We start from the raw sequence: 114458 nt of genomic DNA, 5'->3' as shown, positions 1-114458 counted from the left end.
GAGACCCCCGAAGGGGTCACCCTTCCCGGGGACGCCGAAACCCTCGAAGACACCTTCCCCAATGTGCGTCGGATCCGGTTCGAACAAGCCGCCCAAGCCCCACCCACCCCACGGGTGATCACCTCCGACAACCCGGAGCGCACGCACAGCCGACTGGACGCCAAACTCGCCCGCCGGCGACAAGAACGCGCACGCAACAAACGAGCCCGCGAAGAACTCGACCGCCTCGACCCACCACCCTTCTGACGATCTCATCCCTCGCGCGACGGGACCGGACCAGTGCAATCCTGGTGTGCGGCATGTGGTGTCGCTGTGCTCCTCGCTGCTCAACCAGCGGGTGGGTCGGACGGAGAGGTGAACAGGCTCCCGAGGCCGGGCACCTCGACCGAGAGACCGGCGAGCCGGAGCCCCTCCCACGCGGTGACCTGGTTGGCCGTGAGCACGGGTTTGCCGACGTAGGTCTCGAGGTCGGTGATCCACATCGCGGTGTGTAATGCGGTGTCGGGAACCACGATCGCCTGTGCCGAATCGCAGTCGGCGGCCGCGAGCATCTCGAACAACCCGTCACCGTCGAATGTGCCTGCCTCGGTGGCGGTCCCGATGTCGTTGGCGCGCAGGGCAACAACCTCGACACCGGCGTCGGCGAGGAACCCGATGAACCGGGCGGCCAGCGGCTCCGGGTAGGTCGCGGCGATCGCGACCCGCGACAGGCCGAGATGCCTGCACGCCCCGGCGAACGCCAGCGATGTCGACGAGGCCGGACGGCCCGCCCGGTCGGCGACGTCGGCGGCCTGGCGTCGGGCGCCGTCGAAGCCGTAGACGAAACTGCCGGAGGTGCACGCCCACATGACCGCCGACGGATGGTGGTCCAGCGCTCGCCGAACGCCGTCGGCGAGGCGGCCCCGTTCGCCGACCGCCGCCATGGCCTCGACGGTGTGATTGTCGGAGTCCACCTCGGTGATGAGGACCGGCAATCGGACCCCGAGGGAGGGTGCCGCGGCACCGATGGCCGCCTCGATGAGTTCGTAGTCGTCCTCGGCGGCGTGGCCGGGATACAGCATGGCGACGGCAGTTGTCACGCCCACACCTCCAAGGTAGATTGTCAACAATCTACCAACTCTCCGAGGGGGCGCATGTCGGACGCCACGCGGTGGCTCAGCGCCACGGAACTGGCCGAGGCCTACCGTACCGGTGCGCTCACACCGGAGGCGGTGGCGACGGAGCTGCTCGACGCCATCGAGGACGTCGATCCGCCGATCAATGCGTTCTGCCTGGTCGACCGGGACCGGACGATGGCTGCGGCCGTGGAATCCACGGCGAGATTCGCGGCCGGGACGCCCATCGGTCCACTCGACGGAGTGCCCGTCTCGATCAAGGACCTCCTCCTCACCGCCGGATGGCCGACACTGCGCGGTTCGCTGACGATCGAACCCGATCAGATGGTGTGGGACACCGACGCGCCGGCCGTTGCCCGTCTGCGTGAGGCCGGCGCGGTGTTACTCGGCAAGGTCACCACGCCGGAGTTCGGCTGGAAGGGCGTGACCGACAGTCCGCGGACCGGTGTCACCCGCAACCCGTGGGATACGACGCGGACACCGGGCGGGTCGAGCGGGGGCAGTGCCGCGGCCCTCGCGGCCGGTCTGGGGCCGATGTCGGTCGGCACCGACGGTGGCGGTTCCATCCGTATACCGGCCGCCTACTGCGGCGTCGTCGGGTTCAAACCCACGATGGGACGGGTGCCGATGTATCCGCCGAGTCCGTTCGCGCCGGTGGCACACGTCGGCCCGATGACACGGACCGTGTCGGATTGCGCTGCGCTGCTGGATGTCCTGAGCGGATTCGACGCGCGCGACTGGTCGGCCCTGCCTCCGTCGTCGACGAGTATGGCCACGGCGGTCCACGAGGTTCGCGACCTCGCGGATCTCCGTGTCGGGTACAGCGCCGATCTCGGATTCGGCTCGAATGACCCAGGTGTTCAGGCGAATACCGACCGGGTCGCATCAGTCCTCGAGCAGCTCGGGGCGACGGTGGAGAAGGTCGATCTGGGCTGGGATGACCCCGCCTGGGCCTATCACGTCATCTGGTTCGCCGGTGCCGGCGTCGTCGTGCGGGGGCTCGGCCCGCATGCCGCCGAGCGGGTGGACCCGCTGCTGATCGAGGCGCTCGAGCGCCACCGCGACCTCAGCGCGGCCGATGTCGTCGGTGCCACTGCCCTGCGGATGGAGATGGGCACCCAGATGAGCCTTCTCCACCAGGAATTCGACGTCCTGCTGACCCCGTCGATGCCGACCGTCGCATTCGGGGCCGGTCGCACGGTTCCCGACGGGTCGGCATCTCCCGACTGGACCTCGTGGACCCCCTACACCTACCCGTTCAATCTCACCGGCCAACCGGCGATCTCCGTGCCGAGCGGATTCGCCGATGGTCTGCCGACCGGGGCGCAGTTCGTCGGCGCACGCCATCATGACGCAACCGTTCTGCGCGTCGCGGCGGCGTACGAGGCGGCCGCCGGCTTCACCATGTTGGGGGATCGGCCGTGACCGAGGAACAGCGGACGGGCGCACGGTCCCGAGATGACCGATTCATCACCGTGACACTGGAGAAGCGAGGCGTGCGCGCGGTGGCGCGGATGCTGGACGCCGAGGCGCCGCGCACCGCCGCCGCGGTCTGGGACGCACTGCCGCTGGGAGGGCAGGTTTTTCACGGCAAGTTCGCGCGCAACGAGATCTACACGCTGCTGCCGGCCTTCGCTCCGGCGGAACCGGGGATGGAGAACACCACCATCACCCCGATCCCGGGTGATCTGTGCTATTTCACTTTCGACGGAGTGCTCGAGAACCCGGCCTACGGCTACGACAGCGGATCGGCCCCCGCCGAGCATCGGCTGCTCATCGACCTCGCGGTGTTCTACGGCCGCAACAATCTGCTGGTCAACGGCGATGTGGGCTGGGTCCCGGGCAATGTGTTCGCGACCATCGTCGAGGGTCTCGACGAGTTCGCAGCTGCCTGCAACGACGTCTGGATGGGCGGCGCGCGCGGGGAAACACTGACTTATGCGCGCCATTCACGGTAAGAAAGAGGGGATGACGGTGACGATGAAGGTGGGGGCCGAGACTCCGGGTCCGGAGGATCCGGGAGTTGATCGAACCGTCGTTCACCAGCCAAAACGGAGCAAATCGCCACGTCGCCGGGTGTTGTCGCCGCTGGTTCAGGAATCGACACCGGCGATCATCGCGCGTAAGTTGCACGATGCGATCGCAAACGGGGACTTCGCACCCGGCTCGCAACTGACGGAGTCGGGGCTGGCGGCCGACCTGGGCGTCAGTCGTGGTCCCCTCCGCGAGGCCATGCAGCGTCTCACCGCCGAGGGGTTGCTGGTCAGCCACCGCAACCGCGGGCTGTTCGTGGTGTCGATGGAGGACGATGACATCCGGGACATGTACGTAGCGCGGACCGCCGTGGAACGTGCTGCCGCGCAGCAGGTGATTGCGCATCGCGAGCAGGAGGCGGTGCAGGCGCTGGGTGAGGCCGTCGACGCGATGCGTGACCACATCGGCGAGCCCAACGGCGCCGGGATGGCGGAGGCGGACATGGCTTTCCATCAGACCCTGGTGGAATACGCCGGAAGTCAGAGGCTTTCGCGCCTGCACGAGACGATTCTCGTGGAGACGCGAATGTGCCTGCGAGCCATGCGGGGAACGTATTCCTCGGGAAAGGATCGGATCGACGAACACCAGGCGTTGGTGGACGCCATCGCCGCGGGAGATGCCGCGGCGGCGGATGCTCTGATGATCGAGCACATGGCCGACGGGTTGCGTCGCCTGATCGGTGACGGCGAGGACGCCGCAAACCTTCAGGTGGCCAGGGGCTGATCGCCCGCGGCCGGAGAGCACACAGTCGAGAACGTCGCTGAGTGCATCTCGTGGGTCCACCGAGCGCTGCACGACGAGCTCGACCCTCAGCGGCCCCACGAATCAGGAAGCGCAGATGAGCGACACGACGACAGCAGACACATACGAGCAGCTCGCACCGGACCCGAACTCTCCCGAGGGCAAGAAACTCCTCCGAAAGGCCATCGGCGCCTCGGCGATCGGCAACGCCACCGAGTGGTATGACTACGGCGTCTACGCCGCGGCCTCGGTCTATCTGACCCAGGCATTCTTCCCGGGCGATTTCGGAACCGTCGGCACCATGCTCGGTTTCGCGATCTCCTTCGTGCTGAGGCCCCTGGGCGGCATGGTCTGGGGACCCATCGGCGATCGAATCGGCCGCAAATCCGTTCTCGCGATGACCATCCTGCTCATCTCCGGCGCGACCGCGCTGATCGGTCTGCTGCCCACACACGCGTCCATCGGCTTCTGGGCGCCGGTCCTGCTGATCCTGCTCAGGGTGATCCAGGGCTTCTCCACCGGCGGTGAATACGGCGGTGCCGCAACGTTCATGGCCGAGTACGCGCCCGACAACAAGCGCGGCAAGTACGGATCGTTCCTCGAATTCGGAACGCTGGCCGGCTTCTGCGGCGGCACACTGTTCGTCCTGCTGTTGCAGCTGGCGCTGACCGACAGCCAGATGGACCAGTGGGGCTGGCGTATCCCGTTCCTGCTCGCGCTGCCGATGGGCCTGATCGGTCTCTACCTGCGGTCGCAGATGGAAGACACCCCCGTGTTCCAGGAACTGGAGCAGGACAACGAGATCAAGGGGTCGGCCTGGACCCGGTTCAAGGACCTGCTGGTCAACTACCGGCGTCCGATCATCACGATGTTCGGTCTGGTGATCGCGCTGAACGTCGCCAACTACACCTTGCTGGCCTACCAGCCGACCTATCTGCAGAACACGATCGATCTGTCCGAGACCTCCGCCAGCGTCGTCAACCTCATCGGTCAGCTGGTCATGATGTTGCTGATCCCGTTCTTCGGATGGTGGTCGGATTCGACGGGCCGCAAACCGATGTGGTGGGGTTCGCTGATCGGCCTGTTCGTCCTCGCCTTGCCGCTCTATTGGCTGATGGGGCAGGGGTTCGCCTGGGCGATCGTGGCATTCGTCATCCTGGGCGTGCTCTACATACCGCAGCTCGCGACCATCTCGGCGACATTCCCGGCGATGTTCCCGACGCAGGTCCGGTACGCCGGTTTCGCGATCTCCTACAACGTCGCGACCGCCGCCTTCGGCGGCACAGCCCCGCTGGTCAACGATGCCGTCGTCGAGAGCACCGACTGGAACCTGTTCCCGGCGGTCTACATGATGGGCGCGTGTGCCATCGGCATGGTCGCCTTGTGCTTCCTGAAGGAGACCGCGGGCGCCTCGCTCCGCGGCACCGAGATCCCGAGCCTCGAGAACGATTTCGCGGCGCTGCAGGGTCAGAAGGTCGGAAAGTAGGGGGGGCTTCGACAGGCTCAACCGGCGGAGCTGGGCTCAACCGGCGGAGCCGGCTTGACCGGCGGATGAGCCGAGTAATCGCATCGCGGCGAGGGCGTACGCTCTCGCCGCGATGACCAGATCGGCGATGGCCACGGACTCGTCGGGCTGATGGGCGTCGGTGTTGATGTTGCCCGGACCGAGGACGATCGACGGGACGCCGAGGTCGCGGCTGACGAACCCGCCGTCACAGGCGGCGGTCCAGCCGCCGACCGACGTGTCGGCACCGGCATCGATGACCGCGCCGACGGCCGTGGTGACGAGCGGATGTGCGGCGTCGGTGGCGAAACCGGGCATCTCCATGGTCACCCGGACGTCTACGGTGATGCCGTCGGTGTCTATCCCCTTTTCGCGGATCGTGGTTCGGAGCATCTCGGCGATCCGATGCGGGTCCTCGTCGGGCATCAGTCGCCGGTCGATGCCCAGCGAACAACCCGGTGCGACCACCGAGATGCCCTGCCCGCCCGCGATCGTCCCGACATTCCAGGTGCCGTGGCCGAGCAGGTCGTCGGAGGTCCTGGCCAGTCGCGCGGCGTCGGCGCGGATGATCTCGACGATGGCCGCCGCGGCGTCGATGGCGCTGCGTCCGTCCGCGGGGCGTCCGGAATGCGCGGCACGTCCGGTCACCTCGATCTCGATGTACGACGCGCCGCGGCAGCCGCGGACGACCTGCATGTCGGTGGGTTCGGCGACCACGCAACCGAGGAACTCATGATCGGCGGGACGGCTCACGAAGTCCCGCACCCCGATTCCGTGCTCCTCCTCGTCGACCGTGCACACCAGTCGGACCGGTCCGGCGAGGTCGGTGCCGACCTCAGGAGTCCGAGTCAGCGCGCTCATCGCCGCGACGACGGCGGCGAGTCCACCCTTCATGTCGGTGGCACCGCGACCGTAGATGCGGCCGTCGCGGATGCGGACCGTGTACGGGTCGGCCGACCAGTTGGGTCCGGCCGGGACCACGTCCGAATGACCGAGGAACATCAATCCCGGTGCTGTCCCGGCACCCACGGTGGCGACGAGATTGGGTCTCCCGGGGGCCACCTCATGCGTCGTGACCTCGAAACCGAGCGCGCGGCAGGCGTTGCCGAGCACCGCGACCGCGGCCGATTCGGTGCCTCCGGGATTTTCGCTGGGCGCCTCGACCAGGGCCGAGGTGAGCGAGGTGATGGCGGCCTCGTCGATGAAACCGAGTACTGCGGACTCGGCTGCGGTCAGGTCCTGTTCACCACTCACCCGGCCATCTTCTCAAGACTGGCCGTGAGACGTCGAACACCCTCGTCGATTCGCTCGGGCGTGCTCGACGCGAAACACAGACGCATCGAATTGCGGAAGCGGCCGCCCGGTGACAGCGCGGGTCCGGGGATGAACGCGACCCCGTCGGCGAGGGCGACCTCGAAGAGTTCCCGCGTGTCGATCTCGGCGAACTCGTCGCGCAGCGTGACCCACAGGAAGAAGCCGCCCTCGGGATTCGTGGTCACCACCCGATCGCCCAGATGACGCCCGATGGCGTCGAGCATGGCGTTCTTGCGCTCCCGGTACAGCACCCGGATCCCGGCGAGGTGGTCCTCGAGACCGCCGCGTGCGATGTACTCCGCGACGATGTGCTGGTTGGGCACGTTGGTGCAGGTGTCCATCGCCTGCTTGCCGTTGATGAGCAGTTGACGCAGTGACGGATCGGCGTCGACCCAGCCGACCCGCCAGCCCGGGGCGAGGATCTTGGAGAAGGTGCGCACCGAGAAGATCAGCGGATCACCGGGACTCAGGGTCTGGAAGGTCGGGATGTCGGTGCCGGCGAACCGCAGCAACCCGTACGGGTCGTCGTCGATGATCACCGACCCCCAGGTGTGCGCCAGCCGCAGCAGCTCGCGGCGTCGTTCCTCGGACATGGTGACGCCGGACGGATTCTGGAACGTCGGGATGGTGTAGATCGCCTTGGGCGTCTGACGGGTACGAGCAACCAGCGCCTCCAACTGATCGACCTGCATGCCGTCGTCGTCGACGGGCACCTCGAGCAGTTGCGCGCCATACGACAGCGCGGTGGCGCTGCCGTTGGTGTACGTCGGGGACTCGACGACGACCAGGTCGCCGGGGTCGACGAACAGCTTGCAGGCGAGGTCGAGTCCTTGCATCCCCCCGGTGGTGATGACCAGCCGGTCCAGGGACGACGGATCGGGAGTCGTGGCCAGATAGTCGACGAGGAGCTGCAGCAGTCGGGGCTCGCCCTCCGTCGCCCCGTAGGTGAACGACGTGTTGTCCAGGATCTCCCCGGCGATCTGCCGGAACTCGTCGGCCGGCACGGCCTCGTCCGCCGGCGAACCCATCGCGAAACGCACGATGTCGTGGGACTGCGCGGCCAGCAGCGAGGTCGACGAGTCGATCATCGAACCGACGAGGTCCTTGGCGCGGCCCGCCAGCGGCAGTGTCGGCGCCGAATGTCGGTTCTGGTAGGCGGTTTCGGTTGTGGTCACTTTCTTCACCTCGTCTCGGCAGCCCTTCGTGGCTCGTCGCTTGCGCTCCTCGCACCTCAGGGATCGGGTGGTGTCATTTCTTGTTGACGTTGCTCATTTGTGGATCAGTTCGCGGGGGAAGTCGGTGAAGGTCTCCACACCGGTCGGGCTGACCCGGACCGACTCGGACAGTTCGAAACCGTAGTTGTCCATCCACATTCCGCAGACGATGTGGAAGGTCATGTTGGTCTCGAGCACCGACTCGTCCTCGCTGCGGATGCTGATGGTGCGCTCACCCCAGTCGGGCGGATAGCCGATCCCGATCGAATAACCCAGACGTGAGGGTTTCTCGAGGCCGTACTTCGCGAGCGTCCAGTTCCAGGTGGAGGCGAGTTCGCGGGTGGCCACGCCCGGTTTGATGGCCTCCAGCACGTTGTTCAACCCCTCGGCGGTTGCTTTGGCGACGTAGTCGAGGTCCTTGCTCGGGGTGCCCAGCGAAACCGTGCGGGCGAGCGGGCAGTGGTATCGGCTGTGGGCACCGGTCAATTCGATGACCACCGCCTCGTCTTCGGCGAAAGTTCCCTGATGCCAGGTGAGGTGGGGGGTGTCGGCCGCCGCGCCGGTGGGCATCATCGGGACGATCGCCGGGTAGTCGCCGCCGTACTCCGGGGTCCCGGTGATCTGCGCCTGCGAGATGGCCGCCGCCGCATCGCATTGCCGGACACCGATGTCGATGGTGTCGATGGCGGCGCGCATCGCCTTCGAGCAGACCATGCCCGCCTGGCGCATGAGCTGCACCTCGGCTTCGGACTTGACCGATCGTACCCAGTTGACGAGTTCGAAGTTGTCGACGAGCTTCCACTCCGGGATCGCGTTGAAGAGCGCGCGGTAGGCCTTGGGGGAGAAGAAGTGCGAGTCCATCTCCAGGCCCACCGACCCGGTGTTGGACGCCGGGGCGATGAGGTGACGCTGACGCAACGACCAGGCGACCCAGTCGAACGGGTGCAGGTGCGGCCGGTGGACGTAGCTCTCCGGATAGCCGACGATCTGGTCGGCGGACAACCACGTCGTGCGGTGGGCGCCATGCGCATCCATCTCGCGGGCGTAGAAGACCATCTCGCCGTCGATCGGCACGAACAGCATCTGCGGGGTGTAGAACGACCAGGCGTTGTACCCGATCAGATAGAAGATGTTGGCCGGATCGGTGACGATGATCGCCGACAGACCCTGTCGGTCCATGAGCTCACGGACTCGGGTCAGGCGCTGTTCGTACTCGCTGTCGGTGAAGAGCTGAGCCCCCAGGTACATGGTCTTCGCGCTCCTGTCTGAACGGGACTGGTTCCGGGAAGTGTTGTCAGCGACGGGGAATCGGCGTGGCCGTGTATTTCACGTCGAGGAACTCCTCGATGCCCACGCGTCCGCCTTCGCGGCCGAGTCCGGACTCCTTGACACCCCCGAACGGGGCTGCCGGATTGGACACGGCGCCGGTGTTGACCCCGACCATACCGGTTTCCAGCGCAGCCGACAGTCTGGCGCAGCGGTCGACGTCCTGGCTGAACAGATAACCGACCAGCCCCCATGGGGTGTCGTTGGCCAGGGCGAGGACCTCGTCGTCGGCCGCGGGATCGCCCGGGTCGTCGGCGTCGCCGAACGGGATGATCGCGGCGACGGGTCCGAAGATCTCGGTGCGCGTGAGATCCGCGTCGAGCCCGACATCCGTCAGGACGGTCGGCGGATAGAAGAAGCCCGGGCCGGCCGGGTTCTCGCCCCCGCAGACGACCGAGGCGCCCTTCGCCACGGCGTCGGACACCAGTGCCGAGACCTTCTCGACGGCTCTCGATTCGACGAGAGGCCCGACCTGGACGCCCTCGGCCGCACCATCACCCACCCGCAGCGCGGACATCTTCGCGGCGAAGGCATCGGTGAACTCGTCGATCACGCTGCGGTGCACGAAGACCCGATTGGCGGCCGTGCACGCCTGGCCGATGTTGCGCATCTTGGCGAACATGAGTCCGTCGACGGCTCGGGAGATGTCCGCGTCGGCGCACACGATGAACGGCGCGTTGCCGCCCAGTTCCATCGACGTTCGCATGACTGTCCCCGCAGCCTGGCGCAGGAGGAGTTTCCCCACCTCGGTCGACCCGGTGAAGCTGATCTTGCGGGCGAGTCCGCTCTCCATCCACTCGGTGACGACGGTCGACGGGTCGCTGGTGGTGACGACGTTCAGCACCCCCGACGGCAGACCCGCCTCGACGAGGATGTCGGCCAGCAACAGCGTGGTGAGTGGGGTCAACTCGGCCGGTTTGAGAACCATGGTGCAGCCGGCCGCGACCGCAGGCCCTATCTTGCGGGTTCCCATGGCCAGCGGGAAGTTCCACGGCGTGATGAGGATGCACGGCCCCACCGGCTGCCTGGTCACCACGATCCGGTGCGATCCGTCGCCGGTGGTGGTGGAGTCGCCGCCGATGCGGACCGCCTCCTCGGCGAACCAGCGGAAGAACTCGGCGCCGTAGGCGACCTCGCCCTTGGCCTCGGCGAGGGGTTTGCCCATCTCGGCGGTCATCACCGCGGCGATCTCGTCCACCCGCGCCATGATCAACTGATGTGCGCGGTAGAGGATCTCGCTGCGGTGGCGGGGCGAGGTCGCGGCCCAGTCGGCCTGATGTGCCGCCGCGGTCTCGAGTGCGCGCCGGGCGTCGGTGGCGTCGGCGTCGGCCACTCGGGCGAGTACGTCGCCGGTGGCCGGGTTGACCACGTCGAATCGCTGACCCGAGGCGGCCGGGGTCCATGTTCCGTCGATGAAGAGATCGGTGCTGACGCGCGACACGACATCGGGTGCGGAGTGGGGGGTTGCGGTCACTGAGGCGGTCACGGTCGTACTCCTCGGAGGTCGGTGGCTGTGTCGGGTGCTGAGGTGAGCAGTTCGGCGAGATGGACTCCGCGGACACGGCCGGGGGAGAGGCCGTCGTCCACGGTCGCGAGGTGTTCGACGGCCATCGCGCAGCTGAAACCGTCGGTGATCACCGGCCGGTCGGGGGCGCTCCGCAGGGCCGGAGCCAGACTGTTCTCGGCGACGGCCATGCTGACCTCGTAGTGCCCTCTCTCGAAGCCGAAGTTGCCGGCGACACCGCAGCATCCGTCTGCGGTGTGCACGGTGATTCCGAGCGCCTCGAGAGCGGCGACGCCCACCCGGGCGCCGAACACCGAGTACTCGTGACAGTGGGTCTGCACCGTCACCTCATCGGGTAGGGGCGGTGGTCGCCACCCCGCGTCGAGCAGTGCGGGAAGGTGGGCGGCGAAACTCCGGACGCGTGCTGCGACGCGACGTGCGGCCTCCGTCGGGACGAGTTCGGGCAGATCCTTCGCCAGGGCCGCGGCGCAACTGGGTTCGACCACCACGATCGGCCGGTCCGTCCCGTCGTCGAGATCGGCGACGGTGCGACGCAGCACCTTTCGGGCCCGATCCAGCTGTCCCGTCGAGATCCATGTGAGACCGCAACAGTTGTCGGCCGTACAGCCGACGGGATCCGACGCACGGTCGACGGGGTGGGCGGCTCGGAGGATCTCGGCCACGGCGGTGGCCACGTGCGGCCGGAAGGCGCGGGTGAAGGAGTCGACGAACAACACGACCGTGGAACCCGCGTCGACCGGGGAGAGCGCCCCGAGGTGGGTGCGCCGCGCCCGTCGGGTGGCGAACGCGGGCATCGTGCGCCGGGGGTCGAGTCCGCCTGCGCGCGCGGCGAGACCGCTGAGCCGGGATCGCAGTGCGCGGTTGAGGACCGGTGCCGTGAGCCCGGCCGCCGACAACCACGCGGGCATCCAGCCGAGGGAGTAGTGCGACAGCGGCCGGAGCCGGCGCCGATAGTGGTGATGGAGGAACTCGGACTTGTAGGTGGCCATGTCGACGCCGGTCGGGCAGTCGGTGGAACAGGCCTTGCAGGACAGGCACAGGTCCAGGGCCTCGGCGACATCGGTCGACCGCCAGCCCTCGTCGACGCTCGGCGCGGTGCGGACCATGTCCTGCAACACGCGCGCCCGGCCGCGGGTCGAGTCCCTCTCGTCGCGAGTGGCCTTGTAGCTCGGGCACATCACCCCGCCGGAATCCGCACGGCACCTCCCCACGCCGATGCATCCCTGTACGGCGTGCACGAACGGGTCGAGCAGGGGGAGTTCGGGGCCGAGATCGAAAGCCGTGGGCCAGCTCCGGCGCGGCACCTCGGCGAGAGCGAGGTCGGTGGTGATCGGGGGCGGGTCGACGATGCTGCCCGGGTTGAGGATTCCGTGCGGGTCCCAGATCGACTTGAACCGGGCGAAGGCCGACATCATCGCCGGGGTGTACATGACGGGCAGCAGCGCCGATCGGGCCCGCCCGTCACCGTGCTCGCCGGACAGCGAACCGCCGTGGCGCACCACGAGTTCGGCGGCTTCGGCGCAGAAGCGTGCCATCACCGCACGACCCTCGGGGGAGCGCAGGTCGAATGTGATCCGCACGTGCATGCAACCGGCGCCGAAGTGCCCGTACATGACGCCGGTGAGGCCGTGCCGGTCGAGCAGTTCGGCGAAGTCGTCGAGGTAGTCGGCGAGTCGTTCGGGTGCGACGGCGGCGTCCTCCCAGCCCGGCCAGGATTCGTAACCGTCGCCGATGCTCTCGTCATCGGGATCGGCGAGGCGCGACGACAGCCCCGCGCCGTCCTCGCGAACCCGCCAGAGTGCCTTGCGGCGGGCCGGGTCGTCGACAACCGTTGCGTCGATCATCCGACCCTGCGCGCGCAGGTGATCCAGAAGGCGTTTGGCGGTCGCGGGCACGTCGGCCTCCGACTGCACGGTGGCACTGTGGTCGTCGAGATCGATGAAGAGCCATGCGGATCCGTCGGGCAGACCGGCGACAGACTCGCGGCCACGTCGCGCCGCCATCGTCGCGACGATCTTGCGGTCGATGCCCTCGATGGCCGACGGCGCGAACGGGAGGATCGCCGGGACGTCCCGGGCGGCGTCGGCGGGGGAGCGGTAGCCCACGCACAGCAGGAGTTGTGAGGTCGGGACCGGCACGAGCGTCACGGTCGCCGACACGACGATCGCGCAGGTTCCCTCGCTGCCGACGAGGGTGCGCGCCACGTCGAACCCGTTCTCCGGCAGCAGCTTCGCGAGATGATAACCGGAGACCTGTCGCGGAATGGTCTCGAGCTGGGTGCGCAGGATCGCCAGGTTCGCGGCGGCCAGGTCACGCAGCGACCCGGTGATCTCGGCCGCTCGCGCCCCCGCCGCGGCGTCGGCGGGATCGGTGGCCCGCAGGCCGTCGCGGGTTGCGGTGAGCAGCAACCCCTCTGCTGTGACGAGATGGAGTTCGACGATGTGATCGCTGGTGCGGCCGTGTCGGACCGAGTGATTGCCGCAGGCGTCGTTGCCGATCGCGCCGCCCAGCGTCGCGCGCGACGCCGACGACGGGTCCGGCGCGAACGTGAGCGTACCGCCGGTGGCGGCCCGTGCCTCGGCGGCGAGGGTGGTCAGCACGATCCCCGCGCCGGCGACCGCGGTCGCGGAGTCGGCGTCGACCGACAGGACCCGGTCGAGATGCCGGGACAGGTCGATCACGACTCCGGGTCCGATCGCGTTGCCGCCCATCGAGGTCCCGCCGCCGCGGGGGACCACCGGGATCCGGCGGTCATGACACCATTCGACCACCGTCGCGACCTCTGTGGCGGTGCGGGGGAAGGTGACGGCGAGCGGTGGGACCCGGTAATTGGAAGCGTCGTAGGAGTATTCGGCGAGGCGACGCGTCGAGGAGTCCGCGTCGACACCGAGTTCGGCGAGTTCGGCTGCGATGTCCACCCGTGGCATGTGTGACCGAGCTGTCGGTCTAACCGAGTGCCGCGGCGAGGGCGGCACCGAAACGGGCCACACCGAGGTCGATCTCCTCGGCGGTGACCACGAGGGCGGGAATGAGTCGCACGACGTTGGCCGCCGGACCGCACGTGAGCGAGAGCAACCCCTGGGCGGTGGTGGCCTGCTGCACGGCGAGCGCGGCCGCCGCGTCGGGCGCGGTGTTCCCGGTGGCGTCGGTGGCGATGAACTCGATGCCGGCCATCAGTCCCAGGCCGCGGACGTCCCCGACGCCGGGGAAGGGGGCGCACACCTGCCGCAGGCCGGCGAGTAGCTGTTCACCGCGCACGCGGGCGTTCTCGACGAGGCCCTCGGACTCGATCACGTCGAGCGTGGCGATCGCGGCGGCCGCCGCCACGGCGTTGCCCCCGTACGTACCACCCTGCGAGCCGGGCCAGGCCTTGCTCATCAACTCCGTCGGTGCCGCGATCGCCGAGATCGGGAATCCCGATGCCAGGCCCTTGGCGGTGATCAGGATGTCGGGGGTCAGGCCCGCCGCGTGCTGGTGACCCCAGAACTTGCCGGTGCGGCCGAATCCCGCCTGCACCTCGTCGAGGACGAGGAGGATGTCATGGCGGTCGGCGCGCTCCCGCAGACCCTGGAGGAAGCGCGGCGGGGTGGGCAGGTATCCACCGTCGCCGAGAACCGGTTCGATGAGGAAGGCGGCCGTGTCATTGGGCGCGACCCGCGACTGCAGCAGATAGTCGAGCTCGCGCAGCGCGAAATCGACGGCGGTGTCGGTGTCCCAGCCGTAGCGGTAGGCGTACGGGAACGGCGCCATGTGCACGCCGCTCATCAGCGGGGAGAAGCCTGCGGAGAAACGCGTCCCGGCGGTCGTCAGGCTGGCCGCCGCGACGGTACGGCCGTGGAAACCACCCTGGAACACGATGATGTTGGGTTTCGCGGTGGCCATCCGCGCCAGGCGGACGGCGGCTTCGACGGCCTCGGAACCGGAGTTCGCATAGAAGACCGAGTCGAGTCCGGCGGGCAGCACCGACCCGAGGCGCGCGGTGAGCTCGAGGAGCGGGGTGTGCATCACGGTGGTGTACTGCGCGTGGATGACCTTGGCGCACTGTGCCTGCGCGGCCGCGACGACGTGCGGGTGGCAGTGTCCGGTGCTGGTCACGCCGATACCGGTGGTGAAGTCGAGATAGTCGCGACCGTCGGTGCCCCTTATCCACGAGCCAGCCGCGGTGTCGACGACCACGGGGGTCGCCTGCTTCAGCGCCGGGCTCAGCGACGCGGTCTGGCCGGAGCGGATCGGGGAGTCAACACTGGCGGTCATGGGTACACGGTGACGCTCGATCGTACGATTGTCAACAATTGGGTATCAGTGCTGGTCATCAAGTGTGTCGAGGGCGGCGCTGAGGTCATGTAGCGCGTGCAGGGCCTGTTCCCACCGCGCGGGGTCGAGGACGGTCGCCAAGCGATCGGCCGCCTCGCGGTGCCCGGGGTTGATCGCCCGCACGGCGGCGAGTCCCGCTGCCGTGGGCGCGACGAGCTTGGCCCGGCGGTGGGCCGGATTGTCCCGGTATTCGGCCAGTCCGTCGGCGACGAGGAGGTCGGCGGTGCGCTGGACGCTCTGCCGCGTGATCCCCATCGCCCGTGCGATGCCCGCGACCGGTAGCGGCTCGTCGAGGACCGCGCCGAGCACCTGCCATCGCGTGGCGGTCAGCTCGGCGGGGGCGGCGAGGCGCTCGGCGAGGGCGAGGAATTGGCCGTTGAGGCGAAACGCGGTCAGTGCCGAGGCCGACAGCAGGTCCTGATGGTCTCTCAATGCTCGCCGGCCAGGGCGTAGAAGCCACTGGGGTCCTGATGGCCGTAGAGCTGATACCAGGCGTCGAGAACCGGCGGTGTGTAGAGACCGAGCAGCGCGAAGACCTCGCGGGCGAAGTCGACGGGCGCTATCGCCGCGGCGGTGATCACCCCGCGATCGGTGACGGCGGGAGCGTCGACGTAGTGTGCGGCGCCCGCATATCCCGTGGGTGTGAGCTGCTCGGGCGCATTGCTGGTGTGGCGGCGGTCGTCGAGCAGGCCGGCGCGCGCGAGTCCCAGTGTCGCGCCGCAGATCCCGGCGACCGGTGTCCCGGCGTCCGCCCACCGCCGGGCGGCGTCGACGAAGGCGTCGTTGGACTCCCAGATCTGGGCGCCGGGCAGCAGCAGCATCGCGCTGTCCTCGGGTCCGATGGCGTCGAGTGTGGTGTCGGGCACCATCGTGACCCCGCCGATCGTGCGGATCGGCTCGGCGGACGCGCCGACGGTCACGATCCGGAACGATCCGGGTTCGGCCTGGTAGTCGGGGTTGTTGATGCCCGCAGCGACATAGCCGAACTCCCAGTCCGCGAGCGTCGGATACAGGGCGAGATGGACGGTTCTCATGATGCCGCCTCGTGAACGATAATGACAGCATCCTGTCATATATGACAGGATGCTGTCAATCGTCCGAGGTGTGCGTCAGTTGCGCAGGCGCTGCCCGCGCGAGGGTCGGCCGACGAGGGCAGGGGCCGTCTCCCGGATGACCATCAGGCAGCAGAGGCTGATCGCCATCAGGACCGCCGCATAGATCCCGACGGGAATCACGCTGCCGGTGGCACTGACGATCCGGTTCGCGATCATCGGGGCCAGCCCGCCGCCCAGCACCGCGCCGACCTGGAAGCCGATCCCGATGCCGCTGTAGCGCTGCGTGATCGGGAACAGCTCCGCGAAGGTCGTGAGCATCGGACCGTAGACGAAGCCGGTCAGGGCGAAGCCGATCGAGATGACCGTGATGCAGGCGGTCAGCGACCCGGATGCGGTGACCCAGAACAGGATCGGCGCGAACAGCAGTGAGGTGATCATGCCGAATCCGATCACCGTCTTGCGGCCCAGCCGGTCGGACAGGTAACTGCCGAGCACGACGGTCGCGGCATGACAGGCGAGCGCCAGCGTGCTGCCGAGGACCACCGGCGACCGCTCGAAGCCGCGTCCCGGATCGGTCTCGGTCAGGAAGGAGAGCATGAACGTGAACAACAGGAAGGCGTAACAGTTCTGCCCGACGTTGATCCCGGCGGCCAGGGCGACACGACGCCAGTTCTGCCGGAGCACGGCGAAGGCCGGCGGTGAGCTCTCCTCGGCCTGCTTGGACGCGACGAAGTCCGGTGTCTCGCTCACCCTCGATCGCGTCCACACCCCGATCGCCAGCACGACTCCGCCGATGAGGAAGGGGATGCGCCAGCCCCAGGCCAGGACCTGCTCCATCGGCATCAGCAGCACGAGTGCGAACGACAGGTTGGCCAGGATGCCGCCGACCGGCGAGCCCAGGGTGACGAAGCAGCCGTACAGGCCACGCCGGTGCGCCGGCGCGTGTTCGGCGGCGAGCAGGGCGGCGCCGCCGATCTCACCGCCTCGCGAGATGCCGTGCACCATGCGGAGGAAGACCAGGATGATCGGTGCCACGATCCCGATGGCCTGGTAGTCGGGGAGGATGCCCATCGCCAGCGTCGACCCGCCCATGAGCAGGAAGGCTGCGGTCAGCGCCTTGCGTCGGCCGAATTTGTCCCCGAAGTGTCCGAAGATCAGGGCGCCGATCGGCGCCATCACGAAACCGACCGCGAAGGTCGCGAATCCGAGGAAGGTGCCGAACCAGGGATCGTCGACGTTGAAGAAGATCTTGTTGAAGACCAGCGCCGTCGCGGTGCCGTAGATCGCGAAGTCGTAGAACTCCATGATCGTGCCCACGCCGGATGCGACGGCGACGCGGGTGGTCCGTTCCCGCCGGGGCTGCTCGGTGCTCGGTGCCGTCGGGTCGGGCGGTGCAGAATTGTCGAGAGTTACCACGGATCACTCCTCATCGGTGGGCGAACGGACCGTCGAGGCCGGCGTTCGTTGGCTGTACTCGTGGATGGATCGATTGTGTCGAACCCGCGCGACGCGGGGAATCGGGAAAAGCTTTACAACGCCGAGCTATTGGACGCGTTCGAGCGCGTTTCACCGCGCCACCGGGTCCGGCCCGGTGGCGGGGTGCGGGGATCGCCCGAGACGTCAGTCGGCCGTGCTGAACTCCTCATGGCGGGCGAGGCGTCCGACCGCGTCGAGGACACGGGCGAAATCGGCGATGCGCTGTGCCCGATAGTCGTCGACGGTCGACGGGTCGAACTCGTAAAAGCCTGCGCCGTCGGAGATCCCGCGGCGCCCGGACGTCATGTTCGTCTCGACCAGAGGCGCGGGTGCGAACCTCTCGCCGAGTTCGCGGCTCAGGTAGTTCGACGCGTGGAAGAGCGTGTCGCAGCCGCCCCAGTCGATGAACTCGAGCAGGCCGAGAACCGCGAAGCGGGAGCCGAATCCGATGCGGACCGCGGTGTCGATGTCCTCGGCGCTGGCCACGCCCTCGGCCACCATGCGTGCGGCCTCGTTCATCACCAGCGCCTGGAGCCGGGGCACGATGTATCCGGGCGACGGCGCGCACACCACGGGCACCTTGCCGACCCCGAGCAGCAGCTCGCGGGTGGCGTCGACGGCCCCGGGACCCGTCGCCGTGCCGGGCGCCACCTCGACGAGCGGCATGAGATCGGCCGGATTCAGCCAGTGCGCGTTCAGGAAACGCGCCGGCGCCGACAATGCGCCGGCGAGTTCGTCGACGAGGAAGCTCGACGTGGTCGACGCGATGGGGACGGTGTCGCCGACCATCGCCTCGATCCACGCGAGCGCATCGCGTTTGATCCCGGCGACCTCCGGCACGGCTTCGAAGACGAGATCCGCCGCGGCCATCGGGGTGAGGGCGTCGACCTCGCCGACGACCGTCACCAGCGCGGCGACATCCTCGAGGTCCTCGACCGCGAGCAGGCCGAGCGTGACCTTGTGCGCCAGTGCCTGTCGGATCGACGCACGGACTCCCTCGAGGTAGGCCGCGGCGTCGGCGCCGCGGTCACGGAGGTCGACGACCGACACCGCGACGTTCCCGAAGGCCAGTGCCGCGGCGATGCCCTGGCCCATCCGGCCGGCGCCGACCACGGCGACGTGACGGCCCGTCACCGCGCCGGTCCGTCGTGGAGCAGTGCCCGCATGCCGGACGGGTCGAGTTCGGCCAACCCCAGGCTCTCCAGGGTCCGCCCGCCGGTCGCGGCGGGACGGCCGGTGACCGCGCCGGCCAGGGCGAGCAGACCGTCGGCCACCGGAGACGGCACCGACGCCCACCGCGCCACGGAACTCAGCAGCGCCAGCCCGATCTCGACGTCCTCGACCATGTAGCGGTGGGTGTGCAGGTCGATGTTCTCGCGCCAGTCGCCGCTGTCGGTGAGCTTCTCGTGGGCGGCGTTGCCGTACATCCACTCGTCGCCGTCGGCGGTGTAGTGGTCGGCGAGCGGGAAATGCGGTGCGGCATAGCCGAGCGCCTCGCGGACCGCGATGCGCTCGGCATCGAGCGCCGAGGTGACCCGCCGGATGGAGTCCTGGGTGCCCTCGTTGTGGATGTCCCACGACGGGAAGTGTTCCAGCGGACCGGCATTCATCAGGATGAGCGGCGGGTGGATGATCGGTCCGGCGTTCATCAGCGCGCCGCTGAGGGCGTCCTCGACGCGCTCGACGGCGGGGTAGACCTCGCCGAGGACCGCCAGCGCCCGGTCGGTGTGCCGCGCCGGGAAGACGCCGGTGGGCAGACGCGTGGCGTATCCGCTGACCACGACGCGGGTGTCGCCGTGCTTGCGTGCGAGGTAGGGCAGGGTCCCGGTTTCGGCGAACGCGACGTCGGCGGGGTTGCCCGCGGCGCGTACCGCCTGCGCGAAGACGATGGATCCGAAGCTGCCCGGCGGCAGATAGACGACCTGACCGTCGCGCAGATGCGGGGCGAGTTGCCGGGCGAGCGACTCGTGGGCGAACGCGGGAACCGGCGCGACGATGACCTCGGCGGTGGACACCGCCTCGGCGAGGTCGGTGACGATCGAGATGCCCCTGCCGTCACCGTTGTCGACGGTGATCTGCCTGCTGCCGCGATGGTCGTCGAGGTCGAGGGTTTTGCGCTCGACCAGCGACGAGAACGCCGCGCCGTCCCGCCGCCACCAGGTGACATGGTGGTCCTTCTCGCTGAGCTCGGCCGCGGCCGCATAAGAGCCGTGACCTCCGCCGATGATGCAGACCTTCACGAATCGTCCTCCTCGATCTCGGGCCGCCCGTGCGGCCACTTGGGTGTTGGGAGGAAACGTAGGAGCGCTGCCGCGGACTGTCCCGGCGTCTGCCGAAGACGAAAAAAGTTCACCTCGTGATGCAGGATTGTTGCGTGCCGGACGACCTCGATTATCAGATCGTTCACGCCCTGCAGGTCGCGCCGAGGGCGCCGTGGGGCGTCGTCGGCGACGTCGTGGGCGTGAGCGCGGCGACCGCGGCCCGCCGCTGGGAGCGGCTCGTCGACAGCGGTCTCGCCTGGATCGTCACCTATCCCGGGGCCGCGTACCTGAACACCCGCTGCAGCGCGTTCGTCGAGGTCCAGGCGTCGTCGCGGCGGGAGGCGCTCGTCGAGCGACTCGCGGGGGACCGACACGTGGCCACGATCCAGCGCACCGCAGGCGACGGCGACCTGCTGCTGACCGTGATGGTGCCCGACCTCGGCTTCCTCGGCGACTGGGTACAGCGCCTCGCCGAGACCGAGGGCGTCGCCCGGACCCGGACGAGGCTGGTGATGCGGGTCTTCGGCGAGAGCGAACGCTGGCGGGTGCACACGCTGTCCGACGCGGACGAATCGGTGCTCGTCGAGCACCGTCCCGAGCACCGCCCGCTGGCGCACGAACCCGACGAGATGGATCTGCGGCTCATCGCCGCACTGGCCGAGGACGGCCGACGCTCGGCGGTCGATCTGGCGGCTGCGAGCGGCCTGAGCGCACCGACCGTCCGACGCCGACTGACCGCACTCGTCGCCGAACGCGTCCTGTCGATCAGATGCGAGGTGGCCCATGTCATCAGCGGATGGCCCGTCACGGCGAACGTGTGGGCACGCGCGTCGTCGAGGTCGATCTCGGCGCTCGTCGACGCGCTCGACGAACTGCCCCAGGTGCGTGTCTGCTGCGAGGTCACGGGCACCGCGAACATCCTGATGGGCGTCTGGTTGCACACCGTCGGCGAACTGTCCGAGTTCGAGCAGCAGCTCGAGAGCCGGGTGCCGGGGCTCGTCGTCGCCGACCGTTCGGTCACCCTGGAGACCCCGAAGCGGCTGGGAACACTGCTGGACCGGTCGGGCTGCCGCACGGGCTCGGTTCCGGTGGTGCTGTGAGATGACCACGTCGACCTCGCTGCGCTTCGCCCTGTTGATCACCGCGGCCTGTGGCTTCCTCGACAGCTACACGTACCTGTCCCGGGGCGGGGTGTTCGCCAATGCCCAGACCGGAAACGTCATCCTCCTCGCGCTGAATCTGTCGGAGCGGCAATGGCATCAGGCGTCCGGTCATCTGTGGCCGATCCTCGCCTTTCTCGTCGGCGTCGTGCTCGCGGTGCACGTGAAGGCCGGCCGGCTCGACCGCCTGCTCGTCTATCCGATCCGGGTGACGATGGCGCTGCAGGTGGCGATCCTCGTGGTGATCGGCTTCGTCCCCACCTCGGTGCCGCATTCGTTCGTCACCATCCCCATCTCGTTCATCACGGCGATGCAGATCGAGTTGTTCCGCAACATCGGCGATCTCAACTACATCGCGGTGGCCACGACCGGGAATCTCATGCGGCTCGTGGAGGCCGGCTACGGGGTGGCCGTCGACCGGTCGCCGGATGCGCGCAAGGCCCTCGCGATCTACGGCCGCCTGGTGGGGGCGTTCGCGGGTGGCGCACTCGTCGGGGCGGTCTGCACCCAACTGTTGGGCGGTCGCGCCGCCTGGGTGCCCGCCGGTTTCCTCGCGGTGACGCTGCTGCTCTTCGTGATCGACGACCACACCGACCCGTCACCTACGGTGGGGTCATGACCCCGCATGCGCCCGTGGTTGCCCTGTTGATCTCTCCCGACGCCCCTCTGCCGGGGAACCTCGCCGAGATCGAGGAGCTCGCGACGGTACGGCTCTGCACGGCTGACGATCTGGGCTCCGCCCTGCCGGGTGCGGACGTCTTCGTGTTGTGGGACTTCTTCTCCCGCGGGCTCGCTGACCACTGGGGCGAGGCGACGGCATCGTTGCGCTGGGTGCACGTGTGTGCGGCCGGCGTCGACTCATTGCTCTTCGACGAGTTGCGGGCCTCGGACGTCGTGGTGACCAACGCGCACGGCGTCTTCGACCGGCCGATCGCGGAATTCGTCCTCGCCGCTGTCCTCGCGCGGCACAAGGGTTTACACGAGTCGATGGCGTTGCAGCGCGACCATGAATGGCGGCACCGCGAGACCGTGGCGACCCACCGCACCTCCGCGCTCGTGATCGGCACCGGCGGGATCGGCCGCGCGACCGCGAAACTGCTACGCGCCGTGGGTGTACGGGTGACCGGGGCAGGCCGGACCGAACGCGCGTCGGACCCGGACTTCGGACACGTCGTCGCCACCGACGACCTCGCCGCGCACGTGGGCGACTTCGACACCGTCGTCGCGATCGCGCCGCTGACCGAGCAGACCTCCGGAATGATCGACGCGACCGTGCTGGCGGCGATGAAGCCCGGCGCACACCTGGTCAACGTCGGACGCGGCGAGCTCGTCGACGAGCCGGCCCTGGTGCGGTCGCTCCGATCGGGACACCTGGGCGCGGCCACGCTCGACGTCTTCGCCACCGAGCCGCTGCCCGCCGACAGTGAACTGTGGGACCTGCCCGGGGTCGCGATCTCGGCACACATGAGCGGGGACGCCGTCGGGTGGCGCGATGCGCTGGCCGAGCAGGTCCTCGACAACCTCCGGCGCTACGTCGCCGCGGGCACCGAGGAGCCGGCCGACGTGCTGGTCAACGTCGTCGACAAGGAACGCGGGTACATCCGGGTAGGCGGATGACCTCACCGCGGGCCCGCCGATAGTAGGCTGTAGCGCGATGACCACCGTCTATTTCCTGATCGCCGCCGTGGCCCTACTGGGTGCGGGTGTCCTGTTGTGGCTCGACCGCCAGCGGTCGAGCGATGCACGGCACCAGCGTGCGGTCTGGGGCGATGAACACGAGTTCAAGTTCCGTGAGTCGGACACCAAGCTGCGCAAGGTGTTTCGGCGCGCCACCATGAACGTGGGCCACCACATCCCGGTCCAGGACGTCGCATACGGACACTACGCCGGGGTGGAGGCCGTGGTCTTCGACCTCGCCGAGACCGCGACCGTGATCGCCGTCCGACGCTCTTCGCCGTCGCATGTCGTCGTCGACCTCCGGCACGAGGACGTCCTCGCCCCCGCCGAGGAGGACGTGGAACTGCTGGGTGCGATGGGCCCGCGTGTCATGTTCTCCAACAATCTCGACGTCGCCCGTCGGGTCTGCGACCGCCGGATGGTCGCGCTCGCCAACAAGGCGCCCGCGTTCGTCGAGGTCCTCTGGAACGAGGGCAACTGGGCGCTGGGCTCGATGCCGGTGACGAACGACCCGGCCAAGCTGAACACGGGTCTGGAGGTCGTTCGCCGATTCGCCGACCTGCTGCGAGTGCTGCCGCCGGTCCGGGAACCCGAGGACTCGCCCGATCCGCGCGACCCGCACGGACCCACGCGGGCCGAACTCGCCGACGAGAAGACCGAATCGTTGCGGGACAAGCGCAGGCGGCAGGCCCAGGGCGAGTCGCGGGCCGGCGGCTCCACGGCCGGCGCGTCGCAGCCGGCGGAGTCCGACAATCCGGCACCGACGCGCACACCCCCGTCACCGACCACCGGTGGCCGCCGGATGTCGCCGATGCCCGTCCGCGGGTCCGGCGCGACTTCCGACGAGGCACCTCGCCGGGACACGGGCGAGCGGCCCAACCGGCACCGCAACTGATCGCGCCCAGCACGCCACGCACCGGAGATCGTCGATCCCGGCACGTTCGACCGAGAGGGAAGTCGCATGTCCTCGTCCGCCCCGGTTCCCGCCGAGACCCCGCGGGTCGACCCGGCCGCGAAGGCACGGCTCGCCGAGCTCGTCCGTGAGCTCGCCGTCGTCCACGGCAAGGTGACGCTGTCGTCGGGTAAAGAGGCCGACTACTACGTCGACCTGCGCCGGGCGACGCTGCACCACGAGGCCTCGCGACTGATCGGCACGCTGATGCGGGAGCTGACCGCGGACTGGGAGTACGCCGCGGTCGGTGGCCTGACCCTCGGCGCGGACCCCGTGGCGACGTCGATCATGCACGCGGACGGCCGGTCGGTCGACGCGTTCGTCGTCCGCAAGGCAGCCAAGGCGCACGGCATGCAACGTCAGATCGAGGGGCCCGACATCGTCGGCCGCGACGTGCTCGTCGTCGAGGACACCAGCACGACCGGGGCCTCCCCGTCCACGGCTGTCGAAGCCGTCCGCGGTATCGGTGGCAACGTCGTCGGGGTGGCCACCGTCGTCGACCGCGCGACCGGCGCGGACGCGGTCATCACGGCCCTCGGCGTGCCGTACCGCTCCCTCCTCGACCTCGGCGATCTCGGGCTTGCCTGACGAGTCGGCCGGTCACGGCGGAGACGACGCCGCGGGACCCACCGAGTGGCAGACCGGGCCGGCCGTCGGGGTCGGGCCCTGGACCGTCGAGCATCCGGGCGAGCCCGTGCCCGATGATCCGCGCCTCGACGCCGAGCTCCTCGCCCACGGGGACACCCGCAACGTCGTCGACGCGTATCGGTACTGGTCGCGAGAGGCGATCGTCGCCGACATCGACGCCCGGCGGCATCCACTCCACGTCGCCATCGAGAACTTCGCGCACGACGCCAACATCGGCACCGTGGTGCGCACCGCCAATGCCTTCGCGGTGGCCGCCGTCCACATCGTCGGACGGCGCCGCTGGAATCGCCGCGGAGCGATGGTGACCGACCGATACCAGCACCTGATGCACCACGAGACGGTGTCCGACCTGATCGCCTGGGCTCGGGACGCGCGACTCACCGTGGTGGCTGTGGACAACACGCCCGGTGCGCGGCCCCTCGAGACGGCGGATCTACCGCGCGACTGCGTGCTGCTGTTCGGTCAGGAGGGCCCGGGGGTCAGCGACGACGCGCAGCGCGAGGCCGATCTCACGGTGTCCATCGCCCAGTTCGGCTCGACGCGCAGCATCAACGCGGGCGTCGCCGCCGGAATCGCCATGCACGCGTGGGTCCGGCAGCACGCCGACCTCGACGCCGCGTGGTGACGGGCGGCTCAGAATCCTGCGGTGGGGTTGATCTCGGACCTCGGCAGCGCCGACGTGGGGACATTCCACTTGTCGAACAACCGCTGGTACTCGCCGCGGGCGATGAGGGTGTTGACCGCTTGACTGATCGCCCGGGCGACCGGGGAGTTCTTGGCCGTCACGAATCCGACGACGGTGGTGGAGTATTCGCCGAGGAACGTCGTCCCGGGCACCTTGTCGACGAGGTACCGCAGCGACAGGGTGGGGCCGAAGTAGGCGTCGACCTTGTTGTTCTGCAGGCTGAGAATGATCGCGCCCTGGTCGTCGAGGTACTGAACCGAGTAGGCGGGCTTGCCGTGTGTCGTGCACTCCTGCACGCCCTTCTCCAAGATCTGTTGGAAGGTGGTGCCGGATCCGGTCACGATCTTCTTGCCGCACAGGTCTTCCAGCGTCGTGACGGAGGTCAGACCGGACCCGGACGAGCCGACAAAGGCCTGTCCGTCATTGAGGTACGTGGCGAAGTCGACCACCTCGAGCCGAGACCTCGTCACACCGAAGTTGCCCTGCCCCACCTGATATCGGCCGTTCTGCACGCCGGGGATGATGGTCGAGAAGGTGCCGACCTCCTCGTTCCACGTCACGCCGAGGGCTTTGGCGACCGCGTTGCGCAGGTCGACGTCGAGGCCAACCGGGTTGCCCTCCGGGACCTCGCCCGCGTGCGGGAGGTTGTTGACCCCGGGCGCGCGGGTGAGGCCGAGGGTGAGCTCGCCGGTCCCCGGCGGCAGGAGGGCCTGCGCGGCGGGATCGACCGCCACCGACGACACCACGTCCTGGGTGGGGATCGCATAGCTCTCGCCGGCCGGGTCGGTCGAGCCACCGCATGCGCCGATCATCAGCGTCGCGGCTGCGATCAGAGGTAGGGCGAGCAGAGCGCGGCTGCGCATGGGTTCTCCTTGGCGTCGTCAGTGGTGTGGGAAGGTCAGCGCACGGCCGCGAGGAATTCGCGGGTGCGGGGGTGCTCGGCGGCGGCGAAAATGCGCTCGGGCGAACCGGTCTCGACGATCAGGCCGTCGTCCATGAAGATCACGGTGTCGGCGACATCGCGGGCGAAACCGATCTCGTGGGTGACGACGACAAGGGTCATTCCGGATTCGGCGAGGTCGCGGATGACGGCGAGGACCTCGCCCACCAGCTCGGGGTCGAGCGCGGAGGTCGGCTCGTCGAACAGGACGACGTCGGGTTGCATGGCGAGGGTGCGAGCGATGGCCACCCGCTGTTGCTGACCGCCGGACAGGTGCGACGGGTACGACTTCTCACGTCCCGCGAGGCCCACCCGGGCGAGCAACGCCCGCCCCCGCTCGTCCGCCTCGTCCGGTGAGGTGCCGGCCGCGAGCTGACCCTCGGTGAGGTTCTCCAGGACGGTGAAGTGCGGGAACAGGTTGAACTGCTGGAAGACCATGCCGATCCGGCGGCGTTGTCGAGCGACCTCACGGGGAGGCAGTTCGCGCAATACCGTCTCGCCGTTGCGTCGGCGCGTTTCGCGGTAACCGATGACATCGCCGTGCACCCGCACATGACCGCGGTCGGGGCGCTCCAGATGGTTGACACACCGCAGCAGAGTGGACTTTCCGGACCCCGACGGTCCGAGCACGATGGCCACCTCCCCGGTGGCGACATCGAGGTCGATGCCGCGCAGAACCTCCCGGCCGCCGAAGGACTTCTCGAGGCCGCGGATCTCCACGGCGCTCATCGCGGCGTCCCGGGCAGGCGCGGGCGCAGACGCGCGGCGTCGCGGAGGATGTCGGCGAACGGACGTGCGTCGCGTCGGCCCCGGGCGAAACGCCGCTCCACGAAGTACTGACCGATCGCCAGCAGCGAGGTGATCACGATGTACCAGATGGTGGCCACCAGCAGCAGCGGCATCACCTTGAAGTTCTGGTTGTAGACCAGCTGCACCGAATACAGCAGATCGGTCACGGCGATCACGCTGACCAGCGACGTCGACTTCAGCAAACCGATGAGCAGGTTGCCGGAGGCGGGGACGATCGCGGGCATCGCCTGGGGGAGGACGATGCGCCGGAAGATCCGGCTGGGAGCGAGCCCCAGCGAGCGGGCGGCCTCGGTCTGTCCGTCGTCGACCGAGACGAGTCCGCCGCGCACGATCTCGGCCGCGAACGCTGCCACGTCGATGGTCAGCGCGATGAAGGCTGCTGTCAGCGGACCGATGAGGTGAGTGGTGTCCACCGAGGTGAACTCGGGCCCGAACGGGATGCCCAGCGACAGGCGTGGATAGAGCGAAGCGAGCTGAAACCAGAACAGCAGCAGCACCAGTGGCGGCACCGACCGCACGATCCACACGAATCCGAACGAGATCGACTGGAGCAGCGGGCCGCCCCACAAGCGCATCGCCGCCAGTCCGATGCCGAGCACGAATCCGGCGGCGAACGTCACCGCGGTGAGCCACAGTGTGAGCCACAAGCCGCGCAGCACCGACTCCTGGGTGAAGTACTGCGCCACCGTGGGCCATTCGAAGCGCTCGTTGGTCACCAGTGTGTTGACGAACATCGCGCCCAGGACGACGGCCACCGTCGCTGCGACCCACCGCCCAGGGCGGCGACGGCCCACCAGACGCATCTGTGACGGGGCGGCGTCGAGCACGGGACCCGTCGCCGTGACGGTCGGAGTTGCCATGATCGGCGACGCTAAGCGCGCAGGCGCCCCGGCGGAAGGTTAAGAATCGAGCTGACGGGATGACTCGGCGCGCCGGCCGAGGGGCCGATCAGTTCTCGGCGGTCTGATTCTTCGCATCGTCGGACGCGGGCAGCGGAGCTTCCTCGACGACCTTCTTGCGCGAGCGCAGGATGCGCTTGCCGATCTCGGTGATGATCGGCAGAACCGAGATGAAGACGATGAACAGGAAGATGTAGTCGATGTTGTCGCGGATGAACTCGATCTGCCCCAGGAAGTATCCGAGCAGCGTGACACCCGCGCCCCAGGCGATCGCGCCGATGATGTTGTACGTGAGGAAGATCGGGTACCGCATCTTCGCGGCACCGGCGACCAGCGGTGCGTAGGTCCGCACGATGGGGACGAAGCGCGCGAGGATGATCGTCACCGGGCCGTGCTTCTCGAAGAACTCGTGCGCTTCCTCGATGTAGACCTGCTTCAAGATCTTCGCGTCCGGCCGGAACAGCGAATACCCCGCCTTCTTGCCGATCCAGTAGCCGACCTGGTCGCCGAGGAACGCCGCGATGGGGATCAGCACGAGGAGCACCCAGAGCGGTGCGAACGGTTCGATCTCCGCGGACTTCGCCGCCACGATGAGACCCGCGGTGAAGAGCAGCGAGTCGCCGGGGAGCAGCGGGAACAGCAGACCCGACTCGATGAACACGACCAGCAGGAGACCGGCCAGCATCCATGTGCCGAACGAGTTGAGCAGGTTCACCGGATCCAGGAATCCCGGCAGGAGCGCCAGGTTGGTGGTCGTGGTGGCAAGAGCGGAGTCGATCACGGGGACCCAGAGTACCTGCGGGTGCGTCGAGGACAGAATCTCACGGCTCCGCCATCGTCGTTTTCCAGCAGGTCCGGGCACGAATGGTGCCCGCGCCGGGCGATGTGGCACCTGCCATACTGGGGGGAGTCCGGCCGCGGGAAGTCCGGCTGCTCGCCACCGAAGCACCACTCGAGGCGAGAGAACCCGAACACCAGAGCACATCAACACCCTGGAGGATTCGTCGATGCCCATTGCAACCCCGGAGCAGTACGCCGAGATGTTCGACAAGGCGAAGAAGGGCGGTTACGCATTCCCCGCGATCAACTGCACCTCGTCGTCGACGATCAACGCCGCGATCAAGGGTTTCGCCGACGCAGGCAGTGACGGGATCATCCAGTTCTCGACCGGTGGCGCCGAGTTCGGGTCCGGCCAGGGTGTCAAGGACATGGTGACCGGCGCGGTCGCACTCGCCGAGTTCGCGCACGTCGTCGCGGCCAAGTACGACGTCCTCATCGGTCTGCACACCGACCACTGCCCCAAGGACAAGCTCGACACCTACGTCCGGCCGCTGCTGCAGATCTCGCAGGAGCGCGTCGACGCCGGCCGCAATCCGCTCTTCCAGTCGCACATGTGGGACGGCAGCGCCGTGCCGCTCGACGAGAACCTGGAGATCGCCAAGGAACTGCTGGCCAAGGCCGGTGCCGCCAACATCATCCTCGAGATCGAGATCGGCGTGGTCGGTGGCGAAGAGGACGGCGTCGAGAACGAGATCAACGACAAGCTGTTCACCACCCCCGAGGACTTCGAGAAGACCATCGAGGCGCTCGGTGCCAGCGACAGCGGCAACCGTTACCTGCTGGCCGCGACCTTCGGCAACGTGCACGGCGTCTACAAGCCGGGCAACGTCAAGCTGCGTCCCGATGTGCTCAACACCGGCCAGGAAGTGGCGACCAAGAAGCTGGGTCTGGCCGAGGGCGCCAAGCCGTTCGACTTCGTCTTCCATGGCGGTTCGGGCTCGCTGAAGAGCGAGATCGACGAGGCGCTGAGCTACGGCGTCATCAAGATGAACGTCGACACCGACACGCAGTACGCCTACACCCGCCCGGTCGCCGGCCACATGTTCGGCAACTACGACGGTGTGCTGAAGGTCGACGGCGACGTCGGCAACAAGAAGGTCTACGACCCGCGCAGCTGGTCGAAGAAGGCCGAGAGCAACATGAGCGAGCGCGTTGTCGAGGCGTGCAACGACCTCAAGTCCAACGGCAAGTCCCTGACCGCCTGACCGAGGTGACCAACCGCTGCCCGCACTCCGACGAGGGGTGCGGGCAGTGTTGTCCGTGCACTCAGGTGAGGGCGAGACCCACGACAACCGCGGCGGCGAGCGCGATCATGACCAGCGCCGCGATCACGACGGCCGGGTCGACGCGTGACCGGGTCCGTTGCGGTGGACCGACCTCGTAGGGACGGATCCGACTGGTGCGGACCCGGTTGTCCGGCCCGGGAGTCCGGCTGGGCGCCGTGCCCGCGGCCGGCGCCGGTCGGGCCGGCGGCGTGAAGTATCCAGGTGCAGAACGGTCACCCGGCCCGGCCGGCGGCGGGCCGTACCGGTGTCCGTTCGTCACGTGGGGTTGCACACCTTCCAGTCGTCGCCGTCGCGCTGCAGGTTGAGGGTGACGGTCTCGGGCTGGTCGGGTGTGTTGGTGTGCACGGCGACGACCTCGACGACGGCCTGATTGCCGCCCTCGACGACCCGGACCGCGTTGATCGCCTGCGTCTGCACGAGCTCGTTGCGGGCGCGCTGCGCCTCGTAGGTCCGCTCGTACGCGGCATCGTCGAAGTCGCTGTAGAACGCGTTGAGCTCACCGCAGGTGACCGACCGCAGGGTCGAGAGGTCGCCCTCGTACAGCGCGGTCGTGTAGTCCATCGCGACGGTCGCGGCCTCGTCGGCCGGTGCTGGGCCGCGCAGGCTGTTGTAGGCGAAGATGCCGCCGACGACGGCCACGATCACCACCACGACCGCCGCCGCCGCGATCAGCAGGCGCTTGCCGCGCTTCTTCTTCTGCGACGCGGGGCCGCTTCCCGGGATGACCTGGGGTTCGCGGTCGGTCGTCGTCCACCCCGCGGTCGAGGCGGGAACGGCCGGCTCGGGGGTGGTCCGGACCTCGTCATCTGCCGTGGCGGGCTCGTCTCGGGCGGACGCGGCGGCCGCCGCAGCCGCAGCCGCGGGGATGACGGTCGTGGCGGCGTCCGGTCCGTCGGCCTTGCCGGCTTCGTCGGCCTTGTCGTCGGCTTCGGCGTCGTCTGCAGCGTCGGCCGTGTCGGTCTCGGGTGTGCCGGTGGTCCCGCCGGCGGGCACGACGATCGCCTCGGTGGGGGACTCTGCCTCTGTCTCGTCCGTCGCCGTCTCGTCTGTCGCCGTCTCGTCCGTCGCCGCCGCGTCTTCGGTCGGCTCGGTCTCGGTCGGCTCGGTCTCGATCGCCTCGGTCTCGGCGTTCGGGTCCTCGACTTCGTCGGTGGCGTCCCCGGCCTCGTCTGTCGCGGACTCGTCTGTGGTCGACTCCGCGTCTGCAACGTCGTCGTCGGTCTCGGTCGTGCCGGCCGCCACGGCAGCCGCGCCGGCCGCTGCGACACCCGCGCTGACCGCGGTACCCGTCGACGGGTCGGTGTCGTCCTCGGGGACCACCGGCTCAGCCGCCGCGTCGGTGTCGGAGTCCGCCTCGTCGTCCGACTCCGACTCCTCCGTCGATTCCGCTGCGGAGGACTCGGACTCGGACTCGGACGGCTCTGCCTCGGCGGCCTCGTCTGTCGGACCCTCCCCGTCGGTCTCGGATTCGGGCGAGGCTGCCTCGGGCTCCGGGGCCGTCGGGTCGATGTCGTCGAGGTCTTCGAGCCCCTCGGCGTCGGGGAGGTCCGACCGTCGGATGACCGTGGTCTTCGAATCGCTGGGCCCGAGGCGCTTCGGGGCGGGGGCGTCCTCGCTCGTGGCGTCGTCGGTCGCCGTCTCCTCGGTCGAGGCGGACTCGGGTTCGTCGCTCAGCGGGTCGATGTCGTCGAGATCCTCGAGATCCTCGGCAGACGGGAGGCTGTCGCGATTGATCACCTGGGTGGCGCCGTCGATACCGCGTCCACCCTTCGGCTTCGGTGCCGGGGACTTCTTCGCGGCGCCGGCCGCGGTGGACGCGTCTGTCGTGGACTCCGCTGCGGTCGCCTCGGTCCCGGTGGCCGTGTCCTCGGTGGCCTTGCCCTCGGCGGTCTCGTTCTGGGTGGAATCGTCCACAGCTGGCTCGCGGCCCTCTCTGCTGGTGCTGGGTGGCGTGGCGTCGGTGCCGGTCGGAACAGTATCGGGGGTCGGTCGGGCACCCGCCAGGCGAGCACGACGATCCTCCCGGACCTGTTTCAGGGTCGACAGAGCCCTGGTGACAGCAGCTCTCGGCCTCTCAGATCGCGCCATCGACTGATTCACCCCGCATTCCGCCATTGCACGACTTCGGTCCGGCCGCCCGACGACACCGGATCAGCGGGAGGGCAGCAGGACCGATTGCGCCATTCACCCTAGCGAATGGCCCGACAATCCAGCACTAGGGCGTTTGATCGAACGAAGGGTCCCCGGCGACACGATGCTTGAATAGAGGGCATGACGTCTTTCGGAGATCTTCTCGGCCCACAACCGGTTCTGCTCACCGGGGACGACGACGCCGAATCGGACCTGCTCAACGGCGCCGCCGCGGCGGAGGTCGCGGCCGCGCACCCGACCGCGTCGATCGCCTGGGCGTATCTGGCCGAGGCGGCTCTCGAGTCGTCGAAGGGCGCCGCGGCCGGCGGCGACATCGACACGCCCGCGGTGATCGCGGCCTATGCCTACGCGCGGACCGGTTACCACCGCGGCCTCGATCAGCTGCGCCGCCACGGCTGGAAGGGTTTCGGCCCGGTGCCGTGGAGCCATGAACCGAACCGCGGCTTCCTGCGGTGTGTCGGGGCGCTGGCCCGGGCCGCCGAACTGGTGGGCGAGGAGGATGAGCACCTGCGTTGCCTCGACCTGCTCAACGACAGCGATCCACGCGCGGCCGCCGAACTCGGCCTTGTGTGACGACACCGAGACGACCGGTCATCCCGGGATGACGTCCGCCTGATGGGATCGAGCGCCGCGAACCCGTCGTACCCGCGCCGGGTGTTCAACGCGATGCCCGCGCCGCTGAAGAACCGGCTGCGCAGGCTGCGTGTCTCGCTCGTCCCCATCGTGCAGTGCGCGCTCGCGGCGGGCGTCTCCTGGTGGATCGCGGTGGAGATCTTCGTCCATCCCGACCCGTTCTTCGCCCCGATCGCCGCGGTGATCTCGCTCGGCCTCTCGCTGGGGCAGCGGTGGCGGCGCGCAGCCGAACTCGTCGGCGGCGTCGCGATCGGGATCCTCGTCGGCGACCTCTTCATCAGCCTGGTCGGTGAGGGGGCGTGGCAGATCATGATCGTCGTCGCCCTGGCGATGACGGTGGCGGTCTTCCTCGACGACGGTCCGCTCGTCCCCATGCAGGCGGCCTCGTCGGCCGCGTTGGTCGCGACGCTTCTCCCGCCCGGCGGGGTGGCGGGTTTCCATCGCGCGCTCGACGCGCTGATCGGCGGGCTGGTCGGCATCCTCGTGGGGGCGCTGCTACCGGTGAACCCGGCGAGCCGGGCGCGCCGGGACGCGGCCGGGGTCCTCGCCACGGTTCGCGACGCCGCCCGTCAGCTGGCCACCGGACTCCGTGAGCGCGACGAGGAACTCATCGCGGCCGCACTCGAAGCCGGCCGCGGGACGCAGGCGGAGATCAACAAGATGCGGTCGGACATGACGGGCGGACGCGAGGTCACCCGGATCTCACCGCTCTACTGGGGTTCGCGGATGCGGTTGGACCGGATCTCGGCCACCGCCGACCCGATCGACAACGCCGTGCGCAATTTCCGGATCATCGCGCGGCGCTCGCTCGGCATGACCCAGCGGGGGGTGCCGGTGCTCCCCGAATTGATCGAGATCATCGACGATCTCGCCGGCGCCTTCGAGGTGCTGCGCGCGATGATGATGGCCGACCCCGGCGAGGAACCCGACCAGGCCGACGCGGCCAGGGTGATCCGCAGCATCGTGCGCAAGGCCCGGATCGACCTGGTCACCAACAGCGAGTTGTCGGAGGCTGCGCTGCTCGCGGAGATCCGCTCGCTGCTCGTCGACCTGCTGATGACGGCGGGTCTGCGCAGGTCCTCGGCGCTGGCGACCCTGCGGAGCTGACCGGCCTGTTGCCACATATGCGAAGTTCTGCATATATTGACCGGCATCATGGGGCATTCACATTCGCACTCGCACGCTCCCGCGGGCGGTGGGCAGCGGCGGCTCTGGCCGATGGTGCTGGCGGTGGGACTGATCGGCAGCTACTTCGTCGTCGAACTCGTCACCGGCATCCTGGTGAACTCGCTCGCGCTGATCGCCGACGCGGGACACATGCTGACCGACGTCGTCGCGCTCGTCATGGGGCTGATCGCGCTGTTGCTCGGCCGGCACGGGCGGATCACCGACACCCGTAGTTTCGGCTGGCACCGCGCCGAGGTGTTCACCGCGGTCGCCAATGCCGTGCTGTTGATGGGCGTCGCCGCGTTCGTGCTCTACGAGGCGGTGGAACGCATCGGCAGCGATCCGCAGGTCCCGGGACTCACGCTGATCGTCGTGGCCCTGATCGGTCTGCTGGTGAATCTCGGGGTCATGTTGCTGTTGCGCGCGGACGCCAAGGAGTCGATCGCGGTCCGCGGCGCCTACCTCGAAGTCCTGGCCGACGCCGTCGGCAGCGTCGGTGTCCTGGTGGCCGGCATCGTCGCGATGACGACCGGATGGGGTTACGCCGACATCGTCGTCGCGGTGCTGATCGCGCTGTGGGTGGTCCCGCGCGCGGTGCGACTCGCGCTCGATGCGCTTCGCATCCTCAACCAGCAGGCGCCGGCCCACGTCGACGTCGAGGCGTTGCGGGCCGATCTGGCCGACATCCCCGTGGTCGACGACGTGCACGATCTCCATGTCTGGACGCTCACGACGGGGATGGACGTGGCCACCGTCCATCTCGGCAGCAGTCGCCCCAACGGTGAGGTGCTGCCCGCCGCGCAGGCCGTCCTGGCCCGGCACGGACTCGAGCACGCGACGGTGCAGATCGATCCCGACGACCACCAGCGACGATGTCGGGACGAGATGACCTGGTGACCGTGCGTCACACCCCACCGTCGACGCGGTGGCCGCCGACCTCGGCTACACGGTGCCGACCCTCTGGTACGGCTCGCTGTCGGACTCCGGCCTGATCACCGAGAAGTATCTGATCCGCTGCGCGCGCAAGTACTTCCGCCCGCAGAGCATCGTCATCGGTCACGCCAATCACGATCCGGTGACCAAGGTGTACCCCGAACTCGTCGAGATCATCCGGAATCGCCGGCTGCGCATGGTGACTCTGGACGACTTCTTCGTCGCGGCCCGATGACTGCTCGGCCGCGCATTCTCCTGCCCTGACCGGCGACGGTTGCACACGGCCGCAACTTTTCGCTCACCATGATTCGTAGTCGCCGGATCGGGACGTCGCGTCGTTACCGTGTGTCGGTCATGGCTACCACCACACTCACAGCACCTGCCCCGGCCGGCGAGACCGAGGCCGAGCGGCGCAAGCGGCTCCGGACCGTCGTCGCGGCGAGTCTTCTCGGCACGACCGTCGAGTGGTACGACTTCTTCCTCTATGCGACCGCGGCCAGCCTGGTGTTCAACCAGCTCTTCTTCCCCGACCAGAGTTCGTTCGTCGGAACCCTGCTGTCCTTCGCGACCTTCGCGGTGGGCTTCGTGGTGCGCCCGATCGGCGGAATCGTGTTCGGGCACATCGGCGATCGCATCGGCCGCAAGCGCACGCTCGCGATCACGATGGTGATGATGGGCGTCGCGACCGCGCTCATGGGTGTACTCCCGACCGCGGCGTCGGTCGGGGTGCTCGCCCCGATCCTGTTGCTGCTCTTGCGCATCGTTCAGGGGTTCGCGCTGGGCGGGGAGTGGGCGGGCGCCGTCCTGCTGTCGGTCGAGCACAGCCCCGACGGCAAACGCGGTCTGTTCGGGAGCATCCCGCAAATCGGCCTGGCACTCGGACTCGCCTTGGGCACAGGTGTGTTCGCCCTGCTGCAGGTGGCGCTCGACGATCAGGCCTTCCTGACCTACGGCTGGCGTATCGCGTTCCTGGTGAGCATCGTGCTGGTGGTCATCGGGTTCGTCGTACGCCTCAAGGTCGACGAGACGCCGGCCTTCGCCGAGGTCGCCGAACTCGCGAAGAAGTCCACGGCACCGCTGCGCGACGTCGTGGTCCCGCCGAACACGCGCAACACCGTCCTCGGCCTCCTCGCCCGGTGGGGTGAGGGATCGGCCTTCAACACCTGGGGCGTCTTCGCGATCGCCTACGCGACCACCGAACTCGACATGGAAAAGGTCCCGGTCCTGGTGGCCGTGACGATCGCATCGCTGGTCATGGCGGCTCTGTTGCCGTTCTCCGGACTGCTCACCGACCGCTACGGCGCCAAGACGATCTATCTGGTCGGGATCACCGCCTACGGCGTCGCGGTCTACCCGGTGTTCGTGCTGTTCGGGACGTCGAATCTGCTGTGGTTCACCGTCGGGCTGGTGATCGTCTTCGGCGTGATCCATGCACTGTTCTACGGCGCGCAGGGCACATTGTTCGCGAGTCTGTACCCGACCCCGGTGCGCTACACCGGTCTGTCGGTCGTCTACCAGTTCTCCGGGATCTACGCATCGGGTCTGACGCCGCTCATCCTCACCGCGCTGATCGGCGCGGCGAGTGGGTCGCCGTGGCTCGCAGCCGGATACCTGGTGCTCACCGCGATCATCAGCGTCGTGGCGACCGCCCTCATCCGACGCGACGACCTCCACCTCACGACGGGGCCGGAGGCGCTGCCCGTCAGGGACGTACGAGCAGCAGATCGGTGACGTGTCGGTAGAACGTCGACCGCTTCAGGACGCGTGGGTTCACCACCCCTTCGCGTTCGACGACGACGTTGGTGCCCCCGGTCTGGCAGGCCCGTCCGGCGAACCACTTGCCCGGCAACAACATCCGCTCCACCTGTGCGCGCAGCCCGGGCGCGGTGAGGGTCGGCTCGATGAGCACGGAACGCACCTCGCCGTCGAACAGGCGCTCGTTGTCGACGTAGGTCTCGCCGTGCAGCTTCGCGCCCTCGGCACCCAGGTGGCGGGCGCTGCCGACCACGACCGTCGCGGCGTCGTCGCGGATGAGCGGTACCGCGACCGCGGTGCCGTGCTCGGCCAGGTCGCGTGCCGCCGGCCCGTGCGGCAACCCGTAGCGGCGCGTCGCCGGGGTGGCCTCGGCGGAGACGTACGCGACCTCGACGTCGAGTCGTTCGGTGACCATCAGTGCGGCGAGCACCTGGGACAGGAAGATGTCGTTCTCGTGGGCCACGGTGGGCGCGAACCGCTCGGCGACGCGCGGCTCGACGACGAGGCGGGAGACGTCGGGATCGGCCAGGGCATCGGCGACCGCGGCGCGGACGGCCTTCTTGTCGTCGGCGCGGCTGGTCTGGGTCAGAAGGGCAAACGGCACGCGGATAGCGTATCGAGCGCGCCGACCCAGTAGTGTTGGTCAGGTTTGGTCCCAAGCGCGCCACACAAAGGAGTACCGGACATGGCCGCGATCGTGCTTATCGGAGCCCAGTGGGGTGACGAGGGCAAAGGCAAAGCGACCGACCTCCTCGGAGGCCGGATCAACTGGGTTGTCCGCTATCAGGGCGGCAACAACGCCGGGCACACCGTCGTACTCCCCAACGGGGAAACCTTCGCGCTGCACCTCATCCCGTCCGGCATCCTGACGCCCGGTGTGCAGAACGTGATCGGCAACGGCGTCGTCGTCGACCCCGGCGTGCTGCTCACCGAACTCGGTGGCCTCGAGGACCGCGACGTCGACACCTCCGGCCTCCTGATCTCCGCCGACGCGCACCTGCTCATGCCGTACCACGTCGCGATCGACAAGGTCACCGAGCGGTTCCTGGGCAACAAGAAGATCGGGACCACCGGTCGCGGCATCGGCCCTTGCTACCAGGACAAGATCGCCCGCGTCGGTGTGCGCGTCGCCGACGTCCTCGACGAGAAGATCCTCACCCAGAAGGTCGAGGCCGCGCTCGAGCTGAAGAACCAGATCCTGGTCAAGATCTACAACCGCAAGGCTCTCGACCCGGCGCAGGTCGTCGACGAGGTCCTCGGGCAGGCCGAGGGTTTCAAGCACCGCATCTCCGACACCCGCCTGCTGCTGAACCAGGCCCTGGAGAACGGCGAGACGGTGCTGCTGGAGGGTTCGCAGGGCACCCTGCTCGACGTCGACCACGGCACCTATCCGTATGTGACGTCGTCGAACCCGACGGCCGGCGGTGCCGCGGTGGGCGCCGGAATCGGTCCCAACAAGATCACCACCGTCCTCGGCATCCTGAAGGCCTACACCACGCGCGTGGGATCGGGACCGTTCCCCACCGAGCTCTTCGACGAGTGGGGCGCGTACCTGGCCAAGACCGGCGGCGAGGTGGGCGTGACCACCGGACGTGCCCGCCGCTGCGGCTGGTTCGACGCCGTGATCGCCCGTTACGCGACCCGCGTCAACGGCATCACCGACTACTTCCTCACCAAGCTCGACGTCCTCTCCAGCCTCGACACCGTGCCGATCTGTGTGGCCTACGAAGTCGACGGCGAACGTGTCGAGGAGATGCCGATGACGCAGACCGGCTTCCACCACGCGAAGCCGATCTACGAGGAGATGCCCGGCTGGTGGGAGGACATCTCCCAGTGCAAGACCTTCGAGGAGCTGCCCCAGAACGCGCAGAACTACATCCTGCGGCTCGAAGAGCTCTCGGGTGCGCACATCTCGTGCGTGGGCGTCGGTCCGGGCCGGGATCAGACGATCGTGCGGCGCGAGATCGTCTGACCCTTCGAGACGCTTCGCTCCTCAGGGGGCAGGGTGGTGCGCTTCGCTCCTCAGGGGGCAGGGTGGTGCGCTTCGCTCCTCAGGGGGCAGGGTGGTGCGCTTCGCTCCTCAGGGGGCGGCAGGGGGTGTTCCTGCTCAGGGGCAGGGGGCTCCCGCTCAGGGGCGGGGTGACGCTCCGGAAGTGGCTCCGCGAAGCTCATCGCGGATCCGGGCACGGCTCGTGATTAGCTAGTGCCCATGCGTGCGAAGCGGGGGAGCCGCGACTACGGGTCCATCCTGCTCGGTTCCGTCGGCGAGAGCTCGGTCAAACAGCGGGTCCGCATCCAGACGCTGCTGACCGCGTCGATCGTGGTGGCCAATCTGTTCGGGGCGATCGTCGCGGTCTCGCTCACCGCGGTCGGCATCCCGCAGCCGACCATCTTCACCGCCGAACTGTGGTGGGTCAATTTCATCGTGGTGCCCGTCTACATCACCGCGGCCTTCGTGGTGGGGATCGGGTGGGGCACCTACGTCGGCGTCCGCGACCTGCGCTGGGCGATCCGCGACGTCGCGCCGACCAAACGCGATGCCCGTCGGACGATGCGGTTGCCGTGGCGGTTGTCCCTGGTGCAGGGATTCCTGTGGGGCATCGCCACCGTCATGCTCACCATCATGTACGGGATCGTCGACCCGCAGCTGATCCCGAAGACGCTCTTCGTGGTGAGCCTCAGTGGCGTCGTGGTGGTGGCGATCTCGTACCTGTTCATCGACTTCACGCTGCGTCCCGTTGCGGCGGAACTGATCTCGGCCGGGCACCGCCGACGCAAACGTACCGGTGTGAAGGCGCGCTCGGTCGTCTCGTGGATGGTGGGTTCGGCCATCCCGATCATTGGCATCCTGCTGGTGCTGGCCTTCGGGCTCGCGCGGGACGAGACCTCCAAACTCGATCTGTTCGTCGGGGCGACGGTCCTCGGGATCACCGCGCTGTTCACCGGCCTGCTGCTCACACTGCTGTCGAGTATGAGCGTGACCGGACCCATCCGGAGCGTGCGCGCCGGGATGAACCGCGTGAGCGACGGCGACCTCGACAACGCCGACCTAGTCGTCTACGACGGCACCGAACTCGGTGACCTCCAGGTCGGTTTCAACTCGATGGTCGCCGGACTCCGTGAGCGGGAACGGATCCGCGATCTCTTCGGACGTCACGTGGGACACGACGTCGCCGAGGCGGCGATGTCGTCGAGCCCGGAACTCGGCGGCACCGAACGCCTGGCCGCCACGCTGTTCGTCGATGTCATCGGTTCGACGACGCTTGCCGCGCAACGACGCCCGACCGAGGTCGTCGAGATCCTGAACAAGTTCTTCGCCGTGATCGTGCGGGCGGTCGAGGAACACGACGGCCTGGTCAACAAGTTCGAGGGCGACGCGGTGCTCGCCATCTTCGGTGCGCCCATCGACCTCGACGACGCGGCCGGCAGCGCACTCGCCGCCGCCCGCGACATCGCGTACGGGTTGGCCGAGGAGGTCCCGGAGCTGTCGGCGGGTATCGGGGTCAGTCACGGGGCCGTGGTCGCCGGAAACGTCGGTGCCATCGAGAGATTCGAGTACACCGTCATCGGCGATCCGGTGAACGAGAGTGCCCGGTTGTCGGAGCTGGCCAAGCGGGATCCGCGGCGGCCGTTGGCCTCTGGGCGTGCGGTCGAGGCCGCGCAGCGGACAGAGGCCGACCGCTGGGAGGAGCAGGAGACCACGTCACTGCGGGGTCGTACGGAGGAGACCACCGTGTTCGCCGCGTTCGTCGGCGAGGGATGACGGTCCCACTCAGCCGATCGCGTCCTCGGAGCTGATCAGCAACCCGTCGGGGCCGACGATGCTCAGGCCCAGCCCGTCGAAGACGAGGTACTTGTACCCGTTGTTGTAGGCGACGTAATAGGGGCGGCCGCTACCGTTCTCCTGCTGGTGCACCTCGGACACCGGGATGTGGAGGGTGTTGCCGCTCGAGCGGGCGACGCCGCGATATTCGAGCGTGCCGTCGGAGCGCCACTGACAGATCGACGCCGCCGAGTGTGCGGTGACGACCGAGGTGACGGTCCGTTGTCCGGCATCGCAGGACGGTGCGGACGGCGCAGCAGCCGCGGCGGCGGTGCCGACGGCGAGCGCGCCTGCGGTGAGGACGAGGGAGGCGCCGGCAGTGGCCAGGCGGGTGAGGGTCGTGGTCATGGGAACCGACGGTAGGGGCGGACCGCCGAAGGCGGAATGGGCAGAACTCCCCGGAGTCGTTCGGGTGGGCGACGGGACGCCCTCCGCAGGCTCCGGCTCCTCAGGGGTTAAACATCGCGGTCGCCCTGCCCCTCGGCGAAGTCGAGGCGGCGCAACGCGATCCGCAGTACTTCGTCGTCGATGCGGCCCGCGTCGCGTTCGGCGATGAACGCCGCGCGCTGGATCTGCAGGATCTCCGTCCGCAGGCGCGCGCCGGCGGACGAGGGACTCTCCCCGAGATCTTCGGGGCCCCGGCCCAGTTCCTCCCACGCCACGTTGCGCTGCGTCGTGACCCACTTGCGCAGCATCACCACCTGAAGGCGGCGCGGGTCGTCGTCGGTCAGCTCGGCCGCGTACTCGTCGAGACGGCGTTCGGCCTCGCGGGACGCCCGGTCCTGGGCGGCCGCGTACGCCAGCCGGTCCTGCGCATGCTCGTCGCCGCTGACCCCGAGGAATCGGATGACCCAGGGCAGGGTCGTGCCCTGGATCAGCAGCGTTCCCACCACGACGACGAAGGTGAGGAACAGGATCTCCGCGCGGGCGGGGAAGGGCTCGTTCATCTCGGTGTAGACCGGTATCGCAAAGGCGGCGGCCAGCGACACCACACCGCGCATACCCGCCCAGGACACGACGAACACCGACGCCGGGGTGGGTGGCGGTTCGCGGTCGCGGATCCGTCGTGAGAGCAGACGGGGCAGATAGGTCGCCGGGAAGACCCAGACGATCCGTACGAGGATCGTCGCCGCCAGGACGGCCGCGGCGTCGATGGCGATCTGCGTCCACGACTCGTTCTCGACACCCTCGATGAGCATCGGCAACTGGAGGCCGATCAGCAGGAAGACGAACGACTCGAGGATGGTGTCGATCGACTTGCGCACCGCCTCGTCCTGCAGGCGTGTCGCATAGCCCAGCCGCACCGACCGGTGGCCGAGGTAGAGACCGGCCGTGACCACCGCGATGACACCAGAACCGTGCAGCTCCTCCGCCGCGTAATACGTGGCGAACGGGACGATGATGCCGATGGCCGTCTCCATCGGTGGGTCGGTGAGCCAGACGCGCACCCACGACACGACCATCCCGACGAGCAGCCCCATGATCAGGCCGCCGAGGGCGGCCACCGCGAACGTCAGGACCCCTTCGCCGACCGTCGCGGTGGCCCCCACCGCCGCGGCGAGCGCGATCCGGAAGGCGGTCAAAGCCGTCGCGTCATTGAGCAGGCTCTCGCCGCCGAGCAGCGTCATCATCCGACGCGGGAGACCCAACCGACGGCCGATGGCCTGCGCGGACACCGCATCCGGCGGCGCGACGACGGCGCCGAGCACCAGCGCCGCGGCGAGCGGGAGATTGGGGACGACGAGGTAGGCGACGTACCCGACGACCAGCGTCGTCACCAGCGGGAGGCCGACGGCCAGGAACCCGATCGCGCGCCAGTTCGCGCGGAACGCCTGATACGAACTCTCCTGCGAGGCCGAGTACAACAACGGCGGCAGGATGAGGAACAGCACCAGCTCCGGTTCCAGGGCCACCGACGGCAGCTCGGGAATCCAGCCGATGCCCAGCCCGACGGTGACCAGCACGAGCGGCGAGGACAACCCGTAGCGACGGCACAGAGCCGCGACCGCCACGGCGATGACCGCGACCAGCAGTAGCGATGCGCCCATTCGAGCGACTCTAATGGCGCCCGGCGCGGTGGATAATGTCGAGCATGCAGATCTTTCGCCGGAAGTCCTCGTCCGGTCCGCCGGAGTCGGCGTCGGCCGGCTCGACCGCCACCGCACGCTGCGCCGAACTGGAGGCGTTCGACGCCGCACCGGCCGACGACCCGGCCCCGGCCGCCGGCGACGACCGCAGCTGCCAGGATTGCGTCGCGATCGGGGAGACCCACTGGGCCCACCTACGAAAGTGCCTGACGTGCGGACACATCGGATGTTGCGACTCCAGCCCGCGCCGGCACGCGACGGGACACTTCCACGACACCGGGCACCCGGTCATGCGTTCGGCCGAACCGGGCGAGGTGTGGCGGTGGTGCTTCGTGCACGAGGTGACCGGATGAGCGCTCCGCTCCCGGCGCCGCGTGACATCCGGCCCGCGCGCTTCGCTCCCGGCGCCGAGCGACATCCGGCCCGCTCGCTTCGCTCCCGGCGCCGCGTGACATCCGGCCCGCTCGCTTCGCTCCCGGCGCCGACCGCGTCGGGATGTGTGCTGACGGCAAGTAGGATTTGAGGATGACGTCGAACAGCGAGAGCGCGATCAGCGCAGCCCAGCCGGCGCCGACGACCGGGCCACCGGACGTCATCGGCACGCCGCTGAGTCCGACCGCGACCAAGGTGATGGTCCTCGGAGCCGGTGAACTCGGCAAAGAGGTCGTGATCGCGTTCCAGCGCCTCGGTGTCGAGGTCGTCGCCGTGGATCGCTACGCCGACGCACCCGGCCACCAGGTAGCCCATCACGCCGAGGTCATCGACATGACCGATGCCGATGCGCTCCGCGCCGTCGTCGACAGACATCGTCCCGCGTATGTGGTACCCGAGATCGAGGCGATCGCCACCGAGGCCCTGGTCGACATCGCCGAACGCGGTATCGCCGAGGTCATCCCGACCGCGAGCGCGGTCGTCGCGACGATGAACCGTGAGGGCATCCGGCGCCTCGCCGACGAGGAGCTCGGCCTGCCGACCTCGCCGTACCTCTTCGCGGACACGCTCGAGGAAGTCACCATCGCCGCGCGCCAGATCGGGTTCCCGTGCGTCATCAAGCCGGTCATGTCCTCGTCGGGCAAGGGGCAGTCGGTGGTGCGCGGTCCCGAGGACCTGGCGTCGGCGTGGGAGACCGCGAACACCGGTGGTCGTGTACGGGGTACTCGGGTGATCGTCGAAGGCTTCGTCGAATTCGACTACGAGATCACCCTTCTCACGGTCCGGGCGATCGATCCGGCCACCGGCCGGCTCACCTCCCACTTCTGCGCGCCGATCGGGCATCGGCAGATCAACGGCGACTACGTGGAGAGCTGGCAGCCCCATGAGATGAGCACCGATGCGCACGCATCGGCGACATCCATCGCGGCGCGCATCGCCACCGCTCTCGGCGACGGAAAACTCGCCGGGCGTGGTGTTTTCGGGGTCGAGCTGTTCGTGAAGGGCGACGACGTCTACTTCTCCGAGGTGAGCCCCCGGCCCCATGACACCGGTCTCGTCACCATGTCGACCCAACGTCTGTCGGAGTTCGAGATGCACGCCCGGGCGATCCTCGGCCTCCCGGTCGACGTCACACTCGCGTCCCCGGGCGCGTCGGCCGTCATCTACGGGCAGCTCGACGAGCCGGCGATCGGGTTCGAGAACGTCGCCGCGGCGCTGGCGGTCCCCGAGACCGACATCCGGCTGTTCGGCAAGCCCGAGAGTTTCCACCGCCGGCGGATGGGCGTGATCACCGCGACCGCCGACGACGTCCCGGCCGCCCGTGAGCGCGCCGTCCGCGCCGCCTCGCTCGTCACCCCGGTGCCGGGTCGCGCCGCCGTCCGCACCGTCACCGCACTTCCGCCGACCCCGCCCCCGACGGCGCCGCCCCGACGGCCCGGGCCGCCGCCCGGACCGGTCGGTCCATCGCGTGGACCCGGGGGCCCGCCACCCGGCGTGCCGAAGCCTGCGGGTGGACCGCCGGGTCCGCCGCCCCGCCGACCGGGCCCGCCGCCGCAGCCTCGACCGGTCCCTCGGCCGGCCGGTGGTCCACGCCCGGTGCCCCCGCCCTCGACACCCCCGCCGGGAACGCCCCCGCGTCCCGCGGGCCCGCCGCCGCGGACGGCCCCCAAGGACCAGTCCCCGAACGAACCGGCTCCGGCGATGACCTCGATCGTCAAGACCGGTGGCCGGACCACCGACGTACGCCCCGACGCGTCGTCGACACCCGGCGAGTGACCGGACGACACGCGGGTGCCGTTCTGGGGTGAGCTGCTGGTCGCAGCGGTGATCATGGTCGGGCTGGTGGGCATCGTCGTGCCGATCGTGCCCGGCACGTTGCTCATCGTCGGCGCGCTGTTCGTGTGGGCGCTGATCGTCGGCGGCTGGGCCTGGTCGGTGTTCGCGCTGGCCCTCGTCGTGATCGCGATCGGTGAGGTGCTCAAGTACCTGGTCGCCGGGCGGTCCCTGCGCGCGGACGCGATCCCGAACCGCACGATCGTGGTGGGCGGACTGGTCGGCATCGTCGGCTTCTTCGTCGTGCCGGTCATCGGTCTGCTGCTCGGGTTCATCGTCGGCGCACTGGCGTCGGAACTGGTCCGCACGCGGAGCTTCGACGGAGCCTGGCGCGGCGCGTTCTCGGCACTCAGAGCCGCCGTCAAGACGATCGGCATCGAGTTGCTCTTCGCGCTGATCGCGACCGGCATCTGGACCGGCGGCGCCTTCGTCTGGTGACCTGCGGGGTCGCCGATCCGCGTCTGAACTGGCAATATCGAAGCTTGTGACCGCGGTCACCGATTGCATGTGTACAGTCGTGCACCGAAGGGTAAATACCCGCCAGTAACTCCAGCCGAGGGGATTCCAGGGGAGGAGTTTGTGTGAACCTATTGAAGTGGAGCAAGCGGCCGGCAGCGGGGGTCGAGGCCCGCAAGCCCGAGGTCAACATCATCCGCGGTCTGGTGGCGCGAGCGACCACTCCGCTCCTGCCGGACGACTATCTGCACCTGATCAATCCGCTGTGGAGCGCACGTGAACTCCGCGGCAAGGTGCTCGACGTCACCAAGGAGACCGACGACACCGCGACCGTCACCATCCGGACGGGTTGGGGCTTCCCCGACTCGTACAAACCGGGCCAGTACGTCGGCATCGGTCTGCAGATCGAGGGCAAGTGGCACTGGCGGTCGTACTCACTGACATCGATCGGGGCCAACGAGAACAAGACCATCGCGATCACCGTGAAGGCCAACCCGGACGGGTTCCTCTCGTCGCACCTGGTCGACGGCGTCAGCCCCGGGACGATCATCCGGCTGCAATCCCCGAAGGGCGATTTCCATCTGCCCGAACCGGTGCCGGGCAAGATCCTGTTCGTGACCGCCGGCAGCGGCATCACCCCCGTGATGGCCATGCTGCGACAGCTGAGTTCGCACGGTGAGACGCCCGACATCGTGCACATCCACTCCGCGCCCACGCGCGACGACGTGATCTTCCTCGACGAGATGGAGAAACTGGCCGAGGAGGCCGACGACTACGACCTCAACCTCCAGCTGACCAAGGAGATGGGGAAGTTCGACGTCTCCCGGATGGACGAGTGGGCGCCGGACTGGCGCGAGCGCGAATGCTGGGCCTGTGGGCCGGTGGCGCTGCTCGACGCGATGGAGAGCCACTACGAGGACGGTGGTCTCCGCGAGCGGCTGCACGTGGAGCGGTTCGCCATCGCGCGCACCGACCACGGCGGCGAGGGTGGCACCGTGAAGTTCGCGATCTCGGACAAAGAGGCCGAGATCGACGGCGCCACAACGCTGCTCGAGGCGGGCGAGAACCTGGGCATCCAGATGGCGTTCGGATGCCGGATGGGCATCTGCCAGACCTGCGTCGTGCCACTCGCCGGGGGTTACGTTCGTGACCTGCGCACCGGCGAGGAGCGTCGCGAAGGAGAACGAATCCAGACATGCATCAGCGCCGTGTCTGGTGAATGCACCCTCGATCTGTAGGAGGCTTCATGGCCATCACCGACATCGATCAGTACGCACATCTCACCGACAGCGACGTCGAGACCCTCGGCGCCGAACTCGACGCCATTCGCCGTGACATCGAGGAGTCGCGTGGCGAGGCCGACGCCAAGTACATCCGGCGGGCCATCACCATCCAGCGGAGTCTCGCGGCCGGCGGCCGGCTCGCCCTGATGTTCAGCAACAAGAAGGTCGCCTGGGCGGCCGGTACCGCGATGCTCTCGCTGGCCAAGATCATCGAGAACATGGAACTGGGCCACAACGTGATGCACGGTCAGTGGGACTGGATGAACGATCCGGAGGTCCACTCGGCGTCGTGGGAGTGGGACACCACCTGCCCGAGCGTGCAGTGGAAGCACTCGCACAACTTCGTCCATCACAAGTACACGAACGTCGTCGGGATGGACGACGACGTGGGCTACGGTATCCTCCGCGTCACCCGGGACCAGCCCTGGGAGTGGTGGAACGTCGGCAACCCGATCTACAACCTGACGCTGGGTACGTTCTTCGAATACGGTGTCGCGCTGCACCATCTGGAGACGGAGAAGCTGCGCAACAAGGAGAAGACCTACCGCCAGGCGGCCAAGGATCTCCGGGTGATCGGCACCAAGGTCGGCAAGCAGGCCGCCAAGGACTACCTGATCTACCCCGCCTTGGCCGGACCGAACTGGAAGACGACGCTCACGGCGAACTTCACGTCGAACATCGTCCGCAACTACTGGGCGTACATGGTGATCTTCTGCGGTCACTTCCCCGACGGCGCCGAGAAGTTCACGGTCGAGGAGTTCGAGAACGAGGATCAGCCGCGCTGGTACCTGCGGCAGATGTTGGGATCGGCCAACTTCAAGGCGGGCCCGCTGATGCGGTTCATGAGCGGCAACCTCAGTCACCAGATCGAGCACCACCTGTTCCCCGACCTGCCGAGCAGCCGGTACGAGGAGATCGGTGTGCGTGTGCGTGAACTCTGCGACAAGTACGACCTTCCGTACACGACCGGGACCCTCCTGGGCCAGTACGCGCAGTCGTTCCGGACCATCGCGAAGCTGGCACTGCCGAACTCGCTGTTGAAGGCCACGTCCGACGACGCGCCCGAGACGGCGTCGGAGCTGCGTTTCGCGATCCGCGAGGGGATGAGCGATCACTTCGGCGTCGACCCGGAGACCGGCAAGCGCCGCGGTCTGCGGACCGCGCTGCGCGAACTGAAGAATTCGCCGGTGCGGGCAGCGCATGTCGGCCGGGCCGCGTCCGGTGCTCCGGGGCGGAACCAGCACTGACAGAACCGATGTCGCGCATCGTTGCGTTTGCCGCAACGATGCGCGGCATCTGCGAAACCACGTCCGGTCGTGGGTCGTCCGTGCCAGAATGGCGCTCGTGCGCATCGGGATGACGATGCCCGTGATGGAGCCCGATCTCGATGCCGAGATGCTCCACTCCTGGGCCACCACCATCGACGACGGTCCGTTCAGCTCCTTGTGCTGGGGTGAACGCATCGCGTTCGACAACCCGGAATGCCTGACCTTTCTCGGGGCGCTGGCGGCCTGGACGGCTCGGGTACCGCTGGTGATGACGGTCGTCGTGCCGCAGCTGCACGACCCGGTGATGCTCGCCAAGTCACTGGCGACCGGCGACATGCTGTCGGCCGGCCGCCTCACCGTGGCCCTCGGCGTCGGCGGGCGACACGAGGACTATCGGGCGGTCGGCGCGGACCCGTCGACGCAGACGATGCGTCAACTCGCCGACCGGGCGGCGACGATGAAACGAGTGTGGGCCGGTGAGAAACTGACCGAATCGGTCCTGCCGGTCGGTCCGTCGCCGCACCGAAAAGGCGGTCCGGAACTGCATGTCGGCACCACCGGACCCAAGACCATCCGCAGCGCGGTCGACTGGGCGGACGGGATCGCCGGGGTCACCTTGGATCTCGACACCGCCAAGCAGAACGAACTCTTCGACGTCGCCCGGTCGGCGTGGGCCGAGGCCGGGCGGGCGGCACCGCATCTTGCGACGTCGTTCTGGTTCGCGATCGGCGACGGGGACGGTCCGCGCGCGCAGGTCACCCGGCACCTGCACCACTACATGAACTGGATCCCCTCGGAGTTCGTCGACGCGATCGCACCCACCACCGGGTGGGCGGGCACCGAGGCCGAGTTGGCCGAGGTCTTGCGGCGCTTCGCCGACATCGGCACCGACGAGGTCCAACTCATCCCGACGAGTTCCGATCCCGATCAACTGCGGCGAGCCGCGGACGTGGCCGCGGCATTCTCCTGACGGAGCGTCGCCGCGGGATCTAGGGTGCTGCCATGGCCTCCCTGCGCCGGATGCTCGGCATCGGCAAGCTCCCCGATGACCTTCGCGCCGAAGCCGCTTCCGAGCAGGCCCACCACATCGTCGAATTCGTGCCCGTGACACTGCGATTCAGCGGCCGCGTACCCGGCCGATCGGCGCAGGGCTCCGTCCGGCCCTTCACCGGTGCCCTCGTCTTGACGCCTCGTCGAGTCCTGGCGACGATGTCGACCGTTCCCGGGCGCGCCGGCCGGGCCGTCGACCACGAGTGGGCGGCCCCGCCGGGGTCGATGGTCCGCGCGGTCATCGACCCCGGCGGTCTCGTCATCGAGATCCCGGCGCTCGATCGCGTCCATCCCGACTTCACCGGGACGCTGAGTCTGACCTACTCCACCGAGCTGCCCGAATCGGCACTGCAGCGGACGCCGGCGCGCGAGGTGTGGTTCGATGTCCCTGCGCGCTATGTGACGTCACTCGTCGGCGGTCGCCGGAGTTGACGCGACCGGCCCGCGTCGTGCTGCGAATTGTTCTCGCAGAGAGCGTTTGAGGATCTTCCCGGTCGCGCCGAGCGGAAGCGCCGAGACGATGTGCACGGTCTTGGGGACCTTGTAGCCGGCCAGCCGGGACCGGGCGAAGGCGCGGAGATCGGCTTCGGTGGGTTCGTGCCCCGGCGCGGGCACGACGAACGCCGTCACCTCTTCGCCCCAGGTGTCGTGCGGCAGCCCGACCACCGCGACCTGCGCGACGTCCGGGTGGTCGCCGAGAACCGCCTCGACCTCGGTGGGATAGACGTTCTCACCGCCGGTGATGACCATGTCCTTGAGCCGGTCGGTGACGTACACGTAACCGTCGGCGTCGACGCGGCCGATGTCGCCGGTGTGCAGCCAGCCGTCGGCGTCGATGGCCGCCGCGGTCTCGGCGTCGCGCCGGTGGTAGCCGCGGGTCGCCTGCGGTGTCCGGACGCAGATCTCGCCCTGCTCGCCGGACGTCGCCTCGGTGCCCGATGCGGTTCTGATGGTCAGTTCCACCCAGGGGTACGGGCGGCCGACGGAGCGGAGCAGATGTGCGCGCTCGGGGTCGGTGCTGTGGTCCGCGGCGTCGAGTTGGGTGACCGCGCCGTGGGTTTCGGTGAGTCCGTACACCTGGAACAGCGGGGTGCCGAAGGTGCGCAGCGTCCGTCGCAGGAGTGCGGGGGTGATCGGCGCGGACCCGTACGCGATCGACCGCAATGCCCCGACATCGGCCTGGTCGGCGCCCGGTACGTCCACGAGCATGCCGATGACGGTCGGTACCAGGAAGACGTTCGTGATGCGTTCGCGGACAAGGGTGTCCAGGAGGGATTCCGGGGTGAAGTCGGCGATTACCACGTTGTGTGCGCCGTTGGCCAGCCCCACCAGCGCCCAGCCCAGTCCGCCGATGTGGAAGAGTGGCATGGCGCAGAGGCTGACCGACGAGTCGTCGAACCCCCACGGCCCGCCGGCCTGCGTGCAGGCGCCCAGGTTGGTGTTGGAGGTGAGCACGCCCTTGGGCCGGCCGGTGGTACCCGAGGTGTAGAGCTGGAGGACCACGTCGTCGGCGTCGCCGACGTGGCCCGGATCATTCGGGGACGACGTCGCCAGCAACTGTTCGTACGAGAGCGGTTGTCGTGGATCGCCGAATGCGATCGGTTGCATGACAGTGTCTGCACCGGAGAGGATCTCCGTCACCGCATCGAGAAAGTCGCGGTGGCAGACGATCAGACGTGCCCGTGCGTCGTCGACGACCTCGCCGAGCTCGCGGACCGAGAGCCGCCAGTTCAGCGGCACGGTGACCGCGCCGATCTTCGCGGCGGCGAGTACCGTCTCGATGATCTCCGGAGAGCTCTTCCCCAACACGGCGATCCGATCGCCGGCTCGGATACCGCGGTCGCGCAACACGTTCGCCAGACGGTTGGCGCGGTCGTCGAGCTGCCGGTAGGTGAGCTGCACCCCGGCCCCCGACAGCGCCGGGGCGTCTCCGTCGAGGCGTGCGCGGAGCCGGGTCTGCTCGGCCAGACGATAGTCGGTCGGCGTCGTCATTCGGCAGCCGCCAGGTCGGCGAGGTGGCGCATCACGTCGGGATACCGGCGCAGGTGCGCACCGCCGTTGATGTTGATCGTCTCCCCGGTGACCCACCGCGAGTCGTCGGAGGCGAGATAGAGGACCGCGTCGGCGATCTCGTCCGGCCGGCCGTTCCGCCCGAGCGGGGTGTTCTCGGTGAAGTCGTCCTGGATGACCGGGATCGAGGTGAGGGTCTGCACCAGCGGGGTGTCCACGAGCCCCGGGGAGATCGAGTTGACCCGGATGCCGCGCGGGGCCAGCTCGAGTGCGGCGACCTCGGCGAGCATCACCATGCCCGCCTTGGCCGCGCAGTAGCCCGCGAAGCCGGCCGCAGGCTGGCGGGCGTTGAGAGAGGCGATGCCGATGAGCGATCCGCCGTCGTTCAACGTTCGTCCCGCGTGCTTGGTCACCAGGAACGAACCGGTGAGACACAACTCGATGGTCGTCTGCCACTGCTGCGCGTCGAGGTCGACGATGAACCCCGGGATGTTCAACCCGGCGCAGTTCACCGCGATGTCCACACCGCCGAGGTCGTCCGTCACCCCGGTGAAGAGCGCGGCCACCGACTCCTCGTCGGTCACGTCGACCCACCGCGCCTGTGCGTCTCCGCCGAGGTCTGCGGCAACAGCCTCGGCCGCTTCGAGATTCACGTCGGCCACGGTCACCGCTGCACCGTGGACGGCCAGGGTCCGGGCCGCGGCTTCGCCGATGCCCGAGCCGCCGCCGATGACGACGGCGATCTTGCCGTCGACACGCTTGTCCGTCATGGTCTCTCCCTCTCGCCGGGTGTGATCGGTGGTCACCGGGGCAGGTTCTCGTAATAGGGGACGACGATCTCGTCGGTGCTCGTGACGTCGCCGAGCATCATGGTCGTGATCGGGTGGACGACGCCCGGCTCGATCTCGGCGTTGATGCACGCGGGGACATCGGCGCCGAGAGCCTTCTCGACGGCGGGCGCGAGATCATCGAGATGCTTGACGCGCATTCCGATTCCGCCGAAGGCCTCCGCGATCTTCTCGTAGTCGCTGTCGGCCAGCTCGGACACGACCACGCCCTCGGGCCCGAAGACGGCCTCCTGCCCGTGGATCGACATACCCCAGACGGCGTTGTTGAAGACGACGGTGGTCACCGGCAGGTGATGACGGCCCATGGTGTCGAATTCCTGCGGGTGGAAACCGGCTGCGCCGTCTCCGGTGATCAGCACGACGGGTGCGGCGGGCCGGGCCCGGGCCGCTCCGATCGCGAATCCCGGTCCGACGCCCAAGCATCCGAGATAACCCAGCCGCAGGACGCTTCCCGGACGTCCGACGGCGACGAAGAACTCTGCCCAGGACGGGGCCTCGGCGCCGTCGAGCACGAAGATGGTGTCCGGCGGGCAGGCCTCGACGATGGCCTTGGCCGCGAAGTAGGGGTGCATCTTGCCGGTGTCGGTGGTCGCGTCGGGGAATCCGGCGGCGTGCGCGCCCTTGGCGGCCTTCACGGTGCTTGCCCACTCGGTCCAGTCCGGCCAGGTCCGTCCGGCGGCCGCAGCGGTGAGTTGCTCCAGAGCGGCGCGGCAGTCGGCGACGATCGGGACCTCGACGTCGTAGATCCGGCCGATCTCGGCGGGGTCGATGTCGATCTGGATGATCTTGGCGCCCGGGAACATGCTGGCCCGCCCGCCGGTGAACATCCCGGCTCGCGTGCCCGCCATGACGACGACGTCGGGTGTGGGCGCCCCGAGGGCCGGGATGGTGCCCATCGACAGGAGTCCGCCACCGGCGAGCGGGTGGTCGGCCGGGATCGCACCATCGGCCTTGCCCGGATAGAACACGGGCACGCCGACGGTCTCGGCGAAGGCCACGAGCGCTTCTTCGGCACGGGAGAAGGTGATCCCGCCGCCGATCACGATCGCGGGGTTCGATGCGGTCTGCAGCAGGTCGAGGGCCAGGGTCACGGCGTCGGGATCCGCTCCGGACCGCGTCGAGACCCGGTAGTTGGTGGGGAAGCGCACCTGATCGTCGTCGGCCTCGCCGAACATGACGTCGATGGGCAGTTCGAGCAGCACCGGGCCCGGCACGCCGCTGGTGGCCTTGCGGATGGCCAGCGCGACGATCTCCGGGACGCGGGCGGCGTCGGTGATCCGGTAGGCCCACTTGGTGACCGGGTCGGCGGCGGCGATCTGATCGAAGCCGCCCTGCAGCGGATTGGTCTCGGTCTCGCGCAGCGGAGGCGCCCCGACGACGAACAGTGTCGGCGAGCGGTCCAGGTAGGCATTGGCCAGCGCGGTGTAGACGTTGGTGAACCCGGGGCCCGAGGTGACCACGCACACGCCGAAGCCGCCCGTGACGCGTGCGTACGCATCGGCGGCGTGGCCGGCGCTCGCCTCGTGGCGGGTGTCGGTGAGCCGGATTCCCTCTCCCGCGCAGGCGATCAGGAAGGCGTCGAGGTGTCCGCCGTGGAGGGTGAAGACCTCCGTCGTGCCGGCCTGGGCGAGTGCGCGGGCAAGAAGTTGACCGCCGTTGACAGTTGCCATTGTGGGGACCTTTCGAGAGCCGTCCAACGTGTGCGGCTGAGAGTAACTGCGATCACAGTGCGACGCCAGAGTCGCATTATGCGAACACATCCGTCGGTGGCACGATGGGCGCATGGCGCGCTCCTCCCCGCAGACCGAACGCATCGTCATGCTGATGCAGCTGCTGACCGACCAGCCGACGACGGCCCGGAGCCTGGCCGACATCGCGCGGCACCTCGGGGTCTCGAAGCCCACGTGCTATCCGATGGTCATCGCGCTGACCGAAGCGGGCTGGCTCCTGCGGGACCCGGTCACCAAGGGCTACCGCCTGGGGCCCGCGGTGGTCCCGATCGGTGAGGCGGCGTCGCGGGCGATGGCCCCGGTGGAGGTCGCTCGTCCGCTGATGCGCGATCTGGCCGACGAAAGCGGCATGGCGGCAATCGCGTTCGTACCCTCGGGGGCCGACCTGGCGATCGGTGAGATCGTGCAACCCGTGGCCGGCCGCCGCGGCACGCTCGGCCTGCGGCTGGGCGACACCCTGGAGATCGCGCCCCCGCTGGGCGCGGGACTGGCCGCGTGGTACCCGCCCGATCGGCTCGACGAGTGGCTGCTCCTCGGTGCGGACCATGTCGGGATCGACCATGCCGAACTGCGCGAAATGTACCGGCCGATGCTCGAGGTGATCCGCGCCCGTGGGTACGCGGTGGAGTGTGCTGATCAACGAGAGCAGTCGCTGTCGGCCACCGTGGCCGGGCTGCGCGGTACGGGCATTGCCGGGCAGCGTGCGGTCTCCGCGCTACGCGAGGCGCAGCGTCGTCTGTCCACCGACGTCGTGGTCGGTGAGATCGATCCGGCCGCCGACTACCGGCCCATCTCTGTCAACGCCGTCGCCTTCGCACCCGGCGGAGTGCCCGCAGTCATCGTCGCGGTCGTCGACGCGCGCACGTCGATGCTCGGGCAGGATGTCATCGAGCTCGGCCGCCGGGTGCGGACCGCCGCCGCCGCGGTCACCGACGGGCTCGGCGGGGCGCCGCCTGTCGGGTCCTAGATCATCGACCCGCGGCTCAGCCGACCGGCTGCTCCTCGACCGCCCGACCGGGACGCAACATCACGAGTGCGAGGATCGCGGCGGCCGCGGTGAGGACGCCCGAGAACGTCAGACACAGGTGCATGCCGTCCAGGAAGGCGTCGCCGACGGCGCCCATCACGGCGGGGGTGTCGGCGCCGAGGTTCAGGCCGCTCGCGGCGGCCAGGCCCTCGGTGTCGACCGCGCCGACCACCCGGTCGCGTACCGGTTCCTCGACACCGGCGTCGATGAGCCTCTGCGGCAACGAGTTCACCGCGCCGGCGGTCAGGAGGGCACCGAGGACAGCCGGACCGAGCGCGCCGCCGACCTGACGGAAGGCGTTGTTGCCGGCCGCGGCCATCCCCGACAGGTGATAGGGCACCGCCGACACCGCGGTCGCGGTCATCGGTGCCATCACCAGGCCCATCCCGAGCCCGAGCACGACCAGACGCCAGGAGATGGATGCGAACGAGGTCTCGGCGTCGATGGTCAGCAGTGCGAACTGGGCAACGGCGACCATGATCAGACCGCCGCCGATCAGGAACCGCGCGTGGATACGGTGCATCATCTTGCCGGCGAGCGCCCCGACCAGCATCGACGCGCCGTTCATGAGGGCCAACCGCCAGCCCGCCTCGATGGTGCCGAGCTGCTGCACCAGACCGAAATACATGCTGAGCACGAAGATGAAGCCGATGAGCGCCAGGAACGTGATCATCGCGACCAGGGTCGTGGCCGTGAAGGCGCGGCTCCGGAAGAGATCGAGGTCGAGCATCGGACTCGCCGAACGCTTCTCGGTGATGACGAACCCGACCGCGGCGATGACGGCGACCACCAGCGCGACGATGACCCGGGCGTCGCCGAAGCCGTAGACGCCGGCCTCGATGACGCCGAAGACCAGCGCGGTGACCGCGACCGCGGCGGAGATCTGACCGGGCCAGTCCAGGCGACGGGCATGGGGCGCACGGGATTCCGGCAGGGTCACCACCGCGACCGCGAGTGCGATCAGCGCCACCGGGATCGGCAGCAGGTAGATCCAGCGCCAGCCCGCCGACTCGGCGACCGGGCCCGCGACCAACGGCCCGACCGTCAGTGAGAGCATCAGCGCCGATGCCCAGATGCCGATGAACTTGCCGCGCTCGCGGACGTCGGGGACGGCATGGCTGATCAGAGCCAGGGTCGTGGGGAGCAGCGCGGCCGCGCCTGTGCCGGCGAGCGCCTGTCCGATCCACACCATGCTGATCGACTGCGCGGACAACGCCACGAGTGCGCCCAGTGCGGTGAGGGACAGTCCGACCAGGTACACCTTGCGTCGGCCGTGTACGTCGCCGAAGACCCCCGCGGTGAGGATGAACGCCGCCATCGGCAGGACGAAAGCGTCCTGGACCCAGGACAATTGAGCGGTCGACGCGCCGAACGCGGTGCCGATCGCCGGCAGGGTCACGGCAACGCTCGTGATGGGCAGGTAGGCGACGAAGACGCCGAGGCAGGCCATGACGATGGTTGCCGTGCGGCGTTCGGGAACTGTCGATACACCGGTGGTGACGGGGGAGGTGGTCGCGGTCACGCGCTCGCTTTCGGTCTGGAGGAAGGGGGCGCCGGCACGGCGCAGAGATCCATTGTCGGAGTCCATGCCCCGAAATCGCGTACCGATTCCCTGAGGCGGTACGATTCCGACTACCGAGACTCGTCATCGGTACACTTCCTCCACCATGGACGACATCGACGGCACGATCCTCCGCGCACTACAGGTGTCGCCGCGGGCGACGTTCCGGCAGCTGGGCGATGTGGCCGGGATCTCGGAGCAGACCGCGGCACGTCGCTACCAGGCGCTGCGGCGGGCCGGGGTGATGAAGGTCGTCGGCATCATCAAACCCTCGGTGCGCGGCCAGTCGGAGTGGGTGGCACGAGTGCGGTGCCGCCCGGATCGGATGGAACCGCTCGCATCCTCACTCGCCCGCCGCCGGGAAGTCGCCTTCGCCTACGTCGCATCGGGGGGTGCGGAGATCATCTGCCTCATCCGGGCGCCACTCGGCGTGGCGGGCGAGGAAGCGATCGCGAGGACGTTCCCGGCGCGCGCCGCGGTGACCGACGTCAGCATCGATCTCATCCTGCACGCCTTCGACCCCGGCCACCCGGCGTCGAGATGGACGGGATTCGGCGGCCATCTCGCCGACCGCGACCGGGACCTCCTCGCCTCCGCAGCGACCGGTGCGGGCGATGACACGCCGGAGGAGCCGGAACAGGACGACACGGCGGGCGGCGGGCGCCTGACCGCCGACGATGCGATGCTGATCGAGGCCCTGGTCCAGGACGGCCGCCGGGCGCACCGCGAGCTCGCCCGTATCTGCGGCTGGACGGTCGGACGAGTCCGCCGTCGGCTCCGCGCACTCGAACGCGCCGGGGCATTGTTCTACGACGTCGAGATCCTGCCCGACCGTCTCGGTTTCGACCTGAGTGCCACCCTCTGGCTCACGGTCACCCCGGCGGCTCTCGACCGGGCGGGAACCGAACTCGCAGCTCACGACGAAGTCGCGTTCGCCGCGGCGATCAGTGGCGAGCGGAACCTCATGGTGTCGCTGATCTGCCGGGACACCGCTCATTTCTACGACTATCTACGGACCCGGGTTGCCGCCATCGAGGGCGTCACCGGGTACTCGGTCAGCATCCGGATGCGCCGGCTCAAGCAGAACGCCTCGCTTGTGGTGCAGGGACGGCTGATCCAGCCGGTGTGATGCGCGATGCAGGGTAGCGTCCACGTGTGACCTCGCCACCACCTGCCGACCGGGGCCTGGTGCGATTGTGTGTGCTGGCCGTCGTGGCGGGGCTCGTGACCGGTGTGCTGGGCGGCGCGTTCCGCTGGTGTCTCGGGCACCTGGACCGCTGGCGCGTCGAGATGCTCGACTGGTCGGCGGGATTCGGTGTTCCCGGGTGGCTGGTACCCATCGCGGTCACCGCGGCCGGCGCGGCGCTCGGCGCGCTCGCCGTTCGGGTCGTCCCGACCGCCGCGGGCAGCGGAATCCAGCATGTGGAGGCGGTCGAGCGCGGTGAGGTGTCCTCGGCGCCGCTGCGCCTGATCCCGGCCAAGTTCGTCGGCGCGCTCGCCGCGATCGGATCGGGGCTCGTGCTCGGGCGAGAAGGGCCGACGGTGCACATGGGCGCCGTCGTCGGTGCCGAGACCGGCAGGCGCGGAGGGCTGGACGACGCCGACGTCCGGGTGATGCAGACGTCACTGAGCGGCGCGGGCCTGGCGGTGGCGTTCACCGCGCCGATCGGTGGTGCCCTGTTCGCGCTCGAGGAGGTCGGCCGTTCGGTCCGGCTGCGACTCGTGGTGCCGACGGTGTTCGCCGTGGTGGCGGCGGTCGCCGCCGGCCGGGTGATCCTCGGCGACCGTCCGGAATTCGACGTACCCGATCTCGACGTGCCGTCGGTGACGGTGCTGCCCGTCTTCGTGGTGTTCGGCCTCGTCTCCGGCCTCATCGGGATCGCCTACAGCCGAATGGTTCTCGGGACCCTCGGCTGGGTCGGCCGGTTCTCGCGGGTGCCCCCGATCGGTCGCGCCGCTCTCATCGGTGCGGTGATCGGTGCACTGCTCGCCCTCGATGCGCGCGCAGCCGGCGGCGGGGACGGACTCACCCAGGCGGTGGTCGACGGCGGTGTCGTGCTCCCCGCACTCGCCGCGCTCTTCCTCGTCCGGTTCGTCGCGGGTCCGCTCTCATACGCCGCGGGCACGCCCGGTGGCCTGTTCGCGCCGCTGCTCGCGCTGGGCGCGCTGTGGGGTGCCACCTTTGCCGAGGTCGCCGACGTCGTTGTCCAGCAGCCGGACTCGGCTGGGTCGGGATTCCGGGGTGCGATGATCCTGGCCGGGATGGCAGCGCTGTTCGGCGCGGTCGTCCGGGCGCCGCTCACCGGAATGGTCGTGGTGATGGAGATGACCGCGACCACCACGGTCGCCCTTCCCATGCTGGCCGCGACGGCTGCCGCGGTGCTCGTCGCGCACATGTCCGGGTCACCGCCGGTGTACGACTCGCTCCGCGAGCGGATGCTCGCGAATTCGGCTCGGCGGGATGACCCCTGATCTCAGGGGCACCAGGGGTCGCGCTTTCGGATCAGGGGGCAGCGGGGGTCGCGTTCGTCCGTGAGTCCAGCGGCACGATGAGCGGGCCGCCCGTGACCGGATCGGTCATCACGTGCGCCCGCAGGCCGAACGCCGCATCGAGGGTCTCGGCGTCGATGACCTCGGTGGGGGAGCCGGTGGTGACGATGGCGCCGTTGCGCATGACGAAGAGCGAATCGCTGTAACGGGCAGCCAGATTCAGATCATGCAGCACCATGACGACGGTCTTGCCGTGCTCGTCGCGGAGCCTGCGGACCAGGTCGAGGACGTCGATGGAGTGGGCGAGGTCGAGATAGGTGGTCGGCTCGTCGAGCAGGATGAGGTCGGTGTCCTGGGCGAGGGTCAGCGCGATCCAGACCCGTTGTCGCTGTCCGCCGGAGAGCGCGTCGAGGGTGCGGTCGGCGAGGTCGAGGGTGTCGGTCATCTCCATCGCCTGCGCGACCGCCGCCTCGTCGGCGGCGCTGGCCTGCGCGAACCAGCGCTGGTGCGGGTGCCGTCCGCGCCCGACCAGGTCGGCGACGGTGAGACCTTCGGGCGCAATGGGATTCTGCGGCAGGATCGCCAGGGTGCGCGCGACCTGTTTGGGCCGGGCCGACGAGATGTCGTCGCCGTCGAGGTACACCGTGCCGGCCCGCGGTGGCAGCAGCCGGGCGAGACACCGCAGCAGCGTCGACTTGCCGCATCCGTTCGAGCCGATGATCGTGGTGACCTGCCCGTCGGGGATGTCGATGTCCAGGCCGTCGATGACGATCCGGTCGTCGTAGCCGACGGTGAGCCCGACGCCGCGCAATCGCGCGGTGGCGGTCGGGTTTTCGAGGGAGGACGCGGTCATACGCTCGCCTTTCGGGACATGACGACCATCAGGTAGATCAGGAACGGCCCGCCGATCGCGGCGGTGACGATGCCGACCGGCAGACCACCGGGCAGTACCGTGCGGCACAGTAGGTCGCCGCCCAGGACCAGCGCCGAACCGATGACCCCGGACACCAGAGGTGTGGGCACGGCGGTACCGGCCAGCCGCAGGGCGATCTGCGGGGCGAGCAGGGCGACGAAGGCGATCGGGCCGGCCGCGGACACACTCAGCGCGGCGACCAGGACCGCGGTGAGGAGCAGCGTCGTCGACACCGCACCGGTGCGGACGCCGAGTCCGCGGGCGAGATCGGGTCCGAGGCTGAGCATCCCGATCTGGCGGGCCAGGACGACCACGACGACGATGCTCGCGCACACACCCGCGACGACCGGCCACACATTCGACCAGCCCACGTTCGCCACCGATCCGACGATCCAGACCTGCGCGCGACCGACATCCCGGATGTCGGCACGGGACAGCAGGAACTGGGTCAGCGCCTGCAGCAGCCACGTCATCCCGACACCGATCAGCACGAGCCGGAACGGGTTGATGCCGCTGTTGGCCTTGCGTCCCGGCCATGCCAAGACGTACATGACGACGGCGGTGAGCAACCCGCCGAGCATGGCGGACGCGGGGACGCCGAGACCGCCGAGCCATGCGCCCCAACTGGTGGTCGAGAACGCGATCGCGGTCACCGCCGCCACGCTGGCACCGGCGGTGATGCCCAGCATGTCCGGCGTGGCCAGCGGGTTCTGGGCGATCAGCTGGGTGAGCGAACCGGCAAGGCCCAGACCGAATCCCACCAGTAGCGCGACCAGCGCGCGGGGCAGGGCGACGTCGAAGACGACGACGTTCTCGACCCGGGTGCCGCCGCCGAGGAGGATGCGCGCGACGTCGATCGGGGTCAGCGGGAAGTCGCTGACCCCGACGCTCGTGAGGAACAGGAGGACGGTGACGGTGGTGGACACCAGTGCCACGGCGAGCATGCGCGGGCGGACGACCATCGACATCGGTTCGATGGCGATCCGGTAGCCGCCGGGATGAGGTGCGATCCGGGTCTTGGCCCGGAGCCCGGTCTTCTCGGCGATACCGGTCGCGGTCTTCATGGAGGTCGGCGGGTTCACACGGTCCCCAATCTCTGTCGGCGGACCATGACGATGAGGAACGGCGCCCCGACCAGTGCCAGCATCACACCGACCTGGACTTCGCCGGGGCGGGCGACGACGCGGCCGAGGATGTCGCAACCGACGAGGAGGATGCCGCCGAGCAGAGCGGAGTACGGGATGATCCACCGGTAGTCGGCGCCCACGATCGCGCGCGCGATGTGCGGGACGACCAGACCGAGGAACACGATCGGGCCGCAGGCCGCGGTGGCGGCTCCGATGAGCAGGGTGATCGTCAGCACGCCGAGGGCGCGGATCAGCACGACCCGGGAACCGAGTGCCTTGGTCATGTCGTCGCCCAGGCTCAGGACGTTGAGGAAGAATCCGCTCGCCAGCGCGAGGACGAGTCCGACGCCGATGAACGGCAGGCTGGCCCAGAACACGTCGATGCCCCGGCCCGCCGTGGACCCGACACTCCAGAAGCGCCACTGGTCCAGCGAATTGGTGTCCACGAGCACGATCGCGGACGTGATGGCGGTCAGCATCGCGGTCAGGCCGGTACCCGCGAGCACCAGGGTCAGCGGACTCGAGCCACTCAACGACGACAACCCGAACACCACGGTCGACGCGATGATCGCGCCGACGAGGCCGAAGAACATGAACGCGATCGGGCTGGTGATCCCCAGCAGATAGATGCCGCCCACGACAGCGCATGCGGCTCCGGCGTTGACGCCCAGCATTCCGGGGTCGGCGATCGGGTTGCGGGTGTGGCCCTGCGTGATGGCGCCGGCCGCACCGATCGCGAGTCCGGCGGACAGGCCGAGCAGTGTGCGCGGCACACGGAGGTCCCACACGATCCCGTCGACGTCGGTGTCCTTCGGCACCTGCGGCATCCGCAGATTGATCAACGCGTTCCAGATCTCCTGGGCGCCGGCGGTGAAGCTCGGCCAGATCTCGTCGAGAGGGACCGGTCGGGTCCCGAAGAGCACGGACGCGACGACCAGCGCTGCAAGGGTCGCGAGCAGCAGCGGGATTCCGAGAACTCGGACAGATCGGCGCACGAAGGTAAACCTTACCAACCTTGCGCGGGGACGCCTCCGCACCGTGTGCGGAGCAGACAAGCCGGGTGTCGTTCGGATAACGAAATGCCGACGAATGCTGAGGGAAGGCTGTGCGCGCGGTAACACTTCGCTCAGGCTGGGTCGATAGTCCCGGTGTCGGTGGGCATCTCGGACCGACAGCAGCAGACCGGTCGCCGGTGGGATGGGATGAACCGCCCCACGACGGCGACGTCGGGAAACACAACAGTGTCGCCTACGAACGAGGAGGATCGATGAAATCGCTGAAACGGGCTCTCACAGGGGTTCTGGTCGCCGCAGGAATCGCCGGTGGAACGTTGGTGGGTGCTGCACCCGCCCACGCCGCCGTTCCCAACCTCCAGATGACGGGCGGGGTCTACTGTCAGTTCGCTGCTCCGGGCACTCCGTGGAACCAGGCGTGGAGCATGACCCGGTTCATGCGGGTCACCGCGCGTGACGGCGAGTTCCGCAACGTCACCCTGCAGGAGATCAACGGCGCGACGAAGTTCAAGTCGCAGCTGAAGAAGAACGAATCGCTCACGATCAAGACCACCTGGTTCGGCTGCTTCCCGTCATCGATCGCCGGATACGCGATCTCCGACTACGCCGAGAACCTGACCGACAATGCCGGTTTCTGGTGGAACGTCCGGCGCGTCGACAACCCGTTGGACCGGCTCGGCACGGGCTCCTCGGCGTCGGCGTCGACGGTCCTGACCGGCGGCGGCACCGACGTCGCGGGCGTTCCCGCGATCCCGGGTCGATGAACAACTGAAGCATTTCGCGCCGGGCGGCGTGCGGGGAGGACGCCCCCGCACCCGCCGGGCGCATGCGAAAGAGCGGCGACCGAGAGATCTCGGCCGCCGCTCTTGTGCGTTCGTCACGCGGAGGGGCGGGACACCTTGTCGGGCTCCGACGCGGCGAGCATGTCCTCGCGTTCAACGACTTTGACGCGTTCGCGGCCTTCGGCGGCGCCGAGTGCGCGTTCGTGTTCGTCGAGTCGGTACCAGCCGTCCCAGGTGGTGAACGGGATGCTCTTGGACTCGAGGAGTTCGATGATGGCGTCCTCGCCGGGTTTGCCGGGTTGGTTGAGGGCCCCGGCTTCCATGTCTTTGAGGATGCAGTCGACGGTCTCGTTGGCGTCGCCCTTGGTGTGGCCGATGAGGCCGACGGGGCCGCGTTTGACCCAGCCGGTGGTGTAGATGCCGGTGAGCTGGTGGCCTTCGTCGAAGACGCGTCCGGCTTCGTTGGGGATGACGCCGGCTTGGGAGTCGAACGGGATCTCGGGCAGGTTGTCGGAGAGGTAGCCGACCGCACGGTAGACCGCGCCGACTTCCCAGTCGGTGGTCTTGCCGGTGGGTTTGACGTTGCCGGTGCCGTCGAGCTGGGTGCGTTCGGTGCGCAGACCGACGACCTTGCCGTCTTCGCCGAGGATTTCGGTGGGGCTTTCGAAGAAGTGCAGGAACAGCTTGTGGATCGCGCCCTGTTTGGGTTCGCGGATCGCGTAGTTCTCGATGATCGTGGCGACCTGGTCGGTGATCTTCGATCCGCGGCGCGCGACGGCCGAACCCTCGTCGTAGTCGATGTCCTCGGGGTTGACGATGACTTCGATGTTGGGGGAGTGGTCGAGTTCTTTGAGTTCGAGGGGGGTGAACTTGGCCTGGGCGGGGCCGCGGCGGCCGAAGACGTGGACCTCGATGGCCTTGTTGGCTTTGAGTCCTTCGTAGACGTTGGCGGGGATCTCGGTGGGCAGCAGTTCGTCGCCGGTCTTGGCGAGTACGCGTGCGACGTCGAGGGCGACGTTGCCGACGCCGATGACTGCGACCTTCTCGGCCTCGAGGGGCCAGGTGCGGGGGAAGTCGGGGTGGCCGTCGTACCAGGCGACGAACTGGGCGGCGCCGTAGCTGCCGTCGAGGTCGATGCCGGGGATGTCGAGGACGCGGTCGTCGGTGGCGCCGGTGGAGAAGATGACCGCGTCGTAGTGGGCGCGCAGTTCGTCGATGGTGATGTCGGTGCCGTAGTCGACGTTGCCGAGCAGGCGTACCTGTGGTTTGTCGAGGACCTTGTGCAGGGCGGTGATGATGCCCTTGATGCGCGGGTGGTCGGGTGCGACGCCGTAGCGGATCAGACCGAACGGAGCGGGCATCCGCTCATACAGATCGATGCTGACGCCGCGGTCCTTGGCGGTGTCGGACTTCATCAACGCGTCGGCGGCGTAGATCCCGGCGGGACCGGCACCGACGATCGCAACCCGCAGCGGGCGGCTGTTGTCGCTCATGGAGTAGGTGTCTTCCGTTGCTCAGCACGCGCCGGCCAGTAATCTCGGTGACCCCCGGGTCCGCGCGTATGGATAAGGCCTATCCCTTCTACGGTAGGCGCTTGCTGTCCCCGACCAAAATCCGTCTGTGAGGTAACCCTCACCTCGACGGGTGATCGGCGGCCGGGGCCGCGGCAGGCTCAGGCCTTGCCCGCGGCGGCCGCGATCGGTTCGACGGCCTGATCGGCGACCCACGGGATGGTCAGAACCGTCGGCACCGACATGGCACTGCCGACCTCTTGGGGCAGGTAGACGACGCGGCCCGACTGCGCAACGGCCAGGCGGTTGAATGCCGCGTTCGACTTCAGCCGGTCGTTGGATCCCTCCCAGTCGACGGCGACGACGACGTCGGCCGAGTCGAGCAGGTTCAGGCTCTCGGCCGGGAGGTCGCCGTAGAATCCGCTGGTCAGCGATGGCTGCAGCGCCGGCGGGAAGGTCAGTCCGTATCCGGCGACGGTCTGCCCGCGGCCGTCGCCGGGGCCGTAGATCGACACGCCGCCGGTCGGGCTGGCGGTCACGACCACAGCGGTCTTGCCCGCGAGTTGCGGATTCTGCTCGCGGACTCGTGCGAGGAACTGCTCGGTCTCGGCCACCTTCCGGTCGGCCAGCTCGGGCAGCCCGACGGCGGTGCCGATCTGTCGGGTCTGCGCGTCCCACGGCACCTGCCAGGGCTGGAACTGCGCGGGCCGCAGGATCGTCGGTGCGGTCTTGCTCAGCAGGTCGAACTGATCGCGGGTGGGGTCGGCGCCGACCGCGGTGATGAGGTCGGGTTCGGTGGCCAGGGTCTTGGGGATCTCGTCGCCGAACGCACCCGAGGAATTGGGGAGGACGACCGGGTTCGAGTCCGCGAGCAGCTCGGCATTCCACGGTGCCGACGCCTGGTCGGGGTCGGCGAAGGGCGCGATCGTGGTGGGGGTGATCCCCAGCGCGAGCAGGGTGTCACCGTCGCCGACGCCCATCGCCGCGACGCGTTTCGGCGCCTGTGCGACCGTCGCGGGGGCATAGACCTGCTGCACGGTCACCGGGATCGCGCCGGCCTCGGGGGCGGGCGCCTGCGCCATCCCGGAGTCGACGGTCTCATCCGGCGGCGAACACGAGGTCGCCACGAGAGCTGCCGCGAGCAGCCCGACGAGAAGGGTGAGTGTGCGGCGGGTGGTAGAGCGCATCCGGGGTCCTCGCTGGTCGTTGCGTTCGGCGTCGTCGTTCTCCGCTGTACTTCGGTACTCAGGTACTCAGGTACTCAAGTACTTAGGGCCACCTTACTCACGGTGTTCCGATTGCCGACGACGCGCGGGTGCGCTCGTCGGGCACCGCACGGCCGGCGACGCCGGTCTCAACCGGTCCCGGGACGCTCGATAGACTGCCCGCCATGGCCGAAGCTGCAGGTGAGGGTGACCAGAGGCCCCCGTCGTGGAAGAACGCATGGCCGTTCTTCGTCGCGGCGGGCGTCGTGGGCCTCGTTGTGCTCGGCGTCGTGCTGTCGAATGTGACCCGTCCCGCCGAGGACCGGGCCGGCGACTCGGCCCAGGTCCAGTACGCGATCAACGACGTCTACACCGCGCGGAACGGCCCGAATTATGCCGAGTACCGGGCGAACACCTGCGCCGCCGACGTCGAGGCGGCCGATTTCATCTCCGAAGAGCGGTTCGTGCAGGACAACCGGGAAACCCTGACCCGCAACGGTCACATCGAGATCCCGGAGATCACGGAGTTGGTCGTCGACGGTGACCGGGCGACCGCGAAGGTTCATTGGCACTATGACAAGACACCCGACGACGTGAACGTCGTCGACACGATCGTGGTGCGCGAGAACGGCGAATGGAAGGTGTGTTCCTCATGACCTATGCCGGTGACCTGACCCCCCGTGAGGCGTGGGAGAAGCTCGAGAGCAATCCAAACGCGGTGCTGGTGGACTGTCGGACGCAAGCCGAATGGTCGTTCGTCGGCGTGCCCGACCTCGAGATCCTGGGTAAGCGCACGATCTTCGCCGAGTGGACCACCTTTCCCGAGGGGCGTCGTAACGACGACTTCGTCGCACAGCTGCGCGATTCGGGCGTGTCCGACGACCAAGAGGTCATCTTCATCTGCCGCTCCGGACATCGGTCGATCGGCGCTGCGCAAGCCGCGACCGCCGACGGAATCGGCAAGGCCTACAACATCGTCGACGGTTTCGAGGGTGCCCTCGACGAGAACGACCATCGCGGCGCGTCGGGCTGGCGTGCCGAGAACCTGCCGTGGAGGCAATCGTGAGTCCTGATCTGCCCGTGGGTCGCCCGCTGCCCGAAGGGTTGTCGGCCGACACCATCGCGGTACGCGGTGGATTGTCGCGCTCCGGATTCCACGAGACCTCTGAGGGCCTCTACCTCACGAGCGGTTACGTCTACGACTCCGCCGAGGCGGCTGAACGTGCCTTCACCGGGGAGGACCAGCGATTCGTCTACTCGCGCTACGGCAATCCGACCGTCGAGATGTTCCAGGAGCGTCTGCGTCAACTCGAGGGTGCGGAAGCGTGTTTCGCGACCGCGAGCGGTATGGCCGCGGTGTTCGTCGCACTCGGGGCGCTGCTCAAGGCCGGTGACCGGCTCGTCGCCGCACGCAGCCTGTTCGGTTCCTGCTTCGTCGTGTGCAACGAGATCCTGCCGCGGTGGGGTGTGGAGACCGAATTCGTCGACGGTGAAGACCTCGAACAGTGGGAGCGGGCGCTGTCCAAGCCCACCGACGCCGTGTTCTTCGAGACGCCGTCGAACCCGATGCAGAGCCTCGTCGACGTCGTGAAGGTCTCCGAACTCGCGCACGCCGCGGGCGCACAGGTGGTGCTGGACAACGTCTTCGCCACGCCGTTGCTGCAGCGTGGTCTCGATCTTGGCGCCGACGTCATCGTGTACTCGGGCACCAAACACATCGACGGACAGGGCCGCGTCATGGGCGGCGCCGTGCTCGGCGCCAAGGAGTACATCGACGGGCCGGTCCAGCAGTTGATGCGCCACACCGGTCCCGCGCTGAGTCCGTTCAACGCCTGGACGCTGGTGAAGGGTCTGGAGACACTGCGCCTACGCGTCGACGCCTCGGTGTCCTCCGCGCTCCGGATCGCCGAGTTCCTCGAGGCCGACCCGCGCGTGCGGTGGGTGAAATACCCGTTTCTGCAATCACATCCGCAGTACGATCTCGCGAAGTCGCAGATGTCGGGCGGCGGCACCGTGGTGACCTTCGAGCTCAACGACCACGACGGCATCGACGGCAAGAAGCGCGCCTTCGAGGTGCTCAACGGCCTGCAGATCGTCGACATCTCCAACAATCTGGGTGACTCGAAGTCGCTGATCACCCACCCGGCGACCACCACGCATCGTGCGATGGGACCCGACGGACGCGCGGCGATCGGCCTCAGCGACTCGGTGGTGCGGCTGTCGGTCGGGCTCGAAGGGGTCGACGACCTGCTCGGGGATCTGGACCAGGCGCTGGGCTGAGCCGGCGCGGCCCGGACGCGGCTAGTCGAGGCTGTCGATCCCCAACGCGTTCAACACCGTCCGGAGTTTGAACGCGGTCTCCTCGAGCTCGCCCTGGGGATCGGAGTGTTCGACGATGCCGCCCCCGGCCCACGTGCGGAGGCTGCGACGATCTGCCTCGAGTTCGAGGCACCGGATGGTCACCATCCACTCGCCGTCGCCGGCGGCGTCGCACCAGCCGACGGCTCCCGCATAGAAGCCGCGTTCCCCCTCGACCTCTCGGATGATCTGTGCCGCAACATCACTCGGTGTGCCGCACACCGCGGGGGTTGGTCCGAGCAGAAGCGCGAGATCCAGTGCGGTGGTGGCGGGGTCGCGGAGCGTCGCGCGGATCGGGGTGGCGAGATGCCAGACCTCTCCGGTCGACTGCAGTTGCGGGGTCGACGGCGCGTCGACGTCGTCGCACAGATGCGACAGCCGGTCCCGCAGATGATCCACGACGAACGCGTGTTCGGCGAGATCCTTGGCCGAGGAGAACAATCCGTCGGCGACCGCGCGGTCGACGACCGGATCCGGCGATCGGGGCGCCGACCCCGCGTACGGGTGACAGGTGACGACCGATCCCGACTTCCGCAGCAGCACTTCGGGACTCGCACCGAACAACCACGACCCGGAGCCGGTGGCCGCGCCGAGGTCGACGCCGAATGCATTGTGCCCGGCGTTCCCGCCCGCGAGGGCATCGAGGAGTTCGCCTGGCGCGACCTCTCGGTCGAGCACGATGTCGACGCTGCGGGCGAGGACCACCTTGCCGACGTCGCCGGCGACGATGCGTTTGACGGCATGCGCCACCCGTTCGCGGTGTTCATCCGCGGTGGGGTGCAGGGTGGTCGACAGCGGGATTCGCGACAGCGGCGGTCCGCCGGCCAGCGGTGCGTCGTCGAGGTCCAAGACCTCGGGCACCACCAGCGCGGCCGGGTCGGCGAGATCGAACGGGATCGCGCCGGTCAGCGCGCCGATCTCGCCGGAACGCAGCGCGGCCGAGGCCGCATCGACATCGGTGAAACCCCGGACGGCGCCCCGGCCCCGCACGGTGCCGTGCGGGCGGGACAACACGAACACATCAGTCGCTGACACCCCTGACACGCTACAGGTAAGTGTGCCCTAACTTCGGATCACGCTGAGTGAAAATTGACACGTCTGCGCGACATCGACGACTCTGGTTCGTAGGTCATGAGTGCCAGTGACAAGCCCCGGCTCGCTGGTCGGCAACCCTCCTCCGCGGTGGGGTGCTCCGGGTGACGACCTGGCCGCGTACCGACCGGACGCGGCAAGCGCGGAAATTCAGAGGAGCTCCTGCCATGACCGCTGTCCTGTCAGCACCGAGAACTGTCGGCCACGAGTCTGTCGATGCCCACGTCGTCGGTCTCGACCACCGTGCGCGCCCGGCCGTTCCCGGTCTCGCCCCGGTCGTCGGCGCCGACGTGACCGTACCGTTGGCCGGCGGCGGGACGACGCGATACGTCAATCTCGATTACGCGGCGAGTGCGCCGGCACTGATTTCGGTGGCCGCCGCGGTCGCCGAGGGGCTCGGCGAGTACGCGAGTGTTCACCGCGGTGCCGGCCACCTGTCGCAGGTCACGACCGCCCGGTACGAGGCCGCTCGGGAGACCGTGCGCGAGTTCGTCCGCGGGCGGGTCGACGACACCGTCGTCTTCACCCGCAACACCACCGACGCCATCAACCTCGCCGCCCACATCACCCCCGGGGACGTCGTGGTGCTCGACATCGAGCATCACGCCAATTTGCTGCCGTGGTGCGCGCCGCGCGACGGTCGCAACCGGGCCCGGGTCGTCCCGGCCTGCGACACCATCGAGGACACCCTGGTCGCGCTCGAGGCCGAGCTCGCGTCGGCGCCGGCCTCGCTGCTCGCGGTCACCGCGGCGTCGAACGTCACCGGCGAGGTGCTGCCGATCGGCCGGCTCGCGTCGATCGCCCACCGGCACGGGGCCCGCATCCTGGTCGACGCCGCGCAGCTCGTCGCGCACCGACCCGTGTCCATCGTCAGTCACGGCATCGACTACCTGGCCTTCTCCGGACACAAGGCATACGCGCCTTTCGGCTCCGGAGTCCTGATCGGCCGCCGGGACTGGTTCGACGCCGCCGATGCCTACCTTGCCGGCGGCGGTGCGACCGCCGACGTCGACCTGGGTCCGAGTGCCGGTGGGGTCACCTGGCACACCGGGGCCGCCCGCCACGAGGCCGGATCGCCGAACGTGCTTGGCGCGGTGTCGATCGCCCGGGCCTGTCGCGCACTCGCCGACCTCGGGCCGGAGGCGATCGGGTTGCACGAGGCGCGCCTGTCCGAGCGTCTCGACGGGGGACTGGCCGCGATCGACGGGGTGCGGCCGTTGCGGATCTTCGCCGACTCCACCGATCGGGTCGGCATCGCGGGCTTCACCGTCGACGGCATCGCACCGCGGGTCGTCGCGGAGTATCTGAGTACACAACACGGCATCGGTGTGCGCGACGGCCGGTTCTGTGCCCACCCGCTGCTCAGACGTCTCGGTCATCCGGCCGGCGCGGTTCGCGCGAGTTTCGGCGCGGGAACCACCTCCGATGACATCGACCGGCTGCTCGACGCGCTACGCGCCCTGACCGCAAGCACTGACCGAACAGACGATCCGACCGAACTCGAACGAGGGGTGACACGATGACCATCGAACTCGACGCACGTGCAGACCGCGGCACCGTGGTCCCCGCACCGACATCCGCACCGACGGCCCCGATCAGCATCGGCCGGCCGGGATTTCAGGTCGCCGTCGCCGGAGACGAACTGGCACAGACATTTCCGATCGTCGTGCGACGCGAGACCCTTCGCGATGCGCAGCGGGCGCGTTCCCTGCTCCGGGCCGGCAGCCACGATCAAGCGAGATTCGTTGTCGCTCTGGAGGTGGAGGTGGCCGTCGCGCCGGATGCCGCGTCGGCGCGTGCGGCGGCCGCTGACGCGGTGGTCGCGTCGTCGGAGGCGAGCTCCGGGACCATCCGCTACATCGGGACCACCCACGGACTGATCACGCTGGTCCGCGACATCTACGCGGCCGAGGTCGCCGACGCGGTGATCCTGGTCCCGATCGACGGCGCGGCCACCGAAGTGCGCATCCGCGAACAGATCCTGCCGGTTCTCGCCGAGCAGCGGCACCGCGTGGCCTGACGGTCCGCTCCGCTGGTACCGGCACCGAGCGCAGCCGCCGGGCCGAGCAAGCGACGAAGGAGCGCGTCGAGGTCGAGGCGCCGAGTCGAAGCCACTCCGGTGACCAGACGAGAACGCCGGCAGCATCTCGACGGATGCTGCCGGCGTTCTCGTGTGTTGCGAAGCGTCAGCCCCGCGAGGGCTCGTTGGCCGCGTCGGGATGCGAGGCGAGGCGGTCGATCGCTTCCTGCGCGACCTTCTCGGCCTGGTCGCGTCCGACCCACCCGCCCGGCTGGACCTCCTTGCCGGGCTCGAGGTCCTTGTAGTGCTCGAAGAAGTGGGCGATGGGGCCCAGCTCGTACTCGGACACGTCGGAGATGTCCTTGATGTGGTCCCAGCGCACGTCCTTGGCCGGGACGCACAGGAGCTTGTCGTCACCGCCGGCCTCGTCGGTCATCGTGTACATGCCGACGACCCGTGCCCGCACGATGATGCCGGGGAACACCGACTCGGGGAGCAGGACCAGCGCGTCGAGCGGGTCGCCGTCCTCACCGAGGGTGCCGTCGATGTAGCCGTAGTCGGCCGGGTAGCCCATCGAGGTGTACAGGTAGCGGTCGAGGTAGACCTTGCCCGTCTCGTGGTCGACCTCGTACTTGTTGCGGCCACCTTTGGGGATCTCGATGGTCACATCGAATTCCACAGTTCCTCCTGGCAGTCTTGATCGGGGATGCCGCGTCGGGCCGAAACGCCCGCACGCTGTCCCAACGATACTGTTGGTCCGGCGACCTCGATGTTCGTACCCCTCGTTGTGCGTACATCCGGGCCCGTTCCATCGACCGTGAACCGTGAGAGACCCGGAGGCTTTGTGGGCGCATCCACCCGAAACGGCGGTCGTCGCGGTCGGAGACTTCTGTGGTGGACGATCACCGCGGTGGTGATCCTGGCCCTCGTCGCCACGGCGTCGGTCGTGATCGCGCTCCGCATCGACCGGGAGCCGGAACTCCCGCCCGGGGTGCCGCCGCAACCCGCCGCGGTCGCCGTCGACCCGCGGATCGGCCCGGTGGTCGACACCGCGCCGGAGCCGACGCCGCCAGGGGTCCTGCGAGCGATCACGCCCGCACTGCGCAATCCCGCGCTGGGCGAGCTCAGCGGCAAGATCAGCGATTCGCTCACCGGTGAGGTCCTCTGGACGAGAACCCCCGACCGTCCCCGCATTCCCGCCTCGAACGCCAAGATCCTGACCGCCGCCGCCGTCCTCGAGGCCGTGCCGCACGATCAGCGACTGACGACGACGGTGGTGGCCGGCAGCAACGGGCAGGTCGTCCTCCGGGGCGCGGGTGACCCCACCCTGTCCGCCCAGCCCGCCGGAACCGACACCTTCTACACCGATCCGGGACGCATCGCCGACCTCGCGCGCCAGATCGAGGAGACCGAGATCCCGGTGACCTCGGTGGCCGTCGACCTCGGCGCGTTCTCCGGGCCGACGATGGACACCACCTGGGACCGGCGGGACATCCAGGGCGGCGACATCGCGCCGATCGAATCACTGATGGTCGACGGTGCCCGGCTGGAGCCGCTGGACGAGTACTCGCCCCGCACCGCGACCCCCGGCATCATGGCCGGCGAGGCGCTGGCCGCCGCGCTCGGTGTCGAGGGGCCGGTCACCGAGGTACGCGGTACCGCCTCGAGCGGATCCGGCGACGAGCGCGTGATCGCGAAGGTCCAGTCGGCCCCGCTGGTCACCCGGGTCAACGACATGCTCCGTTACAGCGACAACGTGCTCGCCGAGACGCTCGCCGTCGAACTCTCCGTGCATCGCGGCGGGCAGCCGACCCACGCGGGTGGGGTCGAGGCGATCGAGCAGGTGCTCTCGTCGGAGTTCCCGGGCCAGTGGGCCGGTACGACACTGCACGACGCGTCCGGGATCTCCTACGCGAACCGGACCACGCCGGAACTGCTCGACGCGGTGATGACGGCCGCGAGTGGTCCCGCCAAACCGGCCCTGCGCCCGATGCTCGACGGGCTGCCGATCGCCGGTGGCACCGGCACACTCGCCGACCGGTTCGACGCCGCCGACAACCCGGGCGCGGGGTGGGCACGTGCCAAGACCGGAACACTGACCGGGGTCAGTTCGTTGACGGGCATAGTGCAGACAGTCGACGGCCGCGTGCTGTCGTTCGCCCTGATGTCCGGCGGCACCTCGCCGGCGGACGCGCGACCCGCCCTCGATGCGGTGGTGGGTCAACTGAGAGAGTGCGGGTGCCGATGATCACGTCAGGAATCGCCGGGCCGGCGGCAGCGGAAGCCGGGACCGAGACCGGGACGCCGCCGGAATCGGGCGCCGAGGACACCGTCGAGCGAGAACGCCGACCGGGTATCGGTTCGCAGATCGACTGGTCGCTGGCCGCGTCCACGGCGAAACGACTCGCCCGCCCCGGCCCGAAGACGACCGCGTACACCTACGAGGCGGCGCGCGCCGAACTGGCCGACGCCGCCACCCGCGCCGAGGCCCCGGTCCGAGGGGTCACGGGTCTGGCCGACGGCCTGCGCGTACCGACCACGCGGGTCCTCGACCGGGCCGGCTGGATCGACGCCGCCTCCCTGTCGATGCGATCGATGCTCGGTTCCGACGAGGAATCCGCCGACGCGGGCTCCCCGGGACTCGGGGCACGATTCGGCGGACTGCAGGCCGGTGGTCTGCTCGCGTTCCTGTCCACCGCGATCCTCGGTCAGTACGATCCGTTCACGCCTGATCCGGAGACCGGCGAACCCGGAGTGCTGATGGTGGTGACGCCGAACATCATCAACGTCGAACGTCAGCTCAAGGTGATCCCGTCGGACTTCCGGCTGTGGGTGTGCCTCCACGAGGTCACCCACCGCGTGCAGTTCTCGGCCAACCCGTGGCTACGTGACTACATGCAGGACAACGTCGCGGTGCTCACCTCCGACGCCGGCGAGTCGACCACCGAGATCGTCACGCGGATGACCAAGGCGCTCAAGGGTTCCGACGGCCCGCGAGAGAAGGGCGTGATCGGGGCGATGCAGTTGCTGCAAAGTCCGGAGCAGCATGCCGCCTTCCAGCGGATGATGGTCCTCGGCACCCTGCTCGAGGGGCACGCCGATCACGTCATGGATGCGGTCGGTCCGGCGCACGTGCCGTCGGTGGCTCGTATCCGCACCGCCTTCGACAAACGACGCACCGCACCGCAGAATCCGGTGCAGCGACTCATCCGGGCCCTCATCGGGATGGATGCCAAGCTCGCGCAGTACATCCGCGGTAAGGCCTTCGTCGACGCGGTGGTCGAGGCCGTCGGCATGGAACGGTTCAACACGGTGTGGACCTCACCGGACACGATGCCGCTGCCGAACGAGATCGACGACCCGCGGGCATGGATTCAGCGGGTCTTGTGAGAAAGGCGGTCGCGGATTTCGCGGCCGCTCACCGGCTCGGTTCCGAGGTCTGCGTGGGACTCTCCGGCGGCCCGGACTCGCTCGCGCTGACCGCGGCGGCCGTCGGCGCGGGTCTCGACGTCACCGCGCTGGTCGTCGATCACGGGCTCCAGCCGGGCTCCGCCCAGGTGGCGAGGACCGCGGCCGACGCGGCGAGTGCTCTCGGAGCCCGAGTCGAGGTCCTGCCGGTGCGGGTCGGCCGTCGCGGAGGTCTCGAGGCCGCCGCGCGCGACGCCCGATACGCGGCGCTCGACGCGGCCCGCGGTGACCGCCCGGTTCTGCTCGGTCACACCGCCGACGACCAGGCCGAGACCGTGCTGCTCGGGTTGGCGCGTGGTTCCGGGGCACGGTCGATCGCCGGTATGCGCGTCTGGAAAAACCCCTGGGGCAGGCCGCTTCTCGGGGTCCGCAGACAACAGACCCTGGCGGCGTGCACCGAACTGGGACTCGCTGCCCACCACGACCCGCACAATCGAGACCCGCGATTCACTCGCGTCCGGCTGCGCTCCGAGGTCCTCCCGTTGTTGGAGGACACGTTGCACGGTGGGGTCGTCGAGGCGCTGTGTCGTACCGCCGCGGGGGTTCGGGCCGACAACGACGCGCTCGACGACTGGGCGGCCCGGGTGCTGGCCGAGTGCGGGCGCGACGACGGCCTGGCGATCGGGCCACTGCTCGATGCGCCGCCGGCGATCCGGACGCGTGTGCTGCGCGCCTGGCTGCTCGACATCGGGGCGACCGAACCGACCCACCGGGTCATCTCGGCCGTCGCCGACCTCCTGGACGCGACGGCCACCGCCGACCGGACCCAGATCGCCGTGGGTGGCGACCCCGGGGTGCGTCGTGTCGTCATCCGGTCCGGCGACACACTGACGGTCCGCCTCACCGCGAGGTGAGACGGACCGTCGTCGTGGGTTCCGCGGCTATCGACGCGGGGGCGTGAAGGGCGAGTTGATCGTCTGGAAGTAGTGGATTCCGGCACCGATCAGTGTGCCTCCACCGCCCAGTGCGAGGCCGGCGATGCCGCCGATCGCGGCTGCCGGCGCGACGCCCACGAGGCAGCCCACCACCACGGCGACGAGTCCGATGACGCAACCGATCACACCGCCGACGATTCCACCGACGACCGTTCCGACCAATGTCCCGACCGATATGCCGGTGCGGAGTTGGGACTGGAATCGTTCGAGAGCCTGATCGTCGCGTTCCTGCCGCGTCTGCGGAGCCGCGACATTGTGCCGAGCCACGCCGCGCAATTTCTCGACCTCGGTCGGATTGAGCGCCGACGAACGTGCGGCGTCCCGCGACGGAATGAGCGTGACCTTGTTCCCCGCGGTCCGGGTGTCGATCGGGAACTGTCGGAATTCGTTGCGGTAGGTGAGCGGCATCCGGAAGAGTTCCGCGCCGGCGATATCCCGGATCGTCAGATTCCCGTTGTCCGTGCTCACCGATGCGTTGTGCACGGTGAGAGTGAGTGCCGAGGCATTCCAGGACGCGTCGTATGTCGCGGCCGGGGCCCGCTGAGGTGCAGCTTCGGCCGTCGCGGCAAAGGCTGTGACGACAGCGGTGACCAGCACCAGAATCGCGCTCAGGCGTTTTTTGCGCAGGGGAGTACGCGAAGTGGGGAACACTAATGCTCCTTCTTGTCCACACAGGACAGGGCGTGAGAAGGGAGGGGATTCAGAGGTCTGGTGCTCAGCTCTCTGCTTTCGAGAATGTCAGACGCTTGATCCACATCGAAACGCATCCCCGCGAAATGGTGCCCGTGTGATGAGTTGTTATGTGACTGTTATCCGCATAGCAATTTCGCGAAATGTCGGTGTGAAAGGAGATGAATGGTGTGAGCAGGTGATTCTTGGAAAAACCGCAGGTCGCCTTTCATCATTTCTCTGATCGACGGCTGCCGGCCCCGCCGAGGTACCCGTTCGTCGCGGCGTCGGGAAAACATGACAAGCTGGAACCGTGCAGTTTGCCGATCCGTACGCCGCTGACATCGACGCTGTCCTGATCACCGAAGAAGAGATCAAGCAGCGCACCGCCGAACTCGCCCAGTCCGTGGCGTCGCGCTACGCCGACATCGACGAGGATCTGGTCCTGATCGGTGTCCTCAAAGGCGCGATCATGTTCATGACCGACTTCGCGCGGTCGCTCCCGATCCCGTCGCAGATGGAGTTCATGGCGGTGTCGAGCTACGGGTCGTCGACGTCGTCGTCGGGTGTGGTCCGCATCCTCAAGGACCTCGACCGCGACATCGAGGGACGTGACGTGCTGATCGTCGAGGACATCATCGACTCGGGCCTGACGCTGTCCTGGCTGATGAAGAACCTCGCCACGCGTTCGCCGCGCAGCCTCGAGGTGTGCGCCCTGCTGCGCAAGCCCGACGCCGTGCGCTCCACGATCAGGGTCGCCGACGTCGGTTTCGACATCCCCAACGAGTTCGTCGTCGGGTACGGCCTCGACTACGCCGAGCGGTACCGCGACCTGCCCTACATCGGTCGCCTGAAGCCGTCGGTGTACACGCACTGACGCGACTTCCCGCGTGACTCACGCGCCCGACCTGCGGAGGGAACGGTTTCACCAGCGTGATCGTTGACCGGTAGCCTCAATGTGTACGTCGACGGGAAGGACATGGGAACGGCGTCGGCACCGGGACTGAACCCGCGAGCCCGCTCGACCCCCACCAACTGGCATGAACCGTAAGACAGTCTTCCGCAACCTCGCCATCCTGGCGCTCATCCTGCTCGCCCTCTGGGGCTGGAGCGTGATGAGCGACTCCGGTCGGGAGTACCGCGGCGTCGACACCTCCGTCGCACTGCAGCAGCTCAACGACAAGAACACCAAGTTCATCAGCATCGACGATCGCGAGCAGCAGCTCCGGATCGAGCTCAAGTCGCCGATCAAGGTCAACGACGCCGACGCCGACAAGATCAGCGCCAAGTACCCGGCGCAGGCAGGCGACCAGGTCTTCGAGGCCGTCCAGGGCACCGGCACCCCGTACACGACCAACGTCAACGAGCAGTCCGTCCTGTGGCAGATCCTGATCTTCGTGCTTCCGATGATCCTGCTGTTCGGCTTGTTCTTCTTCGTGATGAGCCGTATGCAGGGCGGTGGACGCGGTGGGGTCATGGGCTTCGGCAAGTCGAAGGCCAAACAGCTCACCAAGGACATGCCGAAGACGACCTTCGCCGACGTCGCGGGCGCGGACGAGGCCGTCGAAGAGCTCTACGAGATCAAGGACTTCCTGCAGAACCCGGCTCGCTACCAGGCGCTGGGCGCGAAGATCCCGCGTGGTGTGCTGCTCTTCGGCCCGCCCGGAACCGGCAAGACCCTGCTGGCCCGCGCGGTCGCCGGTGAGGCCGGCGTCCCGTTCTTCACGATCTCCGGCTCCGACTTCGTCGAGATGTTCGTCGGCGTGGGTGCGTCACGTGTGCGCGACCTGTTCGAGCAGGCCAAGAACAACAGTCCGTGCATCATCTTCGTCGACGAGATCGACGCGGTCGGCCGCCAGCGCGGCGCGGGCCTCGGTGGCGGTCACGATGAGCGTGAGCAGACCCTCAACCAGCTCCTGGTCGAGATGGACGGCTTCGGCGACCGCTCGGGCGTCATCCTGATCGCGGCGACCAACCGTCCCGACATCCTCGACCCGGCCCTCCTCCGGCCGGGCCGCTTCGACCGTCAGATCCCGGTCGGCAACCCCGACATGGCGGGTCGCCGGGCGATCCTCAAGGTCCACGCCAAGGGCAAGCCGATCGACTCCGGTGCCGATCTCGACGGTCTCGCCAAGCGGACACCGGGGATGTCCGGCGCGGATCTGGCCAACGTCGTCAACGAGGCGGCGTTGCTCACCGCGCGTGAGAACAAGCAGACGATCACCGCGGAGGCGCTCGAGGAAGCGGTCGACCGGGTCATCGGCGGGCCGCGCCGCAAGTCCCGGATCATCAGCGAGCACGAGCGCAAGGTGGTCGCGTACCACGAGGGCGGTCACACCCTGGCCGCGTGGGCGATGCCGGATCTCGATCCGATCTACAAGGTCACCATCCTGGCTCGCGGACGGACCGGCGGTCACGCGCTGGCCGTTCCCGAGCAGGACAAGGACCTGATGACCCGCTCGGAGATGATCGCCCGGCTCGTGATGGCGATGGGCGGCCGTGCCGCCGAGGAACTGGTGTTCCACGAGCCGACGACCGGCGCGTCGTCGGACATCGACCAGGCGACGAAGATCGCGCGTGCGATGGTCACCGAGTACGGCATGAGCTCCAGACTGGGCGCGGTGCGCTACGGCCAGGACCAGGGCGACCCGTTCCTGGGCCGGTCCATGGGGTCGCACTCCGACTACTCCGCGGAGATCGCGAGTGAGATCGACGACGAGGTGCGCCGGCTCATCGAGGCCGCGCACACCGAGGCGTGGGCCATCCTCACCGAGTATCGGGACACCCTCGACGTCCTCGCCACCGAACTCCTCGCAAAGGAGACGCTGACCCGCAAGGACCTGGAGAAGATATTCTCCGACGTCGACAAGCGTCCGCGGATCACCACCTTCAACGATTTCGGCGAGCGCACCCCCAGCGACAAGCCGCCGGTGAAGACCCCGGGCGAGCTCGCCATCGAACGGGGCGAGCCGTGGCCGCCGCCGGAGCAGGCCAAGATCCCCGAACCGGTGGGAGCCGGCTACCCGGGTGCCCCGCAGGTCCCGGGTCAGGTCCCGAACTATCCGCCGATGTACCCCGAACCGGGGACACCGGGCGGACCGACACCACCGGCGCAGGGCGGCAATCCCGAACCCCGGTACCCCGACCACGGGTATCCGCCGGCTCATCCGGGACCCCAGTATCCGAACCCCCAGTACCCCAACCCCCAGTACCCGAACCCGAACTACCCCAACCCGCAGTACCCGGATCCGGGCGCGGGGCGCAGCGGATCGGGCGGGTCCTACGGCGGTGGAACGCGTCCGGATTACGGTGCGCCGCGGGATTGGTCGGCACCCGGCTGGCCACCCGAGCCCGAGCCGCGGCCGGGCCGCAACGGCGACACCAACGGGTGGGGACACCGCGCCGATGACGACGACTCGCGGCCGAGTTCGTAAAGTGGCCGGATGAGCATCAACGAGCGGCAGGACGCCGTACTCGCCGGACCTCGATCGGAGTTCGACCAGGCGCGTGCCGAGGCCGCGGTGCGTGAATTGCTGCTCGCGGTCGGCGAGGACCCCGACCGCGAGGGCCTCATCCGCACGCCCACCCGGGTGGCGAACGCCTACCGCGAGATGTTCGCCGGTCTCTACACCGAGCCCGACGACGTCCTCGCGACGACGTTCGACGAGGACCACGACGAGCTGGTGTTGGTCAAGGACATCCCGATGTACTCGACCTGCGAACACCACCTGGTGTCCTTCCACGGGGTCGCTCACGTCGGCTACATCCCCGGTACCTCCGGTCGGGTGACCGGGCTGTCGAAGCTGGCCCGGCTCGTCGACCTGTACGCGAAGCGCCCGCAGGTCCAGGAACGTCTCACCAGTCAGATCGCCGACGCGATGATGCGCAGGCTCGAACCCCGCGGGGTCATCGTGGTGATCGAGGCCGAGCACCTGTGCATGGCGATGCGGGGGATCCGCAAGCCCGGCGCGACGACCACGACGTCCGCGGTCCGCGGCATCTTCAAGACCAGTGCGGTGTCTCGCGGCGAAGCCCTCGACCTGATCACCCGGTGACGACGGCGCACCCGGTCCTCGCTCGCGGGGGAGTGCACCGGACCCTCGTGATGGGTGTCCTCAACGTCACCGCGGACTCGTTCTCCGACGGTGGCCGGTACCTGGATGCCGATGCGGCGATCGCGCACGGACTCGAATTGATCGAGCAGGGTGCCGACCTCATCGACGTCGGCGGCGAGTCCACCCGCCCCGGTGCGGTCCGGGTCGATCCCGAACTCGAGACGGCGCGCGTCGTACCGGTGATCAGCGAGCTCGCCGCTCGCGGCGTGGCGGTCTCGGTCGACACGATGCGTGCGCCGGTGGCGGCCGCAGCGGTGGAGGCGGGCGCGGCGATCGTCAACGACGTCTCGGGTGGGCGTGCCGACGCCGACATGGCGCGGGTCGTCGCCGATGCGGGGGTGCCGTGGATCCTGATGCACTGGCGTCCGGCCGGCGACAGCCCCGACCGCCGGTTCACCCACCGCAGCGGCGATGTCGGGGGTTATCGGGACGTGGTCGCCGAGGTCAGCGGGGAGCTGCTCGCCCAGGTCGACGCCGCGGTGTCGGCCGGTGTGGACGCCGACCGCCTGATCCTCGACCCGGGTCTGGGTTTCGCCAAGACCGCCGAACACAACTGGGCCCTGCTGCACGCGCTGCCCACCTTCACCGGGCTGGGTTTCCCGGTTCTGGTCGGCGCCTCCCGCAAACGTTTCCTCGGCACGCTGCTGAGCCGCGACGGCGCGGACCGCCCGCCCGCCGGGCGTGATGCGGCCACCGCATCCGTGTCGGCGCTCGCCGCCGCCGCCGGCGCCTGGGGCGTGCGTGTCCACGATGTCGCCGGCAGCCGCGACGCGGTTGCGGTTGCCGCGGCCTGGCGCGCCGGCGGTTCCCGAACCTCATCACCGGTAGGAGAATCGAATGGCTGACCGGATCGAACTGCGTGGCCTGAAGGTCCGTGGCAATCACGGTGTGTTCGACCACGAGCGGGCCGACGGCCAGGACTTCTTCATCGACGTCGTGCTGTTGCTGGACCTGCAGGCCGCCGGGGAGTCCGACGACCTCGCCGACACGGTCGACTACGGTGCGCTCGCGCAGCAGGTCGCGGACATCGTCGGGGGCGAACCGCGCAACCTCATCGAGAAGGTGGGCGCGGAGGTCGCGGACTCGATCATGACCGACGAGCGCATCAGCGCGTGCGAGGTGACCGTGCACAAACCGTCGGCGCCGATCCCGTTGACCTTCGACGACGTCGCGGTGGTGACCCGTCGTTCCCGCAAGGGAACACGATGAGCCGCGCGGTCCTATCGGCGGGGTCCAACGTCGGTGACCCGATGGCATATCTGCGTTCGGTCGTCGAGGGTTTCGCCGACGAGCTGATCGCGGTGTCCGCCGTCTATTCGACGCCCCCGTGGGGCGGGGTGGAACAGGACGACTTCCGCAACATCACGCTCGTCGTAGAGGGGCCGTACAATGCCCGGCACTGGCTCGAGCGTGGTTTCGAACTCGAGCGCGCGGCCGAACGGACCCGGGACATTCGCTGGGGGCCAAGAACTCTCGACGTCGATGTGATCACCGTGACCGACGCGGGCGGCGTCGTGGTCGCCGACGACCCGGACCTGACGCTGCCTCATCCCCGTGCGGTGCAACGGGCTTTCGTGCTCGTGCCGTGGCTGGAGATCGAGCCCGCCGCCACCCTGTGGACCCCGGCGGGTGTCCGTGCGGTGGCCGACCTCGTCGCGGGGCTCGACGCCACCGAGCGGGATGCGGTGCGCGCGGTCGGCCGTCTGACCGGGGCCGACTCGTGAGTGCGCCGGAGCCGCGGCGGCCGGATCAGGACGACGAGCAGAGCGGTCTTGGACCCACCCGGGTCCGCGATCTCGCCGCGATCGCGGCGGTCACCGCCGTCGTCGCGTGGATCCTGGTGCGGTACAACTACTCCGATTTCCCGCCGTTGCCGTTGCTCGCCGGTGTGGTGCTGTATGTGCTTGCGGCACTCGAGATCGTCATCGCCTTCGTCGTCCGCTCCCGCGTCGAATCCCGAGACGTGGGTCGCGCGCGGGGGCAGCTTCATCCGCTCACGGCGGCGCGAGTGCTGGCCCTGGCCAAGGCTTCTGCGATCCTCGGTGCGATCGCCGTCGGAGTCTGGCTGGGGTTGCTGGCGTTCCTGCTCGGGCAACACGACCTGGCCGCCGCCGACCATGACCGGCCGGGTGCCATCGTCGGACTCGTCGGCGGCGTGGTCCTCGTCGCCGCGGCGCTGTGGCTCGAGTACTGCTGCCGAGCCCCCGACGACCCGTCTGCGGTGGGCGATTCGTGACGGTTGCCGCGACTGGAGGTGGGGTCGCAGATGTGTCACCTAACATGCGGACTATCTGAGAAACTCCGCACCCGCCTGACGTCCGAATGTACTCACAGCGGGTAAATTCACGATCATGACGACCTCGAACGGCCGTGCCGCCGACTCGCGCCGGTCGAGTCGGTCACCGGCTCAGTGGTTGCTCGGCCTGTTGATCGTGCTCGCCCTGGTGGCCAGCATCCTCATGGTCTTCACCGACCGATTGTCGATCACCGGCTCGCTGGCGGTCATCGCGGCGCTGTGGGCGGCCGTCATCGGCGCGATCCTGGTGACGAAGTTCCGACGGCAGGCGGAGAGTGCGGAGGCGAAGAGCCGGGACCTTCGTCTCGTCTACGAACTGCAGCTCGAACGCGAGATCGCGGCGCGTCGTCAGTACGAACTCGACGTCGAGACGACCATCCGCAAAGAGGTGACCGCGGAGTCCAACGAGGAACTGTCCGAATTGAAGGCTCAGGTCCTGGCGCTGCGCTCCAGCCTGGAGATGCTCCTCGGCGAGCCACTCCCGGACCAGCGGGTCGCGTTGTCCAGCGAGAAGATGCGCGAACTGGCCTCGGGCCTGAACGACGAGTCCGGGACAGGACGTCGGGCCGGTGCCTCCTTCGGTGGTGACTTCACCGGCGACCTGGGGGGCGTGTCCTCCTATGGCGCGACCTACGCCGACGACGGGGTGCTCGCCGCCCGCGACTTCGCGGCCACCGCTCCCACCACAGACGACGGGCGGCACACCGGTCCGGTCGACCCCAACGAGATGACCGAGGTGATCCCGATCGTCACCGACGATCCGATCTCGGGTCGAATCGCGACGGAGGTCCCGTCCGATGAGGTCGGCGCCGGTGACAGGCCGGGCGGTGACGAGGCGCCCGGCACCTATGTCCCGAACGCCGACGTGCCAGACGCCGATGTGTCCGACGCCGAGATCGTCGACACCGACGCTCCCGATGCCACGGAGGCGGCCACACCGACCGCCGGTTCCGCCGGCACGGGCACCGCCGAGTCCGCGTCGCTCCCGTTCTCCGGCGGTTTCTACCTCGGTGAAGGCGACGAGGAGTCGGCACCTCGGACCGCCGATACGCCGGCCGCCGACACGGCGGCCGAGGTCGGCGCCGCGGATCAACCGTTGTACACCGACGACACCCCGACCGATGAGTGGGCAACCGGCACGCCCGCCGGTGCCCCCGACGCCGAGGCCCCAGACGCCACCGACACCGATGACGACGTGGAACCGCCCGCGTTCCTCTCGGCCGCGGGCCGGCACGAGAATCCGCCCGGTGGCCGGGCCGCGGAGTCCTACGGTGGTGGCCGCCGACGACGCGCCACCGACGACGACGCGGAATCGGCGCACTCGGCGGGGCTTCCGGTCTCGGAACTCCTGAACCAGTTGCGTTCGCAGGCCGAGACGTCCGGGGGCGGGCGACGCCGCCGGAACGGCTGAGCCACCGGTCAATCCCCCGAACGCTTCTGTCATCCGTTCGGGTCACATCCGTGACGTTGCCGCGGTTTCGACCGTGCGAGTTGGACGATCGCCCTAGTATTCCCGTATGAGCGAGACGCTCGCTGGTGGGGAGTTCGGTCTCGGGCCCGGGTCCGGTCCGTCGATGGTCGCGATCCGCCACACCGACCGGGGGAACGCGGTCAAGCAGTCACTGGTGAGTGCCGCCCTGTTCCTGCCGGTCTTCGCCTGGTGGCCGACTGTGCTGTGGCTCTTCGCATTCGACCCGCTCGACGGCACCCCGTTCCCCGAGTACTACGCGAACCTCCAGGCCAACGGGCCCGAGGCGAGCCTGCTGTTGATCTGGTCGCTGACCGCCCTGATGCCGTTGTACACGGTTCTCGTGCTGGGGATCTGGGCGCGGAGCCCGCTTCGGTCGGGTATCGCGGTGGCGATCGGCGCGGTCGGCGCGCTCGGATTCTGGGGCGGCCAGGTGCCCGTCCTGGTGCGGTCGGGTGAGTACCCGATCCTCACCTTCTGTTCGGAGAACATGCCCGCCTTCGTCGTCCTCCTGATCGTCGCGTGGTCGGTCGCGCGCCGGCGTGGATTCTGGTGGGTCCTGGCGGTTCCGGTCATCGCTCTGCTGGCGATCAACGCCTATGAGGGCTGGGCGTCGAATCCGGTCGACGCGATCGTCGACGGTACGGGACGACTCCTCGACGTCCCGGCCTCGCAGGTGCTGGATCCCTTCTCGCCGAGATTCCGTTCGCCCTTCGACGATGTGATCGACATCGTGGCGGGGATCGTCACCCTGTGGGTGGTCGATTCGGTGTTCGGTGCCTTGTCGCGGCAGGGACGCGACCCGCAGCAGTCCCGGGCCCGCGACTACTGACACTCACGAAAACCCATCGGAGACAGAAGGTTCGGGTCAGAACTGCATCGCCACGGCTCGTCCGACGGTGAATACGATGAACCCCAGGCTCAGGACGACGCCCAGCGCACACAGCAACCGGGCGAGTCGGCCGGCCGAGTTCGGCTGACCGCGACCGGCCAGATACCAGCCGGCCACCCCGACCGGCAGGCCCAGCCCGCCGACGACGCTCAACGGAATCGCCGCGACGCCGCAGGCGAGCGCCGCGGTGGTGCGCCGGGCCGGGCGGGTGTCGACCGGCGGTGGGTCCAGTACCGGGAGGTCCTGTGAGGCCCGAACGGTCGAGAATTCTGGAACATGCTGCGGCACAGTATGGCCCGGTAATCCCGAATAGGCGGTCGCACCCGCGTGCGTCCTCGGTGGACCGGCTCGCGACGCGCGGCCGCGTGGTGGGACTGCGGCGGTTACGGGAATCGCGGCGGTGGGCGCGCGGACGGTCGGAGTGAACTGGGCCGCTCGCCTCGCTCCCGGCGCCGGGACGAACGTGGTGGTGTCGATCGCCGAACGGAGCTCCGCGGCAAAGGCTCCCGCCGATGACGGCCGGTCGGCCCGGTCCTTCGCGAGCCCGGAACGCACCACGGCGGCCACTGCCCGCGGGACGTCGGGCCGGAGGGCGGACACCTCGGGAGGCGGCGTGCTGAGGTGGTGGTGGATCATCATCGCCGGTGTGCGTGCGGTGAACGGAACCGTGCCGGTGAGCAACTCGAACACGCTGCAGGACAGGGAGTACACGTCGCTGCGGGCATCGAGGGAGCCGGCCGAGAGCTGCTCGGGTGACGAGTACGGAAAGGACCCGATCACCAGGTCCGTCGAGGTGAGTGAGGTTGCACCGGCGTCGGTCGATCGCGCGATACCGAAGTCGGCCAGGCGAATTCGTCGTCGCACCGCAGAGCCCGGAGAGCGCGGGTCGGACTCCTCGGCGCTGAGCAGGATGTTCGCCGGTTTGACATCTCGATGGAGCAGCCCGCACCGATGCGCGTGATCGAGTGCGGCGCCGATGGCGTCGCCCACGGCCGCGACATCGGCCAACGGAAGTCCCCGGGGGGAGGTGGCGAGCAGCGCGGCCGCATCCGTTCCGGGCACGTACTGCATCGAGATCCAGAGCCGTCCGTCGACCTCACCCCGGTCATAGACGCTGACGATGCAGGGATGGTCGAGCTGGGCGGCGAGGTCGGCCTCACGGGTGAACCGGGCACGGAAGGTCGGATCGTTCGAGACGTGCTCGGCGAGCAGCTTGATGACGTCGTGGCGGGGGAGTCGTGGATGACGCACGAGGTACACCTCGCCCATGCCGCCGGCACCGATCTTGCGCACAACCGTGTATCCGGCGAACTCTGTGCCCGGTTGCAAGCTCATGGGCAGACCTTCGTGTGCAGGCGTGTCGGTAGCGGCGGCGGCCGCCTCAGACTACGCCGCTTCAGCCCAGGTCATCGAGGGTTCCGTCGTTCGGCCGACAACTCCGGGGGCGGACCCGTCCCGGCATCGAGGTGACACCTGTCACAGAGGTTGGCACCGGCCGCGGTGTCGGACCTACTCTTGCTCTGCAACGTCTGGTACCCGTGCCGACGCCGCCGCGCCGAGTTCGCTCGCGTGACGGTCGCTCCGGCAGAGGCGGGACTGGAACGAGACTCTGGAGGACAGCGGTGACCTCACCGAGCGGTGGTATGCCGTCCGCACGGCGAGCCGGTGGCGATGACGCCGTCGGCGATGGCCTGCATCCCGCTCACCTCGTCTCGGACGACGCGTTTGCACGGTCTGCTCCCACCGATCCCTTTCCGGGAATGACGAACCTGCCGGCACCGGCTCGGCTCACCGTCGGTCTCATCTCCGCCGGTCGTGTCGGCACCGCGCTGGGCGAGGCGCTGGAGAAGGCCGGGCACGTGGTCGGTGCCGTCGTGGCCCGTTCGCCCGAGTCCCGCGGCCGGGCGGCGCGTCGGCTCCCCGAGTCCGAGGTCCTCGATCTCGACGAGGTCGTCGCAGGCTCCGAGTTGTTGCTGGTCAGCGTGCCTGACGCAGCCCTGAGCGCCGTTGTCGAGCAGATCGCGTCCTCCGGTTCGCTTCGGCCGGGGACGATCGTGGCGCACACCGCGGGTGCGCACGGAGTCGCCGTGCTGCAACCGGTGACCGAACGCGGGGCACTGGCGATCGCGCTGCATCCCGCGATGACGTTCGTGGGGTCGGAGGACGACACCGCTCGTCTCACCAACGCGTGCTTCGCGATCACCGCCGCCGATGCGGTGGGCGAGGCCATCGCATCGTCGCTGGTGCTGGAGATGGGCGGCGACCCGGTGCGGATCGCCGAGGCCGATCGCACGCTCTATCACGCCGCTCTGGCGCACGGCGCCAACCATCTGATCGCCCTGATCTCCGACGCGGTCGTCGCGCTGAATGCCGCGATCGACCACTCCGGCCGCGACACCGCAACCGTCGACGGGCACGGCAACCGCCTCGCCGAACGCATCCTCGGCCCGCTGGTCGCGGCGTCGTTGCGGAACGTGCTGGAACTCGGCCCGTCGGCACTGACGGGGCCTGTCGCCCGCGGCGATGCCCCCGCGGTCACCCGGCATCTGGCAGCGCTGCGCACCGTGCCCGGTGGCGCCGGACCGCACGGCATCGCCGACGCGTACCGCACACTCGCACGACGCGCGGCAGACCACACCGATGCGCCGCAGGCATTGATCGACGCACTGGAGGACCGATGACAGCACCACACGGAGGAGGCGGCGTGAGCGGCCCGCCCGACGGACAACCCACCTACTCGGCCGGTCGCATGACCGTGCATCGGGAGCCGGCGTCACTGAGCCGCGTCACCCGCGCGCTACGGGCCGCGGGCAAGCGCGTCGTGCTGGTCCCGACCATGGGCGCCCTGCACGCCGGCCATCTCCAGCTCGTCAAGGCCGCCAAGGCCAAGGGCAACACGGTCGTGGTGGTGTCCATCTTCGTCAATCCGCTGCAGTTCGGCGCGGGCGAAGACCTCGACGCGTATCCGCGCACCCTCGACGCCGACCTCGCTCTGCTCGAGCCGCTGGGCGTCGAGTTGGTGTTCGCACCGTCCGCGTCGTCGATGTATCCGAACGGTCCGCGGACGACAGTGCACCCGGGTGCGGCGGGCGGGATCCTCGACGGCATCTCGCGACCGACGCACTTCGCGGGGATGCTGACCGTGGTCCTCAAACTGCTCAACATCGTCGGACCGAATGCGGCCTTCTTCGGCGAGAAGGACTATCAGCAGCTGGTGCTCATCAAGCAGATGGTGACCGATCTGAACCTCGACGTCGACGTCGTGGGGGTCCCCACCGTACGGGAACCCGACGGGTTGGCCATGTCGTCGCGCAACCGCTACCTCACCCCGGAGCAGCGGGAACTGGCGACAACGCTGTCGGCCTCGCTCGTCGCCGGCGCCCACGCGGCCGAGGGCGGACGCGACGCTATTCTCGCCGCCGCGCACTCGGTGCTGGCCACGGTGCCGGAGATCGAGCTCGACTACCTGGCGCTGCTCGGACGCCAGCTCGAGGAACCACCCGAGAAAGGCCCGGGACGCCTGCTCGTCGCGGCCCGGCTCGGCAACGCGCGCCTGATCGACAACGTGGGCGTGAGCATCGGCGGACTCGCCGCGCTCGAAGAAGAAATCGCCTGGACCAACGCCACCGCAACCACGACAGAGGGACGATGACCATGTTGCGCACCATGATGACCTCGAAGATCCACCGTGCCACCGTGACCCAGGCCGATCTGCATTACGTCGGTTCGGTCACCATCGATTCCGACCTGCTCGACGCCGCGGGCCTGCTCGAGGGCGAACAGGTCACCATCGTCGACATCGACAACGGCGCCCGCCTGGTGACCTACGCGATCGCCGGCGAACGCGGCAGTGGTGTCATCGGGATCAACGGTGCGGCAGCACATCTCGTCCATCCGGGTGATCTCGTCATCATCATCGGCTACAGCATGCTCGACGCGGCGGAGTTGCGGGAGTACTCGCCGAACGTGGTGTTCGTGGATGCGCAGAACCGGATCGTGACGACCGGTGACGATCCGGCCGATGTACCCGAGGGGTCGGGGCTGCTCGACCCCCGTCACCTCGACGGTCCGGTCTTCGCCGACGCCTCGCTCTGACACGGCAACGGCTTTCGATGCTGCTCACCGTCGACGTCGGGAACACCAACATCCATCTCGGCGTGTATGCGGGGGTGGGGGACCACGCGCGACTGGTGCGCGACTGGCGGATTCACACCGACCCGCATTACACCGCGGACGAATTGGCCTGGGCGTTCCGGGGCATGCTCGGAGACGACATCGACCAGGTCACCGGGGTGAGTGCGTTGTCGACGGTGCCGTCGTTGCTCCGCGAGCTCCGGGTGATGGTGCCGCGCTACTTCGGTAACGGTCCGCATGTGCTGCTCGAACCCGGCGTGCGCACCGGTGTTCCGCTCCTGGTCGACAATCCCAAAGAGGTCGGTACCGACCGGGTCTCCAATTGTCTGGCCGCCCATCATGAATTCGGCGGGCCCTGCATCGTGGTCGCGTTCGGCACGGCGACGGTCGTCGACGCGATCTCGGCGTCGGGCGAGTTCCTGGGCGGGGCGATCGCACCCGGGGTGAACCTTGCCGTCGAGGCGCTGTCCGAACACACGGTCACGGTTCGGAAGGTCGAGTTGATGCCGCCGCGCGGCGTGCTCGGCAAGAACACCGTCGAGGCGCTCCAGTCGGGCATCCTGTACGGCTTCGCCGGTCAGGTGGACGGACTGGTCGACCGTGTCTGCGACACCGTCCCGGGGTTCGACGGCGACGACGTGACCGTGGTCGCGACCGGTTACCTCGCCCCGCTCATGTTCGACGAATGTCGTTCGCTCACCGACCATCACCCGCATCTGACCCTCGAGGGGCTGCGCCTGGTCCACGAACGGGCCAAGGCGAACCCGCGGCGCGGCAAGTGATTCTCGCATCTCGAGGCGGTCGGCCGCCGGCGCTGTGGTCAGCGCCCGCGGAGCGCGGCTTCGGTGTAGGCGCTGACTCGGTCGGTCAGTTCGTCGCCGGTCAGCTCGGTGCCGGCCAGCTGATGCACCTGGGCATCGACGGCCGCGAACGCGAGCCGTAGGTCCACCGCCGCGGACTCCACGGTCCAACCGTCGGCGACGAGGTAGGCGGTCAGCCGAGCGATCAGGGTGTCCACGAGCGCGGTGTACCCGGCGGCCAGGCGTGCCGGATCGGCCAGTTCGCGCAGGCGCCCATGGGCACGACCGTGTGTCGAGTTCTCGCGCACCGCCACCTCGATCACGGCGCGCAGCACCTCCGGCCATGGACTGGAACCCACCGGATTGTCGTCGAGCACCGCGGTCATCGCCAGGTCGGCGTCGTCGAGGTGGCGCCGCGCGAGTTCGTCGAAGATCGCCTGCTTGTCGCCGAAGTACTGGTAGATCGAACCCACCGACACCCCGGCCTTCTCCGCGATGCGGTTGGTGGTCACCTCCGCGCCCTCGGTGTCGAGGAGCTGTGTGGTCGCCTCGAGGATCGTTTCGACGGTGAACGAAGAGCGTTGTTGCCGTGGTCTTTTGCGCATCTGTTCGGTCTCTCGCGTTCGCGGCGGAGGGGTGGACTCAGCGGCCGATCGACAGGGTCAGCAGCGCCCCCGATTCCGTCCCGGCCACGAGGCGACCGGTCGATCCGGGTACCACGGCGAGGGCGGTCACCGGCTGCCCGACGTTCGTGGTGCAGATCCGATCGGTCCCGAGGTCCACGAGGTGGACCTGGCCGGTGGTCGACGACACCGCGAGCTGTCCGGGGCCGACCGCGGTGAGATCGTCGAGCACACCCGGCAGCGGAGTGGTGAGATCGGCCGCCACGGAGGAGGCGGCGGGATCGGCGAGCGGGACACGCAGCACGCGACCCGTTGCGCTCATGGTCAGCGTGACAAATAGGTCCCGACCGACGATCACGGCGCCGTTGATCCCGGTTCCGTTGATCGTGGCACTGAGAGTCAGGTTCTTCGGTGCCGCGGCCGACCAGGCGCGATCGATGGAACCGTCGGGGCGGATCCGCACAACCCCGAGTCGCCCGTCGGAGACGTACACGTCGCCGGTGCGGTCCACGGCCAGCCCGTTCGGCATACCCAGTCCGCGTGCGAAGACGCTCGCCGGCGCGGAGGGCAAACGCGGGTCGATCCGCAGGACCTTGCCGACCAGCGGAGACCCGGGCAGCATGTTGACCGGCGAGTCGCCAGAGGCGATGTAGAGGAGACCGTCCGGGCCGAGACGGACGGCGCCGGGTGACTCGACGCGGACGCGAGCCGTGACCCGGCCCCGCTGGTCACGTCTCTCGACGACGTTCTCGAGAATCCGCGACACCCACAGGTTTCCGTCGGCGTCGTAGCCGACGTTCTCCGACCATCCGGTCGGCGTCGACGACGGAACGACCTCGGTCACCGTCACGTGGGCGCATCCGGGCGCCGCCGCGGCCGTCGTCGGCTGGAGTCCCAGAACCACAGACGCCATCACCACGACCACCGCACCCACTCGCGAAGACCCTCGCATCGCCCACCGCCTCACCGTCGGCCCACACGCTATCGCGTCGCAGCTCGTCGCAGTCCGACATTCTCGGCGATGCGGTGGACGTCGGCTCCGTGCTCCCCGACGTCGAGAAGCTGAGTGCGTGCCCGAGAAGTAGGCCGACGGTGAACGAAGACCGTTGCCGCCGAGTATGTTTCGCATCTTCTCGACGCCGGTGGAATGCGAGTTGCCGGTGGACTTCTCCGGTTCGACGATGGATGCATGATCCGCGAATCCGGAACGCCCGAATCCTACCTTCGCTTCCTGCCCGAACCGTGGCGGTCCGCAGCCACCGGGGTGGCTGCCGAATCCGGCTGGTGGGCCTGGCCGTCGAGCTCCGACCGGCCGTGCGGGGAGGTGGATGTGCACATCCTGCGGGCGCGCCGGAACGCGGCACCACTGCGCGTGCTGCTGCTGCACGGAGGTGGCGGACACAGCGCCCTGGTCTGGCCGCTGGGTGCGGTCCTCGCCGACGAGGGGTACGAGGTGCTGGCTCCCGATCTGCCGCAGTACGGCCGTACGCGGGTCGCCGACCCCGGGCGGGTTCGCCACCAGGACTGGATCGATCTGGTCTGCGACCTCGTGGTGGCCGAGACCGACGACGATCCGCGGCCCCTCGTCGTGCTGGGTGCGAGCCTCGGCGGCATGCTCGCCTACGAGGTCGCGAACCGTACCGGGCGGGTCGCCGCGGTCGTCGCGACCTGCCTGCTGGATCTGGCCGGCGATCCCGACGCGCGGCGAGCAGTCGCGCGCACGCCGATGCTCGGGCGACTCTCCCCGCTGATGCCGGTGCTCGCGCGGCTCGGAACGCTCGCGCGGGTGCGATTCCCGATCCGCTGGGTGGCGCCGATGTCCGCGATGAGTCTCGACCCGGCACTGTCCCGGGCCTGCCTCGACGACCGGCTGGGTGCCGGATCGTCGGTCTCGCTGGGATTCTTGGCCGACCTGATGACCCACGAGGTGCCGCCCCCTGAGGAGTACCGGGGTCCGCGCGTGCTGCTGGTCCACCCGGCGGCCGACTCCTGGACACCGCCGGAGGTCAGTGTGCGCTTCGCGCGACGGATCGCGGCGCGTACCGACATCCACCTGCTGACCGGGTGTGGGCACTTCCCGGTCGAACAACCCGGCGTCGACGAGTTGGCCGCACATCTGCGTGCGCTGGCCGCCGATCTCGTCGGGGAGGCGTGAACACGCCTGCCGGTGTCAGCGGAACGCGCGCAGCAGGGGAGTGGGATCGTGGTCGGCGTCGGTGCCGTCGGAGTCCCGCAGCAGTGCGTCGAGGACCAGGCCGTCGAGCGCGGCGACGAGTTGGCGGGCCTCGGTGCGGGGCAGCCCGCCGTCGACGAGCGCCTCGACATAGCGGTCGCGGTGTCCGACCATGGCCCGGCGCAGCTCCTCGTCGCGTGTCGCCAGGAGCATGAGTTCGTAGCGCGCCCGGGTGCGGATCCGGTCGGTGCCCAACCAGCGGGCGATCACCTCGCGCGTCGACTCGCCGTCGGCGGCGCGGTCAGCGGTGAAGACGTGCTCGACGAGAGCCGCGAGGAAGCCGCTCAGCCCGCCGAAGTGATGCCGAACGCTCCCGTGTGGGACTCCCGCCGCGTCTTCGACGGCGCGTGCGGACGCCTGGCGGATACCCAGGGTGCCGATGAGGGTGATGCCGGTGTCGAGCAGCACGTCGCGAGTCGATGCAGTCGTCGATTTCTCCACCTGGAGAAGTGTATCTGCTATCCTTCTTCTCCATGTGGAGAAGAAGATCATGAAGGTCGTGGTGGTGGGTGCGGGGATCGCCGGGCTGTGCACCGCAGCCGGTCTGGCACGCAACGGGGTGCGCGTCACCGTCGTGGAGCGGGCACCTGAGGTACGGGGCGGCGGGGCGGGTCTGAGCGTGTTCGCCAACGGGGTCCGTGCGCTCGACGCCCTCGGGTTGCGGTCGGCGATCGGCGACGCTCTTGCTCCGCCTGCGCCGACAAGCGGGACCAGGACGCCGAACGGCCGGTGGCTCAGTCGATTCGACCCGGCGTCACTGGTCGACATGCGCGTCGTGCGCCGCACCGACCTCCACGCGGGCCTGCTCGCCGCGGTGACCGACGACGTCGAGATCCGGACAGGATCGGGTGTCGACGACATCTCGCCCGGGAGTGGACTTGTGCGGTTGTCCGACGGAACCGAGATCGGTGACTGCGATCTGATCGTCGGCGCCGACGGCCTCCGCAGCCGGGTGCGGCCCGCGATCGTCGCGGACCCGGGCGTCCGACGGTGCGGTTACTCCGCCTGGCGAGCTGTCACATCAACCCCGGTGAGGGTCGACGCCGCGGGTGAGACGACCGGTCGTGGGGCGCGGTTCGGGATCGCGCCGCTGCCGGACGGACACGTCTACTGGTTCGCCTCGGTGTCGACCACAGGAGACGGCGACGGCGGCCTCGACGAAGTGCGGCAACGGTTTTCGGGGTGGCACCGGCCGATCGGGGAGTTGCTCGAGGCCACCGACCCGGCGGACGTCGGGTATCTCCCGATCGAGGAACTCGCCGCCTCCCTGCCGACGTTCGTCGGATCGCGGTGCGTCCTCGTCGGCGACGCCGCGCATGCCATGACGCCGAATCTGGGTCAGGGAGCCAACCAGGCGATGGAGGACGCGGCCACCCTGGTGGCCCTGTTGCGCAGGTCGGGTCCCGGCGGTCTCGACGACACGTTGCGGGTCTACGACGAGCTGCGGCGCCCGCGGACCCAACGGATCGCGCGGCAGGCGTCGATGGTCGGCCGGGTCGGCCAGATGCGCGCCGGGCCGGCGGTCCGGGCCCGCGACCTCGCCCTGCGCATGACGCCCGACGCCGTCCTCAACGCGCAGATGCGACGCGTGCAGCGGTGGGAGCCGCCGGAAGTGTGACGTCGTCGCTCCGATCGGGGTCTGGCCGGTCGGGGCGGGCTGTGGCATACTCGTCGCCGTGATCATGAGCTGTCAGGAGTGTTGTCGGGGCTAGTACCGCGTTTGCGGCTGCCCTACTTCGCGCTCCCCGCTCGATCTCGATCACCTCAGGACATCTCCTCATGACCGCTTCGGTTGCTTCTTCTGCTGTCACCTCGCCCGCCTCGGTGTTCTCCGTTGCGCCGCCCACTGTCGCCCCGGCACCCCGTGCGCCGTTGTCCCTGCGGGTCGACGACTACGCGTCCGCGGTCGCCGCCGGCGCGATCCCGGTCGACGTTCGCTCCCACCGGCGCCGTCAGCTCGACGGCGCACTGTTCGGTGCCCTCGCCATCGATGCGGTCGAGGTTCTCGACCGGCTCACGCCGGACACCCCTGATTCCCTGCGCGCCGCCCGACCGGAGTCGCGATGGATTCTCGTCAGCGAGGACGGGCACGAGGCCGAATGGCTCGCGTGGCACCTGCAGGCGCGTGGCGTGCACGGTGCGGTGTTCGTCGTCGGCGGGCACCGTCGGATGCGGTCGGCACGGGTCAACGGCCGGATCCGCCCCGACGACCTCGCCGTCATCTCCGCACACGAGAGCTGAACCCGCGCCCAGCACGACCCGGTTGTGGCCTCGATCACGGCCGGGCGGTGAGTTGGGAGTCGATGACCGGCCCCGATAGGGTGCGTGGGGTGAGTGACAGGCCGACCAGCACCGCCACGCCCGAAGCGACCGACGAGCAGACTCCCGAGCAGTTGCGGATCCGCCGCGAGAAGCGTGAGCGGATCCTGGCCGAGGGTCGCGAGGCCTACCCGGTGGCGATCCCGCGCACCCACAGCCTCGGTGAGATCCGCGCGGCCTATCCCGACCTCGAGGCCGGTACCGAGACCGGACAACACGTCGGCGTGAGCGGGCGCGTGATCTTCCTGCGCAACAAGGGCAAGCTGTGCTTCGCGACGCTTCAGGAGGGCGACGGCACCCAGCTGCAGGCGATGGTCAGCTTCAACGGCGTCGGCGAGGACGCGTTGGCGCGGTGGAAGTCCGAGGTCGACCTCGGAGACATCGTCTTCATCTCGGGCGAGGTCATCAGCTCGCGCACCGGCGAACTGTCGGTGATGGCCGACGGTTGGCAGATGGCGTCGAAGTCGTTGCGTCCGTTGCCTGTCGCCCACAAGGACATGAACGAGGAGACCCGCGTGCGGCAGCGCTACGTCGACCTCATCATGCGTCCGGAGGCGCGCAGCATCGCCCGGACCCGGATCTCGGTGATCGCCGAACTCCGTGCGGCCCTGGGCCGTCGAGGTTTCCTCGAGGTCGAGACCCCGATGCTGCAGACCCTGCACGGCGGTGCGGCGGCGCGACCGTTCGTCACGCACTCCAACGCGTTCGACATCGACCTGTTCCTGCGCATCGCACCGGAACTGTTCCTCAAGCGTTGTGTGGTCGGCGGCATCGAGCGCGTCTTCGAGATCAACCGCAACTTCCGCAACGAGGGTGCCGACTCCACCCATTCGCCGGAATTCGCGATGCTCGAGACCTATCAGGCCTACGGCACCTACGACGATTCCGCCGTCATGATCCGCGAACTCGTGCAAGAGGTTTCGCAGGCGGCGCTCGGCACCCAGACCCCGACCATGCCGGACGGTTCCACCTACGACCTGTCCGGTGAGTGGACCGCGCTGGAGATGTACCCGTCGCTGTCCGAGGCACTCGGTGAGCAGATCGTCCCCGCGGGCGCCGACGGCGAGACCACCGTCGACCAGTTGCTCGCGATCGCGGCACGGGTGGGCCTCGAGATCCCGAAGGACAAGGGGTACGGCCACGGCAAGCTCGTCGAAGAACTCTGGGAACACATGGTCGGTGAGAAGCTGGATCGCCCGGTCTTCGTCCGCGACTTCCCGGTCGAGACCTCGCCGTTGGTCCGCGCGCACCGGTCGGTGACCGGCGTCGTGGAGAAGTGGGACCTCTACGTGCGCGGCTTCGAGTTGGCGACCGGCTACTCCGAACTCGTCGACCCCGTCATCCAGCGCGAGCGTTTCGCCGACCAGGCGCGCCTGGCCGCCGCCGGTGACGACGAGGCGATGGTCCTCGACGAGGAGTTCCTCGCCGCGATGGAGTACGGCATGCCGCCGACCACCGGCACCGGGATGGGCATCGACCGTCTGTTGATGGCCCTCACCGGTCTCGGCATCCGCGACACCATCCTCTTCCCCCTGGTGAAGCCCCGCTCCTGACCGGGATTTCGGAGCGGAATCCCGGGTGGGGTCAGGTGAGGTTGCGCTTGAGGATCTTGCCCGCCGCGTTGCGGGGGAACTGCTCGACGAAGACCACCGACCGGGGGACCTTGAAGTTCGCGAGATGCTGCTTGGCGTAGGCGATCACACGGTCCTCGTCGAGGTCGGCGTCCGCGCGGACCGTCAGGTAGGCGCGGCCGACCTCGCCGAGCCGGTCGTCGGGGACACCGACGACCGCCGACTCGGTGACACCGTCGATCCGGGCGAGGGTCTGCTCGATCTCCGCGGGGTAGACGTTGAACCCACCGCAGATGTACATGTCCTTGAGTCGGTCGGTGATCTTCAGGTTGCCGCGCTCGTCGATGGTCCCGATGTCACCGGTGTGCAGCCATCCGTCGGCGTCGATCGTCGCAGCGGTGGCGTCGGGATCGTCGAGGTAGCCGACCATCACCATGTCTCCGCGGGCGAGCACCTCGCCGTCGTCGGAGAGCCGGATCTCCATGCCCGGGAACGCCCGCCCGCAGGTGGTGGCCACCGTCGTGTCGTCGTCGTCGGGCGTGCATGTCGACACGAAGCCGCTCGCCTCGGTCAGGCCGTAGGCGGTGATGACGGTGTCCACGCCGAGGTCCTGCTGGAGGCGTTCGACGAGGACGACGGGCACGATCGCGGCGCCGGTGATGACGATGCGCAGGCTGGACAGATCGTGGTCGGCGCGTTTCGGGTCGTCGAGGATGGTCTGGAAGATCGTGGGTGCGCCGGGGAAGACCGTTGCGCGTTCGTCGGACACGAGCGTCATCGCCTGCTCCGGTGAGTACACGGCGAGCGGCAGCATCGTCACGCCGAACAGGACGCTCGGCAGGATGCCCGCCTTGTATCCGAACGTGTGGAAATACGGGTTGACCATCAGGTAGCGGTCACCGGGGTGCAGTCCCGCGTTCGCGCCCCACCCGTACGACCCGGTGAGGGTCTGTCGGTGAGTTGCCAGCACTCCCTTGGACTTTCCGGTCGTCCCGGAGGTGAAGAGGATGTCGGAGATGTCTTCGGGGGAGACGGCGTCGGCGCGACGGTCGGCCTCGGTCTGTGCGTCGTCGGTCGCCCGATCCAGGAACTCATGCCAGTCGACGGCGCCGTCGGGGGCGGTCGTGCCGTCGGTCAGCGGCACCCGCACGACCAGATCCGGCATCGACGCACGGTGATCGCGCAGGAGCTCGGATGCGTGGTCGGCCCCGAGGAATTCGCCGGACACGATGACGGCGCGGGACCCCGACCGTTCGACGATCTCGACCGCCTCGCCCGCGGTGTAGCGGGTGTTGAGCGGAACGAGTGTGGCACCCGCGTAGTGGACGCCGAGCGCCGCGATCGGCCAGTGGAAGCTGTTCGGTGACCAGATCGCGACCCGGTCCCCGGCCTGGATGCCCGACGCCACCAACGCACCGGCGAAGGTGCGCACCGCGCCGTGCAGCTGCGCCCAGGTCAACTCGAGGCGCGGATGCGACGAAGGGGCCCACTGCGCGTCGACGAGAGCGATACGGTCGGCCCAGGTGTGCGCTGCGCGACGTACGGCGGCGGGTGTGGTGGGTGAGGGGAGAGTCTCGTGCAGAGAGGTCTGCGCCATGCGCCCCAACCTAGCACTTGCTTGGTGCGTTATGCTAGCGCTCATGACCACGACGAATCTCGCCGATCGTGCCGTCGACCTGGGTGAATGGGCGAAATCGACGCCGAACGCCACCACTGAGTTCGCGGCCGCGGTGCGGACGTGGCTCGACGAGAACCTGACGGGCGACTTCGCCGATCTGAAGGGTCGGGGCGGCCCCGGTAGCGAACACGAGTTCTTCGCCGAACGCCTTGAATGGGACCGTCACCTCGCCCGCGCCGGCTGGACCTGCATCGGCTGGCCGGTCGAGTACGGCGGTCGGGGAGCGACGCTCGAGCAGCGGATCATCTTCCACCGCGAATACGCCCGCGCGAACGCGCCCGCGCGGGTGAACCACCTGGGCGAGGAGTTGTTGGGTCCCACGCTCATCGCCTACGGCACCGACGAGCAGAAGCGGCGCCTGCTGCCCGGGATCGTCGATGTCACCGAACTGTGGTCGCAGGGCTACTCCGAGCCCGGCGCCGGATCGGATCTCGCGGGTGTGTCCACGTCCGCACGCCTCGACGAGTCGAACGGCTCGGGCAAGTGGATCATCAACGGCCAGAAGATCTGGACCTCGCTCGCGCATGTCGCGCAGTGGGTGTTCGTGATCGCGCGCACCGAGAAGGGATCGTCGCGACATGCCGGCCTGAGCTTCCTGCTGGTTCCGCTCGACCAGCCGGGCATCACCGTGCGTCCGATCCAACAGCTCACCGGCACTTCGGAATTCAATGAGGTGTTCTTCGACGACGCGGAGACCGAGGCCGATATGATCGTCGGCGAACCCGGCGACGGTTGGAAGGTCGCGATGGGACTGCTGCAGTTCGAACGCGGAGTGTCGACACTGGGCCAGCAGGTCGGATTCGCGCGCGAGCTGGGCAATCTCACCGACCTCGCCCGTGTCAACGGGGCGCTGGACGATCCGGAGATCGCATCGCGCCTCGCGCGCGCTGACATCGGACTGACCGTCATGCGGGCGCATGCCCAACGGACGCTCGACGGCGACGTGACTTCGCAAGCGGGCGCCGGGAGCGGAGCGAGCGGGCCCAATCCAGCGGGCGCGGCGTCGGTGTCGAAGTTGTTGTGGGCGAACTGGCATCGCGATCTCGGTGAGCTCGCGATGGACGTCGTCGGCGCACCCTCGCTGATCGGTCCGGCCGCGACCGCCGAGGGCAAGGCCAACGACATCACCGATCCGGAGAACGTCGAACTCGACGAATGGCAACGGCTCTACCTGTTCACCCGCGCCGACACGATCTACGGCGGATCGAACGAGGTGCAGCGCAACATCATCGCCGAGCGGGTGCTCGGCCTACCCCGAGAGGCACGTTGAGATGACCGGAGTCGATGTCAACGGGACCCGCGCGCCGGGCGGAGCGCTCTCGCCGCTCGCCACCCCGCCCGCCGAGATCGGCGGGCACGACCTGCTGCTGGGCAAGAAGGTCGTGGTGACCGCCGCCGCGGGAACGGGTATCGGCTTCGCGTCAGCCCGGCGCGCCCTGCTCGAGGGCGCGGATGTGCTCATCAGCGACTGGCACGAACGACGCCTCGGCGAGGCGGCCGAGAAGCTGGCCGCCGAGTTCCCCGACCGTACAGTCGCCCAGCGCACGTGCAATGTCCAGGTCACCGCCGAGGTCGATGCGCTGATCACCGATGCCGCAAGCGAACTCGGGCGCATCGATGTGCTGGTCAACAACGCCGGACTCGGTGGGGAGACCCCGGTCGCCGAGATGACCGACGAGGAATGGGACCGGGTCCTCGACATCACGCTCACCGGTACCTTCCGCGCCACCCGTGCTGCCCTGAGGTACTTCGGATCGGTCGACCACAACGGCGTCATCGTCAACAACGCGTCGGTGCTCGGGTGGCGGGCGCAGCGCGGCCAGGCGCACTACGCCGCTGCCAAGGCCGGGGTGATGGCCCTGACCCGGTGTTCGGCCCTCGAAGCCGCCGACGTCGGGGTACGCATCAACGCGATTGCGCCGTCGATCGCCAAACACCCGTTCCTCGCGAAGGTCACCAGCGACGACCTCCTCGACGAACTCGCCTCCCGCGAGGCCTACGGACGCGCCGCCGAGGTGTGGGAGGTCGCCGCAACCGTCGCGATGCTGGCCAGCGACTACACCACCTACCTCACCGGCGAGGTCGTCTCGATCTCCAGCCAACGCGCCTGACGCGCAACCGACTTCCACCGATCCAAGGAGCACCGACCATGACCACACCCCAGGCCTACATCGTCGACGCCGTCCGCACCCCGGTCGGCAAGCGCAACGGCTCGCTGGCCAAGACCCACCCCGCCGATCTCGGCGCCCACATCATCTCCGCCCTCGTCGAGCGCACCGGTATCGACCCGGCAGCCGTCGACGACGTGGTGTTCGGCTGCCTCGACACCATCGGGGGGCAGGCCGGCAACGTCGCGCGGACCGCCTGGCTCGCCGCGGGTCTCCCGCTCGAGGTGCCCGGCACCACCGTCGATCGTCAGTGTGGTTCCAGTCAGCAGGCCATCCACTTCGCCGCCCAGGGCGTCATGAGCGGCACCCAGGACATCGTGGTCGCCGGCGGCCTGCAGAACATGAGCGCGATCCCCATCTCCCAGGCCATGATCGCGGGCAAGGACTTCGGATTCACGACGCCCACAGCGGAATCCGCGGGCTGGCAGGAGCGCTTCGGGGATGCGCAGATCTCGCAGTTCCTCGGCGCGGACATGATGGCCAAGAAGTGGGACATCAGCCGCGAGGACATGGAGCGCTGGGCCCTGCAATCACACGAGCGTGCCCGGTCGGCGATCGCCGACGGCAAGTTCGACAAGGAGAACATCACGCTCGGCGACTGCGTCGTCGACGAATGCCCGCGCGAGACCTCGATGGAGAAGATGGCCGGCCTCCAGGTGCTCGCCGAGGGCTCACGCCTCACCGCCGCCGTCGCGTCGCAGATCGCCGACGGTTCCTCGGCGACCCTCGTCGTCTCCGAGCGCGCGCTGAAAGAACACAACCTCACCCCGCGCGCCCGCATTCACCACATGTCCGTGCGCGGCGACGACCCCGTGATGATGCTGTCCGCGCCCATCCCCGCCACCAAGTACGCGCTCGACAAGACCGGACTGTCCATCGACGACATCGACGTCGTCGAGATCAACGAGGCCTTCGCACCCGTAGTGCTCGCCTGGCTCAAGGAGACCGGCGCCGACCCCGCCAAGGTCAACCCCAACGGCGGCGCCATCGCCCTCGGCCACCCGCTCGGCGCCACCGGCGCCAAGCTGTTCGCCACCCTCCTCAACGAACTCGAGCGCACCGGCGGCCGCTACGGCCTGCAGACGATGTGCGAGGGCGGCGGGACCGCCAACGTCACGATCATCGAGCGGCTGGGCTGAGGTTCGGCGGTCAGCCGCGGGTGCGAGGGCGGCGGGACCGCCAACGTCACCATCATCGAGCGGCTGGGCTGAGGTTCGGCGGTCAGCCGCGGGTGCGAAGGCGGCGGGACCGCCAACGTCACCATCATCGAGCGGCTCGGCTGAGCGTTCACCCCCTCGACGTTTCGGTCTCGGGGTCGTAGCATTCTGACAACAGGCGTGCCCACATGTAGGTGTGACCTGGCGCATACTATTGTGTGGGACAGGCGGACCGTTTCGTTCCAACGCCGCACATGGGTGCAGCTCGACCTAGCTGAGGGGATCTCGATGACCAAGCCTGCTGAACACACCGGCACCGACGCGATTTCGACGCGTGGCGTCTCGTCGGAGGCGCACACGCTGACCGAACTGGTCGAGATCCAGCGCGCGGCGTTCCTGCGCGACGGGATTCCCGACGCCGACACCCGCATCGACCGCATCACGCGGCTGGCGGCCCTGTTGCTCGACAACGCCGACGAGATCGCCGCAGCGCTGGCAGAGGACTTCGGCTCCCGCCCGCGCGAGCTGTCGCTGGCCGCCGACGTCGCCGGCTGCATGATCGACCTCGCGCATCAGCGCCGCGGCGTCAAGGACTGGATGGCCGAGTCCAAGGTCGCCAAGGTGCAGGGCCTGCTCGGGTACAAGCAGAGCATCCGCCACGACCCGCTCGGCGTCGTCGCCATCATGGGGCCGTGGAACTTCCCGCTGCAGCTGACGATCGTGCCCGCGGGCTCGGCCTTCGCGGCCGGCAACCGGGTCATCCTGCGTCCGTCGTCGGTGACCGCGAAGACCACCGACGTGATCGCCAAGCATGCCCCGAACTACTTCTCGATCGAGGAGCTGGCGGTCGCCACCTCCAAGCACGGTTCGGGTTCGGACTTCGCGAAGCTCAAGGTCGACCACATGTTCTTCACCGGCTCGCCCGGGGTGGGTGCCTCGGTGGCCCAGGAGGCCGCGAAGAACCTGATCCCGGTCACTCTCGAACTCGGTGGCAAAAACCCGGCCGTCGTCGACATCGACGCCGACATCGACAAGGCCGCGACGATGCTCGCCGATGCCCGCATGGTCAACGGCGGCCAGGTGTGCCTGTGCCCGGACTACGTCTTCGTCCCCGAGGCCAAGCTCGGTGAGTTCACCGACAAGGTCGTCGCGCGCTGGACCAAGAACTTCCCGACGATCATCGACAACGATCAGTTCACCTCGACGATCAACCAGAAGAACTACGAGCGCATCCTCGGGCTCATCGACGACGCCGAGCAGCTCGGCGCCACCAAGCGGCAGGTGATCCCCGGTGGCGAGCCGCTGCCGGATGCCGAGCGCCGCAAGATCCCGCCGACGCTGCTCACCGGCGTCAAGGCGGGCATGAAGATCGAGGAGGACGAGGTCTTCGGTCCGGTGCTGACCGTGTACCCCTACCGCGATCTGTCCGAGGTCATCAGCCAGATCAGCTCGCACCCGCATCCGCTGACCATGTACTGGTGCGGTGAGCAGAACGAGCGTTTCCAGAAGCTCGCCGACAACACCCGCAGCGGCTCGATCAACGGCAACGACTTCGCCATCCACCTGTTCAGCGGCGAACTGCCGTTCGCCGGTGTCGGCAACAGCGGCATGGGCGGTTACCACGGCCGCACCGGCTTCGAGACGTTCAGCCATGCCAGGGCCGTCGCGTTCTCGACGCTGCCGGTCAGCGTCGCCGAGATGATGTCGCCGCCGTTCCTGCCCAAGGACACCAAGCTGACCAACAATCAGCTCAAGCTGTGGAAGTTCTTCAACAACCGCGCGATGAAGAAGGTGCGCAAGCGCCTCGGCGCGTAGCATCGGTCGCTTGGCCGGGATCGTCGTCCGACGGTCCCGGCCAAGCGCTTGCTAGGGTGAGCGCAGACTCTCTCAGGAGGATGCGCTTGTCACCACGAGGCCAGACCAGGATCGACGCGAACGGCCGGACCGCTGCGAGTACGGCCGACGCTCCGGCGCGTTCGTCACGTCGGGACGAGCTGCTGGCGACGGCCGGGCAGATGTTCGCCGAGCAGGGCCTGCGGTCGACCACCGTCCGAGACATCGCCGATGCGGCCGGCATCTTGTCCGGCAGCCTGTATCACCACTTCGACTCCAAGGAGTCGATGGTCGACGAGATCCTGCGTGGCTTCCTCGACGATCTGTTCGCCCGCTACCGGGAGATCGCGGCGTCGAGCAAGTCGGCGACCGAGACGTTGCGCGGTCTCGTCATCGCGTCGTTCGAGTCCATCGACGCCGAACGCAATGCGGTCGCGATCTACCAGGACGAGGCGAAGCGACTTTCGAGTCAGGAACGCTTCGCCTATATCTCCGAGCTGAACGTCGAGTTCCGCCGGCTGTGGCAGTCGGTGCTGCAACGCGGCGTCGAGAACGGGGAGTTCCGCGCCGATCTCGACGTCGAACTGGTCTACCGGTTCATGCGCGACACCGTGTGGGTTGCCGTGCGGTGGTACCGGCCCGGCGGCTCGATGTCGGTCGATTCGATCGCCGACCAGTACCTGTCGGTTGTCCTCGACGGCATCCTGCCGCGCTGACCACGCACGTCGAAGTTAGGGTAGCTTTCCTTTCCCAGCGTCCGGCCGTTATTGTGCGCATATGACAATTGGCGGAACCGATGTGGCCGCGCCTGCACCAGTGTCCGACGTCGACGCCGGACCCGACGATCCGAAAGCGGCGCGCGCCCAGGCCCGATCCGAGTCCAAGGCGAAAGCCGCTGCCCTCGCCGACATCCTGGCCCCGGTGAAGAAGCGCACGCTCCTCGCCCAGTTCGTCCAGGTCTTCGCCTCCGCGGCAACGGTGGTGCCGTTCATCGGGATCGTCGAACTCGGACGCATCCTGCTCGAACCCGGGCCGGTCGATTCGGGTCGCGTGTGGTTGGTCGTGTGGCTGGTCGTCGCGGGACTCGGCGCACGCGCGGCCTTCAGCTTCCTCGCGCTCGCGATCACCCACTTCGCCGATCTCGACCTCCAGGCACAACTTCGAATCCGCATCGCGGACAAGCTCGGTCGGCTCCCGCTGGGCTGGTTCAGCCGCACCAGCTCCGGTGCGGTCCGCAAGTCCGTGCAGAACGACGTCGCAGATCTGCACTACCTGGTCGCCCATGCGACGGTCGAAGCCACGGCCGCGATGCTCTCGCCGATCTTCGCGCTCGTCTACTGCTTCTACCTGGATTGGCGACTCGGGCTCCTGGCCGTCGCCACCGTGCCGCTGTATGCCCTGACCTACTCCTACATGGCTCGCGACCTCACGACCGAGATGGAGAAGATGGACAAGGGTGTGGCGCGGATCAGCGCCACCATCGTCGAGTTCATCTCGGGTGTCGCCGTGGTGAAGACGTTCGGGCAGACGGGCAAGGCCCACCGGCGTTTCGTCGATGCCGCCGACGAGTTCAACGACGACTTCGCCGGCTACATGGGGCCGATGCTGCGCGTCCAGGCGGTCACCACCGTCCTGATCAGCGCGCCCTTGATCCTGCTGGTCAACCTCGGGGTCGGGTACTGGTTCGTCGACAACGGGTGGGTCCAGCCCATCGAACTCGTCGGCTCGACGCTGATCGCGATGGTGCTGCCCACTGCGCTGCTCACCGTGTCCACCGCGGTCCACACCCGTCAGCAGGCTTCGGCCGCGGCGCTGCGTATCGCCGCGCTGCTCGCCGAGCCCGAACTCGACGTCCCGGACAACCCGCAGGTGCCCGCCGGACACGACGTGCGGATCGAGAACGTGCACTTCACCTACCCGCCGCGTCTCGGCGTGCCGTCCGGGGTGAAGGCGCTCGACGACGTCAGCGTCGAACTGGCCGAAGGCACCGTGACCGCGCTCGTCGGGCCGTCCGGAAGCGGGAAGTCGACGCTCGCGACACTGTTGCCCCGCTTCGGCGATCCCGATTCCGGCGCGGTCCGCATCGGTGGGGTGGACGTGCGGGACATCGCCGCCACCGAGCTCTACCGCCATGTCGGTTTCGTGCTGCAGGACGTGCAGCTGTTGACGATGTCGGTGCGCGACAACATTCGGCTCGGCCGTCCAGACGCGAGCGACGTGCAGGTCTACGATGCCGCCCGTGCCGCGCAGATCCACGACCGCATCCTGGAGCTACCCGACGGCTACGACACCGTGGTCGGCGATGGCGTACACTTCTCCGGCGGTGAGGCGCAACGCGTCTCGATCGCGCGGGCACTGCTCGCCGACACGCCGATCCTCGTCCTCGACGAGGCGACCGCCTTCGCCGATCCAGAGTCGGAGGCGCAGATCCAGCAGGCCATCGGCACCCTGATGGTCGGGCGAACCGTGCTCGTCATCGCCCACCGGCTCGGCTCGATCACGCACGCGGACAACATCGTCGTCCTCGATCGGGGCCGGGTCGTCGAACAGGGCCGGCAGGACGAATTGGTCGCCCGCGGCGGGCTGTATGCGTCGATGTGGGCCGCCTACGAGGCCGGGACCACCCGACAGGACGAGGAGATCGCGCGCGGCGCGGTCGCGAGCAGCGAGGTGGCACGATGATCCGCGGTTTCTACACGATCCTGGGTTCGGAACGTGCCCGCATGGTCGTCTTCCTGACCTGGGTGGTCGTCTACGGCATCGCGCAGGGGTTGGCGATGCTCACCCTGGTCCCGATCGTCGAACACCTGCTGACCGGCGATCTGTCCGCCGCTGCACAGTGGTTGTGGCCGTTGGCCGTGCTCGTCGTCATCTGCGCGGTCAGCGCGTACGTCCAGTCGCTCAAGGGCATGACGATGGCCCTCTACGCGATGCGCATGCTGCATCACCGCCTCGGCGACCACATGGTGACGCTGCCGCTCGGCTGGTTCACCCGCGACCGGGTCGGCGACGTCTCCCAGATCGCGGTCAAGGGAACGATGTTCGTCGGCAGCACCGGGGCGCACTACATCACCCCGGTCGTGGTCAACACGGTCAGCTCCGTGGTGGTCGTCATCGGCATCTGCTTCTTCGACTGGCGCATCGGTCTTCTCATGGTCGTCGGGACACTGCTCCTGATGTACGTCGGCAAGCTGTCGAGCTCGTTCCTCGCGAAGTCCGAGGGGCGCAAGCGTGCCGAGGCCGTCAAGGTCAACAACCGGGTGCTGGAGTTCGCCCGCTGCCAGGCGGTGCTGCGCGCCTTCGGTGATTCGGACTCCGCGCACAAGCCGCTCGCCGACGCGCTCGGCCGGCAAGCCCGCGTGGGCAAGTCGATGCTCTGGCGCTCGATCCTCGGCATCCTGCTGAACGGGTTGTCGGTGCAGGTTGTCTTCAGTGCCGTGCTCGCCCTCGGCGCGTGGCTGGCCGTGGCGGGTCACATCGAACCGGCGCTGCTGATCGCGGTCTTCGGGCTCGCGGCGCGCTTCTTCGGGCCGATCGGCGAACTCGCCGAACTGGGTTCGACGCTGCGCATGTCCACCGACGAGATCAATCGCATCACCGGTGTGCTCGACACCGACCGGATGCCCGCGCCCGAGCGGCCGACGCCGATCACCGAGCCGGGTGCCGTCGAACTCGACGGTGTGGCATTCGGATACGAGACCGGCGCGCAGGTCCTGCGCGACGTGTCGCTTCGGGCTCGTCCGGGCACGATGACGGCGCTCGTCGGTCCCTCCGGATCGGGAAAGTCGACCATCTTCCGCCTCATCGCCCGGTTCTACGACGTCGACGGCGGCGTCGTGAAGGTCGGTGGCGTCGACGTGCGGGAGCAGGAGACCGGTGCGCTCATGGGCCAGCTGTCCCAGGTGTTCCAGGACGTCTACCTCTTCGACGACACGTTGTGGGAGAACATCAAACTGGGCCGCCCCGATGCTTCCGACGACGAGACTCGCGCCGCGGCCGAGACAGCGGGCGTCACCTCGATCGTCGACCGGCTGCCCGATGGCTGGCACACAGTCGTCGGCGAGGGCGGTTCGGCGCTGTCCGGCGGTGAGCGGCAACGGGTCTCGATCGCCCGCGCGTTGCTCAAGGACGCCCCGATCGTGCTCTTCGACGAGGCGACCAGTGCTCTCGATCCCGAGAACGAATCGCACGTCGCCGAGTCGATCCGCCGCCTCGCCGACCAGAGCACGGTGCTGGTCATCGCGCACAAGCTCTCGACCGTGATCGCCGCCGACCAGATCGTCGTCCTCGACGATAAGGGCGGTGTCGACGCCATCGGCACCCACGACGAACTGCTCACCCGGGGCGGGCGTTACACCGAGTTCTGGAACCAGCGCACCGCTGCTGCCGGCTGGACGCTGACGCCGTCGGCGTAGGCGCGCCCCTTCAGGCAGTGCAAATGGGTCAGACTGTCCTCACTTCAGGGCCGATCGCCCCGGCCCTACCGAGATCTCGTAGCGAAAGTGCGCACTCTGCAACCCATCTTCTCGCTACGAGATCCCGGCCGGCCGGGCCTGTTTCCACTGTGGAGTTGTCAAAGGTCGTGTGGCATCGGGGTCGACGCCGGAGGGTCTGGTGCGCGGGCCGTCTAGACGAGTGCGTCGTCGAGTCGCATGGTGCGTCGGTTGTAGGCGGGGCGGGGCAGGCGTCGGGGGTCGACGTCGACCGGCGGGATCAGCCACGGGTGCCGGTCGGGACCCATCACCACCTGCCAGCCGTGGTGATGCACCTGGGTGTGACAGCGCTGGCAGAGTAGGCAGCCGTTGTCCAGATCGGTGGGGCCGCCGTCAGCCCATGGCACCAGATGATGCACCTGCGTATGTGCCGCGGGGGCACCACATTTCACGCAACACATGTCGCGCACGATGATCGCTTGGCGCAGGTGATGCGGGAACAGCCGCTTGGTGGTACCCATCCGCAACGGCACGCCTTCGCTGTCGAGGACGATCTCGGCGACCGCGCCGTCACACGACAACCGGCGGGCTGTCGATGCCGTGACCGCGCCGACCCACGGCATCCGCGCCGGGTCCACCCCATCAGCAGGGATGGTGACCAGTAGTTGGGTACGGGGCGCTCCGGCGGTGGTCATCGCCGCCCCGATCGCCGCCTGATCGAGCAGTAACTCCAGACCGTCCGCCCGACGCTCGCCGACACTGCGTCGATCGTCGGTGCCGTCGGGTTCGGGTCGCGGACCGGATCGTTCGTCGATCATCGTCAGGAACTTCTCTCCGATCACCGCCGTCACATCGCCGGTGATGGCGACTCTGCCCTCGTCGGTCACCCGAGCGTGCACGGTGTTCAGTGATGCGTCATCAGCTGCCGAAACCGTGCCGGGATCGGCCTCGGCGACACGCATGGCGATGCCGCGGGCGAGGGTGTCGATTTCGGCGGGTGTGGCACCGGAGAACGCCTGGGTGAGCAACTCGGTCTCGAACAGCTGCCGGTCGTCGTCGGAAAGCGTTGATGTGGAACACCTGTCGATGGAGGCGATACCGCGGACGACCGCGTCGACGCACTCGACGGCGAGGTATCCGTCGGCTGCGCAGTCGGCGACCTTTGGCAACGACGCCAGGCCGGCGGCGATCCGCACCCCGCGGTGGGCGACCGCCGGTGGCATGCCCATCTCGATCAGCCACGACCGTGTCGTCGATCCTGCGCGTGCCGCTGCAGCCGAGGCCTCCACAAGAGCTATGTGGACAGCGATCTGGTGATCGAGCACGTTTCGCAGCACCCGTAGTTCGTCGAGTCGGTCGAGCACCGCGCGACCGGTGCCGTCGTCGGGTGGTGGAGTCAGACCGATGAGGGTGTCGCGGAGCTCGGTGATCGAGGGCATGACACCAAGGTACTCGCCAAAGCGTTCGACGACGAGATTTGTTTCACAACCCAGGAGTCGACGAAAATTACTGCACTGCAGTGGATGTCACTCACGTCCCAGCGGTGAACCGTGGTGAACTGTGGTGAACTGAAACCCCACCAGTCACAAGGGGGCCGGCCGAGTCAGGGAGCAGTGAACGAGACGCCGCGCGCCGACCACCGGCCCTCCTGGTGCGCGATCTCGATGGGGTAGTCGAAGCACTCGGTCACCAACTCGGTGGTCAGGATCTCGTCGACGGGGCCGGCGGCGAGGATCCGACCTCCGGTCACCAGCACGGCATGCGTGGTCGTCTCGGGCAGTTCCTCGAGGTGGTGGGTGACGAGCACGGTCGCGAGGTCCGGGTGCGTGCGGTGCAACCGGTCGACGGTCTGCAGAAGTCGCTCGCGCGCGGCCACATCGAGGCCGGTCGACGGCTCGTCGAGCAGCAGGAGCCGCGGGTCGGACAGCAGCGCGCGGGCGATCAGCGTCCGGCCGCGTTCGCCCTGTGACAGGTTGGTCCACGGCGCCGACGCGAGCGCGCTCAGGCCGAGCATCTCGATCAGCTCGTCGGCGCGGGCGAGTGTCTCCGGTGCGGGTTTCCGGTGGTCCATCAACTCGGTCGTGCCGGTCGCACCGGTCAGCACCACCTCGCGGATGGACAGCGGTGATCGCAGCGGATGCCGCGGGTTCACGTGGCCGATGGACTCGCGCAGTTGTCGTATCTCGACGCGCCCCAGCTGATGTCCGAGGACATGGACCGTTCCGGACGTCGGATGTTGTTCGGCGCCACACAGGCTCAGGATCGTCGATTTGCCCGCACCGTTCGGGCCGATGAGCGCCCATCGCTCGCCGGCCCGGATGGTGAGGTCGATGTCGGTGAGGATCGCGCGGGACTGCCGCACGAAACCGACCGAATCCAGGCGCAGGACATCCGGGGTAGACACGCTTGCGAACCTACCGGACCCTTCGTGACGGCCCTCCGCAAGCTCCGGGCCTCCTCAGGGGCGGGGGTGGCGGTCCTCCGCAAGCTCCGGGCCTCCTCAGGGGGCGGGGGTGGCGCCCTCCGCAAGCTCCGCCTTAACCCAACGATCCGAGTGTCTTCAACCGTTCGTGCGCCTGGGTCATGATCGACTGGACCAGCTCGTCACAGCTCGGCAGGTCGTCGATCATCCCGACCACCTGGCCGGAGGCGAGTACCCCGGCGCGGGTGTCGCCCTCGACGAGGCCGGCCTTGAGCAGCATCGGGGTGTTGCCGGCCATGATGACCTGTTGCCACGTGCGTTCGCCCGACTTCTTCATCGTGCGACCGTCTTTGAGCATCGTCGTCCAGCGCATGCCGGTCATCTGTTTGAACTCGTTGGCGTTGCGCGCCGCGGCGACGAGCGCCTTGACCGGGCTTCCGCTTTCGAGCGCCTCCACCAGCGGGGTACGCAAGACGCGATGCGGCATGCCGTCGACCTTCACCGACACGACGGTGTCGCCGAGTCCGCGACCGAGGTACTCCTGTTTGACCGAGTCGGGCACGGCACTGTCGGAGGTGAGCAGAAAGCGCGTGCCCATCGCGACGCCCTGGGCGCCATAGGCCAGCGCCGCGGCGAGCCCGCGGCCGTCGAAGAAGCCGCCGGCGGCGACCACCGGCATGTCGATGCCTTTCGCCGACAACGCATCCAGCACCGACGGCAAGAGCAGCGTCGTCGCGACGGGTCCGGTGTGGCCGCCACCTTCGCCGCCCTGCACGATCACCGCGTCGGCACCCCACGAAGCGACTTTCACGGCGTGCTTGGCCGCACCGATCGACGGGATGACGACGATCCCGTTGTCCTTCAGCTTGGCGATGAGTTCCGGTTTGGGTGCCAGCGCGAAGGACGCGACCTTCACACGCTCGCGGATCAGCAGGTCGATCCGCTCCGGGGCGTCGGTCGCGTCGGCGCGCATGTTCACGCCGAACGGCTTGTCGGTCAGCGTCTTCGTCTTCGCGATCGCGGTCTCGAGTTCGGCGAAGGTCATCGTCGCCGACGCCAGGATTCCCAGCCCGCCGGCGTTCGACGTCGCCGAGGTCAACGACGGCCCGGACACCCAGCCCATCCCGGTCTGCACGATCGGGTACTCGATGCCCACGAGTTCGGTGAACGCAGTCGACAATCCGGCTGCACGTGCCGGGCTCGGATGCGCGGCGGTGGGTTCGCTCATCGGACTTCCTTGTTGCGGATGCCCTTCGGATCGAGGACGTCCCGGATCAGGCCGAGCTCCTCTGCCGTCGGCCTGCGCGTTTCCGGTGCATCGGCGAGTCCGTCGATCTCGAAGCCGGTGTTCTCGGCGACCTCGTCGGCCGTGACTCCCGGATGCAGCGAGAGGGCCCGCATCGTGTGGCCCGCACCGCCGAAGTCGAAGACGCCGAGGTTGGTGACGACGCGGTGGATGTTCAGATCGTCGAAGGCGGGGTTCTCCGGATCGACCTTGTCGAAGCCGACGCCCGACACGATGTCGACGGACTCGCCGAAGACGCGTGCCGTGTGCCGCGGCACCCAGTAGCTCGTCGGGTGGTTGATGGTGTTGCCGGGAGCTCCACGCACACCGAACATCTGGCGTGTCGGGTGCTGCAGCGGTCCGAAGGCCGACAGATTCTGATTGCCGTGACGGTCGATCTGGTTGGCGCCCATGACCACATGACGACGCCCCGACGCGACGACGTCGAAGACCTTGCGGAACGGCATCCACCCCTCGATGGGTCCGGTCTTCCCGATCGGCGGGGTGTCGGCCAGGATCAGCGCCTCACCGTCGGTGATCAGCAGATCGGGTTCGGTGGTGAGGCGTGCCAGGCGGGCACCGAGCAGGGGAGTGGGCGCCATCGGCGATGCCATGATCTCGCCTGCCCCGGAGAAGATCTCGGCGCAGGAGATGACGCAGTACTCGGCGCGCGTGACGTCCGTGGACGTCTGGGTCTCGGCGGTGCTCACTGCTCGTTCTCCTTCTGCTCGGCCTGCCACGCGGTGACCTCGCGCTGGTAGGTCTCCTCGTCGACCTGGAGGAACCGGCGGGAGAACGTATCCCAGGTCTCGGGTTCCTTGGCCGAGGCCACATAGAACTGCTGGAACTTCTCGTCCCGGCCGTACTCGCCTGTGCCATTGGGCCCGCTCGCTCCGCTCCCGGCGCCCGTCAAAGTGAAATGGGCCCCGTTCGGTGCGTGGACAACCCGGTCGACGTTCATCCGATTGAGCAGAAGACGCTGATGCGGAACCGTTTTGACCAGTACCTCCGTGGAGACGATCTGATCTGTTTCGAGGTAGCGACGCTCGGCGGCCGCGCAGTAGAGATCGTCGAAGTACGGGTCGACCCCGGTGTACGCGGCGTTGCCGTGGGCGTCGGCCAGATCCAGGTGGACGAAGGCGGCGTCGAGTTTCAGTGCCGGCATCGCCACCAGGGTCTGGGTGCGGCCGTCGGCGTCGGGATAGGGCGAGGTGACGGTCTTCAGCTCACCCTCCCAGAAATTGAGGACGTCGGAGCCCAGGCCGGCGCGGATGGGCAGGAACGGCACGCGCGCGGCGGCTGCTTCCAGCCCGCATTTCACCATTCCCTCGTCCATCTCGCGCACCTCGATCTCGCCGTTGGTGCGGGCCTTGGCGAACCACGGGTCGTAGAACGGCGCCGAGTCGAGCGAGACGAAGCCGTAGTACGCGCGGCGTACCTTGCGTGCGGCGCACAACAACCCGAGGTCGGGCCCGCCGTAGGTGACCACGGTAAGGTCCTTGACGTCGGAGCGGGCGAGCGCGCGCACGAGCGCCATCGGCTTACGGCGCGAACCCCATCCGCCGATGCCGATGGTCATCCCGTCGCGCAGCTCGGCGATGACGTCGTCGAAAGTGCTTGTCTTGTCGGTGGGCATCAGGCACGTCCTCCATCCGAAGCCGAATTCGCGGTGAGTGGCTTGCCGGTCGAGACGAACGCGTCGCGGTGCTCGTCGGCGACGCCGGCCAGGTTCAACTCGAAGGTGTAACCCTGCTCGAGGCGGTAACTCGCCTTGACGTCGATCGGGTCGATGTTGTTGATCGCTTCCTTCGCTGCGCGGATCACCCGAGTGTCCTTGGCGGCGATGGCCTCCGCGATCTCGAGGGCCGCGTCGAGCAGCTCCTCGCGCGGCACGACCCGGTACACCGACCCGAAATGCTCGAGTTGCTGGGCGGTGACGTTCTTGGCGGTGAAGTACAGGGTCCGCATCATGTGCTGGGGCACGAGTCGTGCGAGATGCGTTGCCGCGCCGAGGGCTCCGCGGTCGACCTCGGGCAGTCCGAAGACGGCGTCGTCGGAGGCCACGATGACGTCGGCGTTCCCGACGAGTCCGATGCCGCCGCCCACGCAGAATCCGTTCACGGCGACGACGACGGGGACCGCGCAGTCGTAGACCGCGCTGAACGCGGCGGCGCATCCGCGGTTGGCGCCGATCAGGGCGTCGAAGCCGTCGGTCGCCTGCATCTCCTTGATGTCGACGCCGGCATTGAAGCCGCGCCCCTCTGCTCGCAGGACCACCACATGCGTGGTCGGGTCCGCTCCGGCGGCGGTGATGGCGTCGCCGAGTTCGAACCACGCGGCCGATGGCAGCGCGTTGACCGGCGGATAGTCGACGGTGACCGTCACGATCCCGGAATCGGAACGTGTCGTGGTGATCGGCACGCGGGCTCCTCTCATGGGGCGATTCGGACAGCCCGGAGGACTGCGGAAGCGCACCAAGCAAGTGCTTGGTTGTTTGGTAGGGTAGCACCCATGCAGACGCAGTCACAGGTCGAGCTGGGCCTGGTCGGAAAGGTCGTGCTGGTCACCGGCGGGGCGCGTGGGGTGGGTGCCGGGATCACCCGCGTGCTGGGCGCGCTCGGCGCTCGACCGGTGATCTGCGGCCGTAACGCCGACAACCTCGCCGACGACCTCCGTGAGGTCGACTTCGTGTCCTGCGACGTCCGCGACGCGGATGCGGTCGAGGCGATGATGGACGAGATCATCGGGCGCGCCGGACGTATCGACGGCGTCGTGAACAACGCAGGCGGATCACCGTTCGCACTGGCCGCCGACGCGTCGGTCCGATTCGCCAGCAAGATCGTCGATCTCAACCTGCTCGCTCCGCTGGCCGTGGCCCGCGCGGCCAACGCCGTGATGCAGACGCAGCCCGACGGCGGTGCGATCGTGAACATCTCCAGCGTGAGCGGCCACCGGCCGTCACCCGGGACCTCGGCCTACGGGGCGGCGAAGGCCGGGCTCGACAACCTGATGAGCTCGCTGGCCGTCGAGTGGGCGCCGCGGGTGCGGGTGAACTCGGTGATCGCCGGTCCGGTCGTCACCGAGCAGTCGCACCTGCACTACGGCGACGACGCCGGCGTCGCGGCGGTGGGTGCGACCATCCCGATGGGCCGCATGGCCACGCCCGCCGACGTGGGCAATGCGGTCGCGTTCCTGCTGTCACCGCTCGCCGGTTACATCAGCGGATCGACGCTGACCGTGCACGGGGGCGGCGAGAAACCGGCATTCCTCGACGTCGCGACCGCCGGTAACGCAGTCTGAGACCCGGCGCGGATCGGGTCCGAGAGCAGTTCGGAAAGGAAACAGTGTGACCAGCACAATGAATGAGGGTCGAGTCGTCATCGTGACCGGTGCCGGCCAGGGCATCGGACGTGCCCACGCCCTCGCGTTCGCCGCCGACGGCGCGAAGGTCGTGGTCAACGATTACGCCGAGGATCCGGCGAGCGAGGTGGTCGACGAGATCGTCGCCGCGGGCGGGCAGGCCGTCGCATCGGTGGGTGATGTCGCGGACTGGGATGCGGGAGCGGCCATGGTCGAGACCGCGCTCTCCACCTTCGGGCGCCTCGACATCCTGGTCAACAATGCG

The 114458-nt window shown here is 68.7% G+C and carries 107 protein-coding genes, 1 pseudogene and 1 riboswitch (2 of these 109 running past the window's edge); of the genes and pseudogenes, 64 read left to right on the top strand and 44 right to left on the bottom strand.

From position 1 onward, the window contains the following. Positions 1–246, top strand: the 3' portion of a protein-coding gene (locus ABIC25_RS08915; protein ID WP_354561293.1) for an HNH endonuclease signature motif containing protein. It extends 1428 nt beyond the left edge of the window; only the last 246 of its 1674 coding nucleotides appear in the window; its start codon lies beyond the left edge, outside the window; the stop codon is at positions 244–246. A gap of 80 nt (positions 247–326) precedes the next feature. Here the strand turns inward: ABIC25_RS08915 and ABIC25_RS08910 are convergent, their stop codons facing one another. After that, the gene (locus ABIC25_RS08910; RefSeq protein ID WP_354561004.1) at positions 327–1079 is read right to left on the bottom strand and encodes a maleate cis-trans isomerase family protein; all 753 of its coding nucleotides are present in this window, start codon (positions 1077–1079) and stop codon (positions 327–329) included. 54 nt (positions 1080–1133) lie between these two features. Here ABIC25_RS08910 and ABIC25_RS08905 point away from each other — a divergent pair, with 54 nt between their 5' ends. From ABIC25_RS08905 to ABIC25_RS08890, 4 genes are all read left to right on the top strand, one after another. Continuing rightward, positions 1134–2540: an amidase gene (locus ABIC25_RS08905; RefSeq protein WP_354561003.1), complete on the top strand. Its 1407-nt coding sequence runs from the start codon at positions 1134–1136 to the stop codon at positions 2538–2540. After that, positions 2537–3073, top strand: coding sequence for a DUF3830 family protein (locus ABIC25_RS08900; protein WP_004021320.1), 537 nt, complete (start codon positions 2537–2539; stop codon positions 3071–3073). Before ABIC25_RS08905 ends, ABIC25_RS08900 begins: the two co-directional genes overlap by 4 nt. Before the next feature lie 10 nt (positions 3074–3083). Continuing rightward, entirely contained in the window at positions 3084–3872 is a 789-nt protein-coding gene (locus ABIC25_RS08895; RefSeq protein ID WP_248643541.1) for a GntR family transcriptional regulator, read from the top strand. Positions 3873–3987: 115 nt separating this feature from the next. Continuing rightward, entirely contained in the window at positions 3988–5376 is a 1389-nt protein-coding gene (locus tag ABIC25_RS08890) for an MFS transporter (RefSeq protein WP_004021322.1), read from the top strand. A gap of 36 nt (positions 5377–5412) precedes the next feature. Here ABIC25_RS08890 and ABIC25_RS08885 read toward each other — a convergent pair whose 3' ends face one another. The 11 genes from ABIC25_RS08885 to ABIC25_RS08835 form a co-directional block, all read right to left on the bottom strand. Next, the gene (locus ABIC25_RS08885; RefSeq protein ID WP_354561001.1) at positions 5413–6648 is read right to left on the bottom strand and encodes a M20 family metallopeptidase; all 1236 of its coding nucleotides are present in this window, start codon (positions 6646–6648) and stop codon (positions 5413–5415) included. Beyond that, on the bottom strand, positions 6645–7883 hold the full coding sequence (locus tag ABIC25_RS08880; protein ID WP_004021324.1) for an aminotransferase-like domain-containing protein: 1239 nt from the start codon (positions 7881–7883) through the stop codon (positions 6645–6647). Before ABIC25_RS08880 ends, ABIC25_RS08885 begins: the two co-directional genes overlap by 4 nt. Before the next feature lie 93 nt (positions 7884–7976). Next, positions 7977–9170: a M24 family metallopeptidase gene (locus ABIC25_RS08875; protein WP_248643539.1), complete on the bottom strand. Its 1194-nt coding sequence runs from the start codon at positions 9168–9170 to the stop codon at positions 7977–7979. A gap of 46 nt (positions 9171–9216) precedes the next feature. Beyond that, complete coding sequence (locus ABIC25_RS08870; protein WP_004021326.1) at positions 9217–10734, bottom strand: NAD-dependent succinate-semialdehyde dehydrogenase; 1518 nt, start codon at positions 10732–10734, stop codon at positions 9217–9219. Next, complete coding sequence (locus ABIC25_RS08865) at positions 10731–13700, bottom strand: FAD-binding and (Fe-S)-binding domain-containing protein (protein ID WP_354560999.1); 2970 nt, start codon at positions 13698–13700, stop codon at positions 10731–10733. Before ABIC25_RS08865 ends, ABIC25_RS08870 begins: the two co-directional genes overlap by 4 nt. Positions 13701–13719: 19 nt before the next feature. Then, positions 13720–15027 (bottom strand): aspartate aminotransferase family protein, encoded by a 1308-nt coding sequence (locus ABIC25_RS08860; RefSeq protein WP_354560998.1) that lies wholly within the window; start codon positions 15025–15027, stop codon positions 13720–13722. Between the two features lie 45 nt (positions 15028–15072). Further along, positions 15073–15519: a MarR family winged helix-turn-helix transcriptional regulator gene (locus ABIC25_RS08855; RefSeq protein ID WP_239403829.1), complete on the bottom strand. Its 447-nt coding sequence runs from the start codon at positions 15517–15519 to the stop codon at positions 15073–15075. After that, positions 15516–16121 (bottom strand): DJ-1/PfpI family protein, encoded by a 606-nt coding sequence (locus ABIC25_RS08850; RefSeq protein ID WP_354560996.1) that lies wholly within the window; start codon positions 16119–16121, stop codon positions 15516–15518. Before ABIC25_RS08850 ends, ABIC25_RS08855 begins: the two co-directional genes overlap by 4 nt. Positions 16122–16196: 75 nt before the next feature. Beyond that, positions 16197–17558: an MFS transporter gene (locus tag ABIC25_RS08845; RefSeq protein WP_004021331.1), complete on the bottom strand. Its 1362-nt coding sequence runs from the start codon at positions 17556–17558 to the stop codon at positions 16197–16199. Positions 17559–17762: 204 nt separating this feature from the next. Next, complete coding sequence (locus ABIC25_RS08840) at positions 17763–18752, bottom strand: 3-hydroxybutyryl-CoA dehydrogenase (protein WP_004021332.1); 990 nt, start codon at positions 18750–18752, stop codon at positions 17763–17765. After that, positions 18749–19858 carry an NAD/NADP-dependent octopine/nopaline dehydrogenase family protein gene (locus tag ABIC25_RS08835; protein WP_354560994.1) on the bottom strand — a complete coding sequence of 370 codons (1110 nt, stop codon included), beginning with the start codon at positions 19856–19858 and terminating at the stop codon, positions 18749–18751. Before ABIC25_RS08835 ends, ABIC25_RS08840 begins: the two co-directional genes overlap by 4 nt. Positions 19859–19992: 134 nt before the next feature. Here ABIC25_RS08835 and ABIC25_RS08830 point away from each other — a divergent pair, with 134 nt between their 5' ends. The 6 genes from ABIC25_RS08830 to ABIC25_RS08805 all read left to right on the top strand — a co-directional run bounded on the left by ABIC25_RS08830 (position 19993) and on the right by ABIC25_RS08805 (position 24941). Continuing rightward, complete coding sequence (locus tag ABIC25_RS08830) at positions 19993–20979, top strand: Lrp/AsnC family transcriptional regulator (RefSeq protein WP_064569944.1); 987 nt, start codon at positions 19993–19995, stop codon at positions 20977–20979. A gap of 1 nt (position 20980) precedes the next feature. Beyond that, on the top strand, positions 20981–21658 hold the full coding sequence (locus ABIC25_RS08825) for a YoaK family protein (RefSeq protein WP_354560992.1): 678 nt from the start codon (positions 20981–20983) through the stop codon (positions 21656–21658). Next, entirely contained in the window at positions 21655–22656 is a 1002-nt protein-coding gene (locus tag ABIC25_RS08820; protein WP_354560990.1) for a D-2-hydroxyacid dehydrogenase, read from the top strand. Before ABIC25_RS08825 ends, ABIC25_RS08820 begins: the two co-directional genes overlap by 4 nt. Positions 22657–22693: 37 nt before the next feature. Continuing rightward, positions 22694–23611: a TtfA family protein gene (locus ABIC25_RS08815; RefSeq protein WP_354560989.1), complete on the top strand. Its 918-nt coding sequence runs from the start codon at positions 22694–22696 to the stop codon at positions 23609–23611. 66 nt (positions 23612–23677) lie between these two features. Then, positions 23678–24256 (top strand): orotate phosphoribosyltransferase, encoded by a 579-nt coding sequence (gene pyrE / locus ABIC25_RS08810; RefSeq protein WP_239403821.1) that lies wholly within the window; start codon positions 23678–23680, stop codon positions 24254–24256. Beyond that, the gene (locus ABIC25_RS08805) at positions 24249–24941 is read left to right on the top strand and encodes a TrmH family RNA methyltransferase (RefSeq protein WP_004021339.1); all 693 of its coding nucleotides are present in this window, start codon (positions 24249–24251) and stop codon (positions 24939–24941) included. The genes pyrE and ABIC25_RS08805 overlap by 8 nt, the downstream gene beginning before the upstream one ends. 8 nt (positions 24942–24949) lie before the next feature. On the opposite strand, the gene ABIC25_RS08800 is transcribed toward ABIC25_RS08805, so the two are convergent. From ABIC25_RS08800 to ABIC25_RS08785, 4 genes are all read right to left on the bottom strand, one after another. Then, positions 24950–25864 carry an ABC transporter substrate-binding protein gene (locus tag ABIC25_RS08800; RefSeq protein WP_354560987.1) on the bottom strand — a complete coding sequence of 305 codons (915 nt, stop codon included), beginning with the start codon at positions 25862–25864 and terminating at the stop codon, positions 24950–24952. A gap of 35 nt (positions 25865–25899) precedes the next feature. Beyond that, positions 25900–26670, bottom strand: coding sequence for an amino acid ABC transporter ATP-binding protein (locus tag ABIC25_RS08795; RefSeq protein ID WP_248643531.1), 771 nt, complete (start codon positions 26668–26670; stop codon positions 25900–25902). Then, a complete protein-coding gene (locus ABIC25_RS08790; RefSeq protein ID WP_004021342.1) occupies positions 26667–27611 on the bottom strand; it encodes an amino acid ABC transporter permease in 945 nt (314 codons plus the stop codon). Before ABIC25_RS08790 ends, ABIC25_RS08795 begins: the two co-directional genes overlap by 4 nt. 88 nt (positions 27612–27699) lie before the next feature. Continuing rightward, positions 27700–28431: a VTT domain-containing protein gene (locus ABIC25_RS08785; RefSeq protein WP_239403816.1), complete on the bottom strand. Its 732-nt coding sequence runs from the start codon at positions 28429–28431 to the stop codon at positions 27700–27702. Between the two features lie 226 nt (positions 28432–28657). On the opposite strand from ABIC25_RS08785, the gene fbaA reads away from it, so the two are divergent. Beyond that, positions 28658–29695 carry a class II fructose-bisphosphate aldolase gene (fbaA, locus tag ABIC25_RS08780; protein WP_004021344.1) on the top strand — a complete coding sequence of 346 codons (1038 nt, stop codon included), beginning with the start codon at positions 28658–28660 and terminating at the stop codon, positions 29693–29695. Between the two features lie 61 nt (positions 29696–29756). Here the strand turns inward: fbaA and ABIC25_RS08775 are convergent, their stop codons facing one another. Beyond that, on the bottom strand, positions 29757–30035 hold the full coding sequence (locus ABIC25_RS08775) for a hypothetical protein (RefSeq protein WP_354560985.1): 279 nt from the start codon (positions 30033–30035) through the stop codon (positions 29757–29759). Then, on the bottom strand, positions 30032–31690 hold the full coding sequence (locus ABIC25_RS08770) for an Rv0361 family membrane protein (protein WP_354560984.1): 1659 nt from the start codon (positions 31688–31690) through the stop codon (positions 30032–30034). The genes ABIC25_RS08775 and ABIC25_RS08770 overlap by 4 nt, the downstream gene beginning before the upstream one ends. 357 nt (positions 31691–32047) lie before the next feature. Between ABIC25_RS08770 and ABIC25_RS08765 the strand changes: the two genes are divergently transcribed. The 5 genes and pseudogenes from ABIC25_RS08765 (at position 32048) to ABIC25_RS08745 (ending at position 36391) form a co-directional block, all read left to right on the top strand. Further along, the gene (locus tag ABIC25_RS08765; protein ID WP_101819770.1) at positions 32048–32500 is read left to right on the top strand and encodes a DUF3151 domain-containing protein; all 453 of its coding nucleotides are present in this window, start codon (positions 32048–32050) and stop codon (positions 32498–32500) included. Positions 32501–32542: 42 nt separating this feature from the next. Next, entirely contained in the window at positions 32543–33667 is a 1125-nt protein-coding gene (locus tag ABIC25_RS08760) for an FUSC family protein (RefSeq protein WP_354560982.1), read from the top strand. Between the two features lie 48 nt (positions 33668–33715). Further along, positions 33716–34624 carry a cation diffusion facilitator family transporter gene (locus ABIC25_RS08755; protein ID WP_033206121.1) on the top strand — a complete coding sequence of 303 codons (909 nt, stop codon included), beginning with the start codon at positions 33716–33718 and terminating at the stop codon, positions 34622–34624. Positions 34625–34640: 16 nt separating this feature from the next. Next, a pseudogene (locus ABIC25_RS08750) lies at positions 34641–34895 on the top strand (polysaccharide deacetylase family protein); the annotation flags it as partial. A 119-nt stretch (positions 34896–35014) separates the two neighbouring features. Beyond that, positions 35015–36391 (top strand): MFS transporter, encoded by a 1377-nt coding sequence (locus tag ABIC25_RS08745; protein WP_101819875.1) that lies wholly within the window; start codon positions 35015–35017, stop codon positions 36389–36391. Here the strand turns inward: ABIC25_RS08745 and ABIC25_RS08740 are convergent. Then, positions 36363–37019, bottom strand: a complete 657-nt coding sequence (locus ABIC25_RS08740; RefSeq protein ID WP_239403811.1) for a hypothetical protein — start codon at positions 37017–37019, stop codon at positions 36363–36365. The genes ABIC25_RS08745 and ABIC25_RS08740 overlap by 29 nt on opposite strands. Positions 37020–37100: 81 nt before the next feature. Between ABIC25_RS08740 and ABIC25_RS08735 the strand changes: the two genes are divergently transcribed. Both ABIC25_RS08735 and ABIC25_RS08730 read left to right on the top strand, forming a co-directional pair. Next, on the top strand, positions 37101–38387 hold the full coding sequence (locus ABIC25_RS08735) for an adenylosuccinate synthase (RefSeq protein ID WP_004020756.1): 1287 nt from the start codon (positions 37101–37103) through the stop codon (positions 38385–38387). Positions 38388–38624: 237 nt separating this feature from the next. Continuing rightward, positions 38625–40178 carry an adenylate/guanylate cyclase domain-containing protein gene (locus ABIC25_RS08730; RefSeq protein WP_354560981.1) on the top strand — a complete coding sequence of 518 codons (1554 nt, stop codon included), beginning with the start codon at positions 38625–38627 and terminating at the stop codon, positions 40176–40178. A 9-nt stretch (positions 40179–40187) separates the two neighbouring features. On the opposite strand, the gene ABIC25_RS08725 is transcribed toward ABIC25_RS08730, so the two are convergent. Together ABIC25_RS08725 and ABIC25_RS08720 are read right to left on the bottom strand one after the other, a co-directional pair. Continuing rightward, complete coding sequence (locus ABIC25_RS08725; protein WP_354560980.1) at positions 40188–40586, bottom strand: hypothetical protein; 399 nt, start codon at positions 40584–40586, stop codon at positions 40188–40190. A 107-nt stretch (positions 40587–40693) separates the two neighbouring features. Then, positions 40694–42286 carry a Na+/H+ antiporter gene (locus tag ABIC25_RS08720; protein WP_354560978.1) on the bottom strand — a complete coding sequence of 531 codons (1593 nt, stop codon included), beginning with the start codon at positions 42284–42286 and terminating at the stop codon, positions 40694–40696. Between the two features lie 44 nt (positions 42287–42330). Between ABIC25_RS08720 and ABIC25_RS08715 the strand changes: the two genes are divergently transcribed. The 7 genes from ABIC25_RS08715 to ABIC25_RS08685 all read left to right on the top strand — a co-directional run bounded on the left by ABIC25_RS08715 (position 42331) and on the right by ABIC25_RS08685 (position 49079). Further along, positions 42331–42678: a UBP-type zinc finger domain-containing protein gene (locus ABIC25_RS08715; RefSeq protein ID WP_101819876.1), complete on the top strand. Its 348-nt coding sequence runs from the start codon at positions 42331–42333 to the stop codon at positions 42676–42678. A gap of 172 nt (positions 42679–42850) precedes the next feature. Continuing rightward, complete coding sequence (gene purT / locus ABIC25_RS08710; RefSeq protein WP_354560976.1) at positions 42851–44533, top strand: formate-dependent phosphoribosylglycinamide formyltransferase; 1683 nt, start codon at positions 42851–42853, stop codon at positions 44531–44533. Positions 44534–44548: 15 nt separating this feature from the next. Next, positions 44549–45028: a DUF456 domain-containing protein gene (locus tag ABIC25_RS08705; protein WP_354560974.1), complete on the top strand. Its 480-nt coding sequence runs from the start codon at positions 44549–44551 to the stop codon at positions 45026–45028. Between the two features lie 143 nt (positions 45029–45171). After that, positions 45172–46284 carry a ferredoxin reductase gene (locus ABIC25_RS08700; protein ID WP_064569728.1) on the top strand — a complete coding sequence of 371 codons (1113 nt, stop codon included), beginning with the start codon at positions 45172–45174 and terminating at the stop codon, positions 46282–46284. Between the two features lie 8 nt (positions 46285–46292). Then, complete coding sequence (locus ABIC25_RS08695; protein ID WP_101819781.1) at positions 46293–47576, top strand: fatty acid desaturase family protein; 1284 nt, start codon at positions 46293–46295, stop codon at positions 47574–47576. 88 nt (positions 47577–47664) lie between these two features. Further along, entirely contained in the window at positions 47665–48567 is a 903-nt protein-coding gene (locus ABIC25_RS08690; RefSeq protein ID WP_248643523.1) for an LLM class flavin-dependent oxidoreductase, read from the top strand. 32 nt (positions 48568–48599) lie between these two features. After that, positions 48600–49079 carry a hypothetical protein gene (locus ABIC25_RS08685; protein ID WP_248643522.1) on the top strand — a complete coding sequence of 160 codons (480 nt, stop codon included), beginning with the start codon at positions 48600–48602 and terminating at the stop codon, positions 49077–49079. Here ABIC25_RS08685 and ABIC25_RS08680 read toward each other — a convergent pair. The 3 genes from ABIC25_RS08680 to ABIC25_RS08670 are packed head-to-tail and all read right to left on the bottom strand — an operon-like array spanning position 49053 to position 53175. Then, complete coding sequence (locus ABIC25_RS08680) at positions 49053–50639, bottom strand: long-chain-fatty-acid--CoA ligase (RefSeq protein ID WP_354560972.1); 1587 nt, start codon at positions 50637–50639, stop codon at positions 49053–49055. The two genes, ABIC25_RS08685 and ABIC25_RS08680, sit on opposite strands and share 27 nt — an antisense overlap. Beyond that, positions 50636–51427: an SDR family NAD(P)-dependent oxidoreductase gene (locus ABIC25_RS08675; RefSeq protein ID WP_239403756.1), complete on the bottom strand. Its 792-nt coding sequence runs from the start codon at positions 51425–51427 to the stop codon at positions 50636–50638. Before ABIC25_RS08675 ends, ABIC25_RS08680 begins: the two co-directional genes overlap by 4 nt. 32 nt (positions 51428–51459) lie before the next feature. After that, entirely contained in the window at positions 51460–53175 is a 1716-nt protein-coding gene (locus ABIC25_RS08670) for a thiamine pyrophosphate-binding protein (protein WP_354560970.1), read from the bottom strand. 112 nt (positions 53176–53287) lie between these two features. Here ABIC25_RS08670 and ABIC25_RS08665 point away from each other — a divergent pair, with 112 nt between their 5' ends. Further along, positions 53288–54202 (top strand): IclR family transcriptional regulator, encoded by a 915-nt coding sequence (locus ABIC25_RS08665; RefSeq protein WP_248643518.1) that lies wholly within the window; start codon positions 53288–53290, stop codon positions 54200–54202. A 16-nt stretch (positions 54203–54218) separates the two neighbouring features. On the opposite strand, the gene ABIC25_RS08660 is transcribed toward ABIC25_RS08665, so the two are convergent. Then, positions 54219–55784: an MFS transporter gene (locus tag ABIC25_RS08660; protein ID WP_354560968.1), complete on the bottom strand. Its 1566-nt coding sequence runs from the start codon at positions 55782–55784 to the stop codon at positions 54219–54221. Positions 55785–55929: 145 nt separating this feature from the next. Between ABIC25_RS08660 and ABIC25_RS08655 the strand changes: the two genes are divergently transcribed. Both ABIC25_RS08655 and ABIC25_RS08650 read left to right on the top strand, forming a co-directional pair. Continuing rightward, positions 55930–56952: an Lrp/AsnC family transcriptional regulator gene (locus tag ABIC25_RS08655; protein ID WP_354560966.1), complete on the top strand. Its 1023-nt coding sequence runs from the start codon at positions 55930–55932 to the stop codon at positions 56950–56952. A 26-nt stretch (positions 56953–56978) separates the two neighbouring features. Next, positions 56979–58295, top strand: coding sequence for a ClC family H(+)/Cl(-) exchange transporter (locus ABIC25_RS08650; protein ID WP_248643515.1), 1317 nt, complete (start codon positions 56979–56981; stop codon positions 58293–58295). A 31-nt stretch (positions 58296–58326) separates the two neighbouring features. Here ABIC25_RS08650 and ABIC25_RS08645 read toward each other — a convergent pair whose 3' ends face one another. From ABIC25_RS08645 to ABIC25_RS08635, 3 genes are read right to left on the bottom strand one after another with little or no spacing between them, the layout of a single operon-like run. After that, the gene (locus ABIC25_RS08645; RefSeq protein ID WP_101819788.1) at positions 58327–59166 is read right to left on the bottom strand and encodes an ABC transporter ATP-binding protein; all 840 of its coding nucleotides are present in this window, start codon (positions 59164–59166) and stop codon (positions 58327–58329) included. Then, on the bottom strand, positions 59163–60290 hold the full coding sequence (locus tag ABIC25_RS08640; protein WP_231895829.1) for a FecCD family ABC transporter permease: 1128 nt from the start codon (positions 60288–60290) through the stop codon (positions 59163–59165). Before ABIC25_RS08640 ends, ABIC25_RS08645 begins: the two co-directional genes overlap by 4 nt. 14 nt (positions 60291–60304) lie before the next feature. Then, on the bottom strand, positions 60305–61348 hold the full coding sequence (locus ABIC25_RS08635; RefSeq protein WP_004020776.1) for a FecCD family ABC transporter permease: 1044 nt from the start codon (positions 61346–61348) through the stop codon (positions 60305–60307). Positions 61349–61620: 272 nt separating this feature from the next. Here ABIC25_RS08635 and ABIC25_RS08630 point away from each other — a divergent pair, with 272 nt between their 5' ends. Then, entirely contained in the window at positions 61621–62130 is a 510-nt protein-coding gene (locus ABIC25_RS08630) for a hypothetical protein (RefSeq protein WP_004020777.1), read from the top strand. A gap of 113 nt (positions 62131–62243) precedes the next feature. Here the strand turns inward: ABIC25_RS08630 and ABIC25_RS08625 are convergent, their stop codons facing one another. Together ABIC25_RS08625 and ABIC25_RS08620 are read right to left on the bottom strand one after the other, a co-directional pair. Continuing rightward, a complete protein-coding gene (locus tag ABIC25_RS08625) occupies positions 62244–63641 on the bottom strand; it encodes an FAD-dependent oxidoreductase (RefSeq protein ID WP_004020778.1) in 1398 nt (465 codons plus the stop codon). A 179-nt stretch (positions 63642–63820) separates the two neighbouring features. After that, on the bottom strand, positions 63821–64846 hold the full coding sequence (locus tag ABIC25_RS08620) for an ABC transporter substrate-binding protein (protein WP_239403764.1): 1026 nt from the start codon (positions 64844–64846) through the stop codon (positions 63821–63823). 203 nt (positions 64847–65049) lie between these two features. On the opposite strand from ABIC25_RS08620, the gene ABIC25_RS08615 reads away from it, so the two are divergent. Genes ABIC25_RS08615 through ABIC25_RS08605 form a run of 3 tightly spaced genes read left to right on the top strand, consistent with a single transcriptional unit; the run spans position 65050 to position 67144 of the window. After that, positions 65050–65520, top strand: coding sequence for an Rv0361 family membrane protein (locus tag ABIC25_RS08615; RefSeq protein WP_101819793.1), 471 nt, complete (start codon positions 65050–65052; stop codon positions 65518–65520). Further along, positions 65517–65930 carry a rhodanese-like domain-containing protein gene (locus tag ABIC25_RS08610; RefSeq protein ID WP_033205106.1) on the top strand — a complete coding sequence of 138 codons (414 nt, stop codon included), beginning with the start codon at positions 65517–65519 and terminating at the stop codon, positions 65928–65930. The genes ABIC25_RS08615 and ABIC25_RS08610 overlap by 4 nt, the downstream gene beginning before the upstream one ends. Continuing rightward, positions 65927–67144, top strand: coding sequence for an O-succinylhomoserine sulfhydrylase (locus tag ABIC25_RS08605; protein ID WP_239403765.1), 1218 nt, complete (start codon positions 65927–65929; stop codon positions 67142–67144). Before ABIC25_RS08610 ends, ABIC25_RS08605 begins: the two co-directional genes overlap by 4 nt. A 21-nt stretch (positions 67145–67165) precedes the next feature. Here the strand turns inward: ABIC25_RS08605 and ABIC25_RS08600 are convergent, their stop codons facing one another. After that, positions 67166–68242 carry an isochorismate synthase gene (locus ABIC25_RS08600; protein ID WP_354561292.1) on the bottom strand — a complete coding sequence of 359 codons (1077 nt, stop codon included), beginning with the start codon at positions 68240–68242 and terminating at the stop codon, positions 67166–67168. 107 nt (positions 68243–68349) lie between these two features. Further along, positions 68350–68463, top strand: a riboswitch (SAM riboswitch). A gap of 18 nt (positions 68464–68481) precedes the next feature. Here ABIC25_RS08600 and ABIC25_RS08595 point away from each other — a divergent pair. Beyond that, a complete protein-coding gene (locus tag ABIC25_RS08595; protein ID WP_354560963.1) occupies positions 68482–69837 on the top strand; it encodes an aminotransferase class V-fold PLP-dependent enzyme in 1356 nt (451 codons plus the stop codon). Continuing rightward, positions 69834–70334 carry a hypothetical protein gene (locus tag ABIC25_RS08590; protein WP_239403767.1) on the top strand — a complete coding sequence of 167 codons (501 nt, stop codon included), beginning with the start codon at positions 69834–69836 and terminating at the stop codon, positions 70332–70334. The genes ABIC25_RS08595 and ABIC25_RS08590 overlap by 4 nt, the downstream gene beginning before the upstream one ends. Positions 70335–70500: 166 nt before the next feature. Here the strand turns inward: ABIC25_RS08590 and ABIC25_RS08585 are convergent, their stop codons facing one another. Continuing rightward, positions 70501–71013, bottom strand: coding sequence for an inorganic diphosphatase (locus tag ABIC25_RS08585; protein ID WP_004020801.1), 513 nt, complete (start codon positions 71011–71013; stop codon positions 70501–70503). A 165-nt stretch (positions 71014–71178) separates the two neighbouring features. Here ABIC25_RS08585 and dacB point away from each other — a divergent pair, with 165 nt between their 5' ends. The 3 genes from dacB to tilS are packed head-to-tail and all read left to right on the top strand — an operon-like array spanning position 71179 to position 74656. Continuing rightward, a complete protein-coding gene (gene dacB / locus ABIC25_RS08580; protein WP_354560961.1) occupies positions 71179–72582 on the top strand; it encodes a D-alanyl-D-alanine carboxypeptidase/D-alanyl-D-alanine endopeptidase in 1404 nt (467 codons plus the stop codon). Next, positions 72579–73724, top strand: coding sequence for an Rv3626c family coenzyme F420 biosynthesis-associated protein (locus ABIC25_RS08575; RefSeq protein ID WP_354560959.1), 1146 nt, complete (start codon positions 72579–72581; stop codon positions 73722–73724). Before dacB ends, ABIC25_RS08575 begins: the two co-directional genes overlap by 4 nt. Next, the gene (tilS, locus tag ABIC25_RS08570) at positions 73721–74656 is read left to right on the top strand and encodes a tRNA lysidine(34) synthetase TilS (protein ID WP_101819812.1); all 936 of its coding nucleotides are present in this window, start codon (positions 73721–73723) and stop codon (positions 74654–74656) included. Before ABIC25_RS08575 ends, tilS begins: the two co-directional genes overlap by 4 nt. A 27-nt stretch (positions 74657–74683) precedes the next feature. On the opposite strand, the gene ABIC25_RS08565 is transcribed toward tilS, so the two are convergent. Next, positions 74684–75388: a DUF8020 domain-containing protein gene (locus ABIC25_RS08565; RefSeq protein ID WP_354560957.1), complete on the bottom strand. Its 705-nt coding sequence runs from the start codon at positions 75386–75388 to the stop codon at positions 74684–74686. A 331-nt stretch (positions 75389–75719) separates the two neighbouring features. On the opposite strand from ABIC25_RS08565, the gene hpt reads away from it, so the two are divergent. From hpt to ABIC25_RS08520, 9 genes are all read left to right on the top strand, one after another. Beyond that, complete coding sequence (gene hpt / locus ABIC25_RS08560) at positions 75720–76283, top strand: hypoxanthine phosphoribosyltransferase (RefSeq protein ID WP_004020806.1); 564 nt, start codon at positions 75720–75722, stop codon at positions 76281–76283. Between the two features lie 163 nt (positions 76284–76446). Next, a complete protein-coding gene (ftsH, locus tag ABIC25_RS08555) occupies positions 76447–78840 on the top strand; it encodes an ATP-dependent zinc metalloprotease FtsH (RefSeq protein ID WP_004020807.1) in 2394 nt (797 codons plus the stop codon). Positions 78841–78849: 9 nt separating this feature from the next. Continuing rightward, a complete protein-coding gene (folE, locus tag ABIC25_RS08550) occupies positions 78850–79461 on the top strand; it encodes a GTP cyclohydrolase I FolE (RefSeq protein WP_004020808.1) in 612 nt (203 codons plus the stop codon). Positions 79462–79511: 50 nt separating this feature from the next. Continuing rightward, positions 79512–80366 carry a dihydropteroate synthase gene (gene folP / locus ABIC25_RS08545; RefSeq protein ID WP_248645650.1) on the top strand — a complete coding sequence of 285 codons (855 nt, stop codon included), beginning with the start codon at positions 79512–79514 and terminating at the stop codon, positions 80364–80366. After that, positions 80359–80730: a dihydroneopterin aldolase gene (folB, locus tag ABIC25_RS08540; RefSeq protein ID WP_101819815.1), complete on the top strand. Its 372-nt coding sequence runs from the start codon at positions 80359–80361 to the stop codon at positions 80728–80730. The genes folP and folB overlap by 8 nt, the downstream gene beginning before the upstream one ends. Further along, positions 80727–81245 carry a 2-amino-4-hydroxy-6-hydroxymethyldihydropteridine diphosphokinase gene (gene folK / locus ABIC25_RS08535; RefSeq protein WP_354560955.1) on the top strand — a complete coding sequence of 173 codons (519 nt, stop codon included), beginning with the start codon at positions 80727–80729 and terminating at the stop codon, positions 81243–81245. The genes folB and folK overlap by 4 nt, the downstream gene beginning before the upstream one ends. Then, complete coding sequence (locus ABIC25_RS08530) at positions 81242–81757, top strand: DUF3180 domain-containing protein (RefSeq protein ID WP_004020812.1); 516 nt, start codon at positions 81242–81244, stop codon at positions 81755–81757. The genes folK and ABIC25_RS08530 overlap by 4 nt, the downstream gene beginning before the upstream one ends. Positions 81758–81872: 115 nt before the next feature. Beyond that, positions 81873–83228, top strand: a complete 1356-nt coding sequence (locus ABIC25_RS08525) for a DUF6779 domain-containing protein (protein ID WP_354560954.1) — start codon at positions 81873–81875, stop codon at positions 83226–83228. 106 nt (positions 83229–83334) lie between these two features. Continuing rightward, on the top strand, positions 83335–84117 hold the full coding sequence (locus ABIC25_RS08520; RefSeq protein WP_248643505.1) for a hypothetical protein: 783 nt from the start codon (positions 83335–83337) through the stop codon (positions 84115–84117). Between the two features lie 36 nt (positions 84118–84153). Here ABIC25_RS08520 and ABIC25_RS08515 read toward each other — a convergent pair whose 3' ends face one another. Next, positions 84154–85512 carry a protein kinase domain-containing protein gene (locus ABIC25_RS08515; protein ID WP_354560952.1) on the bottom strand — a complete coding sequence of 453 codons (1359 nt, stop codon included), beginning with the start codon at positions 85510–85512 and terminating at the stop codon, positions 84154–84156. A 287-nt stretch (positions 85513–85799) separates the two neighbouring features. Here ABIC25_RS08515 and ABIC25_RS08510 point away from each other — a divergent pair, with 287 nt between their 5' ends. Genes ABIC25_RS08510 through ABIC25_RS08495 form a run of 4 tightly spaced genes read left to right on the top strand, consistent with a single transcriptional unit; the run spans position 85800 to position 89093 of the window. Continuing rightward, positions 85800–86858 (top strand): Rossmann-like and DUF2520 domain-containing protein, encoded by a 1059-nt coding sequence (locus ABIC25_RS08510; RefSeq protein WP_354560950.1) that lies wholly within the window; start codon positions 85800–85802, stop codon positions 86856–86858. Positions 86859–86881: 23 nt separating this feature from the next. Further along, on the top strand, positions 86882–87829 hold the full coding sequence (panC, locus tag ABIC25_RS08505; protein ID WP_354560948.1) for a pantoate--beta-alanine ligase: 948 nt from the start codon (positions 86882–86884) through the stop codon (positions 87827–87829). A 2-nt stretch (positions 87830–87831) separates the two neighbouring features. After that, the gene (panD, locus tag ABIC25_RS08500; protein ID WP_354561290.1) at positions 87832–88272 is read left to right on the top strand and encodes an aspartate 1-decarboxylase; all 441 of its coding nucleotides are present in this window, start codon (positions 87832–87834) and stop codon (positions 88270–88272) included. A 17-nt stretch (positions 88273–88289) separates the two neighbouring features. Next, positions 88290–89093, top strand: a complete 804-nt coding sequence (locus ABIC25_RS08495; RefSeq protein ID WP_004020819.1) for a type III pantothenate kinase — start codon at positions 88290–88292, stop codon at positions 89091–89093. 38 nt (positions 89094–89131) lie between these two features. Here ABIC25_RS08495 and ABIC25_RS08490 read toward each other — a convergent pair whose 3' ends face one another. Continuing rightward, positions 89132–89716 (bottom strand): TetR/AcrR family transcriptional regulator, encoded by a 585-nt coding sequence (locus ABIC25_RS08490; RefSeq protein WP_354560947.1) that lies wholly within the window; start codon positions 89714–89716, stop codon positions 89132–89134. A 37-nt stretch (positions 89717–89753) separates the two neighbouring features. After that, positions 89754–90647 carry an SMP-30/gluconolactonase/LRE family protein gene (locus ABIC25_RS08485; RefSeq protein WP_354560945.1) on the bottom strand — a complete coding sequence of 298 codons (894 nt, stop codon included), beginning with the start codon at positions 90645–90647 and terminating at the stop codon, positions 89754–89756. Positions 90648–90923: 276 nt separating this feature from the next. Here ABIC25_RS08485 and ABIC25_RS08480 point away from each other — a divergent pair, with 276 nt between their 5' ends. Continuing rightward, positions 90924–91889, top strand: coding sequence for an alpha/beta hydrolase (locus tag ABIC25_RS08480; protein WP_354560943.1), 966 nt, complete (start codon positions 90924–90926; stop codon positions 91887–91889). A 15-nt stretch (positions 91890–91904) separates the two neighbouring features. Here ABIC25_RS08480 and ABIC25_RS08475 read toward each other — a convergent pair whose 3' ends face one another. Beyond that, the gene (locus ABIC25_RS08475; RefSeq protein ID WP_064569752.1) at positions 91905–92375 is read right to left on the bottom strand and encodes a TetR/AcrR family transcriptional regulator; all 471 of its coding nucleotides are present in this window, start codon (positions 92373–92375) and stop codon (positions 91905–91907) included. An 82-nt stretch (positions 92376–92457) separates the two neighbouring features. Here ABIC25_RS08475 and ABIC25_RS08470 point away from each other — a divergent pair, with 82 nt between their 5' ends. The 3 genes from ABIC25_RS08470 to lysS all read left to right on the top strand — a co-directional run bounded on the left by ABIC25_RS08470 (position 92458) and on the right by lysS (position 95839). Then, positions 92458–93585: an FAD-dependent oxidoreductase gene (locus tag ABIC25_RS08470; protein WP_354561289.1), complete on the top strand. Its 1128-nt coding sequence runs from the start codon at positions 92458–92460 to the stop codon at positions 93583–93585. 161 nt (positions 93586–93746) lie between these two features. Then, positions 93747–94208, top strand: a complete 462-nt coding sequence (locus ABIC25_RS08465) for a hypothetical protein (protein ID WP_101819823.1) — start codon at positions 93747–93749, stop codon at positions 94206–94208. 62 nt (positions 94209–94270) lie between these two features. Continuing rightward, positions 94271–95839, top strand: coding sequence for a lysine--tRNA ligase (lysS, locus tag ABIC25_RS08460; RefSeq protein ID WP_248643500.1), 1569 nt, complete (start codon positions 94271–94273; stop codon positions 95837–95839). 31 nt (positions 95840–95870) lie between these two features. On the opposite strand, the gene ABIC25_RS08455 is transcribed toward lysS, so the two are convergent. Continuing rightward, a complete protein-coding gene (locus ABIC25_RS08455) occupies positions 95871–97454 on the bottom strand; it encodes a FadD3 family acyl-CoA ligase (protein ID WP_239403795.1) in 1584 nt (527 codons plus the stop codon). A 43-nt stretch (positions 97455–97497) separates the two neighbouring features. On the opposite strand from ABIC25_RS08455, the gene ABIC25_RS08450 reads away from it, so the two are divergent. The 7 genes from ABIC25_RS08450 (at position 97498) to ABIC25_RS08420 (ending at position 107108) form a co-directional block, all read left to right on the top strand. Then, on the top strand, positions 97498–98805 hold the full coding sequence (locus ABIC25_RS08450) for an acyl-CoA dehydrogenase family protein (protein ID WP_354560941.1): 1308 nt from the start codon (positions 97498–97500) through the stop codon (positions 98803–98805). A 1-nt stretch (position 98806) separates the two neighbouring features. Beyond that, positions 98807–99646, top strand: coding sequence for an SDR family oxidoreductase (locus ABIC25_RS08445; RefSeq protein WP_354560939.1), 840 nt, complete (start codon positions 98807–98809; stop codon positions 99644–99646). 38 nt (positions 99647–99684) lie between these two features. Beyond that, positions 99685–100842, top strand: coding sequence for an acetyl-CoA C-acetyltransferase (locus ABIC25_RS08440; RefSeq protein ID WP_354560937.1), 1158 nt, complete (start codon positions 99685–99687; stop codon positions 100840–100842). A gap of 306 nt (positions 100843–101148) precedes the next feature. Beyond that, the gene (locus ABIC25_RS08435) at positions 101149–102675 is read left to right on the top strand and encodes an aldehyde dehydrogenase family protein (protein ID WP_004020831.1); all 1527 of its coding nucleotides are present in this window, start codon (positions 101149–101151) and stop codon (positions 102673–102675) included. Positions 102676–102761: 86 nt separating this feature from the next. Then, the gene (locus tag ABIC25_RS08430) at positions 102762–103409 is read left to right on the top strand and encodes a TetR/AcrR family transcriptional regulator (protein ID WP_004020832.1); all 648 of its coding nucleotides are present in this window, start codon (positions 102762–102764) and stop codon (positions 103407–103409) included. Positions 103410–103470: 61 nt separating this feature from the next. Further along, a complete protein-coding gene (locus tag ABIC25_RS08425) occupies positions 103471–105375 on the top strand; it encodes an ABC transporter ATP-binding protein (protein ID WP_354560936.1) in 1905 nt (634 codons plus the stop codon). Beyond that, positions 105372–107108 carry an ABC transporter ATP-binding protein gene (locus ABIC25_RS08420; RefSeq protein ID WP_354560934.1) on the top strand — a complete coding sequence of 579 codons (1737 nt, stop codon included), beginning with the start codon at positions 105372–105374 and terminating at the stop codon, positions 107106–107108. Before ABIC25_RS08425 ends, ABIC25_RS08420 begins: the two co-directional genes overlap by 4 nt. A 212-nt stretch (positions 107109–107320) precedes the next feature. Here ABIC25_RS08420 and ABIC25_RS08415 read toward each other — a convergent pair whose 3' ends face one another. The 6 genes from ABIC25_RS08415 to echA20 form a co-directional block, all read right to left on the bottom strand. Then, positions 107321–108565 (bottom strand): HNH endonuclease, encoded by a 1245-nt coding sequence (locus tag ABIC25_RS08415; protein ID WP_354560932.1) that lies wholly within the window; start codon positions 108563–108565, stop codon positions 107321–107323. 164 nt (positions 108566–108729) lie between these two features. After that, entirely contained in the window at positions 108730–109530 is an 801-nt protein-coding gene (locus tag ABIC25_RS08410; RefSeq protein ID WP_354560931.1) for an ABC transporter ATP-binding protein, read from the bottom strand. Between the two features lie 133 nt (positions 109531–109663). Further along, on the bottom strand, positions 109664–110776 hold the full coding sequence (locus tag ABIC25_RS08405) for an NAD(P)H-dependent flavin oxidoreductase (RefSeq protein ID WP_354560929.1): 1113 nt from the start codon (positions 110774–110776) through the stop codon (positions 109664–109666). Further along, positions 110773–111543, bottom strand: coding sequence for a CoA-transferase subunit beta (locus ABIC25_RS08400; protein ID WP_064569760.1), 771 nt, complete (start codon positions 111541–111543; stop codon positions 110773–110775). Before ABIC25_RS08400 ends, ABIC25_RS08405 begins: the two co-directional genes overlap by 4 nt. Continuing rightward, the gene (locus ABIC25_RS08395) at positions 111540–112469 is read right to left on the bottom strand and encodes a CoA transferase subunit A (protein WP_354560927.1); all 930 of its coding nucleotides are present in this window, start codon (positions 112467–112469) and stop codon (positions 111540–111542) included. Before ABIC25_RS08395 ends, ABIC25_RS08400 begins: the two co-directional genes overlap by 4 nt. Beyond that, the gene (gene echA20, locus ABIC25_RS08390) at positions 112469–113254 is read right to left on the bottom strand and encodes a (7aS)-7a-methyl-1,5-dioxo-2,3,5,6,7,7a-hexahydro-1H-indene-carboxyl-CoA hydrolase (protein WP_101819834.1); all 786 of its coding nucleotides are present in this window, start codon (positions 113252–113254) and stop codon (positions 112469–112471) included. The genes ABIC25_RS08395 and echA20 overlap by 1 nt, the downstream gene beginning before the upstream one ends. Before the next feature lie 90 nt (positions 113255–113344). Between echA20 and ABIC25_RS08385 the strand changes: the two genes are divergently transcribed. Together ABIC25_RS08385 and ABIC25_RS08380 are read left to right on the top strand one after the other, a co-directional pair. Continuing rightward, positions 113345–114133, top strand: a complete 789-nt coding sequence (locus ABIC25_RS08385; RefSeq protein WP_354560925.1) for an SDR family oxidoreductase — start codon at positions 113345–113347, stop codon at positions 114131–114133. 58 nt (positions 114134–114191) lie between these two features. Then, positions 114192–114458, top strand: partial view of an SDR family oxidoreductase gene (locus ABIC25_RS08380; protein WP_435529066.1) — the 5' end (the start) only. It continues 618 nt past the right edge of the window; the window shows 267 of its 885 coding nt (coding positions 1–267); the start codon lies at positions 114192–114194; the stop codon falls past the right edge of the window.

It is taken from the genome of Gordonia sp. PvP123 (assembly GCF_040547295.1).
GTDB classification, from domain to species: Bacteria; Actinomycetota; Actinomycetes; order Mycobacteriales; family Mycobacteriaceae; genus Gordonia; species Gordonia terrae.
The sequence above is the reverse complement of the archived record's forward strand: the minus strand, read 5'-3'. Positions and strand labels throughout refer to the sequence as shown.

What these genes read in the sequence shown, in the direction of transcription:
- folP (WP_248645650.1), top strand. Translation starts at nt 79,512, where the DNA reads ATGGGTGTCCTCAACGTCACCGCGGACTCGTTCTCCGACGGTGGCCGG.
- ABIC25_RS08515 (WP_354560952.1), bottom strand. Translation starts at nt 85,512, where the DNA reads ATGAGCTTGCAACCGGGCACAGAGTTCGCCGGATACACGGTTGTGCGC.
- pyrE (WP_239403821.1), top strand. Translation starts at nt 23,678, where the DNA reads ATGTCCTCGTCCGCCCCGGTTCCCGCCGAGACCCCGCGGGTCGACCCG.
- ABIC25_RS08440 (WP_354560937.1), top strand. Translation starts at nt 99,685, where the DNA reads ATGACCACACCCCAGGCCTACATCGTCGACGCCGTCCGCACCCCGGTC.
- ABIC25_RS08730 (WP_354560981.1), top strand. Translation starts at nt 38,625, where the DNA reads ATGCGTGCGAAGCGGGGGAGCCGCGACTACGGGTCCATCCTGCTCGGT.
- folE (WP_004020808.1), top strand. Translation starts at nt 78,850, where the DNA reads ATGAGCATCAACGAGCGGCAGGACGCCGTACTCGCCGGACCTCGATCG.
- ABIC25_RS08630 (WP_004020777.1), top strand. Translation starts at nt 61,621, where the DNA reads ATGAAATCGCTGAAACGGGCTCTCACAGGGGTTCTGGTCGCCGCAGGA.
- ABIC25_RS08645 (WP_101819788.1), bottom strand. Translation starts at nt 59,166, where the DNA reads ATGACCGCGTCCTCCCTCGAAAACCCGACCGCCACCGCGCGATTGCGC.
- ABIC25_RS08385 (WP_354560925.1), top strand. Translation starts at nt 113,345, where the DNA reads ATGCAGACGCAGTCACAGGTCGAGCTGGGCCTGGTCGGAAAGGTCGTG.
- ABIC25_RS08625 (WP_004020778.1), bottom strand. Translation starts at nt 63,641, where the DNA reads ATGAGCGACAACAGCCGCCCGCTGCGGGTTGCGATCGTCGGTGCCGGT.
- ABIC25_RS08760 (WP_354560982.1), top strand. Translation starts at nt 32,543, where the DNA reads ATGGGATCGAGCGCCGCGAACCCGTCGTACCCGCGCCGGGTGTTCAAC.
- purT (WP_354560976.1), top strand. Translation starts at nt 42,851, where the DNA reads ATGACGTCGAACAGCGAGAGCGCGATCAGCGCAGCCCAGCCGGCGCCG.
- ABIC25_RS08720 (WP_354560978.1), bottom strand. Translation starts at nt 42,286, where the DNA reads ATGGGCGCATCGCTACTGCTGGTCGCGGTCATCGCCGTGGCGGTCGCG.
- ABIC25_RS08395 (WP_354560927.1), bottom strand. Translation starts at nt 112,469, where the DNA reads ATGCCCACCGACAAGACAAGCACTTTCGACGACGTCATCGCCGAGCTG.
- ABIC25_RS08675 (WP_239403756.1), bottom strand. Translation starts at nt 51,427, where the DNA reads ATGACGGACAAGCGTGTCGACGGCAAGATCGCCGTCGTCATCGGCGGC.
- ABIC25_RS08800 (WP_354560987.1), bottom strand. Translation starts at nt 25,864, where the DNA reads ATGCGCAGCCGCGCTCTGCTCGCCCTACCTCTGATCGCAGCCGCGACG.
- ABIC25_RS08690 (WP_248643523.1), top strand. Translation starts at nt 47,665, where the DNA reads ATGGCGCTCGTGCGCATCGGGATGACGATGCCCGTGATGGAGCCCGAT.
- ABIC25_RS08435 (WP_004020831.1), top strand. Translation starts at nt 101,149, where the DNA reads ATGACCAAGCCTGCTGAACACACCGGCACCGACGCGATTTCGACGCGT.
- ABIC25_RS08595 (WP_354560963.1), top strand. Translation starts at nt 68,482, where the DNA reads ATGACCGCTGTCCTGTCAGCACCGAGAACTGTCGGCCACGAGTCTGTC.
- ABIC25_RS08520 (WP_248643505.1), top strand. Translation starts at nt 83,335, where the DNA reads ATGAGCGAGACGCTCGCTGGTGGGGAGTTCGGTCTCGGGCCCGGGTCC.
- folK (WP_354560955.1), top strand. Translation starts at nt 80,727, where the DNA reads ATGAGCCGCGCGGTCCTATCGGCGGGGTCCAACGTCGGTGACCCGATG.
- ABIC25_RS08525 (WP_354560954.1), top strand. Translation starts at nt 81,873, where the DNA reads ATGACGACCTCGAACGGCCGTGCCGCCGACTCGCGCCGGTCGAGTCGG.
- ABIC25_RS08735 (WP_004020756.1), top strand. Translation starts at nt 37,101, where the DNA reads ATGGCCGCGATCGTGCTTATCGGAGCCCAGTGGGGTGACGAGGGCAAA.
- ABIC25_RS08875 (WP_248643539.1), bottom strand. Translation starts at nt 9,170, where the DNA reads ATGTACCTGGGGGCTCAGCTCTTCACCGACAGCGAGTACGAACAGCGC.
- ABIC25_RS08485 (WP_354560945.1), bottom strand. Translation starts at nt 90,647, where the DNA reads ATGGCGTCTGTGGTTCTGGGACTCCAGCCGACGACGGCCGCGGCGGCG.
- ABIC25_RS08790 (WP_004021342.1), bottom strand. Translation starts at nt 27,611, where the DNA reads ATGGCAACTCCGACCGTCACGGCGACGGGTCCCGTGCTCGACGCCGCC.
- lysS (WP_248643500.1), top strand. Translation starts at nt 94,271, where the DNA reads ATGACCGGCCCCGATAGGGTGCGTGGGGTGAGTGACAGGCCGACCAGC.
- ABIC25_RS08590 (WP_239403767.1), top strand. Translation starts at nt 69,834, where the DNA reads ATGACCATCGAACTCGACGCACGTGCAGACCGCGGCACCGTGGTCCCC.
- panD (WP_354561290.1), top strand. Translation starts at nt 87,832, where the DNA reads ATGTTGCGCACCATGATGACCTCGAAGATCCACCGTGCCACCGTGACC.
- ABIC25_RS08825 (WP_354560992.1), top strand. Translation starts at nt 20,981, where the DNA reads ATGACCACGTCGACCTCGCTGCGCTTCGCCCTGTTGATCACCGCGGCC.
- ABIC25_RS08860 (WP_354560998.1), bottom strand. Translation starts at nt 15,027, where the DNA reads ATGACCGCCAGTGTTGACTCCCCGATCCGCTCCGGCCAGACCGCGTCG.
- ABIC25_RS08865 (WP_354560999.1), bottom strand. Translation starts at nt 13,700, where the DNA reads ATGCCACGGGTGGACATCGCAGCCGAACTCGCCGAACTCGGTGTCGAC.
- ABIC25_RS08670 (WP_354560970.1), bottom strand. Translation starts at nt 53,175, where the DNA reads ATGGCAACTGTCAACGGCGGTCAACTTCTTGCCCGCGCACTCGCCCAG.
- ABIC25_RS08640 (WP_231895829.1), bottom strand. Translation starts at nt 60,290, where the DNA reads ATGAAGACCGCGACCGGTATCGCCGAGAAGACCGGGCTCCGGGCCAAG.
- ABIC25_RS08480 (WP_354560943.1), top strand. Translation starts at nt 90,924, where the DNA reads ATGATCCGCGAATCCGGAACGCCCGAATCCTACCTTCGCTTCCTGCCC.
- ABIC25_RS08725 (WP_354560980.1), bottom strand. Translation starts at nt 40,586, where the DNA reads ATGACCACGACCCTCACCCGCCTGGCCACTGCCGGCGCCTCCCTCGTC.
- ftsH (WP_004020807.1), top strand. Translation starts at nt 76,447, where the DNA reads ATGAACCGTAAGACAGTCTTCCGCAACCTCGCCATCCTGGCGCTCATC.
- ABIC25_RS08495 (WP_004020819.1), top strand. Translation starts at nt 88,290, where the DNA reads ATGCTGCTCACCGTCGACGTCGGGAACACCAACATCCATCTCGGCGTG.
- ABIC25_RS08850 (WP_354560996.1), bottom strand. Translation starts at nt 16,121, where the DNA reads ATGAGAACCGTCCATCTCGCCCTGTATCCGACGCTCGCGGACTGGGAG.
- ABIC25_RS08450 (WP_354560941.1), top strand. Translation starts at nt 97,498, where the DNA reads ATGACCACGACGAATCTCGCCGATCGTGCCGTCGACCTGGGTGAATGG.
- ABIC25_RS08470 (WP_354561289.1), top strand. Translation starts at nt 92,458, where the DNA reads ATGAAGGTCGTGGTGGTGGGTGCGGGGATCGCCGGGCTGTGCACCGCA.
- ABIC25_RS08795 (WP_248643531.1), bottom strand. Translation starts at nt 26,670, where the DNA reads ATGAGCGCCGTGGAGATCCGCGGCCTCGAGAAGTCCTTCGGCGGCCGG.
- ABIC25_RS08890 (WP_004021322.1), top strand. Translation starts at nt 3,988, where the DNA reads ATGAGCGACACGACGACAGCAGACACATACGAGCAGCTCGCACCGGAC.
- ABIC25_RS08575 (WP_354560959.1), top strand. Translation starts at nt 72,579, where the DNA reads ATGATCACGTCAGGAATCGCCGGGCCGGCGGCAGCGGAAGCCGGGACC.
- ABIC25_RS08620 (WP_239403764.1), bottom strand. Translation starts at nt 64,846, where the DNA reads ATGCGCTCTACCACCCGCCGCACACTCACCCTTCTCGTCGGGCTGCTC.
- ABIC25_RS08655 (WP_354560966.1), top strand. Translation starts at nt 55,930, where the DNA reads ATGGACGACATCGACGGCACGATCCTCCGCGCACTACAGGTGTCGCCG.
- fbaA (WP_004021344.1), top strand. Translation starts at nt 28,658, where the DNA reads ATGCCCATTGCAACCCCGGAGCAGTACGCCGAGATGTTCGACAAGGCG.
- folB (WP_101819815.1), top strand. Translation starts at nt 80,359, where the DNA reads ATGGCTGACCGGATCGAACTGCGTGGCCTGAAGGTCCGTGGCAATCAC.
- ABIC25_RS08490 (WP_354560947.1), bottom strand. Translation starts at nt 89,716, where the DNA reads ATGCGCAAAAGACCACGGCAACAACGCTCTTCGTTCACCGTCGAAACG.
- ABIC25_RS08420 (WP_354560934.1), top strand. Translation starts at nt 105,372, where the DNA reads ATGATCCGCGGTTTCTACACGATCCTGGGTTCGGAACGTGCCCGCATG.
- ABIC25_RS08765 (WP_101819770.1), top strand. Translation starts at nt 32,048, where the DNA reads ATGACGTCTTTCGGAGATCTTCTCGGCCCACAACCGGTTCTGCTCACC.
- ABIC25_RS08715 (WP_101819876.1), top strand. Translation starts at nt 42,331, where the DNA reads ATGCAGATCTTTCGCCGGAAGTCCTCGTCCGGTCCGCCGGAGTCGGCG.
- ABIC25_RS08895 (WP_248643541.1), top strand. Translation starts at nt 3,084, where the DNA reads ATGACGGTGACGATGAAGGTGGGGGCCGAGACTCCGGGTCCGGAGGAT.
- ABIC25_RS08755 (WP_033206121.1), top strand. Translation starts at nt 33,716, where the DNA reads ATGGGGCATTCACATTCGCACTCGCACGCTCCCGCGGGCGGTGGGCAG.
- ABIC25_RS08610 (WP_033205106.1), top strand. Translation starts at nt 65,517, where the DNA reads ATGACCTATGCCGGTGACCTGACCCCCCGTGAGGCGTGGGAGAAGCTC.
- ABIC25_RS08665 (WP_248643518.1), top strand. Translation starts at nt 53,288, where the DNA reads ATGGCGCGCTCCTCCCCGCAGACCGAACGCATCGTCATGCTGATGCAG.
- ABIC25_RS08695 (WP_101819781.1), top strand. Translation starts at nt 46,293, where the DNA reads ATGGCCATCACCGACATCGATCAGTACGCACATCTCACCGACAGCGAC.
- ABIC25_RS08425 (WP_354560936.1), top strand. Translation starts at nt 103,471, where the DNA reads ATGACAATTGGCGGAACCGATGTGGCCGCGCCTGCACCAGTGTCCGAC.
- ABIC25_RS08905 (WP_354561003.1), top strand. Translation starts at nt 1,134, where the DNA reads ATGTCGGACGCCACGCGGTGGCTCAGCGCCACGGAACTGGCCGAGGCC.
- ABIC25_RS08455 (WP_239403795.1), bottom strand. Translation starts at nt 97,454, where the DNA reads ATGGCGCAGACCTCTCTGCACGAGACTCTCCCCTCACCCACCACACCC.
- ABIC25_RS08415 (WP_354560932.1), bottom strand. Translation starts at nt 108,565, where the DNA reads ATGCCCTCGATCACCGAGCTCCGCGACACCCTCATCGGTCTGACTCCA.
- ABIC25_RS08405 (WP_354560929.1), bottom strand. Translation starts at nt 110,776, where the DNA reads ATGAGCGAACCCACCGCCGCGCATCCGAGCCCGGCACGTGCAGCCGGA.
- ABIC25_RS08745 (WP_101819875.1), top strand. Translation starts at nt 35,015, where the DNA reads ATGGCTACCACCACACTCACAGCACCTGCCCCGGCCGGCGAGACCGAG.
- ABIC25_RS08815 (WP_354560989.1), top strand. Translation starts at nt 22,694, where the DNA reads ATGACCACCGTCTATTTCCTGATCGCCGCCGTGGCCCTACTGGGTGCG.
- ABIC25_RS08445 (WP_354560939.1), top strand. Translation starts at nt 98,807, where the DNA reads ATGACCGGAGTCGATGTCAACGGGACCCGCGCGCCGGGCGGAGCGCTC.
- ABIC25_RS08615 (WP_101819793.1), top strand. Translation starts at nt 65,050, where the DNA reads ATGGCCGAAGCTGCAGGTGAGGGTGACCAGAGGCCCCCGTCGTGGAAG.
- ABIC25_RS08820 (WP_354560990.1), top strand. Translation starts at nt 21,655, where the DNA reads ATGACCCCGCATGCGCCCGTGGTTGCCCTGTTGATCTCTCCCGACGCC.
- ABIC25_RS08680 (WP_354560972.1), bottom strand. Translation starts at nt 50,639, where the DNA reads ATGACGACGCCGACCGACTATCGTCTGGCCGAGCAGACCCGGCTCCGC.
- ABIC25_RS08465 (WP_101819823.1), top strand. Translation starts at nt 93,747, where the DNA reads ATGACCGCTTCGGTTGCTTCTTCTGCTGTCACCTCGCCCGCCTCGGTG.
- ABIC25_RS08685 (WP_248643522.1), top strand. Translation starts at nt 48,600, where the DNA reads ATGGCCTCCCTGCGCCGGATGCTCGGCATCGGCAAGCTCCCCGATGAC.